Below are 114,644 nucleotides of genomic sequence, written 5' to 3' on the forward strand. Positions count from 1 at the left end.
GAATCAAAAAAGAATAAAACTCAGTCTTGGGGGACTCAGCCCGGTAGAATACCGGACTGAGTATCAAAAAGCCGGTTAACTGAAACTGTCCAGGTTTTGGGGTTCAGTTCATTTGCGCTGTATCCGGCACAATTGTCTTAAATCACGCCCTGGCTTAACATCGCATCCGCAACCTTCACAAAACCGGCAATGTTCGCGCCCTGCACGTAGTTGGTTTGCTCACCTTCACCACCATGCTCAACACAGGCATGGTGGATATCCAGCATGATGTGATGCAAACGTGCGTCAACTTTCTCGGCTTTCCAGCCCAGGCGCGCAGCGTTTTGCGCCATTTCCAGGCCCGATGTTGCTACACCGCCAGCATTAGCCGCTTTACCCGGTGCAAACAGTACGCCTGCCTGCTGGAACAGTTCAGTCGCTTCGATGGTGGTCGGCATATTTGCCCCTTCGGCGACGGCTTTAACGCCATTGGCGATAAGCTGATGCGCGGCGTCAACATCCAGTTCGTTCTGGGTGGCGCAAGGCAGGGCGATATCAACCGGTACAGACCACGGTTGTTGGCCTTCGAGATAGACCAGACCAAATTCTTTGGCGTAATCTGCCACTCGACCATCGCGGCTGGCTTTGATTTCGATAAGGCGCGCCAGTTTCTCTTTCGTGAATCCGCTTTCATCAACTACAGTGCCGCTGGAGTCTGACGCAGTGATCACTCGAGCACCAAATTCCATCGCTTTTTCGATAGCGTACTGGGCGACGTTGCCGGAGCCAGAAACGGAAACGCGCATCCCTTCAAAACCCATACCGTGGCGTTTTAGCATTGCTTCTGTGAAATAAACCAGACCGTAGCCGGTAGCTTCCGGGCGAATAAGACTGCCGCCAAATGAAAGGCCCTTACCGGTGAAGACGCAGGCGGTATTGTTGGAGAGCTTTTTCATCATCCCCGCCATAAAGCCGACTTCACGACCACCAACGCCGATATCACCTGCCGGAACGTCAGTATCCGCGCCCAGGTGGCGATACAGTTCAGTCATCAGCGCCTGGCAGAAACGCATAACTTCGCCTTCGCTTTTCCCTTTCGGATCAAAGTCGCTGCCGCCTTTACCACCACCCATCGGCAGAGTAGTCAGGGCATTTTTAAAGGTTTGCTCGAAGCCGAGGAATTTGAGAATGGAAAGGTTTACTGAAGGGTGGAAGCGCATACCGCCTTTGTACGGACCGATGGCGGAGCTGAATTGCACACGCCATGCACGGTTGACCTGCACCTGGTTGCGATCATCAACCCATACTACGCGAAATTGGATCACGCGCTCCGGTTCAACCAGACGCTCCAGTAATGACATCTGACGATATTTGGGATTTTGTTCAAGAAAAGGCCAGAGTGTGGTCATTACTTCACGAACGGCTTGCGCGAACTCGGTTTGATTCGGGTCGCGCTTTTGGACATGGTTGAGGAATGACTCCAGAGAATATGTCTGATCCATAGATATAAAACCCTTATATATTAATACGATTATGCTTATGTTGTTTATGTCATGTGCTTTTGCAGTTTTCGACTATACCATCAAGAATGTGACGGTAAGCAAGAAAAAAATGACCCAGGAAAGCAAATTAATAACGAGAGTAATCTCATAACCAAATGCGATAACTCAGACGCTAAAGTTTTGCCGCCCGGCTACCGTTATCTGTAGAAGAGACAATAACGTTAAGGAGTTCCCTGTGAGTCGAGCATTGATCGCCGTAGTATTAGCATTTCCATTAATTACACTGGCTAACCCGCATTATCATCCGGACGTGGAGGTAAACGTACCGCCAGAAGTGTTCAGTTCAGGCGGGCAGTCAGCGCAGCCCTGTACTCAGTGCTGCGTTTATCAGGATCAAAATTATTCTGAAGGGGCAGTAATTAAAGCCGAAGGAATACTGCTGCAATGCCAACGGGATGACAAAACCCTAAGCACTAATCCGCTGGTCTGGCGGCGCGTGAAGCCATAAACGCCTCTAATAATGGAATGTCAGCAGGGGCCAGCGGATATCGCAGCGCCTCTTCAGGTGAGCACCAGACCAGCGCCTGATGTTCATGTGCCTGTAACGTCCCGTGGAAGTCGGGTACGTGCCAGGCATGAAGATGGATAATCCGCCCCGAAACTTCTCGCTGATGGCTGGCAACATAGTCACCAACAGTTGCTTCGATGCCCAGTTCTTCGTTTAACTCACGCACCAGCGCCTGCCGCTGGCTTTCATCCGGCTCGATTTTACCACCGGCAAACTCCCATAATCCCGCCTGATCGCTCTGGGCAGGGCGTTGCGCGAGTAAAATTTTGCCATCACGTTCGATGATGGCGGCAACAACTTCAATCATTTTCATAAATTACACACGGGCAGATAAGCGAAAAATGCCATAATATCCGCACTGTTGCTCAATCAGAAAGGCTTTATATTTAAGGAGTGCCTGTGCTAGACCGCCATCTTCATCCCCGGATTAAACCGTTGTTGCATCAGTGCGTGCGGGTTCTTGATAAACCGGGCATTACGCCAGATGGTTTAACATTAGTGGGATTTGCCATCGGCGTGCTGGCACTGCCTTTTCTGGCGCTGGGCTGGTATCTGGCGGCACTAGTCGCCATTTTGTTGAACAGGCTGCTTGATGGTCTGGACGGTGCGCTGGCGCGGCGCAGAGGGCTTACCGACGCGGGCGGCTTTCTCGATATTTCTCTCGATTTTCTTTTTTACGCGCTGGTGCCTTTTGGGTTTATCCTCGCCGCACCGGAGCAAAACGCCCTGGCAGGCGGCTGGCTGCTGTTTGCGTTTATCGGCACGGGCAGCAGTTTTCTCGCTTTTGCTGCGCTGGCGGCGAAACATCAGATTGATAATCCTGGTTATGCGCATAAATCGTTTTATTATCTGGGCGGCTTAACCGAAGGCAGCGAGACGATTTTGCTGTTTGTTCTGAGTTGCCTCTTTCCGGCCTGTTTTCCGTGGTTTGCGTGGGTATTTGGTGCGTTGTGCTGGATGACGACCTTTACGCGGGTGTGGAGTGGGTATCTGACGCTGAAGTCGCTCCAGCGTCAGTAATTGCAATGTTATTTACTGCTGTCCGGGCCGCGTTCACCGGTTGCTACCGGATTTTTTGGATCGCTGCTCCATTCGTACCAGCCACCGTCGTAAACGGAGACGTTATTCCAGCCCATTGCGCGTGCGTACATAAAGGTTTCTGACGCGCGCCAGCCAGTGCCGCAGTAGAATGAAACTTGCTGATCTGGTTTGATATTCCATGCTTTCCACATAGCGGTTATATCATCGGCGCTGCGCATGGTGCCATCCGGGTTATGGAAATCTTCCATATGCGTCGAGTCGCTACCTGCGTGTCCCCAACGTGCTCCGGCTATTTCACCTTTTGGTTTAATATAGCTGTAACCGCTGGTCGTACCGATAAATTCTGGCCACGAACGAATGCTCACCAGCGATGCATCCTGGCGATGCAGCAGTCCACGCGCTTGTTCCATATCAAGCATCAGTTGCGGTTGTGCCGGGATCTTCACGCCGAAATCCGGTTCCGCTTTCACTTTCGGTGGCGTACCGCGCTCAACGGGCAGACCCGCGTCGGACCAGGTTTGCCAGCCTCCGTCCAGCAGGCGCACATCTTTCACGCCGGCATAAAGCATAATTTGCGCCACACGCGCTGCAGCGTATACGTCACGCCCGTACAGAATGACCGTGGTGTCATGGCGAATGCCGTGTTTTGCCAGCATCGCTTTCAGTTGTTCATCAGAAACTTTGTTCCACAGCGGTTCGCTTTCCACTTCGTTGGTGTCGATGTAGTCAGCGCCGGGAATATGGCTGATAAGGTAAAATTTTGGAGCGCCCCAGGCCGCTTCAATGACTTTCCAGTCACCGGCAGGTTTCGCCGTAACCTCTTTACCTTGTTGCAGGTCATGCAGCCACTGCGGATATACCAGCTGTTCAAAGTGCGGCAGTTTTTGCAGACGGGAAGGTTCGCTTAGCGCGTCACTCAGGATGGAGATATGCGTAAAACCTGCTTTTTGCAGTCGCGTTTTGACGGCGTCGACATCTTTGTCATTACCGTACAGTGCCACCGGGGCATCGGCTTTCAGGTTATGTTGCTTGATCCACTCGTTGAGCTGTTCGGTGCTCATTTTGTCGAGCCAGCTAGCAGAGAGGTTTAAGGCGGCAGGTTCATGACCGGAAGGGCCATTTAAGGTTTGTGGCCAGCCGTTATAAAACGCGCTGGGGCGAGTATCTATCGCTTTGCCATTTTGTTGTTGAAGCTGGTCAAGTGTAAGAGGCTTCGCCAGTTCAGCGGCCCACGAAGAAGCGCAAGCCAGCCCTAAAGCCATTGCCAGCGCGGTCATTTGAGAAACACGTTTCATCGAAAATCCCGACATTGTAGTTTTGAGAGCGCCATTCTGAACTGACGCATCGGGAAAAACTTTGCGTTATCGCAGTTTGTTGTAATTTTCTGACCACTGCGCCATATCCAGAACGGGGCTATCAGGAGGAACATCCTGAAGATCGTGCGTCACCTGCACAACAGGGATCGCCATGGCGCGAATTTCGCTGAACACCCAATGGCGAAAATTATCGCGCAGGGCCACATCAAGACGGCTGAATGGCTCATCCAGTAGCAACGCTTTTGGCTGAGCGAGAAGGGCGCGAAGCAGAGCAACGCGCGCTCGCTGACCGCCAGACAAAGTGGCAGGATCCTGATGGAACGCTCCGTCAAGGCCTGAACGCTCAAGTGCATCATTCACGGCATTACGTCGGGCATTCCCCTTAAGTGTCGCCGGTAGCGCCAGCAGTAAATTTTGCCCGACGCTGAACTGGTCAAATAACAGTGCATCCTGGAAAAGAATGCCAATCTGACGCTGTGCGGTGGGTAGCATGTCAATCCGTTGCTCATTAAGCCATAGCTCCCCTGTACAAGAAAACTGTCCGGCCAGCGCACCAATCATCCACGAAAACAGAGTGGATTTCCCGCAGCCGGATGGTCCCATTAACGTGACAATGTCACCTTTATCTACTGTAAAGTTAACGTTTGTCAGCAAGCGGCTTTCTGGTAAACGTAGCGAAACATTTTTCACGCAGAGCATTAGCGGAGTCCTTGTCTGACATAACCTACCCATTTTACGACTAACGCGGTCAGGGCAAAAATAATAAGCGGTAACAGCAGTTGCCATAAAGCCTGGGCGGCGAGAATACCGTTGCTGCCGCCGCTGCTTAATGCCACCGCTTCAGTGGTGAGCGTCGGAAAACGCCCCGCGCCCAGCCACAGCGTCGGCATATACTGCGCAATACTGACTGAAAATCCCACCGCGAAGGCAATCAGCGCAGGGCGCAACATGAGTGGGCATTTTACGTAAAAGAAGATTTTGGCCCGCGACCAGCCCAGTGTTTGCGCAATCAAAATTAACCGTGAATCAATGCGCTGCCAGGCGGGTTGCAGGATAAACAGCATCCACGGCATTACCCACAGCAGATGCCCCCAGACCACCGCCGTCCAGCTTCCATCCAGGTTCAGCCATAGCGCCAGCGTGTACTGGCCCGCCACCAGCGGCAGAGCGGGTAATAAAATGGGCAACCATAGCCACAACTGGCGACGCTGTGGCCCCCATTCCAGCCACAGCAGTAACAAGAGCAAAGCGATGAATGCCGCCACCAGCCCCATTGTCAGGCTGTTGATGAGCGCTTGACTATTGATCGTCGACTGATCCGCGAGGATCGCCAGCAGAACCACACACAGCACACCGGTTAAGGGTAAAAAACTCGCCAGCGTATTGCTTGGCAATAAAGGCGTGGCAGGCTTACGAACGCCATCTACGCGGGGAATAGTACGCCGCCAGCCACGCCATAGCAGATAGCCCAGCAAAACGTAGGCGGCGAGTAACAGCATCAGCAGCAGGCTGGCGAGTGCGCCTTTCGTTTGTTGATCGGCGTCGCCCTGAGTTAACCACTGCCAGCTAATTACCGCCAGCGTCGGGGGATTACCTGGCCCAAGAATAATCGCCACATCCACGACCGACAGCGACCAGGCGACAATCGCCAGCATCGCCATTGCTAACGCAGACGCGACGGAGGGCAACAGCAGCCAGTTCAGGCATTGCCAGCGGCTGTAGCCCAGCGAATCCAGCACAATGAGTTGCTGCAACAGCCGTTTTTCGCTCAATACTGCCGCTAAGATCCACAGCAGAAATGCGCTTTCTTTCACCGCCAGGGTGAGGCCCAGCCCAATACCCAATTTGTCCATTGGCGGAGTGAAATACGGGAAATAGTCATAAAGCAGCCCTCCGTCAGCAAAGAGCAGAAGGGCGCTGGTGGCAAAAGCCACATGGGGAATGGCGAGCAGCCACGGCAGACGGGCGCACATACGCTGCCATTTCGGCCCTGGCCACAACGCCACAATCACCAGCAGGGCAATCAACAACGCCCCGACCGCCGCAATGGTTGTCGACACCAGCGTCGCCAGTAATGCCTGCGGTAACTGTGGATCGGCAAATAACGCCTGCCAGTGCGTCAACGACAAAGCAGGCGATATCAGCGTGAGAGCTGCCGGGATCAGCGGTGCATAAATCACCGCTATCATCGCCCACAGCAAAAAGATTAATGCGTACCGTAACGGTGTAGCCATTCTTGTTCCAGCGCATTTACCCAACCTGCGTGCGGTTCAGCCAGTACCGGCGGCAGATCCTGCGGCATTCTCGATTGCAATGTTTCGCGCTGCCCGTCAGGCAGTTTTTGCGGGTCGAGAACAGAAGGATCGCCCCAGACAGCAGGATCTGCTTTACGCAGTTGCGCATCGGGTGAGAGCAGGAAATTGGCAACTACCTTCGCCGCAGCACTGGCATTCGCGTTGGCAGGAATGGTGACGAAATGGACGTTGCCAATCATCCCCTCGCGAAAACCAAAACTGTAACTGCTTGCAGGCAAATCGCCGCTGGCGATTTTTTGCTGCGCATGCGCGGGGTTAAAGGTCAGCGACAGGCGCAATGTGTTAGCTTTCAGCAGAGCATCCATCCGCGCGGGCGAAGGCGGGAAATCCTTTCCTTCGCGCCACAAATACGGATGCAGTGCATCAAGATATTGCCACAAGGGCGCAGTGACGCGGGCGAAAGTGGCATCGTCCGGCGCTTCTTTTAATGCTGTGGGATCTGGCGTTAGCATAATCAGCAACTGTTCAAGAAACGCCGTGCCGGTAAAGTCCGGTGGGCGCGGATAGGTAACCGTGCCGGGATTGGCTTTAGCAAACTCCAGTAAGGCTTGCGGCGTTTGTGGTGGCTGTAGCGTAACATCGCGGCGGGCGATAAACGTCAGTTGTGCGCCGCCCCAGGGCGATTCAGCCCCTTCTGTAGGCACTGAAAAATCTTCCCGCACCGGAAGCTGTGTGTCGACATAGCGCCAGTTGGGCAGAGTCTCCGCCCAGCCGGTTTGTAATAAATTGGCCTCTTTTAAGGTGCGGAAGTTTTCGCCGTTCACCCAGAGCAGATCCACCGAACCGCCCGTTTTACGTCCGGCAGCAACTTCGGTCTGAATGCGTTTCACCGCGTCTGCGGCATCCGCGAGACGAACAATCTTCAGGTTTATAGCGTAATGGGTTTTCATCTCGCCGCTAACCCAGTCGAGATAGCGGTTAATTGCGGTATCGCCGCCCCAGGCGTTAAACCAGACGGTTTGTCCTTTGGCCTCATTTTTTATTTCCTGCCAGTCACTGGCATGTGTTGCCAAAGAAAACAGCGATAACAATCCCAGCAACCACCCACAATGGCGCATCTTCTCTCCTTAAGAACGTTTTTCAGGAATACGGCACAGCCCCTGAGCGGGAATGTCCATGGCAGAATTAAAACGGGCTGACAGATTTTGCAGGCCTATCAATGCCGTCAGTTCGGTGAGCGCCTGAGCGTCAAAATGCGTAGCCAGTCGGGCGCGCAGAGCATCATCGACCGTTGGCGGCGTTACGCTTGCGGCTTCGGCGTACTCCAGCGCCAGCCGTTCTTCATCGCTAAAGAGCGGGCTTTGCCGCCAGTCAGCCACTGCCAGCAGTTTATCGGTGCTGCCGGTACGCTCGGCGACTTTCATACTGGTGATATCCACGCAAAACTCACACAGGCACATTTGCGCAATGCGCGCGCTGACAAGCGATCGTACTACCGGATCGAGCGGTGAGCGTTTGCGCTCCAGCCAGCCGACAAACATCGACACCAGATAAAAGATAAACGGGATCCGCCCCCACCAGCGAATCGGGCTTAGCACCTCGCCGTAATGGCGACGATGCAGCCACGCCTGCGGACGTAAAATGAAAGGAATTTTGCTAAGCGGCGGTAAACCCATCAGGCATTCCTCTTCTGGCGCTCAAGCCATATTTTCTTCGCCATAAAAATCACCACGGTCAGGGCAAACAGAATAAACAGTCCGGTGACAAACCAGAAAGTACCGCCTGTTAACATGCTGCCCGCCCAGGAATAAACAATAGTCGCCGGTAATTGACCAAGCCCGGTGGCGATAAAAAACGAGCGAAAACGTATTGAAGTCAAACCGGCAGCATAGCTGATTGGATCGAAAGGGACAAAAGGCAATAACCGACATACCAGGATGGTGTGTTTGCCGTAGCGAGTGAAAAAGCCGTCCATACTGTCAAGTACGGTTTTGCCGGTTAATTTTTCCACCACTTCGCGGCCCATCACTCTGGCGATAAAAAAGCACAGCGCCGCGCCGGCCATCGAACTGGTCCACGACAGTAAGCCGCCCCAGAACGCGCCAAACAGCGACGCATTGGCAAAGGTGATCAAAAACGCAGGTAGCGGTGCAGCAATGGCCTGTAAAATCATCAACAAGAACGAGACAACTGCCGCTAGTGCGCCGTAAGACTGAATAAAGCGTTCTATACCCTGTTGGTCCACGGCGGCAAACGCCGCAACGCTGCGATTGATAAACTCATGGACGCCGGGAAGCAGCGCCCATGCCAGCAGCACAGCGAACAACAGGATGATGAGGGTTATACGGTAGTACCAGATTTTACGCGATTGCATCTTCATCATCCTTTATCCTGCTTTATTCGGTGATTTTAAAGGTAACCGTTGCCAGCGTGTTATCCGCCGGGAGAACTGAGGCATTGCCTTTGAATTTCACTTCGCCGCGTTTTTCCACCGCACCATAAGTGTATGTTGCATTGCTGACGATGCCGACCGGGCAGCTATCCAGACACACCAGGCAACCCGTTTTCTTCTCTTCTGCTGCCGTTAAATTACCGCCAAAGCGCATGTCCAGTTTCTTGCCATTACTGTCAACAATCACTTCATCGAAGGAATACGCTTTTGCCGCCCCTTGCCAGTTGACCGAAATATCCAGTTTGCTGCCTGTGACATGAGTCGTTTCTTTATTATCCATTGTCATGTTTTCGCCCGGCGTACCACCTGCCTCTTTCAGGGCTTCATAAAATGCTTTCGGGGTCGCATAACCCATAAACAGCGATTTATGTCCGTTGGAGCCATCTTTAAACACAATACCGTGACGAGTGTCGTCGGTGAGGAAACGACCATTAATTTGCACCAGCATGGTTACCGTATGGTTATTGGCATCGACACGCAGCGGTTGGCTGTTCGAAAGTCCGTCGTATTCCACTTTTGCAGCCGCATTCTCTTTTTGATCGCAGCCGCTAAGCCCAGCAACAGCCAGTAAGCAGAGTGCAGCCAGTCCTTTTTTCCATGACACTGAATAATGTTGCAACATCGTTCTATCCTTCATTTTTTGGGTGAGAAAGTGGGCTGCGGCGAGAAGCAGACAGATCCACATGTTTGTGTCGGGCGTAGAGTTTTGCGAGCTGGACGAGAATAAACAGTGCCAGGCCCGCCAGACAGAGTTGTAAAATAAAGCGCAGCGTAATGCCTTCATTGGCGAGATCGCTTGCCATCACGGTATAAATAACAATACCGGGTAGGGTCGTGAGTGCCGAAATAAGGGTATAAGGCCAGAAGGCGATTGTGGTTAATCCGTAAGCGTAATTTTGAATATTGTAAGGAAACAACGGGATTAAGCGGGTCAGAATAAGAAAATCAATACCGTTACGCGCAATGCCTTTTTCAATGGCCTGAAAGGTATGGCTATGGCCAACGTATTTCAGCAGTAAATCACGTCCCAGCCAGCGCGCCAGAAGGAATGAGCACGAGGAGGCCAGCGTGGCGGCAATTAATGATAGTAGTGTCCCTAAGAGCGGGCCAAAAACTATTCCTCCCGCGATCACCAGTATGCTTCCTGGTAACAGAAAGAGGGTGGCAATGATGAATAACAGAATATAGAGGCTATAGCCGAACAATCCGCTCTGGCGAATGAGTGTCTGTAAGTGGGGTAAATCGGTGAGCAGATCGAATAAACCGAAAGCGTGGATAGCGTAAATGACCAGCGCAAAAATAAGACAGGCAAAAAGAAATTTACGCTCAGCGTTCATCGTGGAGTTTCCTATATCAAACTTGATAATAGAGAAGTGGTCAGACAACTAAAAACGCAGTGACGGTATAACAAAGGACGGCGGGCAACAAATCATTACTGACAGTTTGTTGATTTTTCTCAAGGTTAATTCTCCTGACCCAGTTTGAGCCAGGAGATCAGCTAAATTAGCGGCGGAAGGTCGCCCAGACGGGGGCGTGATCGGACGGTTTTTCCATGCTGCGAATTTCATAGTCGATGCCGGTTTCTACGCAACATTCTGCCAGCGGTTGGCTGGCGAGCAGCAGGTCGATGCGCAGACCGCGATTATCGTCAAAACCTTTTGAGCGGTAATCAAACCATGAGAAACGATCTGCTGTTTGCGGATTCGCATGGCGGAAGGTATCGACCAACCCCCAGCTCATCAGCCTCTCCATCCATTCGCGTTCCTCCGGAAGGAAAGAACATTTTCCGGTACGCAGCCAGCGCTTACGGTTCTCTTCGCCAATGCCAATATCCAGGTCGCCAGGACTGATATTCATATCGCCCATAATCAGCACCGGATTTTCACGCTTGAGTTCGGTTTCCAGGTAGTTTTGCAGATTCTGATAAAACTGCGCCTTTGCCGGGAATTTTATCGGATGGTCGCGGCTTTCACCCTGCGGGAAGTAACCGTTGATCACGGTGATATTGCCCAGCGGCGAGGGGATTTCCGCCATAATAATCCGCCGTTGCGCCTCTTCGTCGTCACCGGGAAAGCCGCGACGCACGGAAATCGGCGTCTCTTTGGTCAGCAGCGCCACGCCATAATGGCCTTTCTGCCCGTGATAAAACACGTTGTAGCCGAGCTTCGCCACCTCTTCGAGCGGAAACATATCGTCATGAACTTTTGTCTCCTGCAGGCCAATCACATCCGGTTGGTGCTTTTCGACGATGGCTTCAAGCTGGTGAGGTCTGGCGCGCAGGCCGTTGATATTAAAAGAGACAAATTTCATAGTCGCTGCCATTTATTCAGATAAAGAGTGCGTGGATGGTAGCAGAATTTCGCTTTGCTTACCGCCTGTTGTTAAGTGATTTGATCGATGGTTGTTAATGATGTCAACGATGGCGCAAAAAATGCCCGCTTTTGGTGCGCGTTGCGTCAGAATGGCGCAGTAATTTCCAGTAAATTTCGTCAATGATCACAATTCCAGAATTATATTTTACTTCTGCATAACATTGCGTTTTTTATTCTTTTTATTCACCCACATCGCAAACGTATTCACTTTATATGCACTTTAAATGCATATGATGTGGTTATAACTGCTTGATTTCCAGTTAGCCTCCGCCGTTTATGCACTTTTATCACTGGCTGGCACGAACCCTGCAATCTACATTTACAGCGCAAACATTACTTATTATTAACATATAAATAACTAATTATTTACTGTAGAGGTCGCTATGTCTCAGCCAATTACGCGTGAAAACTTTGATGAATGGATGATACCTGTTTACGCTCCGGCACCGTTTATACCGGTACGTGGCGAAGGTTCGCGCTTGTGGGAGCAGCAGGGGAAAGAGTATATCGACTTCGCGGGTGGCATTGCGGTGAACGCGCTGGGCCATGCGCATCCGGAACTGCGTGAGGCGCTGAACGAACAGGCGAGTAAGTTCTGGCATACCGGCAACGGTTACACCAACGAGCCGGTACTGCGACTGGCGAAAAAATTGATCGACGCCACGTTTGCCGATCGCGTCTTCTTTTGTAACTCCGGTGCGGAAGCCAACGAAGCGGCGCTAAAACTGGCGCGTAAATTCGCTCACGACCGCTACGGCAGCCATAAGAGCGGCATCGTGGCGTTCAAAAATGCGTTTCATGGTCGCACGCTGTTTACTGTCAGTGCGGGTGGGCAGCCAGCCTATTCACAGGATTTTGCGCCACTGCCGCCGGATATTCGTCATGCTGCATATAACGATATTAACTCTGCCAGTGCGCTGATTGACGACGCCACCTGTGCGGTGATTGTCGAACCCATCCAGGGGGAAGGCGGTGTGGTGCCAGCCAGCAACGCATTTTTACAAGGTCTGCGTGAATTGTGTGACCGCCACAATGCGTTGCTTATCTTTGATGAAGTACAAACCGGTGTCGGGCGCACCGGGGAACTGTATGCCTATATGCACTACGGCGTGACGCCTGATCTGTTAACTACCGCCAAAGCGCTGGGCGGCGGTTTCCCGGTTGGTGCGTTGTTGGCAACCGAAGAGTGCGCCAGCGTGATGACCGTTGGCACTCACGGCACCACCTATGGCGGCAATCCGCTGGCCTCGGCGGTGGCAGGCAAAGTGCTGGATCTCATCAACACGCCAGAGATGCTTAACGGGGTTAAACAGCGTCACGACTGGTTTGTTGAGCGTCTAAATTCCATTAATCACCACTACAGTTTGTTCAGTGAAGTTCGCGGCTTAGGTCTTTTGATTGGCTGTGTACTGAATGCCGATTACGCCGGGCAAGCGAAACAGCTCTCTCAGGAAGCGGCGAAAGCAGGCGTGATGGTGCTGATTGCGGGTGGCAACGTGGTGCGTTTTGCGCCAGCGCTCAATGTCAGCGAAGAAGAGGTGACGACCGGACTGGAGCGCTTTGCAGCTGCTTGCGAACACTTTGTTAGCCGAGGTTCATCATGATGGTCATTCGTCCCGTTGAGCGCTCAGATGTCTCGGCGCTGATGCAGCTTGCCAGCAAAACGGGCGGCGGCCTGACGTCGCTTCCCGCCAATGAAGCCACGCTTTCGGTGCGTATTGAAAGGGCAATCAAAACCTGGCAAGGCGAACTGCCCAAAAGTGAGCAGGGTTATGTGTTTGTACTGGAAGATAGCGAGTCAGGCACTGTGGCGGGGATTTGCGCCATTGAGGTGGCGGTTGGGCTGAACGATCCCTGGTACAACTATCGCGTCGGCACGCTGGTTCACGCTTCGAAAGAGCTGAATGTCTATAACGCATTGCCGACGCTGTTTCTCAGTAACGATCACACCGGCAGCAGCGAGCTGTGCACGCTGTTTCTCGACCCGGAGTGGCGCAAAGAGGGCAACGGCTATTTGCTGTCGAAATCGCGCTTTATGTTTATGGCGGCTTTTCGCGACAAGTTTAATGACAAAGTGGTCGCCGAAATGCGCGGGGTGATTGACGAACACGGCTATTCACCGTTCTGGCAAAGCCTCGGTAAACGCTTCTTTTCGATGGATTTTAGCCGCGCTGATTTTCTCTGCGGCACCGGGCAAAAGGCATTTATTGCAGAACTGATGCCGAAACATCCGATCTATACGCACTTTTTATCCCAGGAAGCACAGGACGTCATCGGTCAGGTACATCCGCAAACCGCACCTGCCCGTGCGGTGCTGGAGAAAGAAGGTTTTCGCTACCGTAACTATATCGACATCTTTGACGGCGGGCCGACACTTGAGTGTGATATCGACCGCGTGCGCGCCATCCGTAAAAGTCGGCTGGTGGAAGTGGCCGAAGGGCAGCCTGCGCAGGGCGATTTTCCGGCCTGCCTGGTCGCCAATGAAAATTATCACCATTTCCGCGTGGTGCTGGTGCGTACCGATCCAGCGACCGAGCGTTTGATTTTAACCGCCGCACAACTGGATGCCCTCAAATGCCACGCAGGGGATCGCGTTCGTCTGGTGCGCCTGTGCGCAGAGGAGAAAACAGCATGACTTTATGGATTAACGGTGACTGGGTAACGGGCCAGGGCGCATTGCGTGTGAAGCGTAATCCGGTATCGGGCGAGGTGTTATGGCAGGGCAATGATGCCGATGCTGCTCAGGTCGAGCAGGCTTGTCGGGCTGCCCGAGCGGCGTTTCCGCGCTGGGCGAGGCTCTCATTTAGCGATCGTCAGGTAAGAGTTGAACGCTTTGCCGGATTGCTGGAAAGCAATAAAGCTGAATTAACCGCGATTATTGCCAGAGAAACCGGCAAGCCGCGCTGGGAAGCGGCAACCGAAGTGACGGCGATGATCAATAAAATCGCGATATCAATTAAGGCGTATCACGTTCGTACCGGTGAGCAGCGTAGCGAAATGCCGGACGGCGCGGCGAGCTTGCGCCATCGTCCGCACGGCGTACTGGCAGTGTTTGGACCGTATAATTTCCCTGGTCATCTGCCGAACGGACATATTGTTCCGGCATTGCTGGCAGGTAACACCATTATTTTTAAACCCAGCGAACTGACACCGTGGAGTGGCGAAGCGGTAATGCGTTTATGGCAGCAGGCTGGCTTGCTGCCGGGCGTGCTGAACCTGGTGCAGGGCGGGCGTGAAACGGGTCAGGCGCTGAGTGCGCTGGAGGATCTCGACGGTTTGCTGTTTACCGGCAGCGCCAATACCGGCTACCAGCTGCATCGCCAGCTTTCCGGTCAGCCGGAGAAAATTCTCGCCCTTGAGATGGGCGGTAATAACCCGCTAATTATCGATGAGGTGGCGGATATCGATGCCGCTGTCCATCTGACCATTCAGTCGGCGTTTGTCACTGCCGGGCAACGCTGCACCTGCGCCCGCCGTTTATTGCTGAAAAGTGGAACGCAGGGCGATGCATTTCTTGCTCGCCTGGTTGCCGTCAGCCAGCGGTTAACGCCGGGCACTTGGGATGACGAACCGCAGCCGTTTATTGGCGGGCTGATTTCTGAGCAGGCCGCACAGCAGGTGGTTACTGCCTGGCAGGAACTGGAGGCGATGGGCGGACGGCCCCTGCTTGCGCCGCGCTTATTACAAGCAGGGACATCGTTGCTGACGCCGGGGATCATTGAAATGACAGGCGTTACTGGCGTGCCGGATGAAGAAGTGTTTGGGCCGTTATTGCGCGTCTGGCGTTATGACAATTTCGATGAAGCGATTCGAATGGCGAATAACACTCGCTTCGGCCTCTCTTGCGGTCTGGTTTCCCCCGAGCGGGAAAAATTCGATCAACTGTTGCTGGAGGCACGGGCGGGGATTGTTAACTGGAACAAACCGCTTACCGGTGCTGCCAGTACCGCGCCATTCGGCGGCATTGGCGCTTCCGGCAATCATCGCCCCAGCGCCTGGTATGCCGCAGATTATTGTGCCTGGCCGATGGCAAGTCTGGAGTCGGACTCGTTAACGTTGCCCGCAACGCTTAACCCCGGGCTGGATTTTTCCGATGAGGTGGTGCGATGAACGCCTGGGAAGTCAATTTCGACGGGCTGGTAGGGCTGACGCACCATTACGCGGGCCTGTCGTTTGGTAATGAAGCCTCTACCCGTCACCGTTTTCAGGTGTCTAACCCGCGACTGGCGGCAAAACAGGGCTTACTGAAAATGAAAAAACTTGCCGATGCGGGATTCCCCCAGGCCGTGATCCCGCCGCACGAGCGTCCGTTTATTCCGGTGCTGCGTCAGTTGGGATTCAGTGGTAGCGATGAGCAGGTACTGGAAAAAGTTGCACGCCAGGCACCGCACTGGCTTTCCAGCGTCAGTTCCGCTTCGCCAATGTGGGTAGCCAATGCGGCAACGATCGCGCCATCCGCCGATACGCTGGATGGCAAAGTGCATCTCACTGTTGCTAACCTGAACAATAAATTTCACCGTTCGCTGGAAGCCCCCGTCACCGAATCGCTGTTAAAAGCGATTTTTAACGACGAAAAGAAATTTAGCGTCCATTCGGCGTTGCCGCAGGTAGCCTTGCTCGGTGATGAGGGGGCGGCAAACCACAATCGTCTCGGCGGTCATTACGGTGAACCGGGTATGCAACTTTTTGTCTACGGGCGAGAAGAGGGCAATGATACCCGGCCTTCCCGTTATCCGGCGCGGCAGACCCGTGAAGCCAGCGAGGCGGTGGCAAGGTTGAATCAGGTGAATCCCCAACAGGTGATTTTCGCCCAGCAAAACCCGGACGTTATCGACCAGGGCGTTTTTCATAATGACGTGATTGCCGTGAGTAACCGCCAGGTGCTGTTTTGCCATCAACAGGCGTTCGCTCGCCAGTCACAGTTACTGGCAAATCTGCGTGCACGGGTCAGTGGTTTTATGGCAATAGAGGTGCCCACGGCGCAGGTTTCCGTGTCAGATGCGGTGTCTACTTATCTGTTTAACAGCCAACTGCTGAGCCGCGATGATGGTTCCATGATGTTGGTGCTGCCTCAGGAATGTCGGGAACATGCTGGAGTATGGTGTTATCTCAATGAATTGCTTGCTGCCGATAACCCAATAAGCTCACTAAAAGTTTTTGATTTACGTGAAAGCATGGCGAATGGCGGTGGCCCGGCGTGCCTGCGGCTGCGCGTGGTGTTGACAGAAGAAGAACGCCGGGCGGTGAATCCGGCGGTGATGATGAACGATACGCTGTTTAATGCGCTCAATGACTGGGTGGATCGTTACTACCGCGATCGTCTTACTGCGGCGGATCTTGCCGATCCACAATTGCTGCGCGAAGGACGGGAAGCGCTGGATACACTGACTCAATTATTGGATCTTGGTTCGGTTTATCCATTCCAGCGCGAGGGAGGGGGAAATGGATAATTTTCTTGCTCTGACCTTAACGGGTAAAAAACCGGTTATCACCGAGCGAGAAATCAACGGCGTTCGCTGGCGCTGGCTGGGCGATGGCGTGCTGGAACTGACGCCATTAACGCCACCGCAAGGCGCACTGGTGATTTCAGCGGGAATACACGGTAATGAGACGGCACCTGTGGAAATGCTGGATGCGTTGCTTGGCGCGATATCTCACGGCGAGATCCCGTTACGTTGGCGGTTGCTGGTGATCCTCGGGAATCCTCCTGCGCTGAAGCAAGGGAAACGTTATTGCCATAGCGATATGAACCGAATGTTTGGCGGTCGTTGGCAGCTATTTGCTGAAAGCGGGGAAACCTGTCGGGCGCGCGAACTGGAACAGTGCCTGGAAGATTTTTATGACCAGGGCAAAGAATCTGTGCGCTGGCACCTTGATCTCCATACCGCAATTCGTGGCTCCTTGCATCCGCGGTTCGGTGTATTACCGCAACGCGACATTCCCTGGGACGAGAAATTTCTGACGTGGCTGGGTGCGGCGGGTCTGGAGGCACTGGTGTTCCATCAGGAGCCTGGTGGTACGTTTACCCATTTCAGCGCCAGACATTTTGGCGCGCTGGCCTGTACGCTGGAACTCGGCAAAGCGTTGCCCTTTGGACAAAACGATCTTCGCCAGTTTGCAGTAACTGCCAGCGCAATTGCTGCGCTGCTATCTGGTGAGAGTGTCGGTATCGTGAGAACACCGCCGCTCCGTTATCGGGTGGTTTCGCAAATTACTCGCCACTCGCCGTCCTTCGAAATGCATATGGCAAATGACACGCTGAATTTTATGCCGTTTGAGAAAGGAACATTGCTGGCGCAGGACGGGGAGGAACGTTTTACCGTAACCCATGATGTAGAGTATGTGTTATTCCCTAATCCGTTGGTAGCGTTGGGATTACGTGCGGGATTAATGCTCGAAAAAATAAGCTAATACTTACCCGCAGAAATCATTCTGCGGGTATTAAGTTGCTTTCTTATAAATTAATACAGATTAATCCTGGTTATTTGCTTTATTTATCACCAGTCATCCGGTATAGTTCTTCATAATCTCTGCAAAATCATCGTGTTGTAATATTCTCTCATCACTCTCCATCAAATTTTCTTTTTTTCTCCATAATTGGCGCAAAAGTGTTTTTTACACTTTCATTGTTTTACCGTTGCTCTGATTAATTGACGCTAAAGTCAGTAAAGTTAATCTCGTCAACACGGCACGCTACTTAAGAAAGCCGTAATAAATAACTGAAAGGAAGGATATAGAATATGCGTAAATTAACTGCACTGTTTGTTGCCTCTACCCTGGCTCTTGGCGCGGCTAACCTGGCCCATGCCGCAGACACCACTACTGCAGCACCGGCTGACGCGAAGCCGATGATGCACCATAAAGGCAAGTTCGGTCCGCATGAGGACATGATGTTCAAAGACCTGAACCTGACCGACGCGCAGAAACAGCAGATCCGCGAAATCATGAAAGGCCAGCGTGACCAGATGAAACGTCCGCCACTGGAAGAACGCCGCGCAATGCATGACATCATTGCCAGCGATACCTTCGATAAAGCAAAAGCTGAAGCGCAGATCGCAAAAATGGAAGAACAGCGCAAAGCTAACATGCTGGCGCACATGGAAACCCAGAACAAGATTTACAACATCCTGACGCCGGAACAGAAAAAGCAATTTAATGCTAATTTTGAGAAGCGTCTGACAGAACGTCCAGCGGCAAAAGGTAAAATGCCTGCAACTGCTGAATAATCTTTCAGCCAAAAAACGTAAGACCGCCGGTCTTGTCCACTACCTTGCAGTAATGCGGTGGACAGGATCGGCGGTTTTCTTTTCTCTTCTCAAACAGATGCAAAAAAAGCCTGATCGCCACTAACGTAAATCACCCGAGTTGCCGATAACCATCCACGGTTACCTGAACGATAACAATGAAAAGAACGGGCCGGGAGCGGGTATGGAATACTTTGATATGCGTAAAATGTCGGTGAATCTGTGGCGAAACGCTGCCGGTGAAACGCGCGAAATTTGCACTTTCCCACCGGCAAAACGTGATTTTTACTGGCGTGCCAGCATTACATCCATCGCGGCGAATGGGGAGTTTTCTTTGTTTCCCGGTATGGAAAGGATAGTGACGTTGCTGGAAGGCGGCGAGATGTTCCTTGAAAGCGCAGACCGCTTTAACCATACCTTAAAACCGTTACAACCTTTTTCCTTTGCAGCGGATCTGGTGGTAAAAGCGAAACTGACGGCAGGGCAGATGTCGATGGATTTCAACATCATGACACGCCTGGATGTCTGTAAGGCGAAAGTCAGAATTGCCGAACGTACGTTTACCACCTTTGGTTCACGCGGCGGGGTGGTGTTTGTAATAAACGGGGCGTGGCAATTGGGCGACAAACTGCTCACTACCGACCAGGGCGCGTGCTGGTTCGATGGCAGGCACACCCTGCGGCTTTTGCAACCGCAAGGTAAACTGTTGTTCAGTGAAATCAACTGGCTTGCTGGTCATTCACCGGATCAAGTTCAGTAATTTCATAGTTACCGGAAAGCAGCGGCTTACAAAGAATTTTATAACCGTCGTGATCAAACCCGGCGGGTGCCCGAATTAACGTTGTCGCTTCTTTCAGCGAATTAACCGCCCCCAGCCACAGCCAGTTTTGAATAATATGATATTGAGTCATTTCCGGGTGCTGTTCTTTCAATGCCACCGCGCCTTGCCAAGGCCAACACACCACCCGCAAACGCTCCAGAGCCTGGCGCAAGCGTAGCGCATGTTCCTCATGGCTCTCTTTACCGCAACACGCCCCGGCGCAACGTTTTAATGCAGAACGAAAACATGCACGACCGCGGCTTAACGGTTCCAGTCCCAACAGGCCATAACAAAGTTTTTGTTCATCGGCGATGGTCTGCAATGCTTGCAAAGCTGCGCGCCTATTGGCAAACAGGCCAAACAGGTTGGAGGCTCGTGAAAAATCCACCTCTTTGGCATACACCACATCAACACGCTTTTCATTTAATTGCAGGGCGCAGAGCTGGCGATTGCGGCGCAAGCGTTTATTAAACAGCGGCTGCTGCTCTTTGATTAATCGCGCTTCAAGGAGTAGAGCGCCGATTTCACCGGCGGTACATATCCAGCTGATGCGTCGGGATTGTCGCAGCATGGCGGCTTCATCCGGGGTGCGTAAATGAGAAAGCACCCGACTGCGGATATTAACGCTTTTGCCGATATAGAGCGGCATGGTGTCACTTTCGCCATGAAACAGATACACCCCTGGTCGGGTGGGTAAGTCATTAAGGAATGAACGTAAATGTTCGGGATATTCATAAATTGCCGCAGCTTCAAATTCGAGCCGCGGAGAAGTTAAACGCCGTACCACTGTTGACTCCGAATGCTGGTTATCTATCCAGTGTAACAGGCGGGGAGCGATTAAAAAAGAGGCGGGTTGATGACAAAGGTTACACCGTCTGACGTGCTACGCCTGTCAGGCCTATTCGACTCCTGCAATGTATTGAATTTGCATAGTTTTGTAGGTCGAGTAAGGCGTTCACGCCGCATCCGGCGTGAACAAATTACTCTTTTTCGCACAATCCAATAGGTGCAAATTATTACTTTTTCCAGAAATCATCGAAAACGGTAATTGGCGGACGGCGTTTATGTTCGGTTTTCAGATACCAGTTCTCTATTGTTCTGGCGACCTGTTCAGGTACGTTTTTCCCTTCCAGATAGTCGTCGATATTGTCATAGGTCACGCCGAGTGCCACTTCATCTGGTAGAGAAGGGCGATCATCTTCAAGATCGGCCGTTGGCGCTTTCTTATAAAGGTGTTCCGGGCAACCTAATGCCGCCAGTAACTGTTTACCCTGACGTTTGTTGAGACGATACAGCGGATTAATGTCCGTACCGCCGTCACCATATTTAGTGAAGAATCCGGTAATAGCTTCTGCTGCATGATCGGTGCCCACCACGACACCACTGGTCATACCCGCAATGCTATATTGTGCTTTCATCCGCTCACGCGCTTTTTCATTGCCACGGACAAAATCGCTCAGTTCAATGCCCGCTTCGCGCAGCGCCTGTTCGCTGGCGAGTACCGCGCCCTTGATATTAACGGTTAATACGCGATCCGGTTGAATAAAGGCAATGGCATCCTGGCAATCTTGTTCGTCAGCCTGGACACCATAGGGCAGGCGTATGGCAATAAATTGCAGTGATTCGTTGCCGGTTTCCTGGCGCAGCTCATTAATCGCCATCTGGCACAGCTTACCGGCAAGCGTGGAGTCCTGACCGCCGCTGATCCCGAGCACCAGTGATTTAATGAACGGATAAGTTTGCAGGTAGCTTTTCAGAAAATCGATACTACGACGAATTTCCTCTTCAGCATTAATCTGCGGTTTTGCGCCCAGCGCCTTTATTATTTGTTGTTGCAATGTCATTGAACCCCTCCAGACAGAAAAGACAAAACTTCCTTAAAGCTAACCCGTTGCTACTGAAACGACAAGCGACAGCGGGCTGAATGGTGGTTAAAACGTCATACAGGAATCCTCTGAAAGCGGAGCCGTTTCGTTCACGGGCTTGAAAAAGCGCCCAATGTATTCCAGGCTTATCTAACACGCTGATAAACAAGAGGACGGAATATGAACAAGAATATGGCAGGAATTCTGAGTGCAGCGGCGGTATTAACCATGCTGGCGGGTTGTACGGCTTATGATCGTACCAAAGACCAGTTTGTACAGCCTGTGGTGAAAGACGTCAAAAAAGGCATGAGCCGGGCGCAGGTTGCACAAATTGCGGGTAAACCTTCGTCTGAAGTGAGCATGATCCATGCTCGTGGTACTTGCCAGACCTACATCCTGGGTCAACGTGATGGTAAAGCAGAAACCTACTTTGTCGCGTTAGATGATACCGGACATGTCATCAACTCCGGTTATCAGACCTGTGCTGAATACGACACTGATCCGCAGGCTACGAAGTAATCACTTCGCCTGAAAGCTTGAGTAACAACGGAAACCGGCCATTGCGCCGGTTTTTTTTGGCCTGTGTTCTTAATTATCTTCGCGAATTATTTGCCCGAAATGTGAAGAGGGTCATAACCACAGGTCAAGGAGAGACAATTTATCAGGTCAAAGAAATACTATTGCTCAGGCCTATACCGTATACTCCTTTCAGCCACAAAAAAAGTCATGTTGGTTTCGCAAGTTACCCAGAGCATGGAAGCAGGTTAAGGCTTGCGGAGTGTCTGGCTGACAGATAATCGTCGATGAGGGCAGTTTTATGGAAAAGAAACACATTTATCTGTTTTGTTCTGCGGGCATGTCTACCTCTTTACTGGTATCAAAAATGCGCGCACAGGCAGAAAAATATGAAGTTCCGGTCATTATTGAAGCATTTCCGGAAACACTGGCTGGTGAAAAAGGTCAGAATGCCGATGTCGTGTTATTAGGGCCGCAGATTGCTTATATGTTGCCCGAAATCCAGCGTTTGTTACCCAACAAACCGGTTGAAGTAATTGACTCGCTGCTTTATGGCAAAGTCGATGGTTTAGGCGTGCTTAAGGCTGCGGTTGCAGCGATTAAAAAAGCCGCAGCAAATTAATTTATTTTAAATTTTCCCGTCAAAGAGTTATTTCATAAATCAATACCGCAATATTTAAATTGCGGTTTTTAAGGGTATTTTTCTATGAGTAATGTTATTGCATCGCTTGAAAAGGTACTCCTCCCTTTTGCAGTTAAAATAGGAAAGCAGCCACACGTTAATGCAATCAAAAATGGCTTTATTCGCTTAATGCCGTTAACCCTTGCGGGGGCCATGTTTGTATTAATTAACAACGTTTTTCTAAGCTTTGGGGAGGGGTCGTTTTTTTATTCCTTAGGTATTCGCCTGGATGCCTCAACCATTGAAACACTTAATGGTCTGAAAGGTATTGGCGGCAACGTATATAACGGAACATTAGGGATAATGTCTTTAATGGCACCGTTCTTTATTGGCATGGCGCTGGCAGAAGAGCGTAAAGTCGATGCGCTGGCGGCCGGGTTGTTATCCGTTGCAGCATTTATGACCGTCACCCCATATAGTGTCGGTGAGGCCTATGCGGTTGGCGCAAACTGGTTAGGTGGGGCGAATATCATCTCCGGGATTATTATTGGCCTGGTGGTGGCAGAAATGTTTACCTTTATTGTTCATCGTAACTGGGTCATTAAGTTACCTGATAGCGTTCCGACATCGGTTTCGCGCTCTTTCTCAGCATTAATTCCTGGTTTTATTATTCTTTCCGTGATGGGGATTATTGCCTGGGCGTTGAATACCTGGGGCACCAACTTCCATCAGATCATTATGGATACGATCTCAACCCCACTGGCATCGTTGGGTAGCGTGGTAGGCTGGGCCTATGTGATCTTTGTTCCACTGCTCTGGTTCTTCGGTATTCATGGCGCGCTGGCGCTGACCGCACTGGACAACGGCATTATGACGCCTTGGGCGCTGGAAAATATCGCGACCTATCAGCAATATGGTTCCGTCGAAGCGGCGCTGGCAGCCGGTAAGACCTTCCATATCTGGGCCAAGCCGATGCTGGACTCCTTTATTTTCCTTGGTGGCAGTGGTGCGACTTTAGGCCTGATCCTGGCTATCTTTATCGCCTCTCGACGTGCTGATTATCGTCAGGTGGCAAAACTGGCGCTGCCGTCTGGCATCTTCCAGATTAACGAACCGATTCTGTTTGGTCTGCCAATTATCATGAACCCGGTGATGTTTATCCCGTTTGTACTGGTACAACCGATTCTGGCGGCAATCACCCTGGCAGCGTACTACATGGGCATTATTCCACCGGTGACCAATATTGCACCGTGGACCATGCCAACCGGTCTGGGAGCCTTCTTTAACACCAACGGTAGCGTCGCCGCATTGCTGGTCGCACTCTTCAACCTTGGTATCGCAACGTTAATTTATCTGCCCTTTGTTGTGGTCGCTAACAAAGCACAAAACGCGATTGATAAAGAAGAGAGCGAAGAAGATATCGCTAACGCCCTGAAATTTTAATCGATGCCGGTACGGGTAATCGTGCCGGTAAGAATAGAGAGGAACGATGTATGATGGATCTCGATAATATTCCCGATACGCAAACGGAAGCTGAAGAGCTGGAAGAAGTGGTGATGGGGCTTATCATCAACTCCGGACAAGCGCGTAGCCTGGCGTATGCGGCACTGAAACAGGCGAAGCAGGGCGATTTTGCCGCAGCAAAAGCGATGATGGATCAGTCACGGATGGCATTGAATGAAGCGCATCTGGTACAGACGAAACTGATTGAAGGCGATGCTGGCGAAGGTAAGATGAAAGTGAGTCTGGTGCTGGTCCACGCTCAGGATCATTTAATGACGTCCATGCTTGCGCGTGAACTGATTACTGAATTAATTGAGCTTCATGAAAAACTGAAGGCATAAGGAGTCGATGATGCAGCCAGTGATTAACGCGCCGGAAATTGCCACTGCCCGAGAACAGCAGTTGTTTAATGGCAAAAACTTCCATGTGTTTATCTATAATAAAACTGAGAGTATCAGCGGACTGCATCAGCACGACTATTATGAATTTACTCTGGTATTAACCGGGCGTTATTTCCAGGAGATTAACGGTAAGCGCGTGTTACTGGAACGGGGCGATTTTGTTTTTATTCCGTTAGGTTCGCACCATCAAAGTTTTTATGAGTTTGGTGCCACGCGTATATTGAACGTTGGGATCAGTAAACGCTTTTTTGAGCAGCATTACCTGCCGTTGTTGCCTTATTGCTTTGTAGCTTCGCAGGTATACCGGACCAATAACGCTTTTCTCACCTATGTGGAAACAGTGATTTCTTCATTGAATTTCCGCGAAACAGGGCTGGAAGAGTTTGTTGAGATGGTTACTTTTTATGTCATTAACCGTTTACGTCATTACCGCGAAGAACAGGTGATTGATGATATACCGCAGTGGCTGAAAAGTACGGTAGAAAAAATGCATGATAAAGAGCAGTTTAGTGAATCGGCGCTGGAGAATATGGTGACGTTGTCAGCCAAATCACAGGAATATTTGACGCGAGCGACTCAACGATATTATGGTAAAACGCCAATGCAGATTATTAATGAAATCCGTATTAATTTTGCCAAAAAACAACTGGAAATGACCAACTATTCAGTGACGGATATTGCGTTTGAGGCCGGTTATAGTAGCCCGAGCTTGTTTATTAAAACGTTTAAGAAATTAACGTCCTTTACGCCTAAGAGCTATCGTAAGAAATTGACTGAATTTAATCAGTAAGTCGTTATACCTGACAATTCACATATCTGTCCTGTTGCTGGATTATTTATGTCCGGGGGCAGATATGCCAGATATCAGTATTCTGTACTGAAGGGAGAAATTATGAGCCAGAAATTAAAAGTCGTCACTATTGGTGGCGGGAGCAGCTATACCCCGGAGTTACTGGAAGGATTTATTAAGCGTTATCACGAATTGCCGGTCAGCGAATTATGGCTGGTGGATGTCGAAGGTGGTAAAGCGAAACTGGATATTATTTTTGATCTCTGCCAACGGATGATTGATAACGCTGGCGTCCCGATGAAGCTTTATAAAACGCTGGATCGCCGCGAAGCATTGAAAGATGCTGATTTCGTTACTACCCAACTGCGCGTTGGCCAATTACCGGCGCGGGAACTGGATGAACGTATTCCATTAAGTCATGGTTATCTTGGTCAGGAAACTAACGGCGCGGGCGGTCTGTTTAAAGGTCTGCGTACCATTCCGGTGATTTTTGACATCGTAAAAGATGTCGAAGAACTATGTCCGAATGCATGGGTGATTAACTTCACTAACCCGGCGGGAATGGTCACTGAAGCCGTTTATCGTCATACCGGATTTAAACGCTTTATCGGCGTGTGTAATATTCCGATCGGCATGAAGATGTTTATTCGCGATGTTCTGATGCTGAAAGACAGCGATGATTTATCTATCGATCTGTTCGGCCTCAACCATATGGTGTTCATTAAGGATGTGCTGGTAAATGGCAAATCACGCTTTGCCGAATTGCTTGATGGTGTGGCATCCGGGCAGTTAAAAGCATCTGGCGTTAAAAATATTTTCGATCTGCCATTTAGCGAAGGCTTAATTCGTTCTCTGAATCTGTTGCCGTGTTCTTATTTGCTTTATTACTTCAAGCAAAAAGAGATGCTGGCTATTGAAATGGGCGAATACTACAAAGGCGGCGCACGAGCGCAGGTCGTACAGAAAGTCGAGAAACAACTTTTTGAGCTATATAAAAACCCGGAGTTGAAAGTTAAGCCGAAAGAACTGGAACAGCGCGGTGGGGCTTATTATTCTGATGCTGCGTGCGAAGTGATCAACGCTATCTATAACGACAAGCAAGCAGAACATTACGTTAATATCCCGCATCATGGGCATATTGATAATATTCCGGCAGACTGGGCGGTAGAAATGACCTGTACGCTGGGGCGCGATGGCGCGACGCCACATCCGCGCATTACGCATTTCGATGATAAAGTGATGGGGCTGATTCACACCATCAAAGGCTTCGAGATTGCTGCCAGCAACGCCGCACTTAGTGGAGAATTTAACGATGTCTTACTGGCGCTAAACCTTAGTCCGTTGGTGCATTCCGATCGCGATGCTGAGCTGCTGGCACGCGAGATGATTCTGGCGCACGAGAAATGGCTGCCAAATTTTGCCGACTGCATCGCAGAGCTTAAAAAAGCACATTAACCGAGGCTGATTATGGAACGCTTACTGATTGTTAATGCTGATGATTTTGGCTTAAGCAAAGGTCAGAACTACGGCATTATCGAGGCCTGTCGCAATGGGATTGTCACGTCGACGACGGCGCTGGTGAATGGGCAGGCTATTGACCATGCGGTGCAGTTGAGCCGTGATGAACCGAGTCTGGCCATAGGGATGCACTTTGTCCTTACTATGGGCAAGCCTCTGACAGCTATGCCGGGGTTAACCCGCGATGGTGTGCTGGGAAAATGGATCTGGCAGTTGGCAGAAGAAGATGCTTTACCGCTGGAAGAAATTACTCAGGAGCTCGCCAGTCAGTATTTGCGTTTCATTGAGCTATTTGGACGCAAACCTACGCATCTTGATAGCCATCATCATGTGCATATGTTCCCGCAGATTTTCCCGATTGTGGCAAAGTTTGCGGCTGAAGAGGGGATTGCGTTGCGCATCGACCGTCAGTCGCTTTCTAAGGATGGTGATTTACCGGCTAATCTGCGCAGTTCGCAGGGATTCAGTAGCGCGTTTTATGGTGAAGAGATTAGCGAGACACTGTTCCTGCAAGTGCTTGATGACTCCAGTCATCGCGGCGAGCGCTCGCTGGAAGTGATGTGCCACCCGGCGTTTATCGATAATACGATTCGCCAGAGTGCTTATTGCTTCCCTCGGTTAACGGAACTGGATGTGCTGACTTCAGCGTCGTTGAAATATGCGATTGCTGAGCGTGGTTATCGGTTGGGTAGTTATCATGATGTGTAAGTAAGGTGGTAAGGTCACTCCCCAGGGGGCGTGACCTTATCCATATTTACGCCGGGATTTTGTCAATCTTAGGAATGCGTGACCACACGCGGTGTGCTGTCATCAGCGTTAACAGTTCATCCATAAAACTACCATCGGCGCGGTCAGCTTCCGCAATCCCTTCTTCACCCTGGTCAGCGACCTTGATTGTTGCTTTAAACTTGCGCGCGTCTCCTGCCAGCGCAATCGGTTTAAGGTGTTTGTAGGCTTCCATCAGATAGTAGTTGGCATCGCCGTTGTTAGCGATATCCGCAATATTGCCGCAAGGGACAATGACTGCATCGACCGTCAGCGAAGGCGCACCGGCAAAGGTAGCAGCTATAGGCAACACCGTACCGTCATCCGCAGTCACTTCCCCCATTCGCGAGTAGAGCAGTTTGGCATGAACGCCTTTGGCCTTCAGCGCCTTGAGAATGGCCAGAAGGTCTGCCGATCTCACTTCATCATTAAGCAAAATTGCTACCACGCGACCTTTCACATCACCGTCAGGAATGGCGTACAGACTTAAGGATGGATCCTTTTTCAGACCGTTGACGTTCGGAGGCGGGGTGATATTCAACTGGTCGTCAGTCAGTTCGATACCGAGATTTTTCGCCACCGCCTGGGCCAGAGTGAGATCAATATGCGCCAGCTGGTCAACAACGCGCTCACGAATATACGGCCGAACTACTTTGCTTAACTCAAAACTGAAACCATCGACAATATGGCGATGCTCGAATGGCGTCTGACTTAGCCAGAACAGACGCGGATGGGAATAATATTCGCCAAACGATGGACTGCGCTCGCGAACTTTATTGCCTTCCACGCGTTCCTGGTATGATTCAAAACCGCCACGTTTTGGCCCCGGCGGTGTTTCGCGCGGCCAGTTATCGTTGATCGAGTTCGGTTCGTAATTCGCCGGGTTAGTGTCGATCCCCATACGATGCATGCCGTCACGCTGGAAATTATGGTAAGGGCAGGTCGGGCGGTTAATCGGAATTTCATGGAAATTCGGCCCACCAAGACGACTGATTTGTGTATCGGTATAAGAGAACAAACGCCCCTGCAATAACGGGTCGTTGGTGAAATCCAGACCGGGGACAATATGCCCTGGATGGAAAGCCACCTGTTCGTTTTCAGCAAAGAAGTTATCCGGATTACGATTGAGCACCATTTTGCCGACACGCTGAACGGGCACCAATTCTTCCGGGATAAGTTTGGTTGGATCGAGAAGATCGAAGTCGAACTTGAATTCGTCTTCTTCAGGAATCAACTGGAAGCCCAGTTCGTATTCAGGAAAATCGCCTGCTTCAATCGCTTCCCACAACTCGCGGCGGTGGAAGTCCGGGTCACGTCCGGTTAGTTTTTGTGCTTCATCCCAAACGAGTGAGGCTTTACCTGCCAGTGGTTTCCAGTGGAAACGTACGAACGTTGCCTTCCCTTCGGCATTAATCAGGCGGAAGGTATGAATACCGAAGCCTTCCATAGTGCGGTAACTGCGCGGGATACCGCGATCCGACATTGCCCACATCACGTTGTGCAGAGTTTCAGGTTGCAGAGAAACATAATCCCAGAAAGTATCGTGGGCACTTTGCCCTTGTGGAACTGCCCAGTGCGGTTCTGGTTTTACCGCATGAACAAAATCGGGGAATTTATGCGCATCCTGGATAAAGAAGATTGGCGTGTTATTGCCAACGAGGTCAAAAATACCCTCTTCAGTATAGAACTTGGTGGCAAAGCCACGGATATCACGCACGGTATCGGCAGAGCCAGCGCCGCCCTGAACGGTAGAGAACCTAACAAATACTGGGGTGATTTTGTTCGTATCTGAGAGGAAATCCGCTTTGGTGATATCGCTTAAGCTTTTATATGGCTGGAAATAACCGTGAGCTGCTGATCCGCGTGCATGAACAATACGTTCCGGGATGCGCTCATGGTCAAAGTGAGTGATTTTCTCGCGCAGAATAAAATCTTCCAGCAGAGTTGGACCACGGCTACCGGCACGCAGTGAGTTTTGATCGTCGGCGATGCGCACGCCCTGATTAGTGGTCAGCGCATAATTTTCACTGCCTTTGCGTACGTCTTCCAGAGAATTAAGTTTTTCGTTACGCGTATCAGGGGCTTTCAGGCTCCCTGGGGCGGTAGGTTGTGCACCAGGCGGTGTTGGTTCAGCCGCTGGACGATGAGATCCGTCTTCAGGTGCCAGTGAGTCCATCCCCGGTTTCGCTTCGCTGGAATCGTGTAGTGGTGACTGGTGCTGATGTGGGTTCTTTTCGTTATGTTGCGACATTGAACTCGTCTCCTTAAATTATTACTGAAAGGGCCGCTGTTTTGGTCAAAAAACCCTCTAACTATAGACCACCAGCCAGATCCCGCTTCGGAAACTATTCTGGAAACGGTGTTATGAAATACACGCAAAGCGGGACGTACAGGGGCTAAATCGGCTAAACTACAGTTTTTCTGATTTTTAATATGCGTTTAGTGAAGCCAGTAATGAAGAAACCGCTCCGTCAGCAAAACCGCCAGATTATTAGCTATGTCCCACGCACGGAACCCGCGCCGCCAGAACATGCGATAAAGATGGATTCGTTTCGAGATGTCTGGATGCTGCGTGGCAAATATGTTGCGTTTGTACTGATGGGGGAGTCATTTCTGCGCTCACCGGCGTTTACTGTGCCTGAATCCGCCCAGCGTTGGGCAAATCAGATCCGCCAGGAAAATGAGGTCGAAGAATAAAAAAACACCTGTCGGGATGACAGGCGTTTAACGTAACAAATCAGGATTAACGGTGTGCCAGTTCGGCGTCGTCTTCGCTATCCAGAATGGCTTTATCGGTTTGCTTCAGCCACTGGCTGGTCAGCGTGCCAGCGGTCATCGAGCCACTAACGTTTAGCGCCGTACGGCCCATGTCGATAAGCGGTTCAACGGAGATTAACAATGCCACCAGTGTTACCGGCAGGCCCATCGCAGGCAGCACAATCAGTGCGGCGAAAGTTGCACCACCACCGACACCGGCAACGCCTGCGGAACTAACGGTGACAATACCGACCAGCGTCGCAATCCACATCGGGTCCAGCGGGTTAATGCCCACCGTAGGCGCAACCATCACCGCCAGCATTGCCGGATACAAACCGGCACAACCGTTCTGACCAATGGTCGCACCGAAAGAGGCGGCGAAACTGGCGATGGATTCAGGAACACCCAGACGACGCGTTTGTGCTTCCACATTCAGTGGGATAGACGCAGCACTGGAACGGCTGGTAAAGGCAAACGTCAGTACTGGCCATACCTTACGGAAGTACTTCAGCGGGCTCACGCCATTAATGCCCAGCAGAAGGCCATGCACTGCAAACATAATCAGCAGACCGAGGTAGGACGCGACAACGAAACTTCCCAGTTTGATGATGTCTTGCAGGTTAGAACCTGCAACCACTTTGGTCATCAGCGCCAGAACACCGTAAGGGGTCAACTGCATGACCAGGCGAACCAGTTTCATCACCCAGCTTTGCAGGGTATCGATAGCGGTTAAGACGCGTTCACCTTTCGGCGCATCATCCTTCAGCAGTTTCAGCGCAGCTACGCCGAGGAATGCGGCAAAAATTACCACGCTGATAATTGACGTCGGATTGGCTCCGGTCAGATCGGCAAACGGGTTTTTCGGGATAAAGGACAAGACCAGCTGCGGAACGCTCAGGTCAGAGACTTTACCAACATAGTTACTTTCGATGGCGTTCAGACGTGCAGTTTCTGCACCACCCTGAACCAGACCTTCAGCCGTCAAACCAAACAGGTTGGTGACCAGCACACCAACCAGCGCTGCAATCAGCGTGGTAAACAAAAGCGTACCGATGGTCAGAAAACTGATTTTGCCTAACTGAGATGCGTTATGCAGACGGGCAACCGCGCTCAGAATAGAGGCGAAGACTAGCGGCATAACGATCATTTGCAGCAGTTGAACATAGCCGTTACCAACAATGTTAAACCACTGTACAGAATCTTTAAGTACCTGGCTGTCAGAACCATAAATGGTATGCAGGGCAAGGCCAAAAACCACACCCATCACAAGACCCACCAGCACTTTTTTCGCCAGACTCCACTGTTTGTGGCGGGTTTGAGCCAGCGCAAACAGCAGTACAACGAACACCACGATGTTCGCAATTAATGGAAAGTTCATCCCCGTTCTCCTGATCTTATTATTTCTATCACTGCGTAGCAGTCATAGTGTTGGCGCAAGATTAACAGAACTGTGAGCTGGCTCTTATATTCAAATGGAATTGCTTATTCCAGAAAGGCGATTTTTGCCTTTTTAGTATTCAACCTGATGCTTAATAAGCCGATGAAACTGGATCTGTAAGGTATTGATCATTTGCGATGACCAACGAACAGCGCTGTTTTCGGGTAATGAATGGGGCATCCATACCGACCAGACAAATAATGCCATGCAGATAAAACGTTCCAGTTGGTTGCCCTTTTGGGGAACCAGGATAGGCAAGCGGAAACGCCAGCGGCATGGCCAGAGCAGGGGAACACCGGCGGGTGTCAGCATATCGGCAAGTATGTGGCTCAAATAACCCAGCACCATACCCTGCAACGCATCAGCCGGAATGAACCAGCTTTCAGGAACCTTAAGGTAAAAGGTTGCCAGCAGCGCAAATACCGCCAGCAGGCTGTGGGTAAAACCACGATGCCCAAAAGCGCGGGCGATCGGTTTTGATATCCACTTTAATCGCTGCCCAAGAAACGACTTTGGGTGATCGATGTCCGGTAACAAACACGTCAGGATTGCGGAAGGGACAATATGCCACCAGTCCCCCTGTGCCAGCACGGGCGTCAGCTCGGCATTTTTGGCAAATACCGCACAAGCAATAGAAAAGAGAAGGTGACCTTCCGCCGTCATGATAAAACTCACTAAACTGTCGATACGTACAGTATAGGGTTTTTATACAGTGCACGGAAGTGGTGACGGTGTAACTCTTTCTCTTAAATTGGCGATTAATCCGTCATTTGAATGCAAATTCAGATAAAGAACCAGGGGCAGTGTGATCACTGCCCCCTGGTCATTAACCGAGAAGGTCTTTTGCGGTGAGTTCTGTCAGCGATGAGAGTTTGACGTTTGCTAATACAAAACGTGGATCATTTTGCGCTTCTGGCGCAGGAACGACGATGGAACGCATGCGGGCTGCTTTAGAGGCGATCATGCCATTTACCGAATCTTCCAGTGCCACGCAGGTCAGAGGGTCAACCCCCAGTTTTGCTGCGCAGTCAAGATATACTTGCGGATGCGGCTTGCTGTAAGGCAGTTTTTCAGCCGAGGCGAGGGCATCGAAACTGTCGCGTAAATCAAACATGGTCAATACTTTTTCCAGCATATGCAGCGGTGACGCGGAGGCCAGCCCCACCAATAAACCTTGTTCTTTGCATAACGCAACGGCTTCACGCACACCTGGCAATAATGGACGTGTCTCTTCAACCAGTGAAATGGCACGGGCAATAACTTGTTCTACTACTTCCTGACGGCTTGGCCCATTCCATGGTTGCCGGGCGTACCAAAGATCGACCACCATATCGATGCGTAAACCTAAGGTGTCCGGCAGCTCGTTACGACGGGAGATATCCACCCCCAGGCTTGCCATCACATCCAGTTCGGCTCGATCCCATAAAGGTTCTGAGTCGATAAGTAATCCATCCATATCAAAAATTGCAGCAAGAATCTGACGCGGGGTTGACATTACAACCTCTCCTTTAGAGCATTATATGTAAGGTATTAAGCCGTGCTTATGATTAAGCGCCTATCATATCGCCTTTAAAGAATGGGCGAAAACAGATATCTACAGGTAAACTAAGTGAAACGACGCGTCTTAATCAAGGAGAACTCATGACGTATCAACAAGCTGGACGCATTGCTGTTTTGAAAAGGATTTTGGGTTGGGTGATTTTTATACCTGCATTGATCTCTACATTGATTTCTTTGCTGAAATTTATGAATACCCGGCAGGAAAACCAGGAAGGCATTAATGCGGTCATGCTCGACTTTACTCATGTCATGATCGATATGATGCAGGCGAATACGCCTTTTTTGAATCTGTTCTGGTACAACTCTCCGACGCCCAATTTTAATGGTGGCGTGAACGTTATGTTCTGGGTGATTTTCATCCTGATTTTTGTCGGACTGGCGTTGCAGGATTCCGGAGCCCGGATGAGTCGCCAGGCGCGCTTCTTGCGGGAAGGTGTTGAAGATCAACTCATTCTGGAAAAAGCCAAAGGGGAAGAGGGGCTAACGCGTGAACAAATTGAGTCACGTATTGTTGTTCCGCACCATACTATTTTCCTGCAGTTTTTCTCGCTGTATATCCTGCCGGTTATTTGTATTGCTGCAGGTTATGTGTTCTTTTCTCTGCTTGGGTTTATTTAATCAAAAGGCCGCACGGAGCGGCCATTATCCTCAACCCATATCATGCTGCTAATAATCTATCCAGTGACTGCTGAGCAATAACCAAATGCTGACCGCCAAATAACCTTGCACGATTTAACAGCGTGTAGAGTTGGTAAACCGGTTGACGTTCAAGGAAATCGGCAGGTAGCGGGGATACTGACTGATAGCCGTCATAGATTTGTGGCGGCTGTTCAGTATGCAGCGGTAACATCGCCAGGTCGCACTCTCGGTCACCCCAGTAACAGGCCGGGTCGAAAATGTACGGGCCATCCGGACCCAGCGCACAGTTGCCGGACCATAAATCGCCGTGCAACAGAGAAGGCTGCGGTTGATGCGAGGCAAGACGCTGCTGAATATGCTCGACGATGGCATCGATATTGCCGAAAGCGATCCCTTTTTCTGCCGCCAGTTCCAGCTGCCAGCCAATCCGTTGTTCAGCAAAAAAAGTTGACCAGCGACGTTGCCAGGTGTTGGGCTGTGGAGTTGTGGAGAGCGCGTTATCGAAATCGAGGCCAAATTGTGGTTGGTCGCTCCATTGATGTAAACGCGCAATTTGCTGACCAAGAATAAATGCACTATGCGCATCCAGCGGGCGAGGTGGGAGATAATCCATCACCAGAAAACTGTAGTCACGGTCAGCGCCAACTGCCCAAACCTTAGGCACGGTGACGGTTTTACTACGCGACAGTAACTCCAGTTGGTCGGCTTCGGCGGTAAAACCGGGAAGCAGTTCCCTTTCATCACATTTGACGAAAAAGTCACGTCCTGCATAGCGCAAATGCCATGCGGCATGGACTTCTCCGCCAGGCAGTTCATTACGCAGTTCTATTTCGCCTTCACCTAACTGCTCGCTCAAAAGACGACTGATTGCCTGCCACATGATGTCTCTCCCATGTTGTCTGCCAGATCATAAGGTTAGCGCAAGAATGCGGTGTAAAAACACGAGCTAACGCACACCACAGACTGATTATTGCCCAAAAACCATTTATTTTCTGTTGCTATTCCATTCCTCCCAGGTCGTGATGGTGATTTCAGGATCTTTGCCGGTTGCACTGTGGGTAAGCCCCGAAACCAGTTCTCTAATTTCTTCTTCACTTTGGGTACTGATAAGTCCAAAAGTGTTAGTCCCCAGCTCATGGATATTGCCATCATCATCTGTCATGGTGAGCAAAAAACCGTCGCGAGTCAGGTAATTATTCAACTCGTTAATTTCAGTCAATGTATCCTCATGCAACATGACGGTTATTACATAACGGACAAGATCGCCACTGGCCATAGTTCACCCCTTTGTTATCACATGACTTTTGAGCATAGTCGGAGAAACGCGTTGCCGACAGGTTGGTGGTGATTCCCCCAATGCTGGGGGAATGTTTTTGTTAGCGGGAAAGGTAAGCGTAAATTTTTTGCGTATCGTCATGGGAGCACAGGCGTGTTCCCTGGTTGAGTGTGGCTGCACTCCCCGCAGCTACGCCAAAACGGACCATCTCTTCAAGAGAAGCATTTTCTGCCAGTTTAAGTGTCATCGCGCCGACCATGCTGTCACCAGCGCCAACGGTACTCTGGCTTTTCACCGGTGGTGGCACCACCTGAATGCAGTTTTCACTATCAACGCCCAGCGCCCCTTGTGGACCCAGGGAAACGACAACCCGTTTGGCCTTGCCGCTATTAACGATTTCCTGCGCGGCTTTGCGGACATCGTCTGGCTGGGTGAGTTCGCGATTTACCAGCGCACTGAGTTCTTTGTGGTTAGGCTTAACCAACTCGATGTTACCAATCGCCAGTGCTGCACTTAACGCTTCGCCAGAACTGTCGACGATGCAGCGGATCCCTTGTTTTTGCGCAGCGGAAATCAGTTGGGTTAATTTTTCCAGCTTCACACCTGGCGGCAGGCTTCCGCTTATGACCAGGATGGCCCCGGATTCAATTTCCAGAACTTGCTCTTCGAGCTGGCGAAACTCATCTTCATTTAATGCCGCGCCTGGCATAACAAAACGATACTGCTCACCGCTTGCTTCCACATGTACGTGTAAATTCTGCCGGGTCCAGTCTTTGGCTTCTACAGTAGCGACGGGGACATTTTCATCCGCCAACAGTGAAACCAGATGTTCGCCGGTCGCGCCACCCGCCGGGAAGATCGCTGTGGCAGTGCCTCCCAGATGGGCAATGGCGCGGGCGACGTTGATGCCGCCGCCTCCGGGTTCGAATACCGGTGCGGTACAGCGCAGTTTTCCTTCGGGATAAATTTGCGGGGTAATTGTTGCGCTATCGAGTGAGGGCGCAAGTGTCAACGTATAGATACGTACCATCATTTCCTCCTATAGGCTGATTTCAGTCTGGCACCGAATCAGCGGAAAGTGAAGAAATTAACAATATGATTTATTGGAGCTTTACTTAAAAATTTGCAGATAAATATATATAAATAAAAATCTGTTTTCGCCACATGCTTATTCAAAAAATGAAATAAGAATACATTGCTAAGTTATTCGCGCCTTTTTATAATTCGTTACCTTTCCAGGGACGCTAATCTTTATCCTTAAGAAAGTTTCCGGGACCGCGATGGTCTCTTTTTTTGTTGTACGGACTCTTGATAAATGAAGCTTTTGAAGACAGTTCCTGCCATCGTTATGTTGGCGGGGGGCATGTTTGCGTCACTGAATGCAGCTGCCGATGATTCCGTTTTTACTGTCATGGACGATCCTGCCAGCGCTAAAAAACCTTTCGAAGGTAATCTGAACGCAGGATATCTTGCACAATCAGGCAATACGAAAAGCTCCTCACTTACGGCTGACACCACTATGACCTGGTATGGACAAACCACTGCCTGGTCGCTGTGGGGGAACGCCAGTAATACTTCTTCTAATGATGAGCGTTCTTCAGAAAAATATGCGGCGGGCGGGCGTAGCCGTTTTAATTTAACTGATTATGACTATTTATTTGGTCAGGCAAGCTGGCTGACAGACCGTTATAACGGCTATCGAGAGCGCGATGTGTTGACCGCGGGTTATGGTCGCCAGTTTTTGAATGGCCCGGTACACAGTTTCCGCTTTGAATTCGGCCCTGGTGTGCGTTACGACAAATATACCGACAATGCCAGTGAAACCCAGCCGCTGGGCTATGCCTCCGGGGCTTATGCATGGCAGTTGACTGACAACGCTAAATTTACGCAGGGTGTTTCGGTCTTTGGCGCGGAAGACACAACGCTGAACTCCGAAAGCGCATTAAATGTTGCTATTAATGAACATTTTGGACTGAAGGTGGCTTACAACGTTACATGGAACTCTGAACCTCCAGAGTCTGCACCGGAACATACCGATCGTCGGACAACCTTATCGTTGGGTTACAGCATGTAAAATTATCTGCCGGACCGTGTTATGCGGTCTGGCTGTTTTCGTTTGTCACTGCTCAGCCCCAAATCATTGCTGCCCAACGTAGCAACAACATAGCGCCACAGATTGCCAGTAGCACCACCACCATCTTCCAGTGTTTTTTATCAAAGCGTTTAGTCGGCATACCAGTGTCCTGCATATCTCTTGTGCGTGATAACGGAGTGTAACAAAAGGGACAGGCATCAAGGGATTTTTTGTTATTACAGTCGTCGGGTGGCGTTGTACACCTGGTCACTGTTTCTGCATTTTATGAAAAAAATTATGTATCGATATACAAATATCATAAATAGCGGGTTATAAATACGTCTTTAGTTCATCAGCACTAAAACTCAGGCTTTGGCTGATTACATTTATAGCAGCATAATATGTTTCTACAGTTTTATGATGATTATGATGAATGGCTATATGAACAGCTGACATGTTGTCATGATTTTTAGCGGCCAACAGTGTAAATAACTGACGTTGGCTAAAAGAATATTTTTTTCAAAAGTACCCAACGTTGATATATAAGATAACACGACATCTTTACTTACTGACAAAGTATGATTGTCTATATATAAAATCGCGGACATATGACTGACATTGTTTGCCATCATTCGACAGAAGAAAATATCTAAAGCAAAGCCAAAATCCTGACTCGCGATAACGCGACTCCTTGCAAGAGGATGGCGAAGTAATGCTCTGAATTCCGCGTCCCGGACTAAGGGAACATGCTGCTGTATGGATTCAATGGAGGAGTAATGTTTAATCAGGTTGACTTTGCCTTTTCCATTTCTCAATGAATCAAGGGCGTATTGTAATGACGGATGGCGACAAAAAATAGTGTCAGAAGGAGATTGCGAAAAAATACACTATCATTGAGATTTACTGTTGGCTGTATGGTTTTTTCTCTATGAATTTTTTTGGACAGTTTCATGCAATGGTTACGTTTTTCGGCAGTTAACTGTTCCCGTTCAATATAATCCAGTATGCTTCGCAAATGGTTAGCTTTAATAGGCGTGGTTTCCAGAAATAAGGAAATGATTTATTTTTTATAGTGTAATGAGTGTATTTTCTGCATGGATGGGTGAAGTGGCAAAGTTAATGATAAAAAGGGCAGTGGAATAACAATTGTGTGATATTTTTCGACAGCTTACGGTAAATTCCTGAGTAACACAGTATGACAGCATCGAACTTAAATCAGAGGTATCAAGTAGGGTGATGAGCTGGCGCGCAAATTGACTAATAGGCTCTGATGAAGGCGTTAGTATGTCGCTATCGATGTGCATTCTAAGAGGAGACTCATAATGAGTTCTGATAATGATATCGTTTTCACTCATAATCTATTCGCCTTATATATGTCTGGAGATTTTGAGGATGATGATTAATTATTATCGCCAGAACGAAATGCGCACGAAAAATTGCTATAAGAATTGTGTCACTTTTATCATTGCGATATGACCACTTCGTCACTGAATCTCATGATCGTTTAAATACCACCGCCAAATAACGCAACGAACTTTGCTGGATTCAGTTTATGCTGCTGTAAATCCGCTCGTAGTAAACCTTTCAGACACTCTGTGATGATATCAGTGGTTCTTTAAGCGTTTTGCTGGTGTACTCACTACAAACGAATTGCGAATCGAATCAATGTGAAACGGAAAGGTACAATCTCCCTTTTTTTAGTGTTAACATCGTTCAACCGGGTGGAAGGTGAGAGGTTAATGTCTTTCATTTGTGTACCTGATTGCGAACCAATTTAGCATTTGTTGGCTAGATGGTTTCGCAATGAACTGTTAATAAACAAATTTTTCTTTGTATGTGATCTTTCGTGTGGGTCACCACTGCAAATAAGGATATATAATGCCTGTTATAACTCTTCCTGATGGCAGCCAACGCCATTACGACCACGCTGTAAGCCCCATGGATGTTGCGCTGGACATTGGTCCAGGTCTGGCGAAAGCCTGTATCGCAGGGCGCGTTAATGGCGAACTGGTTGATGCTTGCGATCTGATTGAAAACGACGCACAACTGTCGATCATTACCGCCAAAGACGAAGAAGGTCTGGAGATCATTCGTCACTCCTGTGCGCACCTGTTAGGGCACGCGATTAAACAACTTTGGCCGCATACCAAAATGGCAATCGGCCCGGTTATTGACAACGGTTTTTATTACGACGTTGATCTTGACCGCACGTTAACCCAGGAAGATGTCGAAGCACTCGAGAAGCGGATGCATGAGCTTGCTGAGAAAAACTACGACGTCATTAAGAAGAAAGTCAGCTGGCATGAAGCGCGTGAAACTTTCGCCAACCGTGGGGAGAGCTACAAAGTCTCCATTCTTGACGAAAACATCGCCCATGATGACAAGCCAGGTCTGTACTTCCATGAAGAATATGTCGATATGTGCCGCGGTCCGCACGTACCGAACATGCGTTTCTGCCATCATTTCAAACTAATGAAAACGGCAGGGGCTTACTGGCGTGGCGACAGCAACAACAAAATGTTGCAACGTATTTACGGTACGGCGTGGGCAGACAAAAAAGCGCTTAACGCTTACCTGCAACGCCTGGAAGAAGCCGCGAAACGCGACCACCGTAAAATCGGTAAACAGCTCGACCTGTACCATATGCAGGAAGAAGCGCCGGGTATGGTATTCTGGCACAACGACGGCTGGACCATCTTCCGTGAACTGGAAGTGTTTGTTCGTTCTAAACTGAAAGAGTACCAGTATCAGGAAGTTAAAGGTCCGTTCATGATGGACCGTGTCCTGTGGGAAAAAACCGGTCACTGGGACAACTACAAAGATGCAATGTTCACCACGTCTTCTGAGAACCGTGAATACTGCATTAAGCCGATGAACTGCCCGGGGCACGTACAAATTTTCAACCAGGGGCTGAAGTCTTATCGCGATCTGCCGCTGCGTATGGCCGAGTTTGGTAGCTGCCACCGTAACGAGCCGTCAGGTTCGCTGCATGGCCTGATGCGCGTGCGTGGTTTTACCCAGGATGACGCGCATATCTTCTGTACTGAAGAACAAATTCGCGATGAAGTTAACGGATGTATCCGTTTAGTCTATGATATGTACAGCACTTTTGGCTTCGAGAAGATCGTCGTCAAACTCTCCACTCGTCCTGAAAAACGTATTGGCAGCGACGAAATGTGGGATCGTGCTGAGGCGGACCTGGCGGTTGCGCTGGAAGAAAACAACATCCCGTTTGAATATCAACTGGGTGAAGGCGCTTTCTACGGTCCGAAAATTGAATTTACCCTGTATGACTGCCTCGATCGTGCATGGCAGTGCGGTACAGTACAGCTGGACTTCTCCTTGCCGTCTCGTCTGAGCGCCTCCTATGTGGGCGAAGACAACGAGCGTAAGGTTCCGGTAATGATTCACCGCGCAATTCTGGGGTCGATGGAACGTTTCATCGGTATCCTGACCGAAGAATTCGCTGGTTTCTTCCCGACCTGGCTTGCGCCGGTTCAGGTTGTTATCATGAATATTACCGATTCACAGTCTGATTACGTTAACGAATTGACGCAAAAACTATCAAATGCGGGCATTCGTGTTAAAGCAGACTTGAGAAATGAGAAGATTGGCTTTAAAATCCGCGAGCACACTTTGCGTCGCGTCCCATATATGCTGGTCTGTGGTGATAAAGAGGTGGAATCAGGCAAAGTTGCCGTTCGCACCCGCCGTGGTAAAGACCTGGGAAGCATGGACGTAAATGAAGTGATCGAGAAGCTGCAACAAGAGATTCGCAGCCGCAGTCTTAAACAATTGGAGGAATAAGGTATTAAAGGCGGAAAACGAGTTCAAACGGCGCGCCCTAACCGTATCAATGGCGAAATTCGCGCCCAGGAAGTTCGCTTAACAGGTCTGGAAGGCGAGCAGCTTGGTATTGTGAGTCTGAGAGAAGCTCTGGAGAAAGCAGAAGAAGCCGGAGTAGACTTAGTCGAGATCAGCCCTAACGCCGAGCCGCCGGTTTGTCGTATAATGGATTACGGCAAATTCCTCTATGAAAAGAGTAAGTCTTCTAAGGAACAGAAGAAAAAGCAAAAAGTTATCCAGGTTAAGGAAATTAAATTCCGTCCTGGTACAGATGAAGGCGACTATCAGGTAAAACTCCGCAGCCTGATTCGCTTTCTCGAAGAGGGTGATAAAGCCAAAATCACGCTGCGTTTCCGCGGTCGTGAGATGGCGCACCAGCAAATCGGTATGGAAGTGCTTAATCGCGTGAAAGACGATTTGCAAGAACTGGCAGTGGTCGAATCCTTCCCAACGAAGATCGAAGGCCGCCAGATGATCATGGTGCTCGCTCCTAAGAAGAAACAGTAAGGCCTTCAAGTAGCACTGTCTGTGGAGCCTTTGGGCTTCACAGGCATTGTTCGCCTTTGTTTCGTTTATTAACAATGCGAAGTGGAAGTTATTAAAATGCCAAAAATTAAGACCGTACGCGGTGCTGCTAAGCGCTTCAAAAAAACCGGTAAAGGTGGTTTTAAGCACAAGCACGCTAACCTGCGTCACATTCTGACCAAAAAAGCGACCAAACGTAAACGTCACCTGCGTCCGAAAGCCATGGTTTCCAAAGGCGATCTGGGCCTGGTAATCGCGTGCCTGCCGTACGCATAAGCCGTTAACGTTTTTAACTTTTTAATTAGAATATAGATACAGGAGAGCACATATGGCTCGCGTAAAACGTGGTGTTATTGCACGCGCACGTCACAAGAAAATTTTGAAACAAGCTAAAGGCTACTACGGTGCGCGTTCTCGCGTATACCGCGTTGCCTTCCAGGCTGTTATCAAAGCTGGTCAGTATGCTTACCGCGACCGTCGTCAACGTAAGCGTCAGTTCCGTCAACTGTGGATTGCGCGTATCAACGCAGCAGCACGTCAGAATGGTATTTCTTACAGCAAATTCATCAATGGCCTGAAAAAAGCCTCTGTTGAAATCGACCGTAAGATCCTGGCTGATATCGCAGTATTCGACAAAGTAGCGTTCACCGCTCTGGTTGAAAAAGCGAAAGCAGCTCTGGCATAAGCCAGTTGAAAGAGGGAGCTAGTCTCCCTCTTTTCGTTTCAACGCCATCAAAACATTGACTTTTATCGCCGTAGCCTTTTCAATAAAGGTCTTTTGAAGAGTACCAAAAGGTAACGCAAGCAATGAATGCTGCTATTTTCCGCTTCTTTTTTTACTTTAGCACCTGACTCCAGGAGGCTAGCGCGTGAGAAGAGAAACGGAAAACAGCGCCTGAAAGCCTCCCAGTGGAGGCTTTTTTTGTATGCGCGTTTTGAAAAATAAAAAGCCTGTCTCATCAGGCGTAATTGTCGCAGCCAGTCTGGACACGGCCAGCGCGGAGAAACCGGACCGTACTTAAGTACGTGAGGATTTCGAGCACTGCCCGGGACCAAAATGGCAAGTAAAATAGCCTGATGGGATGGGCTCTAAGTCCAACGAACCAGTGTCACCACTGACACAATGAGGAAAAACATGTCACATCTCGCAGAACTGGTTGCCAGTGCGAAGGCGGCCATTAGCCAGGCGTCAGATGTTGCCGCGTTAGATAATGTGCGCGTCGAATATTTGGGTAAAAAAGGGCACTTAACCCTTCAGATGACGACCCTGCGTGAGCTGCCGCCAGAAGAGCGTCCGGCAGCTGGTGCGGTTATCAATGAAGCGAAAGAGCAGGTTCAGCAGGCGCTGAATGCGCGTAAAGCGGAACTGGAAAGCGCAGCACTGAATGCGCGTCTGGCGGCGGAAACGATTGATGTCTCCCTGCCTGGTCGTCGCATTGAAAACGGCGGGCTGCATCCGGTTACCCGTACCATCGACCGTATCGAAAGTTTCTTCGGTGAGCTTGGCTTTACCGTGGCAACCGGGCCGGAAATCGAAGACGATTATCATAACTTCGATGCTCTGAACATTCCTGGTCACCACCCTGCGCGCGCTGACCACGACACTTTCTGGTTTGACGCTACCCGCCTGCTGCGTACCCAGACCTCTGGCGTACAGATCCGCACCATGAAAGCCCAGCAGCCACCGATTCGTATCATCGCGCCTGGCCGCGTTTATCGTAACGACTACGACCAGACTCACACGCCGATGTTCCATCAGATGGAAGGTCTGATTGTTGATACCAACATCAGCTTTACTAACCTGAAAGGCACGCTGCACGACTTCCTGCGTAACTTCTTTGAGGAAGATTTGCAGATCCGCTTCCGTCCTTCCTACTTCCCGTTTACCGAACCTTCTGCAGAAGTGGACGTCATGGGTAAAAACGGAAAATGGCTGGAAGTACTGGGCTGCGGGATGGTGCATCCGAACGTGCTGCGTAACGTTGGCATCGACCCGGAAGTTTACTCTGGTTTCGCCTTCGGGATGGGGATGGAGCGTCTGACTATGTTGCGCTACGGCGTCACCGACCTGCGTTCATTCTTTGAAAACGATCTGCGTTTCCTCAAACAGTTTAAATAAGGCAGGAATAGATTATGAAATTCAGTGAACTGTGGTTACGCGAATGGGTGAACCCGGCGATTGATAGCGACGCGCTGGCAAATCAAATCACGATGGCGGGCCTGGAAGTTGATGGTGTAGAACCGGTTGCCGGTAGCTTCCACGGCGTGGTTGTGGGTGAAGTGGTTGAGTGTGCGCAGCATCCGAACGCTGACAAACTGCGTGTGACAAAAGTGAATGTCGGCGGCGATCGCCTGCTGGACATCGTCTGCGGTGCGCCAAACTGCCGTCAGGGCCTGCGTGTGGCGGTAGCGACCATTGGTGCTGTTCTGCCGGGTGATTTCAAAATTAAAGCCGCGAAACTGCGTGGCGAACCGTCTGAAGGGATGCTGTGCTCCTTCTCTGAGCTGGGAATTTCTGACGATCATAACGGCATTATCGAGCTGCCTGCGGATGCGCCGATTGGCACCGACATCCGCGAATACCTGAAACTCGATGACAACACCATCGAAATCAGCGTGACACCAAACCGTGCCGACTGCTTAGGTATCATTGGTGTTGCGCGCGACGTTGCCGTGTTGAACCAGCTGCCGCTGGTTGAACCGGAAATCGTTCCGGTTGGTGCGACCATCGACGACACGCTGCCGATTGCAGTAGAAGCGCCGGATGCCTGCCCGCGCTATCTTGGCCGTGTTGTAAAAGGCATTAACGTTAAAGCGCCAACTCCGCTGTGGATGAAAGAAAAACTGCGTCGTTGCGGGATCCGTTCTATCGATGCAGTTGTTGACGTCACCAACTATGTGCTGCTCGAACTGGGCCAGCCGATGCACGCTTTCGATAAAGATCGCATTGAAGGCGGCATTGTGGTGCGGATGGCAAAAGAGGGTGAAACGCTGGTATTGCTCGACGGTACTGAAGCGAAGCTGAATGCTGACACCCTGGTCATCGCCGACCACAACAAGGCGCTGGCGATGGGCGGCATATTTGGTGGCGAACACTCTGGCGTGAATGACGAAACGCAAAACGTTCTGCTGGAATGCGCTTTCTTCAGCCCGCTGTCTATCACCGGTCGTGCTCGTCGTCATGGCCTGCATACTGATGCGTCTCACCGTTATGAGCGTGGCGTTGATCCGGCACTGCAGCACAAAGCGATGGAACGTGCGACCCGTCTGCTGATCGACATCTGCGGTGGTGAAGCGGGTCCGGTAATTGATATCACTAACGAAGCAACGCTGCCGAAGCGTGCAACCATCACTTTACGTCGTAGCAAACTGGATCGCCTGATCGGCCATCATATTGCTGATGAGCAGGTAACAGACATTCTGCGTCGTCTCGGCTGCGAAGTGACCGAAGGCAAAGACGAGTGGCAGGCAGTTGCGCCGAGCTGGCGTTTCGACATGGAGATTGAAGAAGATCTGGTCGAAGAAGTCGCGCGTGTTTACGGCTACAACAACATCCCGGATGAGCCGGTACAGGCAAGCCTGATTATGGGGATTCACCGTGAAGCTGACCTGTCGCTCAAGCGCGTAAAAACGCTGCTCAACGACAAAGGCTATCAGGAAGTGATCACCTACAGCTTCGTTGATCCGAAAGTGCAGCAGATGATCCATCCAGGCGTTGAAGCCTTACTGCTGCCAAGCCCGATCTCTGTTGAAATGTCAGCAATGCGTCTTTCTCTGTGGACCGGCCTGCTGGCAACCGTGGTGTACAACCAGAACCGTCAGCAGAATCGTGTACGCATTTTCGAAAGCGGTCTGCGTTTCGTGCCAGATACTCAGGCACCGTTGGGTATTCGTCAGGATCTGATGTTAGCCGGTGTGATTTGCGGTAACCGTTACGAAGAGCACTGGAACCTGGCAAAAGAGACCGTTGATTTCTATGATTTGAAAGGCGATCTTGAATCCGTTCTCGACCTGACCGGTAAACTGAATGAGGTTGAGTTCCGTGCAGAAGCGAATCCGGCACTGCATCCGGGGCAATCCGCAGCGATTTATCTGAAAGGTGAACGTATTGGTTTTGTTGGGGTTGTTCATCCTGAACTGGAACGTAAACTGGATCTTAACGGTCGCACTCTGGTGTTCGAACTGGAGTGGAACAAGCTCGCAGACCGCGTGGTGCCTCAGGCGCGCGAGATTTCTCGCTTCCCGGCGAACCGTCGTGACATCGCGGTGGTGGTCGCAGAAAACGTTCCCGCAGCGGATATTTTATCCGAATGTAAGAAAGTTGGCGTAAATCAGGTAGTTGGCGTAAACTTATTTGACGTGTACCGCGGTAAGGGTGTTGCGGAGGGGTATAAGAGCCTCGCCATAAGCCTGATCCTGCAAGATACCAGCCGTACACTCGAAGAAGAGGAGATTGCCGCTACCGTCGCCAAATGTGTAGAGGCATTAAAAGAGCGATTCCAGGCATCATTGAGGGATTGAACCTATGGCGCTTACAAAAGCTGAAATGTCAGAATATCTGTTTGATAAGCTTGGGCTTAGCAAGCGGGATGCCAAAGAACTGGTTGAACTGTTTTTCGAAGAGATCCGTCGCGCTCTGGAAAACGGCGAACAGGTGAAACTCTCTGGTTTTGGTAACTTCGATCTGCGTGATAAGAATCAACGCCCGGGACGTAACCCGAAAACGGGCGAGGATATTCCCATTACAGCACGGCGCGTGGTGACCTTCAGACCCGGGCAGAAGTTAAAAAGCCGGGTCGAAAACGCTTCGCCCAAAGACGAGTAATCTGATCTAACTAAAAAGGCCGCTCTGCGGCCTTTTTTCTTTTCACTGTCGAAGAGTCACCGTAAAATCAACGCCATGACACTTCAGCAGAACGGATACCATGCTGACACTTGCCCGCCAACAACAGCGACAAAATATTCGCTGGTTATTATGCCTGTCAGTTTTGATGCTGCTGGCGCTTCTCTTAAGCCTTTGCGCCGGTGAACAATGGATCTCGCCAGGTGACTGGTTTACTCCTCGTGGCGAACTGTTCGTCTGGCAAATTCGCCTGCCACGTACGCTGGCTGTATTGCTGGTTGGTGCTGCGTTGGCTATATCCGGCGCTGTAATGCAGGCGTTGTTTGAAAATCCTCTGGCAGAACCTGGACTACTTGGCGTCTCTAACGGCGCAGGCGTGGGGCTTATCGCCGCGGTATTGCTTGGGCAAGGGCAACTCCCCAACTGGGCGCTGGGGCTGTGTGCGATTGCTGGCGCGCTTATCATCACTTTAATACTCTTACGTTTCGCCCGTCGTCATCTTTCGACCAGTCGGTTATTGCTGGCTGGCGTTGCATTAGGGATTATCTGTAGTGCACTAATGACGTGGGCTATCTACTTTTCCACCTCTGTTGATTTACGTCAGCTGATGTACTGGATGATGGGCGGTTTTGGCGGCGTAGACTGGCGGCAAAGCTGGCTGATGCTGGCATTGATCCCCGTGTTGTTGTGGATCTGTTGTCAGTCCAGGCCGGTGAATATGTTAGCACTTGGCGAGATCTCGGCGCGGCAACTGGGTTTACCCCTGTGGTTCTGGCGCAATGTGTTGGTCGCAGCGACCGGCTGGATGGTTGGCGTCAGTGTGGCGCTGGCGGGTGCTATCGGCTTTATTGGTCTGGTGATCCCACATATTCTCCGGCTGTGTGGTTTAACCGATCATCGCGTATTACTTCCCGGCTGCGCGCTGGCAGGGGCGAGCGCATTGCTGCTGGCCGATATTGTAGCGCGCCTGGCATTAGCTGCCGCAGAGCTGCCTATTGGCGTGGTCACCGCAACGTTGGGTGCGCCGGTGTTTATCTGGTTATTGTTAAAAGCAGGACGTTAGCCGCAAAAAGACGGTCTATGATTAAAAGCTAAGATTTTTACTGACCACACCCAGGAGAAACGATGCAAGATTCCATTCTGACGACCGTAGTGAAAGATATCGACGGTGAAGTGACCACGCTGGAGAAGTACGCCGGTAATGTGCTGTTGATTGTCAATGTCGCCTCAAAGTGTGGCTTAACGCCGCAATATGAGCAGTTGGAGAATATTCAGAAAGCCTGGGCCGATCGTGGTTTTGTGGTGCTGGGATTCCCGTGCAACCAGTTTCTGGAACAAGAACCGGGCAGCGATGAAGAGATTAAAACTTACTGTACCACCACATGGGGGGTGACGTTCCCGATGTTCAGTAAGATTGAAGTTAATGGCGAAGGACGCCATCCGCTGTATCAAAAATTGATTGCCGCAGCGCCGACCGCAGTCGCGCCGGAAGAGAGCGGATTCTATGCCCGTATGGTCAGCAAAGGTCGTGCACCGCTGTACCCTGATGATATTTTATGGAATTTTGAGAAATTTTTAGTTGGCAGGGACGGATTGGTCATCCAGCGTTTTTCCCCGGATATGACGCCGGAAGATCCCATTGTGATGGAAAGCATTAAACTGGCGTTGGCAAAATAATGTCTATTGTGATGCAGTTACAGGATGTTGCGGAATCTACCCGCCTGGGGCCGCTTTCTGGCGAGGTTCGGGCTGGGGAGATCCTGCACCTGGTGGGGCCGAACGGCGCGGGTAAGAGTACCTTGCTTGCACGAATGGCCGGAATGACCAGCGGTAAGGGAAGCATTCAGTTCGCGGGGCAACCACTGGAAGCATGGTCTGCAACAAAACTCGCGCTGCATCGCGCCTATCTTTCACAACAGCAGACGCCGCCGTTTGCAATGCCGGTCTGGCACTACCTGACACTGCATCAGCACGATAAAACGCGTACCGAACTACTGAATGATGTCGCAGGGGCGCTGGCTCTTGATGACAAACTCGGACGTAGCACCAATCAACTTTCCGGCGGTGAATGGCAACGCGTACGTCTTGCTGCGGTGGTGCTTCAAATCACACCACAAGCTAATCCCGCAGGCCAATTGCTGCTTCTTGATGAGCCGATGAACAGTCTTGATGTTGCGCAACAAAATGCGTTAGACAAAATTCTGAGCGCGCTGTGTCAGCAAGGACTGGCGATTGTGATGAGCAGTCACGATCTCAACCACACATTGCGTCATGCGCATCGGGCGTGGTTGCTAAAAGGTGGAAAAATGCTGGCCAGTGGACGCAGAGAAGAGGTGCTCACGCCGGCAAATCTGGCACAGGCCTATGGGATGAATTTTCGCCGTCTGGATATCGAAGGTCACAGAATGCTGATTTCGACCATCTGATTTCATTAGTATCTTGAAAATCGGGTAATTACGACGCTAAATTAATGCAAGAATAAAAAACAGAGGAACCGTACGGAATGCGTTTCTGCCTTATTTTGATCACAGCACTGTTTCTGGCCGGGTGTAGCCACCATAAAGCACCGCCGCCAAATGCCAGGCTTTCTGATTCGATCACCGTTATTGCCGGTTTGAACGACCAGCTACAAAGCTGGCATGGCACGCCGTATCGTTATGGTGGCATGACGCGGCGCGGTGTGGACTGTTCGGGATTTGTGGTTGTGACGATGCGCGATCGTTTCGATTTGCAGCTGCCCCGTGAAACCAAACAACAAGCCTCTATTGGCACGCAAATTGATAAAGACGAGTTGCTGCCAGGTGACCTGGTCTTTTTCAAAACGGGTTCCGGACAAAATGGTTTGCATGTAGGTATTTACGATACCAACAACCAATTTATCCACGCCTCTACCAGCAAGGGAGTGATGCGTTCCTCACTTGATAATGTCTATTGGCAGAAAAATTTCTGGCAGGCGAGACGAATCTAGTATGTCGAAAAATGGACGGCGATGATACATCGCCGTCCATTTACTCCTGAATACAGTAGTATTTTGCAGACAGAAATTCCGTAAATGGATTATTCGTTTATAATCAGGATAATCTAAAAAAAAGGACCCCTGAAAAAGTGGTTAACATGGAACAAATGAAAGTTACTCCTTCTGTAATTGTTATGTCTTATGGCCTCATCCCTTTTAGCCGGATACTGAAAAACATCCTTCGAGAGGGACGGTTACCATGAAGATTTTTTTGGAGAATCTTTATCATTCTGATTGCTATTTCCTGCCGATAAGAGATAACCAGCAAGACCTTGTCGGCGTTGAGTTAATTACCCATTTCTCCAGTGAAGATGGTACGGTTCGTATCCCGACGAGTCGGGTTATAGCGCAACTTACCGAGGAGCAACATTGGCAATTATTTTCTGAACAGTTGGAATTACTAAAATCATGCCAACACTTTTTTATTCAACATAAACTCTTTGCCTGGCTTAATTTAACGCCACAAGTGGCTACATTATTATTAGACAGGGATAATTTCGCAGGCGAACTATTAAAATATCCGTTTATTGAACTGTTGATTAATGAGAATTACCCGCATTTCAATGAAGGAAAAGATAATCGCGATCTTTTATCCTTATCGCAAATGTATCCCCTTGTGTTAGGTAATTTGGGAGCAGGTAATAGCACAATGAAAGCGGTGTTTGATGGTCTTTTCACCCGCGTCATGCTGGATAAAAGTTTTATTCAGCAACAAATCACGCATCGCTCCTTCGAACCGTTTATTCGTGCGATCCAGGCGCAAATTTCCCCTTGTTGCAATTGCATCATCGCGGGGGGCATTGATACGCCAGAAATATTGGCACAGATTATACCCTTTGATTTCCATGCTCTCCAGGGATGCCTGTGGCCTGCGGTTCCTATAAATCAGATAACGACGTTGGTTCAGCGATAACCCTCCTGTTTGCTGGTGTTTAGGACGAGAGTAACCGTCTACACTATCAAACAGGAGGATCTATGACCCTGTCTTTTATTACCCGCTGGCGCGATGAATTGCCAGAAACCTATACAGCACTTTCCCCTACGCCTTTAAATAATGCCCGGCTGATTTGGCATAATACCGAACTGGCTAACACGCTGAGTATTCCATCGTCGCTGTTTAAAAATGGCGCAGGTGTCTGGGGCGGCGAAAACCTACTGCCTGGTATGTCACCACTGGCGCAGGTTTACAGTGGTCATCAGTTTGGCGTCTGGGCGGGCCAACTGGGTGATGGGCGCGGCATTTTACTCGGCGAACAACTGCTTGCTGATGGCACTACAATGGACTGGCATCTGAAAGGTGCTGGCCTGACGCCTTATTCGCGAATGGGTGATGGACGGGCGGTTTTACGTTCGACGATACGAGAAAGTCTCGCCAGTGAGGCGATGCATTATCTGGGCATTCCGACGACCCGCGCTTTAAGTATCGTCACCAGCGATTCGCCAGTGTATCGGGAAACGGTGGAGCCAGGCGCGATGCTGATGCGTGTGGCACCAAGTCATCTGCGCTTTGGTCATTTCGAACATTTTTACTATCGCCGCGAGCCGGAAAAGGTTCGTCAGTTAGCTGACTTTGCCATTCGTCATTACTGGCCACATCTTGCAGATGATGAGGACAAATACCGTCTCTGGTTTACCGATGTTGTCGCACGTACCGCCTCGTTAATTGCCCAATGGCAGACTGTCGGCTTTGCTCATGGGGTGATGAATACCGACAACATGTCGCTGCTGGGGCTGACGCTTGATTACGGGCCGTTTGGTTTTCTTGATGATTACGAACCCGGTTTTATTTGTAATCACTCGGATCATCAAGGGCGTTACAGCTTTGATAATCAACCTGCCGTCGCGTTGTGGAATTTACAGCGTCTGGCGCAGACATTGTCACCATTTGTTGCCGTAGATGGCCTGAATGAGGCCCTGGACAGCTATCAGCAGGTTTTGTTGACGCATTATGGACAACGGATGCGGCAGAAACTGGGCTTCATGACGGAGCTAAAAGAGGATAACGCGCTACTGAATGAATTATTCAGTCTGATGGCGCGAGAGCGCAGCGATTATACCCGCACATTCCGCATGCTGAGTCTGACCGAGCAGCACAGCGCGGCGTCACCGCTACGTGATGAGTTTATTGATCGTGCAGCATTTGATGACTGGTTTGCCCGTTATCGGGGGCGTTTGCAACAAGACGAGATTACCGATAATGAGCGTCAGCAACTGATGCAAAGCGTTAACCCGGCTCTGGTGTTGCGCAACTGGTTGGCGCAACGGGCGATTGAAGCGGCAGAAAAGGGTGATATGACGGAATTGCACCGCCTGCATGAGGCGTTGCGAAATCCTTTCAGCGACAGAGATGATGACTATGTCAGTCGTCCACCTGACTGGGGTAAACGGCTGGAAGTCAGCTGCTCGAGTTAAAGGCTACTTGGTCAACAGCAGCTTGCCAGCCTGAGTTTTACGGAGCAGATATTCTTGTCCGTCATGATCGATAATCAGTTTGCCATCCGGACCTAACAGTGTCTGGCTGGTAATTCGCCGGATGGGCTGCGGGGAAGCGGTCTTGTGATTGGCATCCGTTTCAGGCGTGAGTTTTCTGCTATCCGTATAACGCATAAAAATTAATAATAATTTATATAACAATGATTCTTATTATCAATATTATGGAGGGCCAGAGCAAGCAGTAATTTGTTGAGAAGACAACAAGTTGCGCAGAAATGCCCATCCTGTCAGGAATGGGCACGCATTCAGAAGCGGGTATCTACCGCAGAGGCGAGTTTTTCGACCAGGCGTTCGGTATCTTCCCAGCCCAGACACGGGTCGGTAATGGATTGACCGTAAGTGAGCGGCTGACCGCCGACGATTTTTTGCGTTCCTTCGCGCAGGAAACTTTCCGCCATAATTCCGGCAATCGCCGTAGAGCCATTGCGGATTTGCTGACAAATATCCTCACAAACTTCTAACTGGCGACGGTGCTGCTTCTGGCAGTTACCGTGGCTGAAATCCACCACCAGATGTTCAGGCAAATCAAATTCGTGCAGCGTATCGCAGGCTGCGGCGATATCATCGGCATGATAATTCGGTTTTTTGCCGCCACGCATAATAATGTGGCCATACGGGTTGCCGCTGGTCTGATAGATGGTCATCTGACCGTTTTTGTCTGGCGAGAGGAACATATGGCTAGCGCGGGCTGCGCGGATAGCATCCACGGCAATCCGCGTGTTGCCATCGGTACCATTTTTAAAACCCACCGGACAGGAGAGTGCCGAAGCCATTTCGCGGTGGATCTGACTTTCGGTAGTACGTGCGCCAATCGCGCCCCAACTGATTAAATCAGCAATAAACTGACCGGTCACCATATCGAGGAACTCAGTCGCGGTAGGGACGCCCAGCTCATTTACCTGTAAAAGTAATTTGCGCGCCAGCTCCAGACCGTGATTTACCCGATAGCTACCGTTTAAATCTGGATCGGAGATGAGTCCTTTCCAGCCGACAACCGTTCGTGGTTTTTCAAAATAGGTGCGCATTACGATTTCCAGCCGTGACTGGTACTGGTTGCGCAGCGACTGCAGACGGGTGGCGTACTCCATCGCAGCGGTGAGATCGTGGATCGAGCAGGGGCCAATAATGACCAACAGTCGCTTATCTTCACCATTCAGTATTTTTTCAATTCTACGGCGGGAGTCGGTGACATGGGTGGCGACGCCAGGCGTTACGGGATACCGTAGCGCGAGTTCGGCGGGCGTTACCAGGCTCTCAATACGCGCAGTACGGAGTTCGTCAGTTCTGTTCATTACAAGTCTCAGAAATTTGTTGCTTCTACGGCAGGACTACCGGGAAGTGATGCGCATCACGATAAACCAATCGCAGCTGATTTCAAGTGCGAGGTGTGTCACACCTCGCCGGGTGGTTAGCATGATAACAAAAAAACAAGCTAATGCACTAGTTCTCTAGTACATTCGGCGGCTAAGGCCCATGATATCGAGGATCTTGGTGGCAATCTCTTCTACCGAATAATTGGTACTGTTAATCCACGGGATCTGATTTTTACGGTACAACGCTTCCACTTCCGCGACTTCCATCCTGCACTGACGAAGCGAGGCATAGCGACTGTTCTCCCGACGTTCCTCGCGAATCGCCGCCAGACGTTCCGGGTCGATAGTCAGGCCGAACAATTTATGCTGAAGTGGTTTGAGCGACGCGGGTAGCACCAGATTATCCATATCATCGGCAATAAAGGGGTAGTTTGCCGCGCGGATACCAAATTGCATTGCCAGATACAGACTGGTGGGGGTTTTACCACAGCGAGAAACACCGAGCAGGATCACCTGAGCCTGGTCCAGATTGCGCAACGAAATACCGTCATCGTGGGCAAGGGTGTAATCAATCGCCGCAATGCGCGCATCATATTTATTGAGATTATTAGGGTTAAGGCCATGGGTACGATGAGCAATCGGCGTTGGATCCAGTTTCATCTCTTGTTGTAGTGGGGCAACCAGCGCCTGAACGATATCCTGGCAAAAGCCTTCACTTTGCAAGATGATAGCGCGAATCTCCGGCAACACGATGGAGTAGAAGACCAGCGGGCGCACACCTGTCTGGTGATAAATTGCGTCAATCTGATCCTTCACTGCCCGTGCACGGCTCTCATTTTCGACAAACGGCAGCGTAATGCTGCTGATAGTGACGGGAAATTGTGACATTACTGCGTGTCCTAATACCTCCGCAGTTATTGCCGTACCATCAGAAATATAAAAAACGTGGCGATCAACAGCATTATCCATTTTGTTCTTCCCGTGATGCAGACATAATTCTATGAAAGCATAAATTAAAAACGCACAGAAGCGTAGAACGTTATGTCTGGTTTATAAAATGAAACTTAAATTTTATTTTTTATGAAAACAGCATTTCATTTTTATGGTTTCGTTTATACCGATGGTTTATGTGGAAATTGTCGAAGAGAGCAGATTTGCGCAACGCTGGGATCAGTCTTAAAAAGTAAAAAAATATATTTGCTTGAACGATTCACCGTTTTTTTCATCTGGTTAAATATGCAAAGATAAATGCGCAGAAATGTGTTTCTCAAACCGTTCATTTATCACAAAAGGATTGTTCGATGTCCAACAATGGCTCGTCACCGCTGGTGCTTTGGTATAACCAACTCGGCATGAATGATGTAGACAGGGTTGGGGGCAAAAATGCCTCCCTGGGTGAAATGATTACTAACCTTTCCGGAATGGGTGTTTCCGTTCCGAATGGTTTCGCCACAACCGCCGACGCGTTTAACCAGTTTCTGGACCAAAGCGGCGTAAACCAGCGCATTTATGAACTGCTGGATAAAACGGATATTGACGATGTTACCCAGCTTGCGAAAGCGGGCGCGCAAATCCGCCAGTGGATTATCGACACTCCCTTCCAGCCTGAGCTGGAAAACGCCATCCGCGAAGCCTATGCACAGCTTTCCGCCGATGACGAAAACGCTTCGTTTGCGGTGCGTTCCTCCGCTACTGCAGAAGATATGCCGGACGCTTCTTTTGCCGGTCAGCAGGAAACTTTCCTCAACGTTCAGGGTGTTGACGCCGTTCTCGTGGCAGTGAAGCATGTATTCGCTTCTCTGTTTAACGATCGCGCCATCTCTTATCGTGTGCACCAGGGTTACGACCATCGTGGCGTAGCGCTCTCCGCCGGTGTTCAGCGGATGGTGCGCTCCGACCTCGCATCTTCTGGCGTGATGTTCTCCATTGATACCGAATCCGGCTTTGACCAGGTGGTGTTTATCACTTCCGCATGGGGCCTTGGTGAAATGGTCGTGCAGGGTGCGGTTAACCCGGATGAGTTTTACGTCCATAAACCGACACTTGCGGCGAATCGCCCGGCTATCGTGCGCCGCACCATGGGGTCGAAAAAAATCCGCATGGTTTACGCGCCGACCCAGGAGCACGGCAAGCAGGTTAAAATCGAAGACGTACCGCAGGAACAGCGTGACATCTTCTCGCTGACCAACGAAGAAGTGCAGGAACTGGCAAAACAGGCCGTACAAATTGAGAAACACTACGGTCGCCCGATGGATATTGAGTGGGCGAAAGATGGTCACACCGGCAAACTGTTCATTGTGCAGGCGCGTCCGGAAACCGTGCGCTCACGCGGTCAGGTCATGGAGCGTTATACGCTGCATTCACAGGGTAAGATTATCGCCGAAGGCCGTGCTATCGGTCATCGCATCGGCGCGGGTCCGGTGAAAGTTATCCATGACATCAGTGAAATGAACCGCATCGAACCTGGCGACGTGCTGGTTACTGACATGACCGACCCGGACTGGGAACCGATCATGAAGAAAGCATCTGCCATCGTCACCAATCGTGGCGGTCGTACCTGTCACGCGGCGATCATCGCTCGTGAACTCGGCATTCCGGCGGTAGTGGGCTGTGGTGATGCAACAGAACGGATGAAAGACGGCGAGAACGTCACTGTTTCTTGTGCCGAAGGTGATACCGGTTACGTCTATGCGGAGTTGCTGGAATTTAGCGTTAAAAGCTCCAGCGTAGAAACGATGCCGGACCTGCCGTTGAAGGTGATGATGAACGTCGGTAACCCGGACCGTGCTTTCGACTTCGCCTGCCTGCCGAACGAAGGCGTGGGCCTTGCGCGTCTGGAATTTATCATCAACCGTATGATTGGCGTCCACCCACGCGCACTGCTTGAGTTTGACGATCAGGAACCGCAGTTGCAAAACGAAATCCGCGAGATGATGAAAGGTTTTGATTCTCCGCGTGAATTTTACGTTGGTCGTCTGACTGAAGGGATCGCGACGCTGGGTGCCGCGTTTTATCCGAAGCGCGTCATTGTCCGTCTCTCTGATTTTAAATCGAACGAATATGCCAATCTGGTCGGTGGTGAGCGTTACGAGCCAGATGAAGAGAACCCGATGCTCGGCTTCCGTGGCGCGGGCCGCTATGTTTCCGACAGCTTCCGCGACTGCTTCGCGCTGGAGTGTGAAGCAGTGAAACGTGTGCGCAACGACATGGGGCTGACTAACGTTGAGATCATGATCCCGTTCGTGCGTACCGTTGATCAGGCGAAAGCGGTGGTTGAGGAACTGGCGCGTCAGGGGCTGAAACGTGGTGAGAACGGGCTGAAAATCATCATGATGTGTGAAATTCCGTCCAACGCCTTGCTGGCAGAGCAGTTCCTGGAATATTTCGACGGCTTCTCAATTGGCTCAAACGACATGACGCAGCTGGCGCTCGGTCTGGATCGTGACTCCGGCGTGGTGTCTGAACTGTTCGATGAGCGCAACGATGCGGTGAAAGCACTGCTGTCGATGGCGATTCGTGCCGCGAAGAAACAGGGCAAATATGTCGGGATTTGCGGTCAGGGTCCATCCGACCACGAAGACTTTGCTGCATGGTTGATGGAAGAGGGGATCGATAGCCTGTCTCTGAACCCGGACACCGTGGTGCAAACCTGGTTAAGCCTGGCTGAACTGAAGAAATAAAATAAATACCCGGCGGCGTTTTGTCGCCGGGTTTATGTGATCCCCGAAGATGAAACTTATTCAATCTCTTCACAGACATCCTGAGTTAATCGCCGCATAATATCTTTCCTTAACAAAAACTTTTGTATTTTACCTGAGACAGTGCGCGGTAGTTTTTCGATTACCACGATATGTTCAGGATATTTATATTTTGCGACCCGTTTACGGCTAAAAAAAGCCACCACCTCTTCCAGCGATAATGAATGATGCGGCGCTTTCAGCACGACATAAGCGCATGAACGTTCACCTAAACGTTCATCGGGCATCGCAACCACACAGGCATCGTGAATTTTAGGATGCTGCAATAAAATATCTTCTACTTCACGGCTGCTAATATTTTCGCCGCCGCGGACAATAATATCTTTCTTGCGCCCGGTTATTTTTATATAGCCAGCCTCATCCATGCGGCAGAGATCGCCGCTGTAATACCAGCCTTCTTCATCCAGCGCACGGGCGGTTAATTCAGGTTCATCAAAATACCCCATAAACACATTGGGGCCACGCGAGGCTTCTTCACCTTCGCAACCTGGCGGTAAAGTCTTGCGTGCGTCATCGACCACTTTAATCTCTACACCTGCGGCAGCGTAACCGTCGGTGTGCATAAAGCGCGGCAAAGGATCGTCGAGATTCACCACCGCATGCGGCGAACTTTCTGTGGAACCATAAACACTTAATAATTTAATGCCGCGCTGCTGGCATTCTCGCGCCACTTTTTTGGGGATTGTGGTACCTCCGCAAAGAAAGAAGCGCAGCGCTGAAAGGTCTGCGGGTTGTTTCTCTAGTAAATTCAAAAGATCATAGACAAACGGCGTTGCGCCGAGCATACAGGTGCAACGCTGCTGCTCAAGCAGCGCGAGACACGCATCAGGAGTGAAAATATCTAACAACACGCTGCGAGCACCAATCAAAAAAGGTGCTGTTACGCCATGCAGAAAGCCCGTTGCGTGACCAAGTGGCGCAGGCATCATAAAGACATCCTGCCAGGTCAGATTTAGCCGCGCGCAATAAGCCCGCTCACTGGCGAGAATATTGTTATGCGTTAGCATCACACCCTTTGGCAGACCCTCGGTTCCGGAGGTAAATAGCACAGCGGCTAATTCATCGCCGTGGGTCGTTATCGCCGTGGTCAGAGGAGTATTGTCGGCGAGAATCTGACTTAATGAGAGGGAAGAGGTGGCGGGAGCCAGTTTGTCCACGCCGACAATTTGTTGTAGTTGTGGAAGCTGATTTTGCAGCGGCAGGATTAAATCTACCGGACGCGTTTGTTTAAACAACGTCGGTGCAAAGAACATTTTTGCCTGACACTTATTGAGCACCCACACCAGTTCTGCTTCCCGCCAGGAAGGTAACAGCGGCACGGAAACCGCACCGGTTTTCAGGCAGGCAAGATAGATAACGGTAAATTCACACCAGCCTGGCAGTTGAAATGCGATGCGATCGCCTGATTCAATACCCTTCGCTAACATCCAGTTTGCCAGACAGCTCGCGGCGTGATCGAGCGCGCTATAGGTGTACGTTGCACCATGATTATCGACCACGGCAATTTTGTCTGGCATCGCACGAGCGGTCTGCTGCCAGTAATCGGCCAGCGAAGCATCGCCCCATAACCCTTGCTGACGATACGCCGCACGACGTTGTTCGTTGAACGTTAATGTCACTTTCATTTTGGACTCTCGAAACAGAACATCAGGCCCGAGATGCGGGCCTGTGGGATGCATGATTAGCCGTAGCGAAATTCAATACCGAAGGTGCCTGCGGGATATTGCCACTGTTCGAGAATAGTGTTGCCGCACAGCACCCGACAGGTGCCGCACTCCAGACAACCGGCGGAATCGAAATGAATGTTTCCTGCGTCATCCTGCTTATAAAGTCCGGCAGGGCAAGCTTTCATTAATTTACGGAATTCATTGATATCGGGATTTGCCGCCAAAATGATATGCGGGTGGCCCTCATCAACATGGAATTTATCGACGCCTAATTTGATGTCGACGTTAACCGTAGCGTTCTGGCTCATAGCGCGGTTGCTCCCTTAATGCCATCTTTCAGCAAGTTGATCAGCCCAATTTTCTTCGCGTGTCCCATGATCATTTTGCGTACCGGCTGGTTTGGTTTGCCGTCAATGGTGAACATATCGTTCATGATGTCGGCGACCATTCGTGGGTATTGGCTAAACAGGCGCGGGTTTTCCATCAGCGCCGGGATCTTGCGGAAATGCTGCATATCGCGCATAACACAACTTTGTTCCAGCTCACGTTTGTATTGCGCCAGACTGCTGGCGGAGAAATCCGCGCGTTCTTTGGCGGCGATCACCGTTGTGGCGGCAGCCTGAGCTGATGCAATGGCTAAATCCATGCCGCGAACTGTAAAACCCAAATTCAGGCAGAAGCCTGCGGCGTCACCAACGATCATCACGCCATCGTTAACCAGCTGCGGCACCATTGCCAGACCGCCCTCCGGCACCATATGCGCGGAATATTCAAGCAGTTTGCCGCCGCTAATCAGCGGGCGAATAGCGGGGTGTTGTTTAAAATCTTCCAGCATTTGCGGCACGCTTTTTTGCGCATGGGCGATATCACCCAATCCACAAACCAGCCCCAACGATACGGAATCCTTGTTGGTATAGAGGAATCCGCCGCCCATCAGGCCGTCAGAAGGGGAACCGGCAAACAGCCAGGCGGCACCTTCCTCGCCCGTAACATTAAAGCGATCGTTGATCTGTTCTGGTGTCAGGCCTATAACCTCTTTAACACCAACAGCGTAATGATGCGGATTGGAAGCGGAAACCATTCCCAGCGAGCGGCCAAGCATCGAGTTAACGCCATCAGCCAGAATCACCACATTCGCTTCGAGAATATCATCCCCGGCCTGGACGCCAGTGACCTTGTTTCCTTCACGAACCAGCGCATCGACGCGTACGCCCGGGATAAACTGCGCGCCCGCCTGCTCGGCTTGTTCCATCAACCACGGGTCCAGACGATTACGCAATACGGTATAAGACGCGTGTTGCGGAACATCTGGTTGCTCGCGGTGAAAATCGAGGGTAACGGCGCTTTCTTCGGTTAAGAAGGAGATTTTCTCGCGTGTGACCTTGCGTTCTACCGGCGCTGATGCTGCAAAGCCTGGAATAATTGCTTCAAGTGTGTGGGCATAAAGACGCCCGCCGGTCATGTTTTTACATCCGGCACTGTCGCCGCGTTCTATCACCAGGACATCCAGCCCGGCTCGCGCCATGACCAGTGCGGCAACGCTACCGGCAACGCCCGCACCGACCACAATGGCATCAAATTTGTCATCCGACATGCGTTATGCTCCCTTCCCGCTGCGTTTACAGCGGGAGATGTGGTTGAAAGGGAATTAGCGATTCAACTGGCTAATCAGGGCAGGGACGACTTTGTAGATATCGCCCACCAGACCGTAGTCGGCATAGTTGAAGATTGGCGCATTTTTATCTTTATTAATGGCGACAATCACTTTTGCGCCGTTGCCGCCAACCATATGCTGGATCTGCCCGGAGATCCCCAGCGTCAGGTAGAGATCGGATTTCAGCAACACGCCGGAGACACCGATATAACGTTCACGCTCCATCCAGTTCTCGCCTTCGGCAATTGGACGTGAACAGCCGACTTCAGCATTCAGCACTGCCGCCAGTTCGTGGACCATTTTCAGGTCATCCTGCGCCGCCAGACCACGACCGACGCCAACCACACGTTTTGCTTTGCTCAGGTCCACGCTGCTTGCCGCTTTCGCACGGCGTTCGCGACAGAGAATTTCATGACGCGGGGCAACATAAGGTACCGTTTCTGTCGGGCACTGATGAGAGATATCACGGGTGCACGGTTCCTGAACACCGGGTGCAAGGGTAATGATCGCCAGCGGGCTGTTGATCTTTTCCTGAGCGAACGCTAACCCGCCATACATCCGGTGTTCGGCGCAAATGTGACCATCGACAATATCCACCGCCGTGGCATCGTTCACCAGCGCCGCATTCAGTTGCACACTTAACCGTGCGGCCAGAGCTTTACCACGTTTCGTCGCGGCCAACAGCAACATAGCGGGGTGTTTATCTTTCAGCAGGGCAGCAATGCTTTCGGCGTAATTTTCAGTACGTTGCAGCGCGTCGTTTTGCTCAAGAACATAAATGCATTTTGGCCCATAAGGCATAACTGCCTGCGCCTGCTCGGTATTTTGTACAATGGCATACACCTGTTGGCCCCATTGCTGAGCGCTGCCAAACAGTTCAGCATAACGTTCAGGATTATCGCTAAAGACCCAGACGCTGTTTAATTGACTCATCGTTTCTTCTCCGTAGGCTTCAGTTCAGGGCTTTCTTCAGATGTTCCGCCAGCTCGGCAATGGCCTCCGGCGAATCGTTATCGAGAATGATGTGCTTACGTTCTGTTTGCGGCGGTACGCGAATGCCGGTCAGTTCAGCAAGTGGTGCGCTCTGGCTCCAGCCAATATCACTTGCCTGCCACTGATTTACCGGTTTTTTACCCGCGCCGAGAATGGCTTTCATCGAAGGAATACGTGGCACGTTAATATCGGAGGTGACGCAGAGCACGGCTGGAACAGAGAGTTCAATAACTTCAACATCATCTTCAAGCGTGCGTTCAATCACCAGTGTATTGCCCTGACGCTGAATAGCACTCACTGCATTAATCACCGGAAGTTGCAGAATTTCTCCGACCAGCAAGCCAACCTGCTGGGCATAAAGGTCGCCGGAACCTTCACCAAAGATCAGTAAATCGAAGCCGATCTTTTCAACTGCTGTCGCCAGCGCCTTTGCGGTATCGAGAGGCAGTGCATGCTCAAGTTGTGCATCCTGCACCATATACAGGCTGTGCGGCCCGCGGGATAGCACGTCTTTGCGCACTTTCGAGTTCTGCAACAAAGAGCCGCCGACGGTCAGCGCGGCTATCTCATCGTCATCTGTTGCAAGCTGGCTTGCAGCTTCAATGGCATTGAGATCGAACTGGCTGATTTTGGCGTCGGCATTGTCGAAATTCAGGGTGTATTCTGGAGTGACAACAATGTCCTGTTCTTCAGGCACCAGCTTAAAGCAGGTTATTATTTTCATGATTTCTCCTGTGAGTCGCATACGGAACCATCTCCGATGGAAAGTAAAAATGGCCTGAAAATAGTGTGCGATAGCGGTGCGGGGTTTTCGACGGAGCAAGCTGTTTTCCTTGCCAACAATCTTGCAAAAAAAATGCGATCGCTAAAACAAAAGTGCAATTTGCGGCAATATAGTTATTCCATGACCGTACTATCTTGCATTCAGTGTAAATAATCTTGTTTAGCTCTCGCTAAACGCGGTTGTATAACCGCAATACACGCCGTATTTTATCCGGCATATATTGTTTTTGCTTGCTCATGGAATAGGGAGGTTGTCATGTATCAACGCTGTTTTGATAATGCCAGTGAAACGCTGTTTGTCGCCGGTAAAACGCCACGGCTTTCACGTTTCGCATTTAGCGATGATCCAAAATGGGAGTCTGGACATCACGTTCATGACAATGAAACCGAGCTGATTTACGTCAAGAAAGGGGTAGCAAGGTTTACCATCGATTCTTCGTTATATGTCGCGCATGCCGATGACATTGTGGTGATAGAACGTGGCAGGTTGCATGCGGTGGCCTCTGACGTTAACGATCCGGCAACGACGTGTACCTGTGCGCTGTACGGCTTTCAGTTTCAGGGGGCTGAGGAAAATCAGCTACTGCAACCGCATTCTTGCCCGGTAATTGCCGCAGGACAGGGAAAAGAAGTCATTAAAACCTTATTTAATGAGCTAAGTGTGATTTTGCCGCAAAGTAAAAATAGCCAAACATCTTCGTTATGGGACGCATTTGCCTATACGTTAGCAATTCTTTACTACGAAAACTTTAAAAATGCTTATCGTTCGGAGCAGGGATATATTAAAAAAGATGTTCTGATAAAAGATATTCTTTTCTATCTGAATAATAACTATCGCGAAAAAATCACTTTAGAGCAGTTATCGAAAAAATTTCGTGCCAGCGTTAGTTATATCTGCCATGAATTTACCAAAGAGTATCGTATTTCCCCTATTAACTATGTTATTCAACGGCGTATGACGGAAGCGAAATGGTCACTCACTAATACTGAATTATCACAGGCAGAGATCTCCTGGCGTGTGGGTTATGAAAATGTCGATCACTTTGCCAAACTGTTTTTGCGCCATGTCGGCTGTTCGCCCAGCGATTACCGCAGGCAATTTAAAAACTGTTTTGCGGAACAAGAAATCCTATCTGAATTTCCTCAACCAGTAAGTCTTGCCGGATAAATCTGGCGGCGCAGTTTGTTAAGAAGCTGCGCCGCCTGCAGATTATTTGTTCTGATAATCTTTCAGGATCTGCCGACCTGCTACGTAAATCATAATTTCGTCTGTACCGCCGCCGATACGTTCACAACGGACATCACGCCAGAAGCGGGAGACGCGCGCCTCATCGGTATAGCCCAGACCGCCCATGATTTGAATCGCATCATCAATGACTTCCATTGCGGTACGTGCGCAGTACAGTTTTGCCAGCGCCGCGCTGGTGCGCAGTGACTGATGCTGATCGGCTTGCCATGCCACTTTCAACACCATGTTGCGCATGTTGTCGATCTTAATCGCCATCAGCGCCAGTTTTTCCTGGATCATCTGGTTATGACCAATGGGCTTACCAAAAGCGATACGCTGGTTGGCATAGCGGGCGGCATCTTCGAATGCGCATTCGGCAAAGCCGGTGCTGCGCGCGGCGTTGATCAGGCGCTCCATCTCAAAGTTGTACATCACATTGAGGAAACCCATTCCTTCTTCGCCCACCATGTCGCTCTCTTCAACTTCCACGTTGTCGAGATAGACTTCGCAGGTGCTGAGCATATGCCAGCCGATTTTATGCAGTGGATTGATTTTAATGCCGGGCTTACTGGAGTCGACCCACCACAGAGTAAAGGCCTTTTTCGGATCTTTCGGTTGCGGATCGCGCGCCAACACCAGCATATATGGATACTCTTTCGCACCGGTAATAAAGGTTTTCTGTCCGTTGATGTAAACCTTGCCGTTTTTACGCGTGTAAGTGGTAGTGGCACTGTTGTTGTCTGAGCCTGCGCCTGGCTCCGTCAATGCCAGGGCATAGGCGGGATCACCCGTTTCCAGGGTGCTCTCTGCCGTTTTACGTAGCTGCTCTGCAGAACCGAAACGGCGCATACTGTGAATACATTGACCGTTGGTAATCAAAAATGCCGGAGCACCGCATTTTGACACTTCCATCAGCGCCAGCATTTGGGTGACGTAATCCGCAGGGATACCACCAAATTCTTCCGGCACGCCAAGCATGGAAATACCGTTATCCGCCAGTGCCCGCATAAACTCACGCGGGTATGTCCCGTTTTGATCGCAGGTGCGGAAATACTCTTCCGGAAAGTTAGTCGTAATCAGTTCGCGAATACTGGCCAGCAGCAGTTCTTGTTCTTCAGTTAAAGAGAAATCCATCATTATACTCCTGTTAATGAGCCGCTTCAGGCAGGACAAAACCCATCGCCGCATCGATAAATAATCTTTCGTCCATCAGTTTGAGTTCTGGCGAAATCACTGGGGTGAAATCCATTTTGTCGAGAATATCTTTTTGTAAATCGACGCCAGGAGCGATTTCGATTAAATGCAGGCCGTCTTCTTTTAGCGTGAATACGGCGCGCTCAGTGATATAACGAACATCCAGCCCTCGCTCGAGAGCGATTTTTCCGCTGAAAGTTATTTCCGGTAGTTCCCGAATAAATTTCTTCACCCGTCCTTCCTGGACGATATTTAATTTGCCGTCGGTAATTTCTGTTTTTAAACTGCCCGCAGTTAATGTGCCGCAGAAAACGATTTTCTTCGAAGTGGCACTGATATCAATAAATCCACCGGTGCCCATGATTTTACCATTGAATTTATGCACGCCGACGTTACCGTGCTGGTCGACTTCAGCAAAACTCAAATAACAAACATCCAGACCACCACCGTGATAAAAATCAAACTGGGACGTCATATCCAGAATGGCGCGGGTATTCACGTTCGCGCCAAAGGCGATCCCCTGTGAAGTAATACCGCCAATCGGACCTGTTTCTACCGTCAGAATAAAGTCATCAGCACAACCTTCTTCCCGGGCGACCAGGCCAATGCCGTCAGCAATACCGACGCCGACATTCCCCACTGCGCCTTTGCGCATTTCGAATAATGCACGCCGTGCAACTAATTTACGTTGGTTTAGGGGCAGGCTAAGTTTGGTGCTGTCATCAAGGGTGAAGTCACCAGAAATAAAGCGGTTAACCGGCGCACCGCCATACAGTTGGGTTTGATCCGGATCGACCACCACAATATCCACCAGATAACCCGGAATACGGACAGATTTAGGATGCAGCGTGGCTTTCTTAACCATTTTCTGCACCTGCATCATCACAATACCGCCGTTATTGTGCACCGCCTGGGCAATAACCAATGCGTCGAGATACATCACCTCATCTTCAAAAGTGGCGTAGCCTTCGCTGTCGCAGGTGGTAGCGCGAATGAAGGCGATATCTGGCGCAATCGCTTTGTAATAGAGATATTCTTTGTTATCAAACTCGACCAGTTTAATCAGGTCTTCTTTAGTGACTTCATTCAGTTTGCCGCCTTGCTGGCGTGGATCGACAAATGTTCCGATGCCAATATCACTAATAATACCAGGCTGGTGGGCTGCGGCGGCGCGTAAGGTTTGTGTAAGTACACCTTGTGGATAGTTATAAGCAATAATTTTATTTTGTTCTGCGAGATCAGAAATACGCGGTGATTGTCCCCAGTGACCGCATAATGCCCATTTCACCAGGCCTTCTTGCGCCAGCGGACTAATACCACGGTCGGCGCGATCGCCAAGCCCTGTTGGACTAATAATCGATAAATTACGTGGTGTTTGAGTCTGTTTATATTTATCAGCAAGAGCAGTAATTAACGTGGTGGCTTCCAGAATACCGCCGCCAGCGCCTAACACACAAAGTGTTGCTTCGTCGGGAATATAATTCACCGCTTCCTGTGCCGATAGGACCGGCACTCGTCCATTAATACGAGGTGGTTTTACAGGTTTCATTGTTAATTCCTGATTCAGGTGTGATTTTCCCTACGCCAGATGGAGAATTAGCGCACAGAGACTCACGAAATATTTTTATTAAATACGGTTAAAAATACTTTTTTTAGTTCGGCGGGAGAGGGTATTCCCGCCGAAAATATTATTGCTTATGCCTGATGTAAAATAGTTAATACCGTACGCAAATCATTTACCGAGATTTGCCCTGGCGCAGAGGCTTTTTTTACCGCACCAAAAGTTGCCGCCGACCCAAATACTTCACCAGCCAGACGAGAAATTACGCCAGTTTTTGCCATCGACATCGTGATGATTGGACGATCGGCATACTGCTCCTGCATCTCCAGGGTCGCGGCAAGCAACGTCAGCACATCGCTGGTACTTTGCGGCATCAGCGCAATCTTAGGAATATCGGCGTCGAAGGACTGCATTTTGCGCAGACGGGCAATGATTTCTTCGGCTTCCGGCGTTTTATGGAAGTCATGGTTGGACATGACAACTTTCACATCATGCGCGTGGGCGTAGGCGACGGTTTCTTTAACCTGATCATCGCCGGTAAATAACTCCAGATCGATCATATCAACCAGGCCGCTGTCGATGGCTGCACGATTGAGTGCAATATAAGCCTCGGTGGAAATCGCCTGCTCGCCGCCTTCTTTGGCACTGCGGAAGGTAAACAGCAGCGGTTTTTCTGGCATGGTTTCACGGAGAATTTTTGCTGCCGCCATGACAGACTCCACATTGGAGAGGTCGGCATAGTGGTCCACACGCCATTCCAGAATATCAAAGTCCGCTTCACGATAGGCGAGAGCTTCGGATTTCACGCTGGCGATATCTTTCGCCATCAGCGAGACGATGATTTTAGGTGCGCCCGTACCAATGACGAGATCTTTTACAGTTACGGTTTTCATTTTTTACCCTTTCTGCACGCGGTCAGCCTGTCAGGCACCGAACCCCATGACCTGTTTAACATATTCCAGAGGGAAATCTTTGCCAGTCCATAACGTGAACTGTTCAGCCCCTTGCCACAACAACATGCCGTATCCATCAATCGTTTTGCAACCCGCTTGTTGCGCCTGCTGCAATAACTTCGTCATATGAGGGTTATACACGCATTCAGTGACCAGAAGTCCCGGGTGTAACAGACTGATATCATTAACCAATGATTCATTCTCAAGGGGTTCCATACCCACTTTGGTGCCATTGGTTAAAATGTCGGCGGAAGCCAGGGCTTCTGCAAAGGCTTGCTGATCGGCGAGATCGGTGACTGTCACGACGCAATCGGTGTTTTCGTTAACCCGCTGCGCGAAGGCGAGAGCTTTATCGAAGAACTCATCCCGACGGTTAAAGAGTTTAATTTCTTTTAAACCTTCAATTGCCCCCTGCGCGCCAATTGCCGTTGAGGCACCACCGGCCCCTAATAGCACCATCGTTTTGCCTTTGATATCAAAACCGCTCTCTTTAATGGCGCGAATATGACCCGTGCCGTCGGTGTTATAGCCACGCAGATAGCCATCATCATTTACGATGGTGTTGATGGCACCCACCAGTTTGGCCGCTGGCGTTAATTCATCAACATATTCACACGCCAGTTGTTTGTTCGGCATTGATACACCAGTTCCGCGCATTTTGAGGGCTTTTAATCCTTCAATTGCTCCGGGAAAACTATCGTTATCCACTTCAAAGGCCATATAGGTAAATGGCAATCCCGCTTTTTCTAAGGCTTTATTCTGCATTTCGGGCGATAAACTGTGGCGGATGGGATAGGCCATCAACCCAATCAATTCGTATTTTGCGGTAACATCCATAATTAACTCCTTTAACCTCTATGCTTAATTGTGTTTAACCGGGTGCTAAATTTATGCTCGCCAAACCGCACATCATTTTCAGGAATAATGAAAACGCGGTAATAGCGGATAAAAACAATAATTGCGGTAATCAGGGCCAGCAGCGCGAAAGTAAAATCGAGAACAATGATATATTGCAGGCCGATGTTCGACAGATAACCGGTAATCAGCGGAATAACAAAGTTAGCCAGTCCACCCATCATCATATATATACTGGTGACTTTGGCTTTGCTTTTTGGGAAAAACTCTGACATGACCGAAACGCCGAGCTGTAAAATGCCGCCAGCTGCTGAGAAACCGATAACAAAGGCTCCGGCATTACACACCAATGGAGATGGGTACAGGTAGATAATGGCAGCTGTTATTGTTGCCAGTGCAGAGTTAAATACATTAGCCCAGATGGGCCGGACCATTTTTTTCAGCAGTGCGGCAAAAATAAAGACACAGACCAGCGAACTCATACTGTAATAAGAGATGGTTTTTAATGCCTCAGCTTCTGACATACCAGCAAAAGCCATCGCATATTTGGGCATCCACACCACAATCACATAAAAGGTCGAGAATGCGGCTACACCGAACAGTACTGATGAAACACCTTCCAGCCAGACTAACGGTTTGCTGTTCATTTGCGGTAATTCATTAGCTACGCTGGCGTCCACCAACTGGCTGGGGAATTTGCTTTTCAACAGCATCAGCGTGATCAGTACAAACAGAATACCCGGAATAATCAGCCCATAGCCGTACCAGATGTTATTGAGCAACATATAGCTCACCAGCATTGGATAGAACATTTGCCCGAATGACACCATCGCTTTAACCAGTATGACCGCCGAACCAGAGGCTTTCGGAAAGCATTCCATGAGCGCGGGGTAGCCACCCGTATCCAGCGCTGAGTTAGCGATACCTACGCACACTGCCAGACAGTAGGCGAGAGTTAAATTCGGGCAAGCAGGAATACCAAAGAAGAATAGCAGATACATTATTACTGCCATTAATATCACCGCCCGACGACCAAACTTATCGGAGATCACTCCGAAGAATAAAATACTGATCAATCGCCCCAATCCGATACCGGAAATTAAATAGGCAATGCCCGCGTTGTCAGTGGAAAACTTTTCTGCCAAAGATGTCATGTTTTGGGCAAGCGTAATAACACTAATGCCGTGCAGGAAATAGCTGAAGTAAATACAAAGAACAGCCAGGATAAATGGCGTGCTGAAAGCCTTATTTTGAGACATGTTCACAGCTCCTTGCTGAAAGATAATTTCGTTACCGTACGTATTGTTCTCCGACGGTTTACATAATTACTATACTGAAGATGATTTTCCCTGGGTACATGGCATAAAGTTTATGTTTCCAGGAATATTGCATGTCATAGTTTGTTTTTGATCGCTATTTTCCTTAGTTAGCGCAGAAAGAGTTATTTATCCGTAAGATCTTGCATAACCTGAAAAGAATATTGCATTACCCACCCGGAGCGATATTTTCCTTTAGCGTGTGATGCCGCGTTTCTTTGCGACTGCGTAAGCCAATAAACAGTGCCAGTATAAAGCCGATAGCAGCGATGGCGGTATCGAACCACATAATATCGGCAATACTTCTTTGCGAAAGATGAGCCGTAATCAACGGAATGGTAAATGTTGCAATGCTGCCCGCACTGTAATAGATCCCCGTAGCTTTACCTTTAGCGTAGGGAAAACGTTCCGCCATTAACGTCAGGCCAATTTGTACAACACCGCCTGCGGAGGTAAAACCGATGACGAAAGCAAATATTATCACCACATAAAATGTGGGATGCAGGCAGACGGTGAGCAGGGCGATAAATGAGATAAAGGTGTACAGCATCAGTAATGTTGTTGGGCGAACGGTATTACGAATGAGTGGAGCAGTAATAAATACACACAGCAGCGAACCCACGGTGTAGATACTGAGTAATTTGATCGACATGGTGTATGACATGCCAGCGACAAATTGTCCGTATTGTGCCAGCCACTGGCTAACCAGATAAAACGTTGCCATTGAGATATAGCCATATAGGGAATAACTGGCTAAATCGATAATTGAACAGCGATGTTCCGTAGAGCTGGTGGTTTTCTTTATGACAGGTAAGTGACGACCCGGATGGGGTGGGAACGTACAACGGTATAAAAACAGAGCGTTAATAAACATAATGCCTGCGGCAATCATAAAGGACCAACCGAACCACAGTTCAGCCCACACTAACAGGCTGATAATTAGCGGTAATAAAAATTGTCCGCTGGAAACAAATGCTTTAATTAAAATATTGGCTGTACCCGGTGAGCGTGGAAAAGCTTCCATCAAACTGGGATAGGTGCCTGCATCGAGAAAACTGTTTGCCATTCCCGCCAGAAAGCCAAAAACATAAGCGATAATGATGTTATTGGTGTGCAGGATGCCAAAAAAGAAGGCCATATAGCAGCACATCCCGAGCATGATAAAAGGGCGGCGACCAAAGCGATCGGATAATAATCCTGCAAAAAGCAAGACACTTAATCGACCAATGCCCAGTGATGAGATAACTATCGAGACGCCCGCGGCATTAGTCTGCCAAAGCGTCTCCAGCGAGGCCATATTCAGGCTCATCAAAATGACGCCCATACCATGCACCAGGTAATTAAAATACAACCCAAGTGCGGTAGGGTAATAGGGATTTTTCATAGGTTCTACTTAGCAAAGGTGCTTTAAAAAGTGTAGCGATGTTGTGTCAGTATCCGTTCATTATTGTTGTAACAACGACAATTCCTTTCTGTGGAGAAATTAACAAAGCCGCTCCAGATCGTGTGCATATAATTCAGCGGCTACCGATTGATAGATCTTCCAGTCAATAAAATTGCCATCAGGGTAGACTTGTTGAAACGCGGTTAAGTCGGGGAAAAAACGCATGGTGTTGTTGCCGATGCGGTTATTTATTTTCTCTATGATTGCATGAAGATGTTTTTTTCGTTGCTGACGCATAGCCAACAGTTGCTCGACTACATAATCAGGAATGGCGCATTTGCCATTTTCCCACTGACGCCAGCTTTCACTGTTACCGGTCTGGGCAATCCAGGTCGCGCATTCATCAATAGTCATGGCAAAAATATGGCGAAGTGCCTGGAGTTCATAAGCGTTCATCGTGTAATGGCTGCATGAAATAAACAATAAAATATAAATAACATTATCAGCCTGCTGACGGCTTGAAGAGAGTCACAGTATCTTGTGCAACATTATTGGAAAGAGTGAGGGGCGAGGTAGCGAAGCAGAAAAATGTTAAAAAAAAGCCCATCGTGGGAGATGGGCAAAGACTACACACAGCAATTCGTTGTTTCACTCAGGGGATTTCCATGCTTATAAATCAATATGTTGATTTATAACCGTGAGCTAATAGTAGGCATACGGACTTTTTGCGTCGATCAGATTCGTCTCATTAGTTTAAAAACTGTAAAGAATTTGCGACAGGTACTACCAGCTGAATAGCGGTAAGCAGGAAAATATGGGGAAGAGCAAGCAAATATCAATTAGCAGGGGTTAACAATCAGGCGGCAGAGCCGCCTGATGAGAAATTACTTATTCGATTTCTCGATTTCGCCAAGTTCTTCGAGAATTTCTTCCGGTTGGTCCGTCGGCGGTGGGACTTCTTCCACCCACGCGGCAAACAGACGCCAGGAAACGGCTAACAGAACCGGACCAATAAACAGACCGATCATCCCGAAAGCAATCAAACCACCAATAACGCCAGAGAGGATCAGGATCAGCGGTAAATCGGCACCCATGCGAATTAACATTGGGCGGATGACGTTATCGAGCGTGCCAACCACACCGCTCCAAACTAACAATACCGTTCCCCAGGTGGTATCGCCAGTCCAGTAGAGCCAGATAATCGCCGGAATCAGTACCGGCAACGGTCCAAGCTGGACAAGGCAGGAGAGGATCATTAACACCGTTAGCAAAGTTGCATAAGGTACGCCGGATACGGCGAGGCCGATACCGCCAAGCACTGCCTGTACTAACGCCGTCACCACCACACCCAGCGCCACCGCGCGGATAGCCTGTGCCGCCAGCAGCACGGCGGCATCTCCGCGAACGCCTGCCAGACGGGTTGCAAAATGGCGAATGCCTTGTGCCACCTGTTCACCGCGCCAGTACAGCAGGGCGCTGAAGAGAAGCATCAGCGCACAATGCACCATAAAGCGCCCGATATGCGCCGCCTGCCCAACGAACCAGGTGGTGGTGGTGCCAATATAAGGACGGACTTTCGCCATGATCGCCGTCCCCCCCATATCCAGCAAATTGTGCCAGCCTGCATATAGCTTCGCGCCAATCACCGGAATGGTATTAAGCCACGCCAGATCGGGTAACGTCATGTCACCACTGGAAATGGCTTTAATTAGCGGGCCGCTGCCGTCGACGATACTGTTAACCAGCAAAGCAATAGGGATGATAAACACCATCACTAATAACAGCGTCATCACCAGAACGGCGAGAGAGCGGCGACCAAACATGATCTTTTGCAAACGTAACAATACCGGCCAGGTGGCGATAACCACTGTACCGGCCCATGCAAAGCCGAGAATAAAGGGTTGTACAATCCACAGACATGCCACAATCATGATGGCTAAAAACAGCACCGAAAGCAGAATTTGTGCGACATCCCTGGGCTGACGAACATTTACCATAACTACTTTTCACCTTTTTTGTGCGTCAAATCGTCGACGCGACGTGAACACGCGAAACTCACCTGCATAATGATGAGCAATTTCAGCGGTTTTTAACAGGTCGATTCTGCCCTTAATTCTGATGGGCGTGTTAGAAAAAAATGTGGTACAACAACTCAGGCAACACGCAAACGATTAATCTCTCATCACAGACCGCAGGAAAGGGTCAATATAATGATTCCACAGATTTCCCAGGCACCCGGCGTCGTTCAACTGGTGCTTAATTTTTTGCAAGAGCTGGAGCAACAGGGTTTTACCGGCGATACGGCGACAAGTTATGCCGATCGTCTGACAATGTCGACTGACAACAGTATTTACCAACTTCTCCCCGATGCGGTGGTATTTCCGCGTTCAACCGCAGATGTAGCGCTGATCGCCCGTCTTGCCGCGCAGGAACGCTATTCATCGTTGATCTTTACCCCCCGCGGCGGCGGCACCGGCACTAACGGTCAGGCGCTCAACCAGGGGATTATTGTTGATATGTCCCGCCATATGAACCGCATCATCGAAATTAACCCTGAAGAGGGCTGGGTGCGCGTTGAGGCCGGGGTGATTAAAGACCAACTCAATCAGTACCTGAAACCCTTTGGCTACTTTTTTGCGCCAGAACTTTCGACCAGCAACCGGGCAACGCTCGGCGGGATGATCAATACCGATGCATCCGGTCAGGGATCGCTGGTCTATGGCAAAACGTCAGATCACGTACTTGGCGTACGCGCGGTGTTGTTGGGGGGCGATATTCTCGATACGCAACCTTTACCCGTCGAACTGGCGGAAACGCTGGGTAAATCCAATACCACAATCGGGCGAATTTATAACACGGTTTATCAACGTTGCCGTCAGCAACGCCAGTTAATCATCGACAACTTCCCCAAGCTTAACCGCTTTCTTACCGGTTACGATCTGCGTCATGTCTTTAACGATGAGATGACCGAGTTCGACCTGACGCGCATTCTGACGGGTTCAGAAGGGACGCTGGCCTTTATTACCGAAGCGCGACTGGATATTACGCGCTTGCCTAAAGTACGCCGTCTGGTGAACGTCAAATATGACTCTTTTGACTCCGCGCTGCGTAACGCGCCGTTTATGGTTGAGGCGCGCGCGCTTTCGGTAGAGACGGTGGACTCAAAAGTGCTCAACCTTGCACGGGAAGATATTGTCTGGCATTCCGTCAGCGAGTTGATTACCGATGTGCCTGATAAAGAGATGCTTGGGCTGAACATTGTGGAATTTGCCGGTGATGATGAGGCACTGATTGACGAGCGAGTTAATGCACTCTGTGTGCGGCTTGATGAGCTGATTGCCAGCCAACAGGCAGGAGTGATCGGCTGGCAGGTGTGCCGCGAGCTGGCGGGTGTTGAACGTATCTATGCGATGCGCAAAAAAGCCGTTGGTCTGCTTGGCAATGCCAAAGGTGCTGCTAAGCCAATTCCGTTTGCTGAGGATACCTGCGTACCGCCGGAACACCTGGCGGATTATATTGCTGAATTTCGCGCGCTGCTCGACAGCCACGGCTTAAGCTACGGTATGTTCGGTCACGTCGACGCAGGTGTCTTGCACGTCCGTCCGGCGCTGGATATGTGCGATCCGCAACAAGAGATTTTGATGAAGCAAATCTCTGATGATGTAGTGGCGCTTACCGCGAAATACGGTGGTTTGTTGTGGGGCGAACACGGCAAAGGTTTTCGCGCCGAATACAGCCCGGCGTTTTTCGGTGAGGAACTTTTTGCAGAACTGCGTAAAGTGAAAGCGGCATTTGACCCGCATAACCGACTCAACCCCGGGAAGATTTGCCCGCCAGAAGGTCTCGATGCGCCGATGATGAAAGTGGACGCGGTGAAGCGCGGTACATTCGATCGACAGATCCCCATTGCGGTACGCCAGCAGTGGCGTGGTGCAATGGAGTGTAACGGCAACGGTTTATGCTTCAACTTTGATGCTCGTAGTCCGATGTGTCCGTCGATGAAGATCACCCAGAACCGGATTCATTCACCGAAAGGGCGCGCTACGCTGGTACGTGAATGGCTGCGTTTGTTGGCGGATCGCGGCGTTGACCCACTCAAACTGGAACAAGAACTTCCTGAATCCGGAGTCAGTTTGCGGACGTTAATTGCCCGCACGCGCAATAGTTGGCATGCGAATAAAGGCGAATATGACTTCTCACACGAAGTCAAAGAGGCGATGTCGGGCTGTCTGGCCTGTAAAGCGTGTTCGACTCAGTGCCCCATCAAAATTGATGTGCCGGAGTTTCGCTCTCGTTTCCTGCAACTCTATCACACCCGTTATTTACGCCCGCTGCGCGACCACCTCGTCGCTACGGTTGAGAGTTACGCACCGCTGATGGCACGCGCGCCGAAAACCTTTAATTTCTTCATTAACCAGCCGCTGGTGCGCAAACTCTCGGAAAAACATATCGGCATGGTTGATTTGCCGCTGCTGTCGGTCCCCTCGCTACAACAACAAATGGTGGGGCATCGCTCGGCAAACATGACGCTGGAACAGCTTGAAGCTCTCAATGCAGAGCAGAAAGCGCGCACGGTGCTTGTGGTGCAGGACCCCTTTACCAGCTATTACGATGCTCAAGTGGTGGCGGATTTTGTCCGTCTGGTCGAAAAATTAGGTTTCCAGCCCGTGTTACTGCCATTTTCGCCAAATGGCAAAGCCCAGCATATCAAAGGTTTTCTTAATCGTTTTGCGAAGACGGCGAAAAAGACGGCGGATTTCCTCAACCGTATGGCGAAGCTGGGTATGCCAATGGTAGGCGTCGACCCGGCGCTGGTACTTTGTTATCGCGATGAATATAAACTGGCTCTGGGCGAGGAGCGTGGCGAGTTTAACGTCTTACTGGCGAATGAATGGCTGGCAAGCGCACTTGAGTCACAGCCAGTGGCTACAGTCAGCGGTGAATCATGGTATTTCTTTGGTCACTGTACCGAAGTTACCGCCTTGCCGGGCGCGCCAGCACAATGGGCGGCAATATTTGCCCGTTTTGGCGCGAAACTGGAAAATGTCAGCGTGGGGTGCTGCGGCATGGCAGGGACTTACGGACATGAAGCGAAAAATCATAAAAATTCGCTCGGGATCTATGAGTTATCCTGGCATCAGGCGATGCAGCGACTGCCGCGTAATCGCTGTCTGGCGACCGGATATTCCTGCCGTAGTCAGGTAAAACGGGTTGAAGGCACGGGGGTACGCCATCCTGTGCAGGCTTTACTGGAGATTATTAAATGATATGGAAACGAAAAATCACCCTGGAAGCACTGAATGCTATGGGGGAAGGAAACATGGTGGGGTTGCTGGATATTCGCTTTGAACATATTGGTGATGACACCCTTGAAGCGACAATGCCAGTAGACTCGCGGACAAAGCAGCCTTTCGGGTTGCTGCATGGAGGTGCATCCGTGGTACTGGCCGAAAGTATCGGTTCCGTTGCCGGTTATTTATGTACCGAGGGTGAGCAAAAAGTGGTTGGTCTGGAAATCAATGCTAACCACGTCCGCTCAGTACGAGAAGGGCGGGTGCGCGGCGTATGTAAACCGTTGCATCTCGGTTCGCGTCACCAGGTCTGGCAGATTGAAATCTTCGATGAGAAAGGGCGTTTGTGCTGTTCGTCACGATTGACGACCGCTATTTTGTGACGTTGTCACCAGAAAAGTGTGACGCATATTGCTTTTGGTTATTATCTGCACAGTAAACGGTGGTATACTGTGCAGGTCTTGTCTAAAAGCGAGGATGCTATGTCTACTCAACTTGATCCCACCCAACTGGCCATTGAATTTTTACGCCGTGACCAAAGCAATCTTTCACCTGCCCAATATCTCAAGCGTCTGAAACAATTAGAACTTGAATTTGCTGACCTGCTTACTCTCTCTTCTGCTGAATTAAAAGAAGAAATCTATTTCGCCTGGCGTCTGGGCGTGCATTGATCCTGATTTAATGTCGCGAGTTCGCCAAATCGGCCTGGATTAATCTTCGTCCAGGTTCGAGGGCCTTCTTAATACTGCCTATCTACCCGCCTGATAACGTTCAAAAATAATACAAATCGCAGTTTGTGTTAAAACAGTGGGTTAGCTTTATGAGATTATCCTTATCGCCCCTTCAAGAGCTAAGCCACTGTGAGTGCCGGAGATAAGCGCCGGATGGGGTAGAAACCCTTAAGCCTGTGTCGCACAGACTTAAGGGTTTTCTTATTTCTGAACGCTGCACTTTTTTACCTATCCCTTAAATAGTCATTTTCAATGCAACTTTTTCTTTTTCATCACAGCCTTAATGCTCCTTAGATAATAATCATTATCTAACAATGAGATACCTAATTCTTAGCGTGCCTGTTAACCCACAAATCAGGGTCTATGCTTATTAAAAGCAGGTAAAAAGCATGTTTTACGCTAAAGCCCCTGCGTTTGCTGGGTTGAACTGATAATCATTATCACTAACATGCTGTTATACGCTGAAAGCGATGAAGTGAGGTAAATCGATGGACATGCATTCAGGAACCTTTAATCCACAGGATTTCGCCTGGCAAGGCTTAACGCTGACACCCGCAGCGGCGATACACATCCGCGAACTGGTGGCAAAGCAGCCGGGTATGATCGGCGTGCGCTTAGGCGTGAAGCAAACGGGCTGCGCGGGCTTTGGCTATGTGCTCGACAGTGTTAGCGAGCCGGACAAAGACGATCTGCTGTTTGAACACGACGGCGCGAAGCTGTTTGTCCCGCTGCAAGCGATGCCTTTTATTGATGGCACGGAAGTCGATTTCGTTCGTGAAGGACTTAATCAGATATTCAAATTTCACAACCCTAAAGCCCAGAATGAATGTGGCTGTGGCGAAAGCTTTGGGGTATAGGCGGTACTATGTCTCGTAATACTGAAGCAACTGACGATGTCAAAACCTGGACCGGCGGCCCGCTGAATTATAAAGAAGGATTCTTCACCCAGTTAGCCACCGATGAGCTGGCAAAGGGGATAAACGAAGAGGTGGTGCGCGCAATTTCGGCGAAGCGTAATGAGCCGGAGTGGATGCTGGAGTTTCGTCTCAACGCCTATCACGCATGGCTGGAGATGGAAGAACCGCACTGGTTGAAAGCGCACTACGACAAGCTGAATTATCAGGATTACAGCTACTACTCGGCACCATCGTGCGGTAATTGTGACGACAACTGCGCGTCTGAACCCGGCGCGGTGCAGCAAACTGGCGCGAACGCCTTTTTAAGTAAAGAGGTGGAGGCGGCGTTTGAGCAGTTGGGCGTTCCCGTGCGGGAAGGCAAAGAGGTGGCGGTGGATGCCATTTTCGACTCTGTTTCGGTTGCCACTACTTATCGCGAAAAACTGGCAGAGCAGGGAATTATTTTTTGTTCCTTTGGCGAGGCGATCCACGATCACCCGGAACTGGTGCGTAAATATCTCGGCACCGTGGTGCCGGGGAATGACAACTTCTTTGCCGCACTTAATGCGGCGGTAGCCTCTGACGGTACGTTTATTTATGTGCCTAAAGGCGTGCGTTGCCCGATGGAACTTTCCACCTATTTTCGCATTAACGCGGAAAAAACCGGGCAGTTTGAGCGCACCATTCTGGTGGCCGACGAAGACAGCTACGTTAGCTACATTGAAGGCTGTTCCGCTCCGGTGCGTGACAGCTATCAGTTACACGCGGCGGTGGTGGAAGTCATCATCCATAAAAACGCCGAGGTGAAATATTCTACGGTACAAAACTGGTTCCCTGGCGATAACAACACCGGCGGTATTCTCAACTTCGTCACCAAGCGTGCTTTGTGCGAAGGCGAAAACAGCAAAATGTCATGGACGCAATCAGAAACCGGGTCAGCGATTACGTGGAAATATCCCAGCTGCATTTTGCGCGGCGATAACTCCATTGGTGAGTTTTACTCAGTGGCGCTGACCAGCGGTCATCAACAAGCGGATACCGGCACCAAGATGATCCACATCGGTAAAAACACCAAATCGACCGTTATCTCGAAAGGGATCTCTGCCGGACATAGTCAGAACAGTTATCGCGGCTTAGTGAAAATCATGCCGACGGCAACCAATGCGCGCAATTTCACTCAGTGCGACTCAATGCTGATTGGCGCTAATTGTGGGGCGCATACCTTCCCGTATGTCGAATGTCGCAATAACAGCGCTCAGCTGGAGCACGAGGCAACGACATCACGTATTGGTGAAGATCAACTGTTTTACTGCCTGCAACGCGGGATCAGCGAAGAAGATGCCATCTCGATGATTGTTAACGGTTTTTGCAAAGACGTGTTCTCGGAACTGCCGCTGGAATTTGCCGTTGAAGCACAAAAACTCCTCGCCATCAGCCTTGAGCATAGCGTCGGATAAGGAATAAACATGTTAAGTATTAAAGATTTACACGTCAGCGTGGAAGATAAAGCTATCCTGCGTGGATTAAGCCTCGATGTTCGTCCCGGCGAAGTTCACGCCATTATGGGGCCAAACGGTTCGGGCAAAAGTACCTTATCGGCAACGCTTGCCGGGCGAGAAGATTATGAAGTGACGAGCGGCACGGTTGAGTTTAAAGGCAAAGATTTGCTTGCGCTGTCGCCGGAAGATCGTGCAGGTGAAGGCATCTTTATGGCCTTCCAGTATCCGGTGGAAATTCCCGGCGTCAGTAACCAGTTTTTCCTGCAAACGGCACTTAATGCGGTGCGCAGCTATCGCGGCCAGGAAACGCTCGACCGCTTTGATTTTCAGGATTTGATGGAAGAGAAAATCGCTCTCCTGAAGATGCCGGAAGATTTATTAACCCGTTCGGTAAACGTTGGTTTTTCCGGCGGCGAGAAAAAGCGCAACGATATTTTGCAAATGGCGGTGCTGGAACCGGAGTTATGCATTCTTGATGAGTCAGACTCCGGGCTGGATATTGACGCATTAAAAGTGGTTGCCGATGGCGTGAACTCGCTGCGTGACGGCAAGCGTTCATTCATCATTGTTACGCACTATCAACGCATTCTCGACTACATCAAGCCTGATTACGTCCATGTGCTGTATCAGGGACGAATTGTGAAATCCGGCGATTTCACGTTGGTCAAACAACTGGAGGAGCAGGGTTATGGCTGGCTTACCGAACAGCAGTAACGCACTGCAACAGTGGCATCATTTGTTTGAAGCTGAAGGGGCGAAACGCTCCCCGCAAGCACAGCAGCATTTACAACAATTGCTGCGTACCGGACTGCCGACACGTAAACATGAAAACTGGAAATATACGCCGCTGGACGGGCTGACCAATAGCCAGTTTGTCTGCATTGCGGGGGAGATATCCCCACAGCAGCGTGATGCCTTAGCGTTAACGTTAGACGCCGTGCGGCTGGTGTTTGTCGATGGACGTTACGTGCCCGCACTGAGCGATGCAACTGAAGGCAGCGGATATGAAGTGAGCATTAACGACGACCGTCAGGGGTTACCCGACGCTATTCAGGCGGAAGTGTTTCTGCATTTGACGGAAAGCCTGGCACAAAGCGTGACGCATATCGCCGTGAAGCGCGGTCAACGGCCGACAAAGCCATTGCTGTTAATGCATATCACCCAGGGCGTGGCAGGTGAAGAGGTGAATACTGCCCATTACCGGCATCATCTGGATCTGGCGGAAGGTGCCGAAGCAACGGTGATCGAACATTTTGTCAGCCTTAATGATGCTCGTCACTTCACCGGCGCACGGTTCACTATCAACGTCGCAGCGAACGCCCATTTGCAGCATATCAAGCTGGCGTTTGAAAACCCGCTCAGTCACCACTTTGCTCATAACGATTTGTTGCTGGCTGATGATGCCACCGCATTTAGCCACAGTTTCCTGCTGGGTGGCGCAGTGTTACGACACAACACCAGTACGCAACTCAATGGCGAAAACAGCACGGTGCGGATCAATAGCCTGGCGATGCCGGTGAAAAACGAGGTGTGTGATACTCGTACCTGGCTGGAACACAATAAAGGTTTTTGTAACAGCCGACAGTTGCACAAAACTATCGTCAGCGACAAAGGCCGCGCGGTATTTAACGGTTTGATCAACGTCGCGCAGCACGCCATCAAAACGGATGGTCAGATGACCAACAATAATCTGCTGATGGGCAAACTGGCGGAAGTGGATACTAAACCGCAGCTGGAAATCTATGCAGATGATGTGAAATGCAGCCACGGCGCGACGGTGGGGCGTATTGATGACGAACAGATGTTTTATCTGCGCTCGCGCGGGATCAATCAGCAAGATGCCCAGCAGATGATCATCTACGCCTTTGCTGCCGAACTGACGGAAGCACTGTGTGATGAGGGGCTTAAACAGCAGGTGATGGCCCGAATCGGTCAACGACTGCCAGGAGGTGCAAGATGACTTTTTCCGTCGACAAAGTGCGGGCCGACTTTCCGGTGCTTTCTCGTGAGGTAAACGGTTTGCCGCTGGCTTATCTCGACAGTGCCGCCAGTGCGCAGAAACCAAGCCAGGTGATTGACGCCGAGGCTGAGTTTTATCGTCACGGCTACGCGGCGGTGCATCGCGGTATTCATACCTTAAGCGCCCAGGCGACCGAGAAAATGGAGAACGTGCGCAAGCGGGCATCGCTGTTTATTAATGCCCGTTCGGCGGAAGAGCTGGTGTTCGTCCGCGGCACGACGGAAGGGATCAATCTGGTCGCCAATAGCTGGGGCAACAGCAATGTGCGAGCGGGCGATAACATCATCATCAGTCAGATGGAGCACCACGCTAACATTGTCCCCTGGCAGATGCTTTGCGCACGCGTTGGCGCAGAGCTGCGTGTGATCCCGCTCAACCCCGACGGTACTCTGCAACTGGAGACGCTGCCTACGCTGTTTGATGAGAAAACTCGCCTGCTGGCAATTACTCATGTCTCCAACGTGCTTGGGACAGAAAATCCGCTGGCGGAGATGATCACACTTGCGCATCAACATGGCGCAAAAGTGCTGGTGGATGGCGCTCAGGCGGTGATGCATCATCCGGTGGATGTTCAGGCGCTGGATTGCGATTTCTACGTGTTTTCCGGGCATAAACTGTATGGTCCCACCGGCATTGGCGTGCTGTATGTCAAAGAAGCCTTGTTGCAGGAGATGCCGCCGTGGGAAGGGGGCGGTTCTATGATTGCCACCGTTAGCCTGAGTGAAGGCACTACCTGGACCAAAGCGCCGTGGCGGTTTGAAGCCGGTACGCCCAATACCGGAGGTATTATTGGCCTTGGCGCGGCGCTGGAGTATGTTTCGGCGCTGGGGCTTAATAACATAGCCGAGTATGAACAGAATCTGATGCACTACGCGCTAGCACAGCTGGAATCTGTACCGGATCTCACTCTCTATGGCCCACAGAACAGGCTTGGCGTTATTGCTTTTAATCTCGGTAAACACCACGCCTATGATGTTGGCAGTTTTCTCGATAATTACGGCATTGCTGTGCGTACCGGACATCACTGCGCTATGCCATTAATGGCCTATTACAACGTCCCCGCGATGTGTCGGGCGTCGCTGGCAATGTACAACACCCATGAAGAAGTGGATCGTCTGGTAACTGGATTGCAACGTATTCATCGTCTACTGGGGTAAAAGGGAGGCTCTATGGCTGTATTGCCGGATAAAGAAAAATTGCTGCGTAACTTTTTACGCTGCGCCAACTGGGAAGAGAAATATCTCTACATTATTGAACTGGGACAGCGTCTGCCAGAATTACGTGACGAAGACAAAAGCCCGCAAAATAGCATCCAGGGCTGCCAGAGTCAGGTGTGGATTGTAATGCGCCAGAATGCGCAGGGAATTATTGAATTGCAGGGCGACAGCGATGCGGCCATTGTAAAAGGGCTTATTGCGGTCGTCTTTATTCTTTACGATCAAATGACGCCGCAGGATATTGTCAATTTCGATGTGCGCCCGTGGTTTGAAAAAATGGCGCTCACCCAACATCTCACCCCATCACGCTCACAAGGTCTGGAAGCGATGATTCGCGCAATTCGCGCCAAAGCCGCTGCACTTAGCTAAACTAAAGGGACAGCTTTCATCCGGTTGGCTCACATTGTCGGGTGGTCAATGTTTACACTGGCCTGCACAGGAGTGTTTTGGTTTCAGGTGAACATAAGCGCCATCCGACGTTTCAGCGTGAGTCTCCGGCAAATACAGGAGGTTTACAATGAAACGCGCGTCTTTGCTTACACTCACGCTTATCGGCGCTTTTAGCGCCATCCAGGCTGCCTGGGCGGTTGATTATCCGCTACCACCAACCGGCAGCCGACTGGTTGGGCAAAATCAAACGTATACGGTGCAAGAAGGGGATAAAAACCTTCAGGCCATCGCCCGACGTTTTGATACTGCGGCAATGTTGATCCTTGAAGCCAATAACACTATCGCCCCGGTGCCAAAACCCGGTACGACGATAACTATTCCTTCACAACTGTTATTACCTGATGCACCGCGCCAGGGGATAATTGTGAACCTTGCAGAACTGCGCCTTTATTATTATCCGCCGGGAGAAAATATCGTGCAGGTTTATCCGATAGGTATTGGTTTGCAGGGGCTGGAAACGCCGGTGATGGAAACGCGTGTGGGGCAGAAAATCCCTAACCCAACCTGGACGCCTACGGCGGGCATTCGTCAACGTTCGCTGGAGCGTGGCATTAAATTACCGCCGGTCGTTCCTGCCGGGCCAAATAACCCGCTAGGACGTTACGCACTGCGCCTCGCGCATGGTAATGGCGAATACCTCATTCATGGCACCAGTGCGCCGGACAGCGTCGGTTTGCGCGTCAGTTCGGGCTGTATTCGCATGAATGCACCGGATATTAAAGCTTTATTCTCCAGCGTGCGGACGGGAACGCCGGTGAAAGTGATCAACGAACCGGTGAAATATTCCGTGGAACCTAACGGGATGCGTTATGTTGAAGTACATCGACCACTATCGGCAGAAGAACAGCAGAACGTTCAGACAATGCCGTACACGCTGCCAGCAGGCTTTACGCAATTTAAAGACAATAAGGCTGTAGATCAGAAGTTAGTCGATAAAGCGTTGTATCGTCGGGCAGGGTATCCGGTTGCGGTGAGCAGTGGAGCAACTCCCGCAGCCAGCAATGCGCCTTCAGTAGAGTCAGCGCAGAATGGGGAACCAGAGCAAGGGAATATGTTACGCGCGACGCAGTAGCGGTAAATAGCAGGCAAAAAAATGGCGCACAATGTGCGCCATTTTTCACTTCACAGGTACTATTACTTGCGGTATTTAGTAGCCATGTTGTCCAGACGCTGGTTAGCACGAGCTGCGTCATCTTTAGCAGCCTGAACGTCGGAACGCATTGCGTTCACGTCGTTGCTCAGCTGGTCAACTTTAGCGTTCAGAGTCTGAACGTCAGAAGACAGCTGATCGATTTTAGCGTTGCTGGAGCAACCTGCCAGCAGAGTAGAACCCAGGATTACCGCGCCCAGTACCAGTTTAGTAGCTTTCATTATTAATACCCTCTAGATTGAGTTAATCTCCATGTAGCGTTACAAGTATTACACAAAGTTTTTTATGTTGAGAATATTTTTTTGATGGGAAGGCACTTATTTTTGATCGTTCGCTCAAAGAAGCATCGAACGCTGGGTTTTAGATAAAAAAATTGAGAGAAAACAGGATGCTTCCATCGGATTCATCTTAGATAAAGTGAGATTATATAGTGAAATCCGATTTGATTTTTTATTGCTTCTGGTTATCGATTAAATAAAAAAAGCGCCCATCAGGACGCTTCGATATACAAATTAATTCACAAAAGCAATATTACAGGACGTGAACAGATGCGGTGTTAGTAGTGCCGCTCGGTACCAGTGCACCAGAAACCATAACTACGACATCACCTTTGTGTGCCAGACCGCTCTGCAGAGCCAGTTCTTTACCCAGACGGTAGAAGTCATCAGTAGAAGTGATCTCTTTAACCAGCTGCGGCACAACGCCTTTGCTCAGTACTAACTGGTGAGCCGTTTTTTCGTTGGTGGTCAGTGCCAGGATGGTGGCATCCGGGAAGTATTTACGTACTGCGCGAGCAGATTTACCGCCCTGAGTAGCAACCACGATCAGCGGAGCATCCAGTTTTTCAGCAGTTTCAACGGCACCACGGCATACCGCTTCGGTTATACGCAGTTTACGGTTGTCATTGTTGAACTCGAGACGGCTGTTCATCACGCGGTCGGTACGTTCGCAGATGGTCGCCATGATAGAAACCGCTTCCAGCGGGTATTTACCTTTTGCGGATTCACCAGACAGCATCACTGCGTCAGTACCGTCGAGGATGGCGTTTGCAACGTCACCGGCTTCTGCGCGAGTCGGGCGTGGGTTTTTGATCATGGAATCCAGCATCTGGGTCGCAGTGATAACGACTTTACGTGCACGGATACATTTTTCGATCATCATCTTCTGGGCGAAGATAACTTCTTCTACCGGGATTTCTACACCCAGGTCGCCACGCGCAACCATGATGCCGTCAGAGGCTTCGAGGATTTCGTCGAAGTTGTTGAGGCCTTCCTGGTTTTCGATTTTGGAGATGATGTGGATGTTTTCGCCGCCGTGCGCTTTCAGGTGCTCACGGATTTCGATAACGTCAGAACGCTTACGAATAAAGGAAGCAGCAACAAAGTCTACGCCTTGTTCGCAACCAAAGATCAGGTCCTGTTTGTCTTTTTCAGCCAGTGCTGGCAGGGCAATGGAAACGCCAGGCAGGTTCACACCTTTGTTTTCGCCCAGGTCGCCGTTGTTCAGCACTTTACAGATAACTTTGTTACCTTCAATGGCGGTAACTTCCATACCGATCAGACCGTCGTCAACCAGTACGGTGTTGCCAACAGACAGGTCAGTAGTGAAACCTTCATACGTTACCGCAACCATTTCGCTGTTGCCGATAACAGATTTATCAGTAGTGAAAGTAAAGGTCTGACCCGCTTTCAGAGAAACGTCGTTACCGCCTTCCAGTTTCATGGTGCGGATTTCCGGACCTTTGGTATCAAGCAGGATAGCGGCGGTTTTACCAGTTTTGCTCATCACGTTGCGCAGATTCTGAATGCGCTGACCGTGTTCTGCATAGTCACCATGAGAGAAGTTCAGACGCATAACGTTCATGCCAGCGTCCAGCATTTTAGCTAACATCTCTTCAGATTCGGTTTTCGGTCCGATGGTGCAAACAATTTTGGTCTTTTTCATGACAGTCTTAGTCTTTAAGTTGAGAAGGATGGGAGAAACTTGCTTTCTGGGCGCACTGCCGGAAAGCGAATCCGGTATTACGAAAGTGGTTGTGCCTCGCTCTAAGGATAGGTGACATCGAAAAAGCGTGCAGAGGAATGTGTGCTTGTGTCTCAGCCCAACGTGAGTGCCTGTTTTTGAGTCGTTGAGTTCTACAGTCCAAAGTGCTGAAACCATTCAAGAGTCAATTGGCGCGCATTATACGCTGAAATTAATCCAAAAGGAAAACAAAAACAGCGTTTCAAAAAATATACAACTTGTTAGACAATAAATTGTTATCAAAGATTCAGCGTTCCAGGGAAAAGGTTACGCAAAAACTTCGTTGTTTGCGCAACGTCTGGTGCCGGGGTTGTCAGTGTGAGGATAAGTGAAAGTTCATCCGGTGTATAAATACATCATCGCTCAATTGCTACAGTTAAAATAATTTATCACGTTATTTGTCTGATTTTGTTTGATTTTTGTTTAATTGGTTAGATTGATATATGCTGATAGTTGGCATGATAAATAGGTATAAAGAATGGGAAACCGGACAAAAGAGGATGAACTGTACCGAGAAATGTGCAGAGTTGTCGGTAAAGTTGTGCTGGAAATGCGCGATCTGGGGCAGGAACCAAAGCATATTGTTATCGCAGGCGTATTACGTACAGCATTAGCCAATAAACGCATTCAGCGCAGTGAGCTGGAAAAGCAGGCGATGGAAACAGTCATTAACGCACTAGTAAAATGACCATTCAGGATGAGGCGGTAAGCTTCATCCTGATATTGTTAGTTCAGTTGCGGTCCAGTTAATCATTCTAAATAACAACTGCTGAAATTATACGAATTTCGGTGTATATTTTAATTTATAGCGATAAAGTTATTTTTATTTTCTGCGATGAATTTCACAAATAATTGTCGGTTAAGTTAAATTTATTTCAAATGATAATAAATATCACTTCACTTATAATTTCTTGCTTTGTGATTTTAATTGATAACGATCAATGTTAAGAGCCCAGAATAATCACATTATTTTTTCTCCTAACCATAAAGGATTAGTTTGTTAGCGTTAAATCTTTTCTCATACACTATCGGGTTAGGGAAAATATCTGGTGTTGAGGACAGCGTCAGCAGCGTATTAGTTGAGTGCTTAATATCAGGCTGTTGAATTGTCAGCACTGTGTTTGCGAAGAGGATGCGAAATAAATGAACCCGGTTGATCGTCCACTATTAAATATTGGCTTAACGCGATTAGAATTCTTGCGTATATCAGGAAAAGGCCTTGCTGGTTTAACAATTGCCCCTGCTTTACTGTCACTTTTGGGTTGCAAACAGGAAGATATTGATAGCGGCACAGTAGGGTTGATAAATACACCCAAAGGGGTGCTGGTGACCCAACGTGCGCGATGCACGGGTTGCCACCGCTGTGAAATCTCTTGTACCAACTTCAACGATGGCTCAGTAGGGACATTCTTCTCCCGTATCAAAATCCATCGCAATTATTTCTTTGGCGACAACGGGGTTGGCTCTGGCGGTGGCCTGTATGGCGATCTCAACTATACCGCGGATACCTGCCGTCAATGCAAAGAGTCGCAATGCATGAACGTCTGCCCGATTGGTGCGATTACCTGGCAGCAGAAAGAAGGCTGTATTACCGTCGATCATAAACGTTGTATTGGCTGTAGCGCCTGTACTACGGCATGCCCGTGGATGATGGCCACCGTAAATACCGAAAGTAAAAAATCCTCGAAATGTGTGTTATGCGGTGAATGCGCAAACGCCTGCCCAACAGGGGCGTTAAAAATTATCGAGTGGAAAGATATTACTGTGTGAATCTTGCAAAGGAAAAAATCATGGCTAACGGTTGGACAGGTAATATATTAAGAGTCAATCTCACGACAGGAAATATTACCCTCGAAGATTCCAGTAAATTTAAAAGTTTTGTCGGTGGCATGGGCTTCGGCTACAAAATTATGTATGACGAAGTACCGCCAGGCACGAAACCTTTCGATGAAGCGAATAAATTAGTTTTTGCTACCGGCCCATTAACTGGATCTGGTGCCCCCTGTAGTTCTCGCGTAAATATCACCTCACTTTCTACTTTTACCAAAGGAAATTTAGTCGTCGATGCCCATATGGGGGGCTTTTTTGCAGCGCAAATGAAATTCGCTGGATACGACGTCATTATTATCGAAGGGAAAGCGAAATCACCGGTATGGCTGAAGATTAAAGATGACAAAGTTAGCCTTGAAAAAGCCGATTTCTTATGGGGAAAAGGGACGCGCGCAACGACGGAAGAAATTTGTCGCTTGACCAGTCCGGAAACCTGTGTGGCGGCTATTGGTCAGGCTGGAGAAAACCTTGTTCCTCTCTCTGGCATGTTGAATAGCCGTAACCACAGCGGCGGTGCGGGAACTGGCGCAATAATGGGTTCGAAAAACCTGAAAGCGATTGCGGTTGAAGGGACGAAAGGGGTCAACATTGCCGATCGTCAGGAGATGAAGCGTCTCAACGATTACATGATGACTGAACTTATCGGTGCGAATAACAACCATGTCGTGCCAAGTACGCCGCAATCGTGGGCAGAGTATTCAGATCCCAAGTCACGTTGGACAGCACGTAAAGGGCTGTTTTGGGGCGCGGCTGAAGGTGGTCCGATTGAAACGGGGGAAATTCCGCCAGGCAATCAGAATACGGTCGGCTTTCGTACCTATAAATCCGTTTTTGACTTAGGTCCGGCGGCAGAGAAATACACAGTAAAAATGAGTGGCTGCCACTCTTGCCCGATCCGTTGTATGACCCAAATGAATATTCCTCGGGTGAAAGAGTTTGGCGTGCCCAGCACAGGTGGTAACACTTGTGTAGCAAACTTTGTCCATACCACCATCTTCCCGAACGGGCCGAAAGATTTTGAAGATAAGGACGATGGTCGTGTGATTGGTAACCTGGTTGGTCTGAATTTGTTCGATGACTACGGCCTATGGTGTAACTACGGGCAGTTGCATCGCGACTTTACTTATTGTTACAGCAAAGGTGTGTTCAAGCGTGTTCTGCCTGCTGAAGAGTATGCGGAAATTCGCTGGGATCAACTGGAAGCGGGTGACGTTAACTTTATTAAAGATTTTTACTACCGTCTGGCGCATCGCGTGGGTGAGTTGAGTCACCTGGCTGATGGTTCATATGCCATCGCAGAACGCTGGAATTTGGGTGAAGAGTACTGGGGCTACGCGAAAAATAAACTCTGGTCGCCGTTTGGCTATCCGGTTCACCATGCCAATGAAGCGTCAGCGCAAGTCGGTTCCATTGTTAACTGTATGTTCAACCGTGACTGCATGACGCATACCCATATCAATTTTATTGGTTCCGGCTTGCCATTGAAACTGCAGCGTGAAGTGGCGAAAGAGCTTTTTGGTTCTGAAGATGCTTACGATGAAACCAAAAACTACACACCGATCAATGACGCAAAAATTAAATATGCTAAGTGGTCGCTGTTGCGGGTCTGTTTGCATAACGCCGTCACCCTGTGCAACTGGGTCTGGCCAATGACCGTTTCGCCGCTGAAAAGCCGTAATTACCGGGGTGATCTGGCGCTTGAAGCCAAATTCTTCAAAGCGATCACTGGCGAAGATATGACTCAGGAAAAATTAGATTTAGCTGCAGAGCGTATCTTTACGTTGCATCGCGCCTACACGGTAAAACTGATGCAAACCAAAGATATGCGTAATGAACACGATCTTATCTGTTCCTGGGTATTCGACAAGGATCCGCAGATCCCGGTCTTTACTGAAGGTACAGACAAAATGGACCGTGACGATATGCATGCTTCGCTCACGATGTTCTACAAAGAAATGGGCTGGGACCCACAGCTTGGTTGTCCGACCCGCGAAACATTGCAGCGTCTGGGGCTGGAAGATATTGCCGCCGATCTGGCAGCACACAATCTACTGCCTGCGTAAGGAATGGGAGAGATGAACCATCAGGATGAATTGCCGTTAGCGAAAGTCAGCGAAATTGATGAGGCGAAGCGGCAATGGTTGCAGGGGATGCGTCACCCCGTTGATACGGTAACCGAACCAGAACCGGCTGAAATCCTGGCAGAGTTCATTCGCCAGCATTCTGCGGCTGGGCAGCTGGTGGCGCGCGCCGTGTTTCTCTCGCCACCCTATTCGGTTGCAGAAGAGGAACTGTCAGTTTTGCTGGAAAACATTAAGCAGAACGGAGACTACGCGGATATCGCTTGTATGACGGGAAGCCAGGATGATTACTATTACTCAACGCAGGCCATGAGTGAAAACTACGCGGCGATGTCTTTGCAAGTTGTGGAGCAGGACATTTGTCGCGCCATTGCACACGCCGTTCGTTTTGAGTGCCAGACGTATCCTCGTCCTTACAAAGTCGCCATGCTGATGCAAGCGCCATATTACTTCCAGGAAGCGCAGATTGAAGCCGCGATCGCCGCGATGGATGTTGCACCTGAATATGCCGATATACGGCAGGTGGAGTCATCGACGGCAGTGTTGTACTTGTTTAGCGAGCGATTTATGACCTATGGCAAGGCGTATGGCTTATGCGAATGGTTCGAGGTAGAGCAGTTTCAGAACCCCTGAAATTTCAGGGGGATGTCATGGATAGGGTGGACAGTTGCAGCCACTGCATTAGGGGATAATCAGATGTCCTTCACTCGACGCAAATTTGTTCTGGGGATGGGAACAGTAATCTTTTTTACTGGTTCTGCGTCTTCTCTGTTAGCGAATACGAGGCAAGAAAAGGAAGTTCGGTATGCCATGATTCATGACGAGTCACGGTGCAATGGCTGTAATATCTGCGCCCGCGCATGCCGTAAAACTAACCACGTCCCCGCTCAGGGAAGCCGTTTATCGATAGCACACATTCCAGTCATCGATAACGACAATGGAACGCAGTATCACTTTTTTCGTCAGTCATGTCAGCACTGCGAAGATGCTCCTTGCATCGACGTTTGCCCGACAGGGGCGTCGTGGCGTGATGAGCAGGGGATCGTGCGGGTAGAAAAATCGCAGTGCATCGGCTGCAGTTATTGCATTGGCGTTTGCCCGTACCAGGTTCGCTACCTTAACCCTGTCACTAAAGTGGCAGATAAATGTGATTTCTGCGCTGAGACCCGACTGGCAAAAGGCTTTCCGCCCATTTGCGTCAGTGCCTGCCCGGAACACGCATTGATCTTTGGTCACGAAGATAGCCCAGAAATTCAGGCGTGGTTGCAGGAAAATAAATACTATCAATATCAGCTACCTGGCGCCGGGAAACCGCATCTGTATCGCCGGTTCGGTCAACATTTGATTAAAAAGGAAAATGTATGAACCCGTCGCAACATGCTGAACAGTTTCAGAGCCAGTTGGCGAACTATGTGCCACAGTTCACCCCCCAATTTTGGCCGGTGTGGTTGATCATTGCCGGACTATTGCTGGTTGGGATGTGGTTGGTGCTGGGGCTACATGCCTTGCTTCGTGCTCGTGGCGTGAAGAAATCAGCCACCGATCATAGTGAGAGGATTTATCTTTACAGCAAAGCGGTCAGATTATGGCACTGGTCGAATGCGTTACTCTTTGTATTGTTGCTGGCAAGTGGGCTGATAAATCACTTTGCGCTGGTGGGCGCAACTGCGGTTAAAAGTCTGGTTGCGGTGCATGAAGTTTGCGGATTTTTGTTACTGGCATGCTGGCTTGGCTTTGTTCTGATCAATGCCGTTGGGGGTAATGGTCACCACTATCGCATTCGTCGTCAGGGTTGGCTGGATCGAGCGGCAAAACAAACGCGATTTTATTTGTTTGGCATTATGCAGGGGGAAGAACATCCTTTCCCGGCAACAACCCAGTCTAAATTTAATCCCTTACAGCAGGTCGCCTATGTTGGTGTCATGTATGGATTGTTGCCATTGTTACTATTGACGGGGCTGCTGTGTCTCTATCCGCAAGCCGTGGGAGATGTGTTTCCTGGCGTAAGATACTGGTTATTGCAGGCGCATTTTGCTCTGGCATTTATAAGCCTCTTTTTTATCTTCGGTCATCTTTATCTTTGCACCACGGGGCGTACGCCACACGAAACCTTTAAAAGCATGGTCGATGGCTATCACCGGCACTAACGAATGATCATTACACGAGCAGACCTGCGAGAATGGCGTATCGGAGCGGTGATGTATCGCTGGTTTCTGCGCCATTTCCCACGTGGCGGTAGTTATGCCGATATTCATCATGCACTGATTGAGGAAGGATATACGGACTGGGCGGAGAGTCTGGTTGAGTATGCGTGGAAAAAATGGCTGGCAGATGAAAACTTCGCGCATCAGGAAGTTTCCTCTATGCAAAAACTGGCCACAGATCCCGGAGAACGACTATTTTGCAGTCAGTTTGTCCGCAGCGACGATCATGCTCGCCTCGGCTGTTGTGAGGATAACGCCAGAATCGCAACCGCTGGGTATGCCGCGCAAATTGCCAGTATGGGTTATAGCGTGCGGATTGGAAGTGTCGGCTTTAACAGTCACATTGGCAGCTCCGGTGCACGCGCACGGGTTGCTGTAACCGGTAATTCTTCGCGGATAAGCAGCGCTGGAGATAGCGGTCGGATTGCGAATACCGGAATGCGAGTACGCGTTTGTACATTGGGTGAACGGTGTCATGTCGCCAGTAATGGTGACCTGGTGCAAATCGCCAGCTTTGGCGCAAACGCCAGAATTGCCAACAGCGGCGACAATGTACACATCATTGCCAGTGGTGAAAATTCAACGGTAGTGAGCACGGGCGTGGTCGACTCAATTATTCTCGGGCCAGGGGGATGCGCCGCACTGGCATATCATGACGGCGAAAGAGTTCGCTTCGCCGTCGCCATTGAAGGTGAAAACAATATTCGAGCCGGAGTCCGCTATCGTCTTAATGAACAACATCAGTTTGTTGAGTGCTGATAGCTTTACCTTTAATCAAACGAAAGACGCCGACGCGCACGGGATGCAGGTTTTACGACCGCCCGAGCCATCGCCTCTCCAATTTCTGCACATGCCGTAATTCCCTGAACGAAAGGCTGGTCGTGCATCAACCAGGGCAACGCGCCGAACGCTACGCGCCCACGAATATCTTCGGGTTGCTGTAACGTATAATCTTCGCCAACATTAGGGATTTCATCCCCTGTTTTCTGTAATTGTTCGCGTAGTCCAGGGAAAGGAATATCTTTCACTTTAAGCGGACGCTGCCCGCGGGCATCAATAAAAACGTCAAACGAGTAGCTATTGTCTTCCGTTTTCAGGACGGTGCGCGACTCATTAATTTCCATTTCGTAGTCTTCACCGAGGGCGAGAATATGAATGATTCCCGCTTCACGTAAGGCCAGTAGTCGACGAATAGACTCTGAAGGGATTGCCGCATAATTATCGATGAAAACCCGGGCAAGGCCTTTACTGAACCGTTTATGGTCGTGTTCATTCAGATGTGGAACAATTTCCTGTACGGCTTCATGCAGGCGCAGAATGACATAACGCCAGGGAACAGTATGTTTTTCTCGTTTATTGCGTTCGACTTCCTGGAGATTTTCTTCTGCCCAGTCAAATGGGTCGCGTTGTTTGCGCTCGGCAAACCAGGCTTGAGCAAAGGAATCGACATTCAGGCTCTCTAAGGCTATGCGTTGGCTCCAGTCTGGATCAGCAAACTTGATTTCCTCTACTATCAATCTAAATACCCGATCCAAAAGGCCCACTTCGCCTTTTTGAATCTCAGCATTTAATGCCTGATCGGTGATGATGTGTAAGGGCTCGTAGGGAATAGGGCAATAGAAATCGGCTTCGGGTAAAATACCTGTGCGCGACATTAACGTAATATTTAGCTTTTCATTTGCGTTATCGCGGTGAAAAGTGACGTGTTGTTTATCATCTTCAATGAACGAACCATGCTGAATAGCCACTGCCATTGCCGCATCCAGTCCGCTCAAGGATGTTCCCATAATACCCACGTTACACGCATCGACCTTTGCTTCCATCAGGCCTGACCACGGGCTGGGAAAATACGTTCTGGTTGCTTCTTCTTCATCAGGCCAGACGTGCCCCGTTGCGATCACCGCTAAATCAAACGTCTCGCTGGGTAAATTCAGATTTGTAGCGAGCATGACGCCAGCATTTGTAATTTGCAGATCGGTAACCTGGCATGATTCATAAACAGCCACTGCAAATTTTTGCTGTCGTGCCTGGTCTACTAATCGTAAAAATTGATCGCGGAAATATTCGCCCAGCAGAATTCGCGGTAAAAACTGACGATCGTGCAAGGTTTCTTTTTTAACGCCATAACGCTGGAGATGGCTGGCTTCTTGCTTTTGTAGCCATTCGAGATACGTGCAATAAATCGGCGGTATTTCAATACTGGCAATGTTTGCCAGCATCAGTTTTGAGTTTTCCTCATCACTGTATGGCATCCCGATACCGGCTTCGTCAGCCTGATCGAAGATAGAAATAGAAAGTGGCGTTTGTTGCTGTAGAAGCGAGAATAAGGTGTAGATCCCCGTAGGCCCGGCACCCACAATAGCAATTGTTTTCATTGTTACTTACCTGTACGCATTCTTTCGAATTTAGTGTTATCAGGTAAGTTTGGTTGAGATTTTTAGAATTTGAGAAATTTCAGACAGGGATGAAAAGGGCACTAACCGCCCTTGATTAAAATCTGTCAGGCAAGTTTTGCCTGATTGATTTGACTCAGTGGCACATTGACATCGAAAACTTTGGCGACAACTTCCTCAACGCCGAGATTTTTCAGTCGGGCAGTATGTTTTTCCAGATAGGCAAGGGCGCTTTTTTCATCAGTGAAAAGGTAGATCCCACCGGCTTCGTGGTTCTTTTCACTTTCTGTCCAAACCTTCCACAGAAAACCAGGTTCCTGATTAATCGACTCAGCAAGCGGTTTAAGCTGCTCAGCCATTGTGTCGCCAAATGGGCCATTGAAAGAAAAATGAAGTTGTAACAAAGTTGCCATAGCGATTCTCCTTCTGATAACGCATACGAAGACAGTGTAAATCTTTTAACGTATTGGATACAGAGAAGAAACAGAGGGAAAAAAGGAGAAGACCAGATTAAGAAAATCTGGTGCGTCCGAGTGGACTCGAACCACCGACCCCCACCATGTCAAGGTGGTGCTCTAACCAACTGAGCTACGGACGCAGGATGGTGCGTTCAATTGGACTCGAACCAACGACCCCCACCATGTCAAGGTGGTGCTCTAACCAACTGAGCTATGAACGCAACGTTGTAGGTGACAACGGGGACGAATATTAGCGGCAGAGTGGGAAGGTGGCAAGAGGCAAAACGTAATTTTCTGCGCTATTTCGACCGTTTGCAGAGCTTTTAAGCAAATTGGCTATATTTTGTTGATTTGCAAGGGCGATTTTTATTCAGGATCGCATTTACATCTGATACAACCCAATAATCCGTGTATCAGAGTTTAAACAGAGTTGTTTGCCACCATCTCAAATCTGTCGTGGATAAATCCTTCGTAGCCTTTACACTTAGGTAGCAATAAAGGCACACAGATGCAGCAAAGGAATAAATCATGGGATCTGATGCGAAAAACTTGATGAGCGACGGGAACGTGCAAATTGTTAAGACCGGCGAGGTTATTGGCGCGACGCAACTTACTGAAGGCGAGTTGATTGTTGAAGCTGGCGGAAGAGCCGAAAATACCGTGGTCACGGGGGCTGGCTGGTTGAAAGTGGCAACCGGTGGGATAGCCAAATGCACACAGTACGGTAACAATGGCACACTATCGGTCAGCGACGGTGCCATTGCCACAGATATTGTTCAGTCCGAGGGAGGCGCAATTAGTCTCTCTACGCTCGCTACGGTTAATGGCCGCCATCCCGAAGGTGAATTCAGCGTTGATAAAGGTTATGCCTGCGGTTTGTTGCTGGAAAATGGCGGTAACCTGCGTGTACTGGAAGGCCATCGCGCGGAAAAAATTATTCTCGATCAAGAGGGTGGCCTGTTGGTCAATGGGACAACCTCAGCGGTCGTGGTAGATGAAGGTGGTGAATTGTTGGTGTATCCAGGTGGGGAAGCCTGCAATTGTGAGATTAATCAGGGCGGCGTTTTTATGCTGGCGGGGAAAGCCAGTGATACGTTGCTTGCTGGTGGCACCATGAATAATCTCGGTGGTGAAGACTCTGACACTATTGTTGAGAATGGAGCCATCTATCGTCTGGGGACGGATGGTCTTCAGCTCTACAGTTCCGGTAAGACGCAAAACCTGTCCGTTAATGTGGGTGGTCGGGCTGAAGTGCATGCCGGTACGCTGGAAAATGCGGTAATACAAGGTGGGACAGTGATCCTGTTGTCACCCACCAGCGCGGACGAAAATTTTGTCGTAGAGGAAGATCGCGCACCGGTTGAACTGACCGGTAGTGTTGCATTACTGGACGGCGCTTCAATGATTATTGGCTATGGCGCAGATCTGCAACAATCAACGATTACTGTACAGCAGGGCGGTGTATTGATTCTCGACGGCAGTACGGTAAAAGGTGACAGTGTCACTTTTGGTATTGGTAACATCAATCTAAATGGCGGAAAACTGTGGCTGATCACTGATGCGGCAACGCATGTGCAACTGAAAGTGAAACGCCTGCGCGGAGAGGGAGCCATTTGCCTGCAAACCAGTGCGAAAGAAATTTCACCTGACTTCATCAATGTGAAAGGGGAAGTTACTGGTGATATACACGTTGAGATAACAGATGCCAGTCGGCAAACTCTGTGTAACGCACTGAAACTACAGCCAGACGAAGACGGGATTGGCGCAACGCTCCAGCCTGCGTAAAAACACAGGCGCAACCCGTGAAGGTTGCGCCTTGTCTTTACTAGCGAGCTGCTCGTTGCAGAATGATGGCTGACGGCAGACGTTGCAGGAACCGCATACGCAGCATCATCATAATGGCTGCCGAAGTCAGGCCAATAATAAAGCCTATCCAGAAGCCTGCTGGCCCCATAGGTTCAACGACCAGATCGGTCAGTGCCAGAATATAGCCGCTTGGCAAGCCCAGCACCCAGTAAGCCGTAAAGGTGATATAGAAAATGGAACGTGTATCTTTATAACCACGCAAAATCCCACTGCCAATCACCTGGATAGAGTCAGAAATCTGATATACCGCCGCCAGCAGCATCAAATGCGCAGCCAGCGTTACAACCTCGGGATTGTCGTTGTACAACAGGGCGATTTGCTCTCGCAGTGAAACCGTGAATATGGCCGTCAGGGTTGCCATACAGACACCCACCATAAGCCCGGTCCGCGCAGCGGTTTGCGCATCCAGCGTTGAGCCTTGACCCAGACGATAACCTACGCGGATGGTTACCGCTGCCGCCAGCGACATGGGAAGCACGAACATCAGTGAACTAAAGTTCAGGGCAATCTGATGTCCTGCGACATCAACAATACCGAGCGGAGACACTAACAGAGCCACGACGGCAAACAGCGTTACTTCAAAGAACAGTGCCAGCGCAATTGGCAAACCGAGTTGAATCAGTCGTTTCATAACCGCAGGATCGGGCTTCGCGGTGCCTTTTTCGTTACGAATATCGCGCATCGAGCGGGCGCGTTTAATGTAAGAAACCATGGCAAGGAACATGACCCAATACACCGCCGCAGTAGCCACGCCACAACCAACGCCACCGAGCTCAGGCATACCGAAATGACCATAAATAAAGATATAGTTCACCGGAATGTTCACCAGCAGGCCGATAAAGCCCATCACCATACCCGGCTTGGTTTTTGCCAGACCTTCACACTGGTTACGGGCAACCTGGAAGAAAAGATAGCCCGGCGCGCCCCATAGCAACGCACGCAGATAACCCACGGCTTTGTCCGCCAGAGCCGGATCGATGTTTTCCATGGAGCGGATAATGTAACCCGCATTCCACAGTACCAGCATAATGAGAACGGAAACAAAACCTGCCAGCCAGAAACCTTGTCGCACCTGATGCGCAATGCGCTCACGTCGACCGGAACCATTTAATTGCGCGATAACCGGCGTTAATGCCAGCAGCAGTCCGTGACCAAAGAGGATCGCCGGAAGCCAGATAGAAGTTCCGATAGCAACCGCCGCCATGTCGGTGGCACTATAGCCGCCCGCCATCACGGTATCGACAAAACCCATCGCAGTTTGGGCGATTTGCGCGAGAATCACCGGGATTGCTAATGCTAATAACAGACGCGCTTCACTGATATACTTCTGCACGTGAACACCTTTTATTTGTAGTTATATGAGAGACTAAAAAGCCGCCTGAATGGGCAGCAAAAAGAAGAAGCAGGGGAAATTCAGTCTATTGTAGCGAGGATTTATTAATTCTCCAGTGAAAAAATAGCCATTCTTACCCCTTCACTGGTAAGGGCGTTTTCCACCTGCTATTGTGCTGAACAGAATGTCTTAACTGATTTCAGGAGTTGTAAGTATGTTTACGGGGATTGTACAGGGCACCGCAAAACTGGTGTCGATTGACGAGAAACCAAATTTTCGCATGCATGTGGTGGAGTTACCCGACCACATGCTGGACGGACTGGAAACCGGTGCGTCCGTGGCGCATAACGGTTGCTGCCTGACCGTGACGGAAATTAACGGCAACCATGTCAGTTTTGACCTGATGAAAGAAACGTTACGCATTACTAATCTTGGTGATTTAAAAGTGGGGGATTGGGTAAACGTTGAGCGTGCGGCGAAATTCAGCGATGAAATTGGCGGACACTTAATGTCAGGTCATATTATGACCACCGCTGAAGTGGCGAAAATATTAACCTCGGAAAATAATCGTCAGATCTGGTTTAAAGTCCAGGATAGTCAGTTGATGAAATATATCCTGTACAAAGGATTTATTGGCATCGACGGTATTAGCCTGACCGTCGGCGAAGTCACGCCAACGCGTTTTTGCGTCCATTTAATTCCGGAAACACTGGAACGCACGACTCTTGGGAAGAAAAAACTCGGCGCACGCGTCAACATTGAAATCGATCCACAAACTCAGGCAGTGGTAGATACGGTAGAACGTGTGCTGGCGGCACGAGAAAATGCCATGAATCAACCAGGTACAGAAGCCTGATCTGAAATCGCCCCCGGAGCGGGGGCGATAGAATAGCCTTTAGCGAGCGACTCGAAGGCCGTTTTCAACACCGCGTGAGAACACGACCTGCCAGAGCTGAATATCACGGGCGCGGAAAGCACCTGCACAGGCATTCAGATAATAGGTAAACATCCGTTTAAAGCGTTCACTGTAGTTATCCGCAATTTCTGGCCATGCGGCGAGGAATCGTTCATACCACGCCATCAACGTAGTATCGTAATCAGCACCGAAGTTATGCCAGTCTTCCATCACAAAGTGGGGTTCGCTGGACTGAGCTATCTGGCGTACAGAGGGCAGGCAACCGTTCGGAAAAATATATTTATTAATCCAGGGATCAACATTCAGATCGGTTTTTTTCGAACCGATGGTATGGAGCAGGAATATACCTTCCGGTTTCAAATTACGATCCACCACCGCAAAATAGGTATCGTAATTTTTCGGTCCGACGTGTTCGAACATCCCCACAGAAACAATACGATCAAACTGGTCGTTCAGGTCACGATAATCTTGCAGCAAAATGGTGACATCCAGGCCTTCACAGCGTTCCTGAGCCATTTTTTGCTGTTCGGCAGAAATGGTGACGCCGACCACGCTTACGTCATAATTAGACGCCATGTAGTGCGCCAGTCCGCCCCAGCCACAGCCAATATCCAGTACGCGCATCCCTGGTTTTAACTGCAATTTTTCACAAATCATTTTGAGCTTCGCCTGCTGGGCAGATTCCAGATTATCGGCATCTTTCCAGTAAGCACAGGAATATTGCATGAAGGGGTCAAGCATGCGGCTGAACAAGTCATTACCCAAATCGTAATGCTCTTTGCCGACTATCCAGGCACGTTTTTTACTCTGCAGATTGAAGAGACGAGCGCCGGCAATACGCAGCGTGTCTTTGAAATGATGGGGAAGTTGGTTCTCGAGACCTGCGCGTAAGACTTTGCTAAAAAACATATCCAGTCGGTCACATTCCCACCAGCCATCCATATAACTTTCGCCTAACCCCAACGATCCTTCCTGCAGAACGCGTTTAAAAAAATCGGGGTTTTTGACACGAATATCCGCCGGGGCAGAACCGTTAATGGCTATACCGGCACGGCTAAGTAATTCGTTGGCGATACGGTACCAGTTGTCATCTGGTACACTGACTTCTTCTATACACGATGAACTCATAGTTTCTCCATCACTGGTCGGTGATCAGAACCTTAAAACAGCGTAGACGCTTTTTGGGCTTTGTGAGAAATCTCGCAGAAAAAACCGCGAGTCTATAATCCGACGTAGAACAGAGGGAAAGGAGGAACCCTTGCCGAAATGACCATCCATAGTGAGTCGGGAACGATCCTGTCCCCGTAATAACATAATATTTATCGTAGTTTTAACAACTCGAAATTAGTATAGGCCGCTAATTTCAATCATACAACAAAATTTTGTTAGCAGCCTAAGTATAAGTATATCGATATAGATCAGTGTGATTCACTATGAGCGACTTCGGCATTGCCATGATTCTGGCAGCCAACTTCTTCACAACGTTGCATCATGTAACCCAGAGCGACCAGCACTACTGTTGATAACATCACGCTGGTGGTGGTGAGCAATGGCGTACTGATACTGATAAGCCAGGAAACTACCAGACTTGCGAGGAAGCACAGACCCAGTTGCAGAGTGTTCTGCAACGCTGCGGCGCGACCGGTTGCATGTGGGAAGGGACGCAGCGCCTGGGCAACAACAATCGGGTAGATCGCGCCGTTGGCAATCGCCATCACACAGAATGGGATCAGGATTTCGACCAACGACACATGGCTAATGAAGCCCGCAGCCCAGGTCGCAATGACGCTGACAGCAAACAGTACCAGCAACCACGGTAATAACTGCTTGCCTTGCCATTTCTGCAGCGCGGCGCGACAGCCATAACCACCAATCAGAAACGCGATAGTTTGCGGGACATAACTTAAACCAATAACTGCCGGGCTGTAACCCATTTCACTAAGGATGAACGGTGAACCGGTCAGCCATGCAAAAAAACTGGCTGAACAGGCTGCGTATATCAGCACGTTGCCGCGATAGGTTTTAGAACGTAGCAGGTCGGTAAAGGTCAGACCATCCTGACTATTGTTACGGGCCTTCGTCGTGGGTTTGAGCCAGAAAATAGGCAGAATCAGCACCACGGTAATGGCAAACAGGGTGGCGAAAATCGCCTGCCAGGAAAAATGGACCAGCAGCCAGCTTCCTAACAGAGGAGCCAGTGCCGGAGATAGACCCACCAGCGGCATGATGGTCGCAAAAATACGGTTAACTTTCTGTGAAGGATAATAATCTGTCACTAATGCTTGCCAGATAACCGCCGCGGCGCAGACACCCACAGCCTGTACAAAACGCAATATCAGCAGCGTGGCGGCGTTTTCCACCCACAGCATCCCCAGACTACCTAACGCAAAAATTGTCAGGCCGATGAATAACACCGGTTTGCGACCATAACGGTCGGAGAGTGGCCCCCACAGAAGCTGGGCTGCGGCAAAACCGGCAAGGAACAGACTAAGGCTGGCACTGACAGCAGACGCAGGCGTTTGCAGGTCGGCCTGTATGGCGGCGAAAGCAGGCAGATACATATCGGTTGCCAGAAAACCGAGTACGCTCAAACCCGCCAGCCAGACTAAAAATCTTTTCCCAGGTTGCATGTATATTCTCTAAATCTCTCAATTAAACACCGCCGCAAAGTGTAAGGAGTGAAATTAGTGTTGTGAAACGGTAATATTTGATGATTGGTTTCAAAAATTTTGCAGGCAGACTATGTGGTCAGAATATTCTCTCGAAGTTGTTGATGCGGTAGCGCGTAATGGTAGTTTTAGCGCCGCAGCCCAGGAGTTGCATCGCGTTCCTTCTGCGGTCAGCTATACCGTGCGTCAGCTGGAAGAGTGGCTGGCGGTGCCGCTGTTTGAACGACGTCACCGTGATGTGGAACTGACCGCAGCCGGGGCGTGGTTTCTCAAAGAAGGGCGCTCTGTTGTCAAAAAAATGCAGATCACCCGCCAGCAATGTCAGCAGATAGCGAACGGCTGGCGCGGTCAGTTAGCTATCGCAGTGGATAATATTGTCAGGCCAGAGAGAACACGGCAGATGATCGTTGATTTTTATCGCCATTTTGATGATGTCGAACTCCTTGTCTTTCAGGAAGTGTTCAACGGTGTCTGGGATGCACTTTCCGACGGGCGCGTGGAACTGGCGATTGGCGCAACACGCGCGATTCCGGTAGGCGGTCGTTATGCCTTCCGGGATATGGGGATGTTAAGCTGGAGTTGCGTTGTTGCCAGCCACCACCCGCTGGCGTTGATGGATGGCCCGTTCAGCGATGATACGTTGCGCAACTGGCCGTCATTGGTGCGCGAAGACACCTCGCGAACGCTACCTAAACGTATTACCTGGTTGCTGGATAACCAAAAAAGACTTGTCGTGCCTGACTGGGAATCATCGGCAACCTGTATCTCGGCAGGATTATGCATAGGGATGGTGCCAACACATTTCGCCAAACCGTGGCTTAATGAGGGGAAGTGGGTAGCACTAAAACTGGAAAACCCCTTCCCGGATTCGGCATGTTGTCTGACATGGCAGCAAAATGATATGTCGCCTGCGTTAACCTGGTTGCTTGAGTATCTCGGCGATAGTGAGACGCTGAATAAGGAGTGGCTGCGGGAGCCGGAAGAGACTCCCGCAACGGGTGATTAACGACGATAGTCGCGGAACGGGCCGTCAGCCACGGAGCGGCGTTCAATCAACCGCGGATGCACTTCAATGGACTGCGGTTCTTCACGTTTGTTGACGATACGATCCAACAGCATGTTGAACGCTGTTTCGCCCAGCGAATCTTTTGGCTGATGGATCGTGGTCAGCGCCGGCGTAAAATAGCGGGCGTTGCGCACGTTATCATAACCGATCAGCGAAACATCCTGCGGCACGCGCAGACCCATTTCATCAGCAGCACAAAGTGCGCCCATTGCCATGATATCGCCACCACAGAAGACGGCAGTAGGGCGATGCGACTGCGACAGGATTTGCTGCATGGCGCGATAACCGGATTCAGGTTCAAAGTCACCCTGCACAATCCAGCTTTCCGGCACTTTGATCATCGCTTCTTCCATCGCCTTCATAAAACCAGCAAGACGGCCTGCGCCGGTGTTACGTTCCAGCGGGCCAGGGATAACGCCGATTTCGCGATGACCGCGTTCAATCAGATAACGCCCGGCCATGTAGCCGCCTTCGAACGCGTTATCAATGACCGCATCGGTGAAGTCAGCTTTTGCTTCACCCCAGTCCATCACCACCATTGGGATATGGCGATACTCTTCCAGCATCGCCAGCAACGGCTCTGGGTACTCAGAACACATCACCAGCAGACCATCGACGCGTTTTTGCGCCATCATCGACAGATAAGCCCGCTGTTTCTCAAGATTGTTCCACGCATTGCCCAGAATCAGGGTGTAACCTTTCTGGAAGCAATTTTTTTCGACCGCTTCAATGATCTCGGCAAAATAGGCCGCTTCGCTGCTGGTCGCCAGCAAACCGATAGACTTGGTGTGGTTAACCTTCAGGCTACGCGCCACCGCGCTAGGGGAGTAGTGTAATTCTTTGATTGCTGCCCACACGGCATTGCGCGTTTCTTCAGCGACGAAACGTGTTTTGTTGATCACGTGTGACACAGTTGTAGTGGAAACGTTTGCTCGTTTCGCTACATCTTTTATTGTTGCCATTCCATTTCACTCCAGACCCTAACTTCAGCTCCTGCAAATTCGCAAGGTAAACGTTTGCCTTTACACACCTTACGCACAACAAAAATGTTGCGGTACGCCGGAAAAACGACACGGAGCGTCAGGAAGGGGTCAATGGCCAGTACGCAAATAGTGTAAGCGTGGAATTTTGGCCGATCTTGACGAAAAGGGGAAGTAGTAAAAACACTTATCATTATAAATGACGGGAGATTTTTTCATCACAGTGTGTAAAAATGCGTAATATCACTTTTTGTGTGGTAATAAAAAAGGAGAAAACTTGATGAGCACCGACCTTAAATTTTCACTGGTAACAACGATTATCGTCCTCGGTTTGATCGTGGCCGTGGGTTTGACTGCCGCGCTGCACTGATTTCCTCTCGAGGGAGCGCGTTCTCCCTCGCATCTCCTTCCTGTTTGTTAGCAAAATGGCAAAAGTGTTTTCTCTTTTTGTTATTTTCATTTTTTTGTGATTACTGTCATGCTTTCGCCACTTTAATGAATATCGCGTAATGACGCGAAGAGGTGGAGATAAGGCATGAAAATTAACTATCCGTTGCTGGCGCTGGCGATTGGCGCGTTTGGTATCGGGACAACGGAGTTCTCGCCAATGGGCTTGTTGCCCGTCATTGCGCGCGGTGTGGATGTCTCGATTCCCGCTGCCGGAATGTTAATCAGTGCTTATGCAGTTGGCGTAATGGTTGGCGCGCCGCTGATGACGCTTCTACTTTCTCATCGTGCCCGCCGCAGTGCGTTGATTTTCCTGATGGCGATTTTCACGCTTGGCAACGTACTTTCCGCCATCGCGCCGGATTATATGACCCTGATGCTTTCACGCATTTTGACCAGCCTGAATCACGGGGCATTTTTTGGTTTGGGTTCAGTCGTGGCCGCAAGCGTAGTGCCAAAACATAAACAGGCCAGCGCAGTTGCCACTATGTTTATGGGGTTAACCCTGGCAAATATCGGTGGCGTGCCGGCGGCGACCTGGTTGGGCGAAACCATCGGCTGGCGGATGTCATTTCTGGCAACAGCGGGGCTGGGCGTGATTTCAATGGTAAGTCTGTTCCTCTCATTACCTAAAGGTGGCGCAGGGGCGCGACCTGAAGTGAAAAAAGAGCTGGCGGTATTAATGCGTCCGCAGGTGCTGTCTGCATTGCTGACGACGGTACTGGGCGCTGGTGCAATGTTTACCCTCTACACCTATATCTCTCCGGTACTGCAAAGCATTACCCACGTAACGCCGGTGTTCGTCACGGCAATGCTGGTGCTGATTGGTGTCGGATTCTCTATCGGTAACTATCTCGGCGGCAAACTGGCAGATCGTTCAGTTAACGGCACGTTGAAAGGCTTTTTGTTGTTGCTGATGGTGATTATGCTGGCAATCCCGTTCCTGGCCCGCAATGAGTTCGGCGCAGCTATTAGCATGGTGGTGTGGGGAGCTGCAACCTTTGCGATCGTACCGCCGTTACAGATGCGCGTGATGCGTGTCGCCAGTGAAGCGCCAGGTCTGTCTTCATCAGTCAATATTGGTGCCTTTAATCTTGGAAATGCGCTGGGAGCAGCTGCTGGTGGTGCGGTAATTTCCGCTGGGCTGGGATACAGTTTTGTGCCGGTGATGGGGGCGATTGTCGCGGGACTGGCATTATTGCTGGTGTTTATGTCAGCCAGAAAACAACCTGAAGCAGTTTGCGTTGCCAACAGCTAATTAAACAAAAACGCAGAAGGATAACCTTCTGCGTTACAGTTGCTGGCAACGTGCGATTTATCTTGCCGAATGCGCTGTTAACGCCTCATCCGCGTTGGCATGGTAAGCGAAGCGCATCAGGTAATGTTGCATTTGCCATCAGTTATTATGCAGCGAGATTTTTCGCTACGAATTCCCAGTTCACCAGCGCCCAGAAGTGCTCCAGATAGCCAGGGCGTGCATTGCGATAGTCGATGTAATAAGCGTGTTCCCAGACATCAACGGTCAGCAGCGGAGTCGCATCGGTGGTCAGTGGAGTACCCGCGTTAGAGGTTGAAACGATAGCCAGTTTGCCATCGCTGTTTTTCACCAGCCAGGTCCAGCCAGAACCAAAGTTTTTGATCGCTGCATCAGTAAACTGAGCTTTGAAATCGGCAAAGCTGCCAAAAGATGCGGCGATAGCTTCAGCGACTTTTCCAGTCGGTTCGCCACCCGCGTTCGGTGCCAGGCAGTTCCAGTAGAAAGTATGGTTCCAGACCTGAGCTGCGTTGTTGAATACGCCACCTTCAGAGCTGCGAATAATCTCTTCCAGTGGTTTACCTTCAAACGCGGTACCTTTGATCAGGTTGTTCAGGTTAGTGACATAAGTCTGATGATGTTTGCCGTAGTGATACTCGATGGTTTCCGCAGAAATGTGCGGTGCCAGAGCATCTTTAGCATATGGTAGTGCAGGTAATTCGAATGACATTGCTACTCTCCTTTATTATTAATTTGCATACGTACAATAGCCTTATTGTGCGTATGGATAGGGTAGCAAATTAAAAGGTGAGACAAAAGATGAACTTACCCTGTTGCCGTAACAACAGGGTAAAGTTTTAGCGAAGTGTTTTTGGGGTCATTACCCGGCGAGCGCCAACATAGTGGCGCTGCCAGTAGTCTTCACTGAGAGAAGTGATTTGAATTTCCTGGCCCGTGCGCGGTGACTGAATAAATTTGCCGTTGCCGACATACACGCCGACATGATCGGCTGTACCGCGTCCCTGAGTACGGAAGAAGACCAGGTCGCCGTTTTTCAGTTCACTACGTTCGATTGGCGCTGCATCGCGCAGGTGATACATTTCATTCGCCGTACGCGGAATACGAATTTTCACCAAATCTTTATAAGCGTAATAAACCAGACCGCTGCAATCAAAACCGGTACGCGGTGAGCTGCCACCCCAACGATATGGCTTACCAATTTGCTGCATCAGTTTATTCATTGCCACTTTTGTGGCTTTTTGCACCTTCGCTTTGTGCGCGTCGGCAAGGGTTCCTGACGCGGCATTTTTGACTTTCACACAATGCGATTTATAGCCCTTACGTTTGGTACACTTTTCGGTAAAGCTGGCTGAGGCCGTTTTATTGACGGCGTGTTTGCTGCGAGTTTTGGCGTTTTTAGAAGCGGTAATGGAAGATTTTTTAACGGAAGAAGCGGTTTTGCTTTTGGTCGTACTTTTACTGGCGGCTTTTTTCGCTGTTTTCTGGCTGGCTTTCTGGGTCTTTTGGGTGGTTGCCGTGCTTTTCTTTTTATCTGCTTTTTTGGTGATATGAGTGGTAGCAGAACTCTCCCTGGCTTGCTTTGAAGCATGGGCCATAGGCGTTAAAGGCAGGGTGGTAAAAAGTAAAGCACAGAGCGTGATCGAAATACGGTTTATCCGCGCCACTGAGCGTCCCTCTGTTAAGGCAGGTCTATCATGCCTGCGTCTGATTTACAAAACTTGATGATTCTAATGCATAGAAGAAGAGAAAGTTAATAGCTTTTATTGTTAAAAAATACGTTTCGTCGGCGAGCGCAAAAAAATGCAGCAGTGAAAGCTAAAAATGGTTATAAATACGCCAGTTTGCCGTGCATCAGGGAAGAAACGAATATTTGAAATGCAACAAATAGAGCAAAGGGATAAAATAGCAAAAGCGTGATGAAAATGTTATTTTCCGATGCCGCACTGACCCGCTACAATGTCAGATTACTGCCGTAAAGAAGTTTGAGGAAGCAAGACAATGAGCACCACTATCGAAAAAATCCAACGCCAGATTGCTGAAAACCCGATCCTGCTGTACATGAAAGGTTCACCGAAACTGCCGAGCTGCGGTTTCTCTGCCCAGGCAGTCCAGGCGCTTGCCGCATGTGGCGAACGTTTTGCCTATGTTGATATTCTGCAGAATCCGGACATTCGTGCGGAACTGCCGAAATATGCGAACTGGCCGACCTTCCCGCAACTGTGGGTTGACGGCGAGCTGGTGGGCGGTTGTGATATCGTGATCGAAATGTATCAGCGTGGTGAACTGCAGCAGCTGATCAAAGAAACTGCCGCTAAATACAAGTCTGAAGAGCCGGACGCGGAATAATCCGTCCTGCAATACTGACGGATGCGAACGGGCATCCGTCAGTCCTTTCTCTATCCCCAATCCAGCCCTTGTGGCGAACTTGAAAATCCCGCCTCACGTAACAGCGTAAACATCGGCGTTTGCCGGACCGGTAGGTCATTCACTTCTGTTAGCGTAAAGCGCAGCCGTGGTTCGCGACTAGACAGCGGTCGGCTGTTTAAAGGCGCGAAGAAACCAGTCGCGGGTCGCCGGCGAAAACACGTCCGGCAGGGGCGATGAAGGGTTTGGATTATTTGCCATTAACGCTATTCCCCGTGAATATCATGCATGATGCGTGGAATAGCCTCACTATAGATGCCTGAATCATTGCATGTCATCAGGCATCGACTCGATTACACCTCTGCGGCGGCAGGTAGTGGCCAGCCTCCCAGACGTTTCCAGCGGTTGACGATTTCACAAAACAGCACAGCAGTGCGTTCGGTGTCGTACAGCGCGGAGTGCGCCTGGGTGCTGTCGAAGTCCATGCCAGCTGTCTGGCAAGCCTTTGACAATACGGTTTGTCCGAGTGCCAGCCCGGCCAGTGCAGCAGTGTCAAAAGTGGCGAAAGGGTGGAACGGGTTACGTTTCAGTGAGGCGCGTTCTGCGGCGGCCATCATAAAGCTGTGATCGAAATTGGCGTTGTGCGCCACCATAATGGCGCGGTTACAGCCGCTCGCTTTAATACCTTTACGTACAACTTTAAAAATTTCGTGCAGCGCCTCGTACTCGCTGACCGCGCCGCGATCGGGATCGTTCGGATCAATGCCATTGAAGGCAAGGGCCTCTGGTTGCAAATTTGCGCCGACAAATGGTTCGACGTGGAAATGTAATGTGGTGTCCGGCATCAGCCAGCCTTGTTCATCCATTTTCAGGGTGATGGCGGCAATCTCAAGCAGCGCATCGGTTTTGGCGTTAAATCCGGCTGTTTCAACATCGATCACAACAGGATAAAAACCACGAAAACGGTCGCACAGACCGGTAAGTTGAGCGTTATCGGACATCTGATTCTCTTAATACGGATAAATTGCAGCGCGCATTATGACAAATATTACTTGTCGATGCAGTAAAGATGCGGGCGCGATGAGTTCACGCCCGGCAGGAGATTAGTTGCCCAGACCGCGACCGGCGTCTTTCTCTTCGATTAATTCAATTTTGTAACCGTCCGGATCTTCCACAAATGCGATAACCGTAGTACCGCCTTTTACCGGACCCGCTTCACGGGTTACGTTACCCCCGTTTTGACGGATTTTTTCGCACGCTTCAGCGGCGTTATCTACGCTAAGCGCGATGTGACCATAAGCAGTGCCGAGTTCGTATTTATCCACGCCCCAGTTGTAGGTCAGTTCAATCACTGCTTCTTCGGTTTCCGGGCCGTAACCAACAAACGCCAGTGAGTATTTGTATTCCGGGTTTTCGCTGGTACGCAGCAGTTTCATGCCCAGCACGTTGGTATAAAAATCGATGGAGCGTTGCAGATCGCCAACGCGCAGCATGGTATGAAGAAGACGCATCTTTATATCCTCAAAATGGCTAACAGATTCAAAAAGTTGTTTTAGTATAGCGGCGGCTTTGCGCCGCTCGCAATGTTGGATTACAGCGTCGGGTAATCAGTGTAACCTTCAGCACCGCCACCATAAAAACTTTCGGCACGCTGCGGGTTAAGCTCAGCTTTGCGCTGCAAGCGGGCGACCAGATCCGGGTTCGCAATCCAGTCACGACCAAATGCTACCGCATCAATTAACCCTTTGCCGATCAGCGTTTCAGCTTTTTCTACTGTGTATGCACCTGCGCCGATAATCGGACCGTGGAAACGGGCGCGTACTTTTTCGCGAAACGCATCAGTATATGGTTCACCTCCCGCCCAATCTGGTTCTGACATATGAAGATAAGCAATGCCGCGTTTACCCAGTTGTTCAATCAGATACAGTGCATCGGCTTCTTCATTCGGGCCGTTATCCGTGTTCTGGAAAGTACCGATTGGCGAAATGCGAATGCCAATGCGATCGGCACCCCATTCTTCAATCCCGGCATCGACCACTTCCAGCACCAGACGCGCGCGATTTTCCACGCTGCCGCCGTACTGATCGGTACGATGGTTTGAAGAAGGGGAAAGGAACTGATGCAGCAAATAACCGTGAGCAGAGTGGAGCTCTACCAGATCAAAACCGGCTTCACGCGCGTTAGCAATGGCCTGACGGAAATCATTGACGATACCCGGAATCTCTTCCAGTTCAAGCGCACGCGGCATGGATGTTTCAACACGGATCGCCTGACCATTTTCATCGCGCAGAGAAGTACGTGTTCCCGCGCTAAGTGCTGAAGGCGCTACCGGTGCCTGACCGCCAGGTTGCAGGCTGGCGTGAGAAATGCGTCCGGTGTGCCACAGCTGTACGGCCATATGACCATTTTCAGCATGAACGCCAGCGGTAATTTTTTTCCATGCGGCAATTTGTTCCGGGCTATGGATGCCAGGTGCACCTGCGTATCCTTTTGCCTGGGCAGAAATTTGCGTGGCTTCGCTAATAATCAAACCGGCACTGGCACGTTGGCGATAGTATTCCGCCATCAACGGGGTAGGGATGTCACCCGGTTCAATACTGCGCAGACGCGTCAGCGGTGCCATAAAAATACGGTTTGCCGCCGTGATCGCGCCCACTTTCAGTGGGGAATACAGTTTTTCAGATGACATAAAGGCTCCCGGTCGTCTGGTGATAAAAAATGCCTGCTAAACGGCAGGCGTCGCAATAATGTTTTTTACATGGGCCAGCGCGTTTTCCAGTGGCTCGAAACTGCGCGAAATTTTGGCCTGCAAATTCGCACCAAGCCACAGTGCGTAAAGCACTTGTGCCTGTTGCAGCGGTTCGCCACAAAAGGTTAAACAATGGTTCTCACGGCCATTTTCCAGCGCCTGAGAGAGCAGGGCGATCACGCCGCGAGCCCCTTTATCCATTGCGCTGCGCATATCTTCTGACAGATCGCACACTTCGGCAGAGAGTTTTACTGTCAGGCAACCACTGATGGTTCCATGTTGGCAAAACTGGTTCAGTGTTTGCTGGTAATAAGCCAGTATGCGGTCGCGGTAGTTACCTTCGCCGGATTGCAGCAACTCAGTCAGTCGCTGGTGATATGCGGCGTAATGGCGCTCAAGCATGGCAACGCCAAACGCTTCTTTAGAACGAAAGTAGTGATAGAAGGACCCTTTCGGCACTTCAGCGGTTTTTAGGAGTTCGCTTAGCCCCATCCCGGTGAATCCACGTTGCAGGCAAAGTTGCTCGCCCGTCGCCAGGAGATGTTCGCGAGTATCATGTTCGGTGTGTTTGTTCATGCGTTGGAGTGTAGTAGACCAGTCGGTCTAGTGCAAGCAAAGTTGCTACTTTGGACATTAACAGCTTCAATAATGGTAATAATCTTATCTGAGGAGGGCGAGGTGACGGAGCAATTAGAGTTCTTTCCCGTCCAGAGCCCGTGCCGGGGAATTTGCCAGTCTGACGAACGGGGATTTTGTCGCGGCTGTTTTCGTAGCCGGGATGAGCGTTTTAACTGGAATAAAATGAGCGATGGCGAAAAACAAGAAGTGTTGCGCCTTTGTCGGCAGCGATTAATGCGCAAATTACGTGCAAATAAGCCAGCGTCATCAGACGAACCGGAGCAACCATCACTCTTTTGAGCCTAATCTTGCGTATACTCCTCTCATATCTGATAAGAGGAAGCGATTATGGTTCAGCGTATTACTATTGCGCCGCAAGGCCCGGAGTTTTCCCATTTTGTGATGGGCTACTGGCGATTGATGGACTGGAACATGTCCGCCCGCCAGTTGGTCAGTTTTATTGAAGAGCATCTGGATCTCGGCGTGACCACCGTGGACCATGCTGATATTTATGGTGGCTATCAGTGCGAAGCGGCGTTTGGCGAGGCGCTGAAACTGGCACCTCACCTGCGTGAACGGATGGAAATCGTCAGTAAATGCGGTATCGCGACGACCGCGTGTGAAGAAAACGTCATTGGCCATTACATCACTGACCGCGATCACATCATTAAGAGCGCCGAACAGTCGCTAATTAATCTCGCGACCGATCATCTGGATCTGCTGTTAATCCACCGACCAGACCCGTTAATGGATGCCGATGAAGTGGCGGACGCCTTTAAACATCTGCATCAGAGCGGCAAAGTGCGTCATTTTGGTGTATCGAACTTTACACCTGCGCAATTTGCGCTGTTGCAATCACGCCTGCCATTTACCCTTGCCACTAATCAGGTGGAAATATCCCCGGTGCATCAGCCGTTACTGCTGGATGGCACGCTCGACCAACTGCAACAACTGCGTGTTCGTCCGATGGCGTGGTCCTGCCTTGGTGGTGGTCGTCTGTTTAATGATGATTATTTCCAGCCGCTGCGTGATGAACTGGCTGTGGTGGCAGAGGAGTTAAACGCGGGCTCGATTGAACAGGTGGTTTACGCCTGGGTATTACGTTTACCGTCGCAGCCGCTGCCAATTATCGGCTCAGGTAAAATTGAGCGCGTACGGGCAGCAGTCGAAGCAGAAACACTGAAAATGACCCGTCAACAATGGTTCCGTATCCGTAAAGCGGCACTAGGTTACGACGTACCGTAAGCACTTTTAGGAATAGCCGCCGTTCAAAAATGTGTCACTGGTTTACACTTATTCAGGAATGCACAATGAACGGAGGTCCTATGAAACGTTTTAGTCTGGCCATTCTGGCGCTGGTTGTTGCGACCGGCGCACAAGCTGCCAGTGAAAAAGTCGAGATGAACCTCGTCACGTCGCAAGGGGTTGGGCAGTCAATTGGTAGCGTCACCATTACTGAAACCGATAAAGGTCTGGAGTTTTCGCCCGATCTGAAAGCATTACCTCCCGGTGAACATGGCTTCCATATTCATGCCAAAGGAAGCTGCCAGCCAGCCACCAAAGATGGCAAAGCCAGCGCCGCAGAATCCGCAGGCGGGCATCTTGATCCACAAAATACCGGTAAACATGAAGGGCCAGAAGGTGCCGGGCATTTAGGCGATCTGCCTGCACTGGTAGTCAATAATGACGGCAAGGCGACCGATGCCGTCATCGCGCCTCGTCTGAAATCACTGGATGAAGTCAAAGACAAAGCGCTGATAGTCCACGTTGGCGGCGATAATATGTCCGATCAACCCAAACCGCTGGGCGGTGGCGGTGAACGCTATGCCTGTGGTGTAATTAAGTAATTAAGAGGCCAGCGTACCTTGCGGCGGTGCTTGCTCAAGTTGCGAAAGCGAGCAGTACAGCCGCCAGACAATTGCCGCCAGTTCTCGGGCGGCAGGTTGATGATGACGGGCAAGGCTGTCGCAAATCCGCTGTAATTCTTCAAGTGTGGCCGCCAGTGATTTTTGCTGAACGCCACGCTCACTCATCACTCCCCGCAACAGTGAAATACAGTTATCCCGTACTCGCGATAACGGATCGGAACGCGATTCCCAGTCGCGCAATTGCCAGACAACATGAGAACAGTTCAGCAACACTACACCCCAGCGTAATAACCAACGGCGAGCCAGCGCATCCTGGCTGTTACTCAACTGACTGACGTGATGATAAGTGAGCGATTCAAATTCGCTTTCACTCAGTGTTGGATGGCGGCTTAGTTGATCGACAAAATCCCGGCGCAGCGCGCGAATATGGCGGCGGCTTTTACGAGCATCCGATCCTGGACGCAGAATGGCGAACGCTAACCACGCCAACGCGACGCCAACAATTTTTGCCAGATTATCGTTAAGAAAATCAGCAAAATCATACACCGGGGGATTAGTGACAGCGATAAACGAACCCATAAAAACAATCAGTTGCCCCCACAGTGCGGCAAATTTGGGCATCTGCAATTTAAGAAGCTGCATTGTCGCCAGCAGTGGAAAGAGAAACAGTAAAAATTGCCACAGATCGCTAATCTGCACCATCAGGCCAAATTTGACCACAAAGCTGAATAGCGAAAGTAACACCAGCGTGCGCATCAGCAGTGACAAAGACTTAAACGGTGCTGCGACGGCGGAGTAGAGTACGCAGCTAATTGCTGCCAGCGTTAAAGCATTGGCACCGGCATCCCATTGCGAAGCAATACTCCATGCGCCAATCATCATCAACGTACAAAATGTACGCAGCCCGCTCCACATAGCTTCGGCGTTATCGGTATGACGAGCCAGGCCGGATGTCCGTGGGAGTCTGGCATGATCATCTACACCGCTTTGTAGACGATGTAATTCCTGACTACTTTGCAGATAAAGGCGGCAAAAATAACGTAGTCGCTGCCAGAAGGCGATGTGCCGGTAGTCGGTGACGTTGGTCGGGCGTAGTGGGGAGATAATACGTGCGACGGTGTAAACATCTGTTTGCGAACTGGCGAGCGCCGTCAGCAGCTGTTCGAGAATTTCTCGCGTGGCATCTGGCGGTGAGGGCCAGTTGAGCAACATACGTCGCAGGCTGGAGATGACACTGGTCATACGTAATTGCTGGTGGAGCAGCGCATTAAGGCGTGCGTTTTGCTGGCGAAAACGATAGTGGCTCCAGAAAGCCTGGATACGCAGCAAATTCATGGTCAGTATCTGCCCAATCACCCCTTCATGTGCTGCACGAATGGCATCGGTTGTTTCAGGCCGCCAGAGTAAACTGGCATGTTCCAGTAATCGGGCGTGCATGTTTTTCAATGCGGTTAAAAGGGCTGTAGCATCGGAACTGCTCGGCAGGATCATCATCATCATGCCGCCGCACAAAATACCGACTATCACCTCGCAAACACGCGCCTGAGCGATATCCCACAGCTGGCTGGCCTCAGTAATATTAACCATCGGAAAGG

General features: G+C 50.0%; 115 protein-coding genes, 2 tRNA genes, 1 other RNA gene, 3 pseudogenes and 1 other annotated feature (1 of these 122 running past the window's edge). Of the genes and pseudogenes, 62 read left to right on the top strand and 59 right to left on the bottom strand.

Annotated features, from left to right (window positions below):
* Window positions 1-79 (top strand): IS3 family transposase (locus ACJHX4_RS15545; protein WP_322967685.1); only part of this gene is annotated, 79 nt, incomplete at its 5' end.
* Window positions 80-137: 58 nt separating this feature from the next.
* Here ACJHX4_RS15545 and gdhA read toward each other — a convergent pair.
* Window positions 138-1,481, bottom strand: coding sequence for an NADP-specific glutamate dehydrogenase (gene gdhA / locus ACJHX4_RS15550; protein ID WP_000373044.1), 1,344 nt, complete (start codon window positions 1,479-1,481; stop codon window positions 138-140).
* A 235-nt stretch (window positions 1,482-1,716) separates the two neighbouring features.
* On the opposite strand from gdhA, the gene ACJHX4_RS15555 reads away from it, so the two are divergent.
* Complete coding sequence (locus tag ACJHX4_RS15555) at window positions 1,717-1,989, top strand: YnjH family protein (protein WP_000085248.1); 273 nt, start codon at window positions 1,717-1,719, stop codon at window positions 1,987-1,989.
* Here the strand turns inward: ACJHX4_RS15555 and nudG are convergent.
* Window positions 1,955-2,362, bottom strand: coding sequence for a CTP pyrophosphohydrolase (nudG, locus tag ACJHX4_RS15560; protein WP_000781871.1), 408 nt, complete (start codon window positions 2,360-2,362; stop codon window positions 1,955-1,957). The genes ACJHX4_RS15555 and nudG overlap by 35 nt on opposite strands.
* Before the next feature lie 86 nt (window positions 2,363-2,448).
* Between nudG and ACJHX4_RS15565 the strand changes: the two genes are divergently transcribed.
* The gene (locus ACJHX4_RS15565; RefSeq protein ID WP_001296118.1) at window positions 2,449-3,069 is read left to right on the top strand and encodes a CDP-alcohol phosphatidyltransferase family protein; all 621 of its coding nucleotides are present in this window, start codon (window positions 2,449-2,451) and stop codon (window positions 3,067-3,069) included.
* 8 nt (window positions 3,070-3,077) lie between these two features.
* On the opposite strand, the gene ynjE is transcribed toward ACJHX4_RS15565, so the two are convergent.
* The 9 genes from ynjE to xthA form a co-directional block, all read right to left on the bottom strand.
* Window positions 3,078-4,385, bottom strand: coding sequence for a thiosulfate sulfurtransferase YnjE (gene ynjE, locus ACJHX4_RS15570; protein WP_001296117.1), 1,308 nt, complete (start codon window positions 4,383-4,385; stop codon window positions 3,078-3,080).
* A gap of 66 nt (window positions 4,386-4,451) precedes the next feature.
* Complete coding sequence (locus tag ACJHX4_RS15575; protein WP_001296116.1) at window positions 4,452-5,105, bottom strand: ATP-binding cassette domain-containing protein; 654 nt, start codon at window positions 5,103-5,105, stop codon at window positions 4,452-4,454.
* Window positions 5,105-6,640 carry an ABC transporter permease gene (locus tag ACJHX4_RS15580; RefSeq protein ID WP_000224938.1) on the bottom strand — a complete coding sequence of 512 codons (1,536 nt, stop codon included), beginning with the start codon at window positions 6,638-6,640 and terminating at the stop codon, window positions 5,105-5,107. Before ACJHX4_RS15580 ends, ACJHX4_RS15575 begins: the two co-directional genes overlap by 1 nt.
* Window positions 6,613-7,779, bottom strand: a complete 1,167-nt coding sequence (locus ACJHX4_RS15585) for an ABC transporter substrate-binding protein (RefSeq protein WP_001215365.1) — start codon at window positions 7,777-7,779, stop codon at window positions 6,613-6,615. Before ACJHX4_RS15585 ends, ACJHX4_RS15580 begins: the two co-directional genes overlap by 28 nt.
* Before the next feature lie 9 nt (window positions 7,780-7,788).
* Window positions 7,789-8,337: a carboxymuconolactone decarboxylase family protein gene (locus ACJHX4_RS15590; RefSeq protein ID WP_000524076.1), complete on the bottom strand. Its 549-nt coding sequence runs from the start codon at window positions 8,335-8,337 to the stop codon at window positions 7,789-7,791.
* Window positions 8,337-9,044 (bottom strand): TVP38/TMEM64 family protein, encoded by a 708-nt coding sequence (locus ACJHX4_RS15595; protein WP_000977153.1) that lies wholly within the window; start codon window positions 9,042-9,044, stop codon window positions 8,337-8,339. Before ACJHX4_RS15595 ends, ACJHX4_RS15590 begins: the two co-directional genes overlap by 1 nt.
* 13 nt (window positions 9,045-9,057) lie before the next feature.
* Window positions 9,058-9,735, bottom strand: coding sequence for a lipoprotein YdjY (gene ydjY, locus ACJHX4_RS15600; protein ID WP_000939207.1), 678 nt, complete (start codon window positions 9,733-9,735; stop codon window positions 9,058-9,060).
* Between the two features lie 4 nt (window positions 9,736-9,739).
* Window positions 9,740-10,450 carry a TVP38/TMEM64 family protein gene (locus tag ACJHX4_RS15605; protein WP_001296115.1) on the bottom strand — a complete coding sequence of 237 codons (711 nt, stop codon included), beginning with the start codon at window positions 10,448-10,450 and terminating at the stop codon, window positions 9,740-9,742.
* 166 nt (window positions 10,451-10,616) lie between these two features.
* Complete coding sequence (gene xthA / locus ACJHX4_RS15610; protein ID WP_000673940.1) at window positions 10,617-11,423, bottom strand: exodeoxyribonuclease III; 807 nt, start codon at window positions 11,421-11,423, stop codon at window positions 10,617-10,619.
* 445 nt (window positions 11,424-11,868) lie between these two features.
* Between xthA and astC the strand changes: the two genes are divergently transcribed.
* The 7 genes from astC (at window position 11,869) to ves (ending at window position 19,489) form a co-directional block, all read left to right on the top strand.
* Window positions 11,869-13,089 (top strand): succinylornithine/acetylornithine transaminase, encoded by a 1,221-nt coding sequence (gene astC, locus ACJHX4_RS15615; protein ID WP_000082031.1) that lies wholly within the window; start codon window positions 11,869-11,871, stop codon window positions 13,087-13,089.
* Complete coding sequence (gene astA, locus ACJHX4_RS15620) at window positions 13,086-14,120, top strand: arginine N-succinyltransferase (protein ID WP_000989435.1); 1,035 nt, start codon at window positions 13,086-13,088, stop codon at window positions 14,118-14,120. The genes astC and astA overlap by 4 nt, the downstream gene beginning before the upstream one ends.
* Window positions 14,117-15,595 (top strand): succinylglutamate-semialdehyde dehydrogenase, encoded by a 1,479-nt coding sequence (gene astD / locus ACJHX4_RS15625; RefSeq protein ID WP_000177311.1) that lies wholly within the window; start codon window positions 14,117-14,119, stop codon window positions 15,593-15,595. The genes astA and astD overlap by 4 nt, the downstream gene beginning before the upstream one ends.
* A complete protein-coding gene (gene astB, locus ACJHX4_RS15630; protein ID WP_000994985.1) occupies window positions 15,592-16,935 on the top strand; it encodes an N-succinylarginine dihydrolase in 1,344 nt (447 codons plus the stop codon). Before astD ends, astB begins: the two co-directional genes overlap by 4 nt.
* Entirely contained in the window at window positions 16,928-17,896 is a 969-nt protein-coding gene (gene astE, locus ACJHX4_RS15635; RefSeq protein WP_000368514.1) for a succinylglutamate desuccinylase, read from the top strand. The genes astB and astE overlap by 8 nt, the downstream gene beginning before the upstream one ends.
* Before the next feature lie 329 nt (window positions 17,897-18,225).
* Complete coding sequence (gene spy / locus ACJHX4_RS15640) at window positions 18,226-18,711, top strand: ATP-independent periplasmic protein-refolding chaperone Spy (RefSeq protein WP_001228972.1); 486 nt, start codon at window positions 18,226-18,228, stop codon at window positions 18,709-18,711.
* A 202-nt stretch (window positions 18,712-18,913) separates the two neighbouring features.
* Window positions 18,914-19,489, top strand: a complete 576-nt coding sequence (ves, locus tag ACJHX4_RS15645; RefSeq protein ID WP_000455604.1) for an environmental stress-induced protein Ves — start codon at window positions 18,914-18,916, stop codon at window positions 19,487-19,489.
* On the opposite strand, the gene cho is transcribed toward ves, so the two are convergent.
* Both cho and nadE read right to left on the bottom strand, forming a co-directional pair.
* Window positions 19,449-20,336, bottom strand: a complete 888-nt coding sequence (cho, locus tag ACJHX4_RS15650; protein ID WP_000252401.1) for an excinuclease Cho — start codon at window positions 20,334-20,336, stop codon at window positions 19,449-19,451. The genes ves and cho overlap by 41 nt on opposite strands.
* A gap of 229 nt (window positions 20,337-20,565) precedes the next feature.
* Window positions 20,566-21,393 (bottom strand): ammonia-dependent NAD(+) synthetase, encoded by an 828-nt coding sequence (gene nadE / locus ACJHX4_RS15655; protein WP_000175016.1) that lies wholly within the window; start codon window positions 21,391-21,393, stop codon window positions 20,566-20,568.
* Between the two features lie 201 nt (window positions 21,394-21,594).
* On the opposite strand from nadE, the gene osmE reads away from it, so the two are divergent.
* The 7 genes from osmE (at window position 21,595) to chbG (ending at window position 27,472) form a co-directional block, all read left to right on the top strand.
* A complete protein-coding gene (gene osmE, locus ACJHX4_RS15660) occupies window positions 21,595-21,933 on the top strand; it encodes an osmotically-inducible lipoprotein OsmE (protein ID WP_001039046.1) in 339 nt (112 codons plus the stop codon).
* 298 nt (window positions 21,934-22,231) lie between these two features.
* The gene (gene chbB, locus ACJHX4_RS15665) at window positions 22,232-22,552 is read left to right on the top strand and encodes a PTS N,N'-diacetylchitobiose transporter subunit IIB (RefSeq protein ID WP_000412169.1); all 321 of its coding nucleotides are present in this window, start codon (window positions 22,232-22,234) and stop codon (window positions 22,550-22,552) included.
* 84 nt (window positions 22,553-22,636) lie between these two features.
* A complete protein-coding gene (chbC, locus tag ACJHX4_RS15670) occupies window positions 22,637-23,995 on the top strand; it encodes a PTS N,N'-diacetylchitobiose transporter subunit IIC (protein ID WP_000073030.1) in 1,359 nt (452 codons plus the stop codon).
* A 50-nt stretch (window positions 23,996-24,045) separates the two neighbouring features.
* Complete coding sequence (chbA, locus tag ACJHX4_RS15675; protein ID WP_000968919.1) at window positions 24,046-24,396, top strand: PTS N,N'-diacetylchitobiose transporter subunit IIA; 351 nt, start codon at window positions 24,046-24,048, stop codon at window positions 24,394-24,396.
* A 7-nt stretch (window positions 24,397-24,403) separates the two neighbouring features.
* Window positions 24,404-25,246 (top strand): transcriptional regulator ChbR, encoded by an 843-nt coding sequence (chbR, locus tag ACJHX4_RS15680; RefSeq protein ID WP_000983641.1) that lies wholly within the window; start codon window positions 24,404-24,406, stop codon window positions 25,244-25,246.
* 102 nt (window positions 25,247-25,348) lie between these two features.
* Window positions 25,349-26,701, top strand: a complete 1,353-nt coding sequence (gene celF / locus ACJHX4_RS15685) for a 6-phospho-beta-glucosidase (RefSeq protein WP_000078748.1) — start codon at window positions 25,349-25,351, stop codon at window positions 26,699-26,701.
* 12 nt (window positions 26,702-26,713) lie between these two features.
* Window positions 26,714-27,472: a chitin disaccharide deacetylase gene (gene chbG, locus ACJHX4_RS15690; RefSeq protein ID WP_000440433.1), complete on the top strand. Its 759-nt coding sequence runs from the start codon at window positions 26,714-26,716 to the stop codon at window positions 27,470-27,472.
* 46 nt (window positions 27,473-27,518) lie between these two features.
* Here the strand turns inward: chbG and katE are convergent, their stop codons facing one another.
* Window positions 27,519-29,780 carry a catalase HPII gene (katE, locus tag ACJHX4_RS15695; protein ID WP_000077883.1) on the bottom strand — a complete coding sequence of 754 codons (2,262 nt, stop codon included), beginning with the start codon at window positions 29,778-29,780 and terminating at the stop codon, window positions 27,519-27,521.
* Window positions 29,781-29,962: 182 nt separating this feature from the next.
* Here katE and cedA point away from each other — a divergent pair, with 182 nt between their 5' ends.
* Window positions 29,963-30,226 (top strand): cell division activator CedA, encoded by a 264-nt coding sequence (cedA, locus tag ACJHX4_RS15700; RefSeq protein ID WP_001241562.1) that lies wholly within the window; start codon window positions 29,963-29,965, stop codon window positions 30,224-30,226.
* Between the two features lie 46 nt (window positions 30,227-30,272).
* On the opposite strand, the gene tcyP is transcribed toward cedA, so the two are convergent.
* The 3 genes from tcyP to hxpB form a co-directional block, all read right to left on the bottom strand.
* Window positions 30,273-31,664 (bottom strand): cystine/sulfocysteine:cation symporter, encoded by a 1,392-nt coding sequence (gene tcyP / locus ACJHX4_RS15705; RefSeq protein WP_001010714.1) that lies wholly within the window; start codon window positions 31,662-31,664, stop codon window positions 30,273-30,275.
* A 132-nt stretch (window positions 31,665-31,796) separates the two neighbouring features.
* On the bottom strand, window positions 31,797-32,387 hold the full coding sequence (locus ACJHX4_RS15710) for a metal-dependent hydrolase (RefSeq protein WP_001295408.1): 591 nt from the start codon (window positions 32,385-32,387) through the stop codon (window positions 31,797-31,799).
* A gap of 163 nt (window positions 32,388-32,550) precedes the next feature.
* Complete coding sequence (hxpB, locus tag ACJHX4_RS15715; protein WP_000106821.1) at window positions 32,551-33,219, bottom strand: hexitol phosphatase HxpB; 669 nt, start codon at window positions 33,217-33,219, stop codon at window positions 32,551-32,553.
* A gap of 146 nt (window positions 33,220-33,365) precedes the next feature.
* Between hxpB and ACJHX4_RS15720 the strand changes: the two genes are divergently transcribed.
* Entirely contained in the window at window positions 33,366-33,902 is a 537-nt protein-coding gene (locus tag ACJHX4_RS15720; protein WP_000222172.1) for a YniB family protein, read from the top strand.
* A 40-nt stretch (window positions 33,903-33,942) separates the two neighbouring features.
* Here the strand turns inward: ACJHX4_RS15720 and ACJHX4_RS15725 are convergent, their stop codons facing one another.
* From ACJHX4_RS15725 to pfkB, 3 genes are all read right to left on the bottom strand, one after another.
* Window positions 33,943-34,803, bottom strand: a complete 861-nt coding sequence (locus ACJHX4_RS15725; protein WP_000267670.1) for a fructosamine kinase family protein — start codon at window positions 34,801-34,803, stop codon at window positions 33,943-33,945.
* Window positions 34,804-34,908: 105 nt separating this feature from the next.
* The gene (gene ghoS / locus ACJHX4_RS15730) at window positions 34,909-35,199 is read right to left on the bottom strand and encodes a type V toxin-antitoxin system endoribonuclease antitoxin GhoS (protein ID WP_000146146.1); all 291 of its coding nucleotides are present in this window, start codon (window positions 35,197-35,199) and stop codon (window positions 34,909-34,911) included.
* A 100-nt stretch (window positions 35,200-35,299) separates the two neighbouring features.
* On the bottom strand, window positions 35,300-36,229 hold the full coding sequence (pfkB, locus tag ACJHX4_RS15735; RefSeq protein WP_000251758.1) for a 6-phosphofructokinase II: 930 nt from the start codon (window positions 36,227-36,229) through the stop codon (window positions 35,300-35,302).
* 285 nt (window positions 36,230-36,514) lie between these two features.
* Here pfkB and ACJHX4_RS15740 point away from each other — a divergent pair, with 285 nt between their 5' ends.
* On the top strand, window positions 36,515-37,273 hold the full coding sequence (locus tag ACJHX4_RS15740; RefSeq protein ID WP_000771396.1) for a YdiY family protein: 759 nt from the start codon (window positions 36,515-36,517) through the stop codon (window positions 37,271-37,273).
* A 52-nt stretch (window positions 37,274-37,325) separates the two neighbouring features.
* Here the strand turns inward: ACJHX4_RS15740 and yniD are convergent, their stop codons facing one another.
* On the bottom strand, window positions 37,326-37,433 hold the full coding sequence (gene yniD / locus ACJHX4_RS15745; RefSeq protein ID WP_001142445.1) for a small membrane protein YniD: 108 nt from the start codon (window positions 37,431-37,433) through the stop codon (window positions 37,326-37,328).
* A gap of 170 nt (window positions 37,434-37,603) precedes the next feature.
* Window positions 37,604-38,628, bottom strand: a pseudogene (locus ACJHX4_RS15750) (ShET2/EspL2 family type III secretion system effector toxin).
* Between the two features lie 523 nt (window positions 38,629-39,151).
* Here ACJHX4_RS15750 and thrS point away from each other — a divergent pair.
* The 14 genes from thrS (at window position 39,152) to selO (ending at window position 51,915) form a co-directional block, all read left to right on the top strand.
* A complete protein-coding gene (gene thrS, locus ACJHX4_RS15755) occupies window positions 39,152-41,080 on the top strand; it encodes a threonine--tRNA ligase (RefSeq protein ID WP_001144199.1) in 1,929 nt (642 codons plus the stop codon).
* A gap of 3 nt (window positions 41,081-41,083) precedes the next feature.
* Window positions 41,084-41,626 carry a translation initiation factor IF-3 gene (gene infC / locus ACJHX4_RS15760; protein WP_001700733.1) on the top strand — a complete coding sequence of 181 codons (543 nt, stop codon included), beginning with the start codon at window positions 41,084-41,086 and terminating at the stop codon, window positions 41,624-41,626.
* 96 nt (window positions 41,627-41,722) lie between these two features.
* Entirely contained in the window at window positions 41,723-41,920 is a 198-nt protein-coding gene (rpmI, locus tag ACJHX4_RS15765) for a 50S ribosomal protein L35 (protein WP_001124225.1), read from the top strand.
* A gap of 52 nt (window positions 41,921-41,972) precedes the next feature.
* Window positions 41,973-42,329, top strand: coding sequence for a 50S ribosomal protein L20 (gene rplT / locus ACJHX4_RS15770; RefSeq protein ID WP_000124850.1), 357 nt, complete (start codon window positions 41,973-41,975; stop codon window positions 42,327-42,329).
* A 116-nt stretch (window positions 42,330-42,445) separates the two neighbouring features.
* Window positions 42,446-42,570: a sequence feature (Phe leader region), on the top strand.
* Window positions 42,452-42,496 carry a pheST operon leader peptide PheM gene (gene pheM, locus ACJHX4_RS15775; RefSeq protein WP_001386830.1) on the top strand — a complete coding sequence of 15 codons (45 nt, stop codon included), beginning with the start codon at window positions 42,452-42,454 and terminating at the stop codon, window positions 42,494-42,496. Its footprint overlaps the feature before it by 45 nt.
* Window positions 42,571-42,779: 209 nt before the next feature.
* Window positions 42,780-43,763 carry a phenylalanine--tRNA ligase subunit alpha gene (gene pheS / locus ACJHX4_RS15780; protein WP_000018588.1) on the top strand — a complete coding sequence of 328 codons (984 nt, stop codon included), beginning with the start codon at window positions 42,780-42,782 and terminating at the stop codon, window positions 43,761-43,763.
* 14 nt (window positions 43,764-43,777) lie between these two features.
* Complete coding sequence (gene pheT, locus ACJHX4_RS15785) at window positions 43,778-46,165, top strand: phenylalanine--tRNA ligase subunit beta (protein WP_000672320.1); 2,388 nt, start codon at window positions 43,778-43,780, stop codon at window positions 46,163-46,165.
* Between the two features lie 4 nt (window positions 46,166-46,169).
* Window positions 46,170-46,469, top strand: a complete 300-nt coding sequence (gene ihfA, locus ACJHX4_RS15790; RefSeq protein WP_001229265.1) for an integration host factor subunit alpha — start codon at window positions 46,170-46,172, stop codon at window positions 46,467-46,469.
* Window positions 46,470-46,569: 100 nt separating this feature from the next.
* Window positions 46,570-47,550 (top strand): vitamin B12 ABC transporter permease BtuC, encoded by a 981-nt coding sequence (gene btuC / locus ACJHX4_RS15795; protein WP_000956533.1) that lies wholly within the window; start codon window positions 46,570-46,572, stop codon window positions 47,548-47,550.
* Between the two features lie 62 nt (window positions 47,551-47,612).
* Window positions 47,613-48,164, top strand: a complete 552-nt coding sequence (gene btuE, locus ACJHX4_RS15800; RefSeq protein ID WP_001154187.1) for a bifunctional thioredoxin/glutathione peroxidase — start codon at window positions 47,613-47,615, stop codon at window positions 48,162-48,164.
* Complete coding sequence (gene btuD, locus ACJHX4_RS15805) at window positions 48,164-48,913, top strand: vitamin B12 ABC transporter ATP-binding protein BtuD (protein ID WP_000029460.1); 750 nt, start codon at window positions 48,164-48,166, stop codon at window positions 48,911-48,913. Before btuE ends, btuD begins: the two co-directional genes overlap by 1 nt.
* A 77-nt stretch (window positions 48,914-48,990) precedes the next feature.
* Window positions 48,991-49,455, top strand: a complete 465-nt coding sequence (locus tag ACJHX4_RS15810) for a C40 family peptidase (protein ID WP_001209785.1) — start codon at window positions 48,991-48,993, stop codon at window positions 49,453-49,455.
* A gap of 247 nt (window positions 49,456-49,702) precedes the next feature.
* Complete coding sequence (gene ydiV, locus ACJHX4_RS15815; RefSeq protein ID WP_001296111.1) at window positions 49,703-50,416, top strand: anti-FlhDC factor; 714 nt, start codon at window positions 49,703-49,705, stop codon at window positions 50,414-50,416.
* A gap of 62 nt (window positions 50,417-50,478) precedes the next feature.
* A complete protein-coding gene (gene selO / locus ACJHX4_RS15820) occupies window positions 50,479-51,915 on the top strand; it encodes a protein adenylyltransferase SelO (protein ID WP_000175632.1) in 1,437 nt (478 codons plus the stop codon).
* 3 nt (window positions 51,916-51,918) lie between these two features.
* Here the strand turns inward: selO and hemP are convergent, their stop codons facing one another.
* The 3 genes from hemP to ppsR form a co-directional block, all read right to left on the bottom strand.
* Complete coding sequence (gene hemP, locus ACJHX4_RS15825) at window positions 51,919-52,110, bottom strand: hemin uptake protein HemP (protein ID WP_001270810.1); 192 nt, start codon at window positions 52,108-52,110, stop codon at window positions 51,919-51,921.
* 131 nt (window positions 52,111-52,241) lie between these two features.
* Window positions 52,242-53,288 carry a 3-deoxy-7-phosphoheptulonate synthase AroH gene (gene aroH / locus ACJHX4_RS15830; RefSeq protein WP_001082226.1) on the bottom strand — a complete coding sequence of 349 codons (1,047 nt, stop codon included), beginning with the start codon at window positions 53,286-53,288 and terminating at the stop codon, window positions 52,242-52,244.
* A gap of 156 nt (window positions 53,289-53,444) precedes the next feature.
* Entirely contained in the window at window positions 53,445-54,278 is an 834-nt protein-coding gene (gene ppsR, locus ACJHX4_RS15835) for a posphoenolpyruvate synthetase regulatory kinase/phosphorylase PpsR (protein WP_000368046.1), read from the bottom strand.
* Between the two features lie 332 nt (window positions 54,279-54,610).
* On the opposite strand from ppsR, the gene ppsA reads away from it, so the two are divergent.
* Window positions 54,611-56,989, top strand: a complete 2,379-nt coding sequence (gene ppsA, locus ACJHX4_RS15840; RefSeq protein ID WP_000069403.1) for a phosphoenolpyruvate synthase — start codon at window positions 54,611-54,613, stop codon at window positions 56,987-56,989.
* Window positions 56,990-57,045: 56 nt separating this feature from the next.
* On the opposite strand, the gene fadK is transcribed toward ppsA, so the two are convergent.
* The 5 genes from fadK to ACJHX4_RS15865 are packed head-to-tail and all read right to left on the bottom strand — an operon-like array spanning window position 57,046 to window position 62,105.
* Window positions 57,046-58,692 (bottom strand): medium-chain fatty-acid--CoA ligase, encoded by a 1,647-nt coding sequence (fadK, locus tag ACJHX4_RS15845; RefSeq protein WP_001296108.1) that lies wholly within the window; start codon window positions 58,690-58,692, stop codon window positions 57,046-57,048.
* Window positions 58,693-58,748: 56 nt separating this feature from the next.
* Window positions 58,749-59,042, bottom strand: coding sequence for a ferredoxin family protein (locus ACJHX4_RS15850; RefSeq protein ID WP_000081065.1), 294 nt, complete (start codon window positions 59,040-59,042; stop codon window positions 58,749-58,751).
* Window positions 59,039-60,328 carry an FAD-dependent oxidoreductase gene (locus ACJHX4_RS15855; protein ID WP_001278509.1) on the bottom strand — a complete coding sequence of 430 codons (1,290 nt, stop codon included), beginning with the start codon at window positions 60,326-60,328 and terminating at the stop codon, window positions 59,039-59,041. Before ACJHX4_RS15855 ends, ACJHX4_RS15850 begins: the two co-directional genes overlap by 4 nt.
* A 54-nt stretch (window positions 60,329-60,382) precedes the next feature.
* On the bottom strand, window positions 60,383-61,321 hold the full coding sequence (locus tag ACJHX4_RS15860) for an electron transfer flavoprotein subunit alpha (RefSeq protein WP_000080739.1): 939 nt from the start codon (window positions 61,319-61,321) through the stop codon (window positions 60,383-60,385).
* Window positions 61,322-61,340: 19 nt separating this feature from the next.
* Window positions 61,341-62,105 (bottom strand): electron transfer flavoprotein, encoded by a 765-nt coding sequence (locus ACJHX4_RS15865; protein WP_000692157.1) that lies wholly within the window; start codon window positions 62,103-62,105, stop codon window positions 61,341-61,343.
* A 315-nt stretch (window positions 62,106-62,420) separates the two neighbouring features.
* Here ACJHX4_RS15865 and ACJHX4_RS15870 point away from each other — a divergent pair, with 315 nt between their 5' ends.
* On the top strand, window positions 62,421-63,332 hold the full coding sequence (locus ACJHX4_RS15870) for an AraC family transcriptional regulator (protein WP_000284798.1): 912 nt from the start codon (window positions 62,421-62,423) through the stop codon (window positions 63,330-63,332).
* 42 nt (window positions 63,333-63,374) lie between these two features.
* On the opposite strand, the gene ACJHX4_RS15875 is transcribed toward ACJHX4_RS15870, so the two are convergent.
* The 9 genes from ACJHX4_RS15875 to ydiK form a co-directional block, all read right to left on the bottom strand.
* Window positions 63,375-64,526 carry an acyl-CoA dehydrogenase gene (locus ACJHX4_RS15875; RefSeq protein WP_000347850.1) on the bottom strand — a complete coding sequence of 384 codons (1,152 nt, stop codon included), beginning with the start codon at window positions 64,524-64,526 and terminating at the stop codon, window positions 63,375-63,377.
* A gap of 13 nt (window positions 64,527-64,539) precedes the next feature.
* The gene (locus ACJHX4_RS15880) at window positions 64,540-66,135 is read right to left on the bottom strand and encodes an acyl CoA:acetate/3-ketoacid CoA transferase (protein WP_000805657.1); all 1,596 of its coding nucleotides are present in this window, start codon (window positions 66,133-66,135) and stop codon (window positions 64,540-64,542) included.
* 146 nt (window positions 66,136-66,281) lie between these two features.
* Window positions 66,282-67,040 (bottom strand): type I 3-dehydroquinate dehydratase, encoded by a 759-nt coding sequence (gene aroD, locus ACJHX4_RS15885; protein WP_000860201.1) that lies wholly within the window; start codon window positions 67,038-67,040, stop codon window positions 66,282-66,284.
* Between the two features lie 30 nt (window positions 67,041-67,070).
* The gene (gene ydiB / locus ACJHX4_RS15890; RefSeq protein WP_000383467.1) at window positions 67,071-67,937 is read right to left on the bottom strand and encodes a quinate/shikimate dehydrogenase; all 867 of its coding nucleotides are present in this window, start codon (window positions 67,935-67,937) and stop codon (window positions 67,071-67,073) included.
* A gap of 11 nt (window positions 67,938-67,948) precedes the next feature.
* The gene (locus tag ACJHX4_RS15895; RefSeq protein WP_410239915.1) at window positions 67,949-69,214 is read right to left on the bottom strand and encodes an MFS transporter; all 1,266 of its coding nucleotides are present in this window, start codon (window positions 69,212-69,214) and stop codon (window positions 67,949-67,951) included.
* A gap of 226 nt (window positions 69,215-69,440) precedes the next feature.
* Window positions 69,441-70,655: an MFS transporter gene (locus ACJHX4_RS15900; RefSeq protein WP_000795578.1), complete on the bottom strand. Its 1,215-nt coding sequence runs from the start codon at window positions 70,653-70,655 to the stop codon at window positions 69,441-69,443.
* A 99-nt stretch (window positions 70,656-70,754) separates the two neighbouring features.
* On the bottom strand, window positions 70,755-71,111 hold the full coding sequence (locus ACJHX4_RS15905; protein WP_001296105.1) for a YdiL family protein: 357 nt from the start codon (window positions 71,109-71,111) through the stop codon (window positions 70,755-70,757).
* 135 nt (window positions 71,112-71,246) lie between these two features.
* Window positions 71,247-71,354, bottom strand: an RNA gene (rprA, locus tag ACJHX4_RS15910) — antisense sRNA RprA.
* 185 nt (window positions 71,355-71,539) lie between these two features.
* Entirely contained in the window at window positions 71,540-72,652 is a 1,113-nt protein-coding gene (gene ydiK / locus ACJHX4_RS15915; RefSeq protein WP_000248637.1) for an AI-2E family transporter YdiK, read from the bottom strand.
* Between the two features lie 213 nt (window positions 72,653-72,865).
* On the opposite strand from ydiK, the gene ACJHX4_RS15920 reads away from it, so the two are divergent.
* The 10 genes from ACJHX4_RS15920 to ldtE all read left to right on the top strand — a co-directional run bounded on the left by ACJHX4_RS15920 (window position 72,866) and on the right by ldtE (window position 83,831).
* Window positions 72,866-75,922: an FAD-binding and (Fe-S)-binding domain-containing protein gene (locus ACJHX4_RS15920; RefSeq protein WP_000612984.1), complete on the top strand. Its 3,057-nt coding sequence runs from the start codon at window positions 72,866-72,868 to the stop codon at window positions 75,920-75,922.
* A complete protein-coding gene (gene menI, locus ACJHX4_RS15925; protein ID WP_000637988.1) occupies window positions 75,919-76,329 on the top strand; it encodes a 1,4-dihydroxy-2-naphthoyl-CoA hydrolase in 411 nt (136 codons plus the stop codon). Before ACJHX4_RS15920 ends, menI begins: the two co-directional genes overlap by 4 nt.
* A gap of 99 nt (window positions 76,330-76,428) precedes the next feature.
* Window positions 76,429-76,617 carry a YdiH family protein gene (locus ACJHX4_RS15930; RefSeq protein ID WP_001296104.1) on the top strand — a complete coding sequence of 63 codons (189 nt, stop codon included), beginning with the start codon at window positions 76,429-76,431 and terminating at the stop codon, window positions 76,615-76,617.
* Between the two features lie 548 nt (window positions 76,618-77,165).
* Window positions 77,166-77,534, top strand: coding sequence for a Fe-S cluster assembly scaffold SufA (sufA, locus tag ACJHX4_RS15935; RefSeq protein ID WP_000367158.1), 369 nt, complete (start codon window positions 77,166-77,168; stop codon window positions 77,532-77,534).
* 8 nt (window positions 77,535-77,542) lie between these two features.
* Window positions 77,543-79,030, top strand: coding sequence for a Fe-S cluster assembly protein SufB (sufB, locus tag ACJHX4_RS15940; protein WP_001296103.1), 1,488 nt, complete (start codon window positions 77,543-77,545; stop codon window positions 79,028-79,030).
* A gap of 9 nt (window positions 79,031-79,039) precedes the next feature.
* Window positions 79,040-79,786, top strand: a complete 747-nt coding sequence (gene sufC / locus ACJHX4_RS15945) for a Fe-S cluster assembly ATPase SufC (RefSeq protein WP_000948882.1) — start codon at window positions 79,040-79,042, stop codon at window positions 79,784-79,786.
* Complete coding sequence (gene sufD / locus ACJHX4_RS15950; RefSeq protein WP_000907957.1) at window positions 79,761-81,032, top strand: Fe-S cluster assembly protein SufD; 1,272 nt, start codon at window positions 79,761-79,763, stop codon at window positions 81,030-81,032. The genes sufC and sufD overlap by 26 nt, the downstream gene beginning before the upstream one ends.
* Window positions 81,029-82,249 carry a cysteine desulfurase SufS gene (sufS, locus tag ACJHX4_RS15955; protein WP_000144583.1) on the top strand — a complete coding sequence of 407 codons (1,221 nt, stop codon included), beginning with the start codon at window positions 81,029-81,031 and terminating at the stop codon, window positions 82,247-82,249. The genes sufD and sufS overlap by 4 nt, the downstream gene beginning before the upstream one ends.
* A 12-nt stretch (window positions 82,250-82,261) precedes the next feature.
* Entirely contained in the window at window positions 82,262-82,678 is a 417-nt protein-coding gene (sufE, locus tag ACJHX4_RS15960; protein ID WP_000279730.1) for a cysteine desulfuration protein SufE, read from the top strand.
* Window positions 82,679-82,826: 148 nt separating this feature from the next.
* Window positions 82,827-83,831 (top strand): L,D-transpeptidase LdtE, encoded by a 1,005-nt coding sequence (gene ldtE / locus ACJHX4_RS15965; protein ID WP_000817095.1) that lies wholly within the window; start codon window positions 82,827-82,829, stop codon window positions 83,829-83,831.
* Between the two features lie 62 nt (window positions 83,832-83,893).
* On the opposite strand, the gene lpp is transcribed toward ldtE, so the two are convergent.
* The 3 genes from lpp to ACJHX4_RS15980 form a co-directional block, all read right to left on the bottom strand.
* Complete coding sequence (lpp, locus tag ACJHX4_RS15970; RefSeq protein ID WP_000648420.1) at window positions 83,894-84,130, bottom strand: murein lipoprotein Lpp; 237 nt, start codon at window positions 84,128-84,130, stop codon at window positions 83,894-83,896.
* Window positions 84,131-84,440: 310 nt separating this feature from the next.
* Window positions 84,441-85,853: a pyruvate kinase PykF gene (gene pykF / locus ACJHX4_RS15975; RefSeq protein WP_001295403.1), complete on the bottom strand. Its 1,413-nt coding sequence runs from the start codon at window positions 85,851-85,853 to the stop codon at window positions 84,441-84,443.
* Between the two features lie 7 nt (window positions 85,854-85,860).
* On the bottom strand, window positions 85,861-86,055 hold the full coding sequence (locus ACJHX4_RS15980; protein ID WP_242788909.1) for a hypothetical protein: 195 nt from the start codon (window positions 86,053-86,055) through the stop codon (window positions 85,861-85,863).
* Between the two features lie 354 nt (window positions 86,056-86,409).
* On the opposite strand from ACJHX4_RS15980, the gene fumD reads away from it, so the two are divergent.
* The 7 genes from fumD to ydhT all read left to right on the top strand — a co-directional run bounded on the left by fumD (window position 86,410) and on the right by ydhT (window position 92,805).
* Window positions 86,410-86,619 carry a fumarate hydratase FumD gene (gene fumD, locus ACJHX4_RS15985; RefSeq protein WP_000528342.1) on the top strand — a complete coding sequence of 70 codons (210 nt, stop codon included), beginning with the start codon at window positions 86,410-86,412 and terminating at the stop codon, window positions 86,617-86,619.
* Window positions 86,620-87,074: 455 nt separating this feature from the next.
* Window positions 87,075-87,701 carry a ferredoxin-like protein gene (locus tag ACJHX4_RS15990; protein WP_001070248.1) on the top strand — a complete coding sequence of 209 codons (627 nt, stop codon included), beginning with the start codon at window positions 87,075-87,077 and terminating at the stop codon, window positions 87,699-87,701.
* Window positions 87,702-87,721: 20 nt separating this feature from the next.
* The gene (locus tag ACJHX4_RS15995; protein ID WP_001273524.1) at window positions 87,722-89,824 is read left to right on the top strand and encodes an aldehyde ferredoxin oxidoreductase; all 2,103 of its coding nucleotides are present in this window, start codon (window positions 87,722-87,724) and stop codon (window positions 89,822-89,824) included.
* Between the two features lie 12 nt (window positions 89,825-89,836).
* A complete protein-coding gene (locus ACJHX4_RS16000; protein ID WP_001296102.1) occupies window positions 89,837-90,475 on the top strand; it encodes a YdhW family putative oxidoreductase system protein in 639 nt (212 codons plus the stop codon).
* A 63-nt stretch (window positions 90,476-90,538) separates the two neighbouring features.
* A complete protein-coding gene (locus tag ACJHX4_RS16005) occupies window positions 90,539-91,207 on the top strand; it encodes a 4Fe-4S dicluster domain-containing protein (RefSeq protein WP_001296101.1) in 669 nt (222 codons plus the stop codon).
* Entirely contained in the window at window positions 91,204-91,989 is a 786-nt protein-coding gene (phsC, locus tag ACJHX4_RS16010) for a thiosulfate reductase cytochrome B subunit (RefSeq protein WP_001070015.1), read from the top strand. Before ACJHX4_RS16005 ends, phsC begins: the two co-directional genes overlap by 4 nt.
* Window positions 91,990-91,992: 3 nt before the next feature.
* A complete protein-coding gene (gene ydhT / locus ACJHX4_RS16015) occupies window positions 91,993-92,805 on the top strand; it encodes a protein YdhT (RefSeq protein WP_000587585.1) in 813 nt (270 codons plus the stop codon).
* 11 nt (window positions 92,806-92,816) lie between these two features.
* Here ydhT and ACJHX4_RS16020 read toward each other — a convergent pair whose 3' ends face one another.
* From ACJHX4_RS16020 to ACJHX4_RS16035, 4 genes are all read right to left on the bottom strand, one after another.
* Window positions 92,817-94,421 carry an FAD-NAD(P)-binding protein gene (locus ACJHX4_RS16020; RefSeq protein WP_000848170.1) on the bottom strand — a complete coding sequence of 535 codons (1,605 nt, stop codon included), beginning with the start codon at window positions 94,419-94,421 and terminating at the stop codon, window positions 92,817-92,819.
* Between the two features lie 125 nt (window positions 94,422-94,546).
* On the bottom strand, window positions 94,547-94,852 hold the full coding sequence (locus ACJHX4_RS16025) for a monooxygenase (RefSeq protein ID WP_000212681.1): 306 nt from the start codon (window positions 94,850-94,852) through the stop codon (window positions 94,547-94,549).
* 108 nt (window positions 94,853-94,960) lie between these two features.
* A tRNA-Val gene (locus ACJHX4_RS16030) sits at window positions 94,961-95,037 on the bottom strand.
* Between the two features lie 4 nt (window positions 95,038-95,041).
* Window positions 95,042-95,118 (bottom strand) — tRNA-Val (locus ACJHX4_RS16035).
* Window positions 95,119-95,425: 307 nt separating this feature from the next.
* Between ACJHX4_RS16035 and ACJHX4_RS16040 the strand changes: the two genes are divergently transcribed.
* Window positions 95,426-96,682: an AIDA repeat-containing protein gene (locus tag ACJHX4_RS16040; protein ID WP_000534260.1), complete on the top strand. Its 1,257-nt coding sequence runs from the start codon at window positions 95,426-95,428 to the stop codon at window positions 96,680-96,682.
* A gap of 40 nt (window positions 96,683-96,722) precedes the next feature.
* Here the strand turns inward: ACJHX4_RS16040 and mdtK are convergent, their stop codons facing one another.
* Entirely contained in the window at window positions 96,723-98,096 is a 1,374-nt protein-coding gene (mdtK, locus tag ACJHX4_RS16045) for a multidrug efflux MATE transporter MdtK (RefSeq protein WP_001174939.1), read from the bottom strand.
* A 214-nt stretch (window positions 98,097-98,310) separates the two neighbouring features.
* On the opposite strand from mdtK, the gene ribE reads away from it, so the two are divergent.
* Window positions 98,311-98,952, top strand: a complete 642-nt coding sequence (ribE, locus tag ACJHX4_RS16050) for a riboflavin synthase (RefSeq protein ID WP_247773377.1) — start codon at window positions 98,311-98,313, stop codon at window positions 98,950-98,952.
* A 39-nt stretch (window positions 98,953-98,991) separates the two neighbouring features.
* On the opposite strand, the gene cfa is transcribed toward ribE, so the two are convergent.
* Complete coding sequence (gene cfa / locus ACJHX4_RS16055) at window positions 98,992-100,140, bottom strand: cyclopropane fatty acyl phospholipid synthase (protein ID WP_000098896.1); 1,149 nt, start codon at window positions 100,138-100,140, stop codon at window positions 98,992-98,994.
* 290 nt (window positions 100,141-100,430) lie between these two features.
* Window positions 100,431-101,642 (bottom strand): purine nucleoside transporter PunC, encoded by a 1,212-nt coding sequence (punC, locus tag ACJHX4_RS16060; RefSeq protein ID WP_001182336.1) that lies wholly within the window; start codon window positions 101,640-101,642, stop codon window positions 100,431-100,433.
* Window positions 101,643-101,754: 112 nt separating this feature from the next.
* Between punC and punR the strand changes: the two genes are divergently transcribed.
* Window positions 101,755-102,687 (top strand): DNA-binding transcriptional activator PunR, encoded by a 933-nt coding sequence (gene punR / locus ACJHX4_RS16065; RefSeq protein WP_000269498.1) that lies wholly within the window; start codon window positions 101,755-101,757, stop codon window positions 102,685-102,687.
* On the opposite strand, the gene purR is transcribed toward punR, so the two are convergent.
* On the bottom strand, window positions 102,684-103,709 hold the full coding sequence (purR, locus tag ACJHX4_RS16070; RefSeq protein ID WP_000190985.1) for an HTH-type transcriptional repressor PurR: 1,026 nt from the start codon (window positions 103,707-103,709) through the stop codon (window positions 102,684-102,686). The genes punR and purR overlap by 4 nt on opposite strands.
* A gap of 298 nt (window positions 103,710-104,007) precedes the next feature.
* Between purR and cydH the strand changes: the two genes are divergently transcribed.
* Together cydH and ACJHX4_RS16080 are read left to right on the top strand one after the other, a co-directional pair.
* A complete protein-coding gene (gene cydH, locus ACJHX4_RS16075; RefSeq protein ID WP_000102278.1) occupies window positions 104,008-104,097 on the top strand; it encodes a cytochrome bd-I accessory subunit CydH in 90 nt (29 codons plus the stop codon).
* Between the two features lie 165 nt (window positions 104,098-104,262).
* On the top strand, window positions 104,263-105,432 hold the full coding sequence (locus tag ACJHX4_RS16080; protein ID WP_000701057.1) for an MFS transporter: 1,170 nt from the start codon (window positions 104,263-104,265) through the stop codon (window positions 105,430-105,432).
* A gap of 145 nt (window positions 105,433-105,577) precedes the next feature.
* On the opposite strand, the gene sodB is transcribed toward ACJHX4_RS16080, so the two are convergent.
* Both sodB and mepH read right to left on the bottom strand, forming a co-directional pair.
* Window positions 105,578-106,159, bottom strand: a complete 582-nt coding sequence (sodB, locus tag ACJHX4_RS16085; protein WP_000007273.1) for a superoxide dismutase [Fe] — start codon at window positions 106,157-106,159, stop codon at window positions 105,578-105,580.
* 127 nt (window positions 106,160-106,286) lie between these two features.
* Window positions 106,287-107,114: a peptidoglycan DD-endopeptidase MepH gene (gene mepH, locus ACJHX4_RS16090; RefSeq protein WP_000101207.1), complete on the bottom strand. Its 828-nt coding sequence runs from the start codon at window positions 107,112-107,114 to the stop codon at window positions 106,287-106,289.
* Between the two features lie 334 nt (window positions 107,115-107,448).
* Here mepH and grxD point away from each other — a divergent pair, with 334 nt between their 5' ends.
* Window positions 107,449-107,796: a monothiol glutaredoxin 4 gene (grxD, locus tag ACJHX4_RS16095; protein ID WP_000108172.1), complete on the top strand. Its 348-nt coding sequence runs from the start codon at window positions 107,449-107,451 to the stop codon at window positions 107,794-107,796.
* Window positions 107,797-107,846: 50 nt separating this feature from the next.
* On the opposite strand, the pseudogene ACJHX4_RS16100 reads toward grxD, so the two are convergent.
* From ACJHX4_RS16100 to nemR, 6 genes and pseudogenes are all read right to left on the bottom strand, one after another.
* Window positions 107,847-107,972, bottom strand: a pseudogene (locus tag ACJHX4_RS16100) (ATP-dependent helicase); the annotation flags it as partial.
* 4 nt (window positions 107,973-107,976) lie between these two features.
* Window positions 107,977-108,075, bottom strand: a pseudogene (locus ACJHX4_RS16105) (endonuclease); the annotation flags it as partial.
* A 92-nt stretch (window positions 108,076-108,167) separates the two neighbouring features.
* A complete protein-coding gene (rnt, locus tag ACJHX4_RS16110; RefSeq protein ID WP_001282280.1) occupies window positions 108,168-108,815 on the bottom strand; it encodes a ribonuclease T in 648 nt (215 codons plus the stop codon).
* A gap of 102 nt (window positions 108,816-108,917) precedes the next feature.
* A complete protein-coding gene (gene gloA / locus ACJHX4_RS16115) occupies window positions 108,918-109,325 on the bottom strand; it encodes a lactoylglutathione lyase (protein ID WP_001237802.1) in 408 nt (135 codons plus the stop codon).
* An 80-nt stretch (window positions 109,326-109,405) separates the two neighbouring features.
* A complete protein-coding gene (gene nemA, locus ACJHX4_RS16120; RefSeq protein WP_000093582.1) occupies window positions 109,406-110,503 on the bottom strand; it encodes an N-ethylmaleimide reductase in 1,098 nt (365 codons plus the stop codon).
* Between the two features lie 36 nt (window positions 110,504-110,539).
* The gene (gene nemR, locus ACJHX4_RS16125; RefSeq protein ID WP_001032936.1) at window positions 110,540-111,139 is read right to left on the bottom strand and encodes a DNA-binding transcriptional regulator NemR; all 600 of its coding nucleotides are present in this window, start codon (window positions 111,137-111,139) and stop codon (window positions 110,540-110,542) included.
* 102 nt (window positions 111,140-111,241) lie between these two features.
* On the opposite strand from nemR, the gene ACJHX4_RS16130 reads away from it, so the two are divergent.
* The 3 genes from ACJHX4_RS16130 (at window position 111,242) to sodC (ending at window position 113,028) form a co-directional block, all read left to right on the top strand.
* A complete protein-coding gene (locus ACJHX4_RS16130; protein ID WP_001531729.1) occupies window positions 111,242-111,481 on the top strand; it encodes a DUF1289 domain-containing protein in 240 nt (79 codons plus the stop codon).
* A gap of 48 nt (window positions 111,482-111,529) precedes the next feature.
* On the top strand, window positions 111,530-112,426 hold the full coding sequence (locus ACJHX4_RS16135; protein ID WP_000250634.1) for an aldo/keto reductase family oxidoreductase: 897 nt from the start codon (window positions 111,530-111,532) through the stop codon (window positions 112,424-112,426).
* 80 nt (window positions 112,427-112,506) lie between these two features.
* Entirely contained in the window at window positions 112,507-113,028 is a 522-nt protein-coding gene (gene sodC, locus ACJHX4_RS16140) for a superoxide dismutase [Cu-Zn] SodC (protein WP_001296099.1), read from the top strand.
* On the opposite strand, the gene ACJHX4_RS16145 is transcribed toward sodC, so the two are convergent.
* Window positions 113,029-114,644 carry the 3' portion of an FUSC family protein gene (locus ACJHX4_RS16145; RefSeq protein ID WP_000994341.1) on the bottom strand. It continues 397 nt past the right edge of the window, so only the last 1,616 of its 2,013 coding nucleotides appear in the window; its start codon lies off the right edge, out of view — the gene reads right to left on this strand; its stop codon occupies window positions 113,029-113,031.

Origin of the sequence: Escherichia sp. WS2035 (assembly GCF_046487065.1) — a bacterium.
GTDB lineage: Bacteria > Pseudomonadota > Gammaproteobacteria > Enterobacterales > Enterobacteriaceae > Escherichia > Escherichia coli.

Bases quoted from the DNA above. Each gene is read 5' to 3' on its own strand.
- gdhA (WP_000373044.1), bottom strand. From the start codon at position 1,481: ATGGATCAGACATATTCTCTGGAGTCATTCCTCAACCATGTCCAAAAG.
- nudG (WP_000781871.1), bottom strand. From the start codon at position 2,362: ATGAAAATGATTGAAGTTGTTGCCGCCATCATCGAACGTGATGGCAAA.
- ynjE (WP_001296117.1), bottom strand. From the start codon at position 4,385: ATGAAACGTGTTTCTCAAATGACCGCGCTGGCAATGGCTTTAGGGCTG.
- ACJHX4_RS15575 (WP_001296116.1), bottom strand. From the start codon at position 5,105: ATGCTCTGCGTGAAAAATGTTTCGCTACGTTTACCAGAAAGCCGCTTG.
- ACJHX4_RS15580 (WP_000224938.1), bottom strand. From the start codon at position 6,640: ATGGCTACACCGTTACGGTACGCATTAATCTTTTTGCTGTGGGCGATG.
- ACJHX4_RS15585 (WP_001215365.1), bottom strand. From the start codon at position 7,779: ATGCGCCATTGTGGGTGGTTGCTGGGATTGTTATCGCTGTTTTCTTTG.
- ACJHX4_RS15590 (WP_000524076.1), bottom strand. From the start codon at position 8,337: ATGGGTTTACCGCCGCTTAGCAAAATTCCTTTCATTTTACGTCCGCAG.
- ACJHX4_RS15595 (WP_000977153.1), bottom strand. From the start codon at position 9,044: ATGATGAAGATGCAATCGCGTAAAATCTGGTACTACCGTATAACCCTC.
- ydjY (WP_000939207.1), bottom strand. From the start codon at position 9,735: ATGTTGCAACATTATTCAGTGTCATGGAAAAAAGGACTGGCTGCACTC.
- ACJHX4_RS15605 (WP_001296115.1), bottom strand. From the start codon at position 10,450: ATGAACGCTGAGCGTAAATTTCTTTTTGCCTGTCTTATTTTTGCGCTG.
- xthA (WP_000673940.1), bottom strand. From the start codon at position 11,423: ATGAAATTTGTCTCTTTTAATATCAACGGCCTGCGCGCCAGACCTCAC.
- astC (WP_000082031.1), top strand. From the start codon at position 11,869: ATGTCTCAGCCAATTACGCGTGAAAACTTTGATGAATGGATGATACCT.
- astA (WP_000989435.1), top strand. From the start codon at position 13,086: ATGATGGTCATTCGTCCCGTTGAGCGCTCAGATGTCTCGGCGCTGATG.
- astD (WP_000177311.1), top strand. From the start codon at position 14,117: ATGACTTTATGGATTAACGGTGACTGGGTAACGGGCCAGGGCGCATTG.
- astB (WP_000994985.1), top strand. From the start codon at position 15,592: ATGAACGCCTGGGAAGTCAATTTCGACGGGCTGGTAGGGCTGACGCAC.
- astE (WP_000368514.1), top strand. From the start codon at position 16,928: ATGGATAATTTTCTTGCTCTGACCTTAACGGGTAAAAAACCGGTTATC.
- spy (WP_001228972.1), top strand. From the start codon at position 18,226: ATGCGTAAATTAACTGCACTGTTTGTTGCCTCTACCCTGGCTCTTGGC.
- ves (WP_000455604.1), top strand. From the start codon at position 18,914: ATGGAATACTTTGATATGCGTAAAATGTCGGTGAATCTGTGGCGAAAC.
- nadE (WP_000175016.1), bottom strand. From the start codon at position 21,393: ATGACATTGCAACAACAAATAATAAAGGCGCTGGGCGCAAAACCGCAG.
- osmE (WP_001039046.1), top strand. From the start codon at position 21,595: ATGAACAAGAATATGGCAGGAATTCTGAGTGCAGCGGCGGTATTAACC.
- chbB (WP_000412169.1), top strand. From the start codon at position 22,232: ATGGAAAAGAAACACATTTATCTGTTTTGTTCTGCGGGCATGTCTACC.
- chbC (WP_000073030.1), top strand. From the start codon at position 22,637: ATGAGTAATGTTATTGCATCGCTTGAAAAGGTACTCCTCCCTTTTGCA.
- chbA (WP_000968919.1), top strand. From the start codon at position 24,046: ATGATGGATCTCGATAATATTCCCGATACGCAAACGGAAGCTGAAGAG.
- chbR (WP_000983641.1), top strand. From the start codon at position 24,404: ATGATGCAGCCAGTGATTAACGCGCCGGAAATTGCCACTGCCCGAGAA.
- celF (WP_000078748.1), top strand. From the start codon at position 25,349: ATGAGCCAGAAATTAAAAGTCGTCACTATTGGTGGCGGGAGCAGCTAT.
- chbG (WP_000440433.1), top strand. From the start codon at position 26,714: ATGGAACGCTTACTGATTGTTAATGCTGATGATTTTGGCTTAAGCAAA.
- katE (WP_000077883.1), bottom strand. From the start codon at position 29,780: ATGTCGCAACATAACGAAAAGAACCCACATCAGCACCAGTCACCACTA.
- cedA (WP_001241562.1), top strand. From the start codon at position 29,963: ATGCGTTTAGTGAAGCCAGTAATGAAGAAACCGCTCCGTCAGCAAAAC.
- tcyP (WP_001010714.1), bottom strand. From the start codon at position 31,664: ATGAACTTTCCATTAATTGCGAACATCGTGGTGTTCGTTGTACTGCTG.
- ACJHX4_RS15710 (WP_001295408.1), bottom strand. From the start codon at position 32,387: ATGACGGCGGAAGGTCACCTTCTCTTTTCTATTGCTTGTGCGGTATTT.
- hxpB (WP_000106821.1), bottom strand. From the start codon at position 33,219: ATGTCAACCCCGCGTCAGATTCTTGCTGCAATTTTTGATATGGATGGA.
- ACJHX4_RS15720 (WP_000222172.1), top strand. From the start codon at position 33,366: ATGACGTATCAACAAGCTGGACGCATTGCTGTTTTGAAAAGGATTTTG.
- ACJHX4_RS15725 (WP_000267670.1), bottom strand. From the start codon at position 34,803: ATGTGGCAGGCAATCAGTCGTCTTTTGAGCGAGCAGTTAGGTGAAGGC.
- ghoS (WP_000146146.1), bottom strand. From the start codon at position 35,199: ATGGCCAGTGGCGATCTTGTCCGTTATGTAATAACCGTCATGTTGCAT.
- pfkB (WP_000251758.1), bottom strand. From the start codon at position 36,229: ATGGTACGTATCTATACGTTGACACTTGCGCCCTCACTCGATAGCGCA.
- ACJHX4_RS15740 (WP_000771396.1), top strand. From the start codon at position 36,515: ATGAAGCTTTTGAAGACAGTTCCTGCCATCGTTATGTTGGCGGGGGGC.
- yniD (WP_001142445.1), bottom strand. From the start codon at position 37,433: ATGCCGACTAAACGCTTTGATAAAAAACACTGGAAGATGGTGGTGGTG.
- thrS (WP_001144199.1), top strand. From the start codon at position 39,152: ATGCCTGTTATAACTCTTCCTGATGGCAGCCAACGCCATTACGACCAC.
- rpmI (WP_001124225.1), top strand. From the start codon at position 41,723: ATGCCAAAAATTAAGACCGTACGCGGTGCTGCTAAGCGCTTCAAAAAA.
- rplT (WP_000124850.1), top strand. From the start codon at position 41,973: ATGGCTCGCGTAAAACGTGGTGTTATTGCACGCGCACGTCACAAGAAA.
- pheS (WP_000018588.1), top strand. From the start codon at position 42,780: ATGTCACATCTCGCAGAACTGGTTGCCAGTGCGAAGGCGGCCATTAGC.
- pheT (WP_000672320.1), top strand. From the start codon at position 43,778: ATGAAATTCAGTGAACTGTGGTTACGCGAATGGGTGAACCCGGCGATT.
- ihfA (WP_001229265.1), top strand. From the start codon at position 46,170: ATGGCGCTTACAAAAGCTGAAATGTCAGAATATCTGTTTGATAAGCTT.
- btuC (WP_000956533.1), top strand. From the start codon at position 46,570: ATGCTGACACTTGCCCGCCAACAACAGCGACAAAATATTCGCTGGTTA.
- btuE (WP_001154187.1), top strand. From the start codon at position 47,613: ATGCAAGATTCCATTCTGACGACCGTAGTGAAAGATATCGACGGTGAA.
- btuD (WP_000029460.1), top strand. From the start codon at position 48,164: ATGTCTATTGTGATGCAGTTACAGGATGTTGCGGAATCTACCCGCCTG.
- ACJHX4_RS15810 (WP_001209785.1), top strand. From the start codon at position 48,991: ATGCGTTTCTGCCTTATTTTGATCACAGCACTGTTTCTGGCCGGGTGT.
- ydiV (WP_001296111.1), top strand. From the start codon at position 49,703: ATGAAGATTTTTTTGGAGAATCTTTATCATTCTGATTGCTATTTCCTG.
- selO (WP_000175632.1), top strand. From the start codon at position 50,479: ATGACCCTGTCTTTTATTACCCGCTGGCGCGATGAATTGCCAGAAACC.
- hemP (WP_001270810.1), bottom strand. From the start codon at position 52,110: ATGCGTTATACGGATAGCAGAAAACTCACGCCTGAAACGGATGCCAAT.
- aroH (WP_001082226.1), bottom strand. From the start codon at position 53,288: ATGAACAGAACTGACGAACTCCGTACTGCGCGTATTGAGAGCCTGGTA.
- ppsR (WP_000368046.1), bottom strand. From the start codon at position 54,278: ATGGATAATGCTGTTGATCGCCACGTTTTTTATATTTCTGATGGTACG.
- ppsA (WP_000069403.1), top strand. From the start codon at position 54,611: ATGTCCAACAATGGCTCGTCACCGCTGGTGCTTTGGTATAACCAACTC.
- fadK (WP_001296108.1), bottom strand. From the start codon at position 58,692: ATGAAAGTGACATTAACGTTCAACGAACAACGTCGTGCGGCGTATCGT.
- ACJHX4_RS15850 (WP_000081065.1), bottom strand. From the start codon at position 59,042: ATGAGCCAGAACGCTACGGTTAACGTCGACATCAAATTAGGCGTCGAT.
- ACJHX4_RS15855 (WP_001278509.1), bottom strand. From the start codon at position 60,328: ATGTCGGATGACAAATTTGATGCCATTGTGGTCGGTGCGGGCGTTGCC.
- ACJHX4_RS15860 (WP_000080739.1), bottom strand. From the start codon at position 61,321: ATGAGTCAATTAAACAGCGTCTGGGTCTTTAGCGATAATCCTGAACGT.
- ACJHX4_RS15865 (WP_000692157.1), bottom strand. From the start codon at position 62,105: ATGAAAATAATAACCTGCTTTAAGCTGGTGCCTGAAGAACAGGACATT.
- ACJHX4_RS15870 (WP_000284798.1), top strand. From the start codon at position 62,421: ATGTATCAACGCTGTTTTGATAATGCCAGTGAAACGCTGTTTGTCGCC.
- ACJHX4_RS15875 (WP_000347850.1), bottom strand. From the start codon at position 64,526: ATGGATTTCTCTTTAACTGAAGAACAAGAACTGCTGCTGGCCAGTATT.
- ACJHX4_RS15880 (WP_000805657.1), bottom strand. From the start codon at position 66,135: ATGAAACCTGTAAAACCACCTCGTATTAATGGACGAGTGCCGGTCCTA.
- aroD (WP_000860201.1), bottom strand. From the start codon at position 67,040: ATGAAAACCGTAACTGTAAAAGATCTCGTCATTGGTACGGGCGCACCT.
- ydiB (WP_000383467.1), bottom strand. From the start codon at position 67,937: ATGGATGTTACCGCAAAATACGAATTGATTGGGTTGATGGCCTATCCC.
- ACJHX4_RS15895 (WP_410239915.1), bottom strand. From the start codon at position 69,214: ATGTCTCAAAATAAGGCTTTCAGCACGCCATTTATCCTGGCTGTTCTT.
- ACJHX4_RS15900 (WP_000795578.1), bottom strand. From the start codon at position 70,655: ATGAAAAATCCCTATTACCCTACCGCACTTGGGTTGTATTTTAATTAC.
- ACJHX4_RS15905 (WP_001296105.1), bottom strand. From the start codon at position 71,111: ATGAACGCTTATGAACTCCAGGCACTTCGCCATATTTTTGCCATGACT.
- ydiK (WP_000248637.1), bottom strand. From the start codon at position 72,652: ATGGTAAATGTTCGTCAGCCCAGGGATGTCGCACAAATTCTGCTTTCG.
- ACJHX4_RS15920 (WP_000612984.1), top strand. From the start codon at position 72,866: ATGATTCCACAGATTTCCCAGGCACCCGGCGTCGTTCAACTGGTGCTT.
- menI (WP_000637988.1), top strand. From the start codon at position 75,919: ATGATATGGAAACGAAAAATCACCCTGGAAGCACTGAATGCTATGGGG.
- ACJHX4_RS15930 (WP_001296104.1), top strand. From the start codon at position 76,429: ATGTCTACTCAACTTGATCCCACCCAACTGGCCATTGAATTTTTACGC.
- sufA (WP_000367158.1), top strand. From the start codon at position 77,166: ATGGACATGCATTCAGGAACCTTTAATCCACAGGATTTCGCCTGGCAA.
- sufB (WP_001296103.1), top strand. From the start codon at position 77,543: ATGTCTCGTAATACTGAAGCAACTGACGATGTCAAAACCTGGACCGGC.
- sufC (WP_000948882.1), top strand. From the start codon at position 79,040: ATGTTAAGTATTAAAGATTTACACGTCAGCGTGGAAGATAAAGCTATC.
- sufD (WP_000907957.1), top strand. From the start codon at position 79,761: ATGGCTGGCTTACCGAACAGCAGTAACGCACTGCAACAGTGGCATCAT.
- sufS (WP_000144583.1), top strand. From the start codon at position 81,029: ATGACTTTTTCCGTCGACAAAGTGCGGGCCGACTTTCCGGTGCTTTCT.
- sufE (WP_000279730.1), top strand. From the start codon at position 82,262: ATGGCTGTATTGCCGGATAAAGAAAAATTGCTGCGTAACTTTTTACGC.
- ldtE (WP_000817095.1), top strand. From the start codon at position 82,827: ATGAAACGCGCGTCTTTGCTTACACTCACGCTTATCGGCGCTTTTAGC.
- lpp (WP_000648420.1), bottom strand. From the start codon at position 84,130: ATGAAAGCTACTAAACTGGTACTGGGCGCGGTAATCCTGGGTTCTACT.
- pykF (WP_001295403.1), bottom strand. From the start codon at position 85,853: ATGAAAAAGACCAAAATTGTTTGCACCATCGGACCGAAAACCGAATCT.
- fumD (WP_000528342.1), top strand. From the start codon at position 86,410: ATGGGAAACCGGACAAAAGAGGATGAACTGTACCGAGAAATGTGCAGA.
- ACJHX4_RS15990 (WP_001070248.1), top strand. From the start codon at position 87,075: ATGAACCCGGTTGATCGTCCACTATTAAATATTGGCTTAACGCGATTA.
- ACJHX4_RS15995 (WP_001273524.1), top strand. From the start codon at position 87,722: ATGGCTAACGGTTGGACAGGTAATATATTAAGAGTCAATCTCACGACA.
- ACJHX4_RS16000 (WP_001296102.1), top strand. From the start codon at position 89,837: ATGAACCATCAGGATGAATTGCCGTTAGCGAAAGTCAGCGAAATTGAT.
- ACJHX4_RS16005 (WP_001296101.1), top strand. From the start codon at position 90,539: ATGTCCTTCACTCGACGCAAATTTGTTCTGGGGATGGGAACAGTAATC.
- phsC (WP_001070015.1), top strand. From the start codon at position 91,204: ATGAACCCGTCGCAACATGCTGAACAGTTTCAGAGCCAGTTGGCGAAC.
- ydhT (WP_000587585.1), top strand. From the start codon at position 91,993: ATGATCATTACACGAGCAGACCTGCGAGAATGGCGTATCGGAGCGGTG.
- ACJHX4_RS16020 (WP_000848170.1), bottom strand. From the start codon at position 94,421: ATGAAAACAATTGCTATTGTGGGTGCCGGGCCTACGGGGATCTACACC.
- ACJHX4_RS16025 (WP_000212681.1), bottom strand. From the start codon at position 94,852: ATGGCAACTTTGTTACAACTTCATTTTTCTTTCAATGGCCCATTTGGC.
- ACJHX4_RS16040 (WP_000534260.1), top strand. From the start codon at position 95,426: ATGGGATCTGATGCGAAAAACTTGATGAGCGACGGGAACGTGCAAATT.
- ribE (WP_247773377.1), top strand. From the start codon at position 98,311: ATGTTTACGGGGATTGTACAGGGCACCGCAAAACTGGTGTCGATTGAC.
- cfa (WP_000098896.1), bottom strand. From the start codon at position 100,140: ATGAGTTCATCGTGTATAGAAGAAGTCAGTGTACCAGATGACAACTGG.
- punC (WP_001182336.1), bottom strand. From the start codon at position 101,642: ATGCAACCTGGGAAAAGATTTTTAGTCTGGCTGGCGGGTTTGAGCGTA.
- punR (WP_000269498.1), top strand. From the start codon at position 101,755: ATGTGGTCAGAATATTCTCTCGAAGTTGTTGATGCGGTAGCGCGTAAT.
- purR (WP_000190985.1), bottom strand. From the start codon at position 103,709: ATGGCAACAATAAAAGATGTAGCGAAACGAGCAAACGTTTCCACTACA.
- cydH (WP_000102278.1), top strand. From the start codon at position 104,008: ATGAGCACCGACCTTAAATTTTCACTGGTAACAACGATTATCGTCCTC.
- ACJHX4_RS16080 (WP_000701057.1), top strand. From the start codon at position 104,263: ATGAAAATTAACTATCCGTTGCTGGCGCTGGCGATTGGCGCGTTTGGT.
- sodB (WP_000007273.1), bottom strand. From the start codon at position 106,159: ATGTCATTCGAATTACCTGCACTACCATATGCTAAAGATGCTCTGGCA.
- grxD (WP_000108172.1), top strand. From the start codon at position 107,449: ATGAGCACCACTATCGAAAAAATCCAACGCCAGATTGCTGAAAACCCG.
- rnt (WP_001282280.1), bottom strand. From the start codon at position 108,815: ATGTCCGATAACGCTCAACTTACCGGTCTGTGCGACCGTTTTCGTGGT.
- gloA (WP_001237802.1), bottom strand. From the start codon at position 109,325: ATGCGTCTTCTTCATACCATGCTGCGCGTTGGCGATCTGCAACGCTCC.
- nemA (WP_000093582.1), bottom strand. From the start codon at position 110,503: ATGTCATCTGAAAAACTGTATTCCCCACTGAAAGTGGGCGCGATCACG.
- nemR (WP_001032936.1), bottom strand. From the start codon at position 111,139: ATGAACAAACACACCGAACATGATACTCGCGAACATCTCCTGGCGACG.
- ACJHX4_RS16135 (WP_000250634.1), top strand. From the start codon at position 111,530: ATGGTTCAGCGTATTACTATTGCGCCGCAAGGCCCGGAGTTTTCCCAT.
- sodC (WP_001296099.1), top strand. From the start codon at position 112,507: ATGAAACGTTTTAGTCTGGCCATTCTGGCGCTGGTTGTTGCGACCGGC.